Genomic DNA, 115,343 nt, shown 5'->3' with positions numbered 1-115,343 from the left:
ACCACGTCCTGGCTGCGGAGCATCCGCTGCCGGACGTCCCGGGCCGTCGCGACCGCGATTCCCGCGGCGTCGGCGACCTCGCGCAAGGACGCCGTCGGGTCGTCGGCCATCAGCCGGCTGGCGAGCAGGCGGCCCTCCGCGGCGTTGAGCGGGCGGATCCGACCGTCCCTGCCCAAACGGGCGTTCAATTGCGGATGGTCGGCAGTTGAACGGCGCCGGACCGCGGCGACGGTCCTCGCCGCCAGCCCGGAGGCCTCCGCGATGCGGCGGTCGGACCACTGCGGATGCGAGGCGATGATCCGCTCCGCGGACGAGGTCCGGTCCGCCTCGGTCAACGGCAGGCCGTGTGCGTGGTTGAGGCGGACGGCCAGGACGAAGGCGTCCTCGTCGCGCCCCTCGAAGAGCCGGGCCCGGATGAACTCCTGGCCGCGCAGAGCGGCCGCACGGACCCTGTGCATGCCGTCGACGACCTGCCCGGTGTCCCTCCGGACGACGATCGGTGGCAGCGGCTCGTCCACCTCGGCCAGCAGCCGGACGTGCGCGTCGGATTCGCCGGCCACCCGCGGTGAGTCCGCGGGCAGCAGCGACTCGACCCGGACCAGCACGACGGTGTCGCCGAGCAGGCCGCTCGGTTCGGGTCGCGAGGCCTGCGGCGACGCTTCGATGATGCTCCCGGATTCGTTCGGGTGGTCCGGGCGTGACGGCTCCACTGCATCGTTCATGATCCCCCGTTCGTTCGCCATACAACTCGACCCCCGTAGCTGCGGGGTGGCGAACCCTCGCAGCTTGCATGCTGATCACCACGTCGAATGTGCACGACCCCGACGCAGTCGAAGCCGTGTCCTCGGCCCGAGTCGACTCTCCTCTCCCGTCGCATTCCCTGCCCGCCGGTCGGCGGACCGATAAAACGCGAACGCCGGTGCGGTGCGGCGCTGTTGTCGATCAAGCAATGGTCCGACCGGTGAACTCGTCGGCTCGCACGCGAACTCGGGCACCGCTTCGGCGATGTCCGACAGGCGGAGATCCTTCGGGCGGAATCCAGTCATCCCCTTGTGTCGATGGATGCGGCGCCGTACCTCGATCGGCCGCCGACTGCAAGCAACCTCGTTGCCAGTGACTGAAGTTGCTGGTCCGACGCATTCGCCGACAGCCTGTCCGCCGGTGTGCGGCAGAGTGGACCACCGGCTTCATGATCCGTCAACAAGCAACAATTCCAGCCTAGTTGGCTTTACGCAGTCTAGGCACGATGTTTGTTCCGGTTCAACCAATTCCGTTGGGTGGACAGGCAGTTCGCCGACCGTTGGCGGCGGCGCGCGGGCCCGGCCCGGAGGCCCGCCCGGCGGTGACGGGCACGGCCCGGCGCGGGCGGCCCGCTGCCGCAACCCCCTTCTGGACTCCTTCTGATCGCCTTTCGGCACTCGGGTGCCGTTCGAGGCCGAGTGGAAGGTGGTTGGAAAGCGCACCCGACTGGACTGTCCTCCGTCGGGGACGCCCGACCGGACGGACGGTAGCCGCCGCAGAGCGCGGCGGACGGCACAGCGGGGAGAGCGCGATGACGAAGACCAGGATCCTGACCCGTACGGTGCTCGGCCTGGCCGCCGGGGCGATGGCGGTCCTGGCGCTGGCCGGCCCGGGGGAGCAGCAGAGCGACGACACCCACTGGGGCCTGGCCCGGCAGTCGGCCGACACCCACTGGGGTCGCTCGCCGCTGGCCGGCCCGGGGGAGCAGCAGAGCGACGACACCCACTGGGGTCGCTCGCCGCTGGCCGGCCCGGGGGACCGGCAGAGCGACGACACCCACTGGGGCCTGGCCGGGGAGCCGGACGGCCTCGGGCTCTGAGGCCGCGCAGCACACGACCGAACAGCACACGGCGGAGCGACAACCGACAGGAGGGAAAGGTCATGGGCGGCACACGCCGGATGATGAAGCTGGGGGCCTTCATGCTGGTCCCCGGGTACCACGTCGCCTCCTGGCGGCACCCGGTGGCCAGGGCCGACGGCGGCCTGGACTTCAGCCACTACCGGGAGCTGGTCCGGACCGCCGAGCGGGCCAAGTTCGACATGTTCTTCGTCGCGGACGGCGTCGGCATCCGCACCCCGTACCAGGACGCCGAGGAGCTCAGCCGCTGGGGCCGGTTCCTGCAGTTCGACCCGATCACCCTGCTCTCCGCGCTGTCGGTGTCCACCGAGCGGATCGGCCTGGCCGCGACGGCCTCCACGACGTACAACGAACCCTTCCACCTGGCCCGCAAGTTCGCCTCGATCGACCACCTGAGCGCCGGCCGGGCGGCCTGGAACATCGTCACCTCGGTGACCGACGCGGAGGCCCGCAACTTCAACCGGGACTCCCAGCCGGACCACGGCGCCCGCTACCACCGGGCCCGGGAGTTCATGGAGGTGGTCACCGGGCTGTGGGACAGCTGGGAGGACGACGCCTTCCTCTACGACAAGGACGGCGGGCGCTTCTTCCGGCCCGAGAAGCTGCACCTGCTGGGCCACCGGGGCGAGCACTTCTCGGTCGCCGGCCCGCTCAACGTGGCCCGCCCGCCGCAGGGTTACCCGGTGCTGATCCAGGCCGGCGCCTCCGCCGACGGCCAGGACTTCGCGGCCCAGTGGGCCGAGGTGATCTTCACGGCCAGCCAGACCCTCGCCGAGGGCCAGGCCTTCTACCGGGCGATGGGCGAGCAGGTCCGGTCCCACGGGCGCGACCCGGAGCAGGTGAAGATCATGCCCGGGCTGTTCCCGGTGGTCGGCCGCACCCGGGCCGAGGCCGAGGACAAGTACGCCGTGCTGCAGGAACTCGTCGACCCGGTGGTCGGGTTCGGCCTGCTCACCCAGCTGCTGGGCGACGTGGACGTCTCCGGCAGCCCGGTGGACGGCCCGCTGCCCGAACTGCCCGAGACCCAGGGCAGCACCAGCCGGCAGCGGCTGGTCTACGACAAGGCGCGGCGCGAGGGGCTGACCATCAAGCAGCTCTACCAGTCCGTCTCCGGCGGCCGCGGCCACCGGGTGCTGATCGGCACCCCGGCGGAGATCGCGGACGCGATGGAGGAGTGGTTCACCGGCGGGGCGGCCGACGGCTACAACGTGATGCCGCCGGTGCTGCCGGACGGCCTGACCGACTTCGCCGACCTGGTCGTCCCCGAGCTGCAGCGCCGCGGCCTGTTCCGCACCGAGTACGAGGGCACCACGCTGCGCGACCACCTCGGGCTGCACCGGCCCGCGCACCCGAAGTCCGTCTGATCCCAGCACGCCCAGTACGCCCGGCACACACAGCAGACCCGACACCCAGCAGACCCGACACCCAGCAGACCCGACACCCAGCAGACCCGGCACACCCAGCAGAGCAGCTCCCTGATCGACCGTCCGCCAGACCACCCGAGAACCGAGGAGCACCCGAGCATGCCGTCACTGGCGCGAGACCTCAGAGAGATTCCGCCCTCACCCCTGGTCCGGGTCGAGGAACTGCTCAGCCGCAGCGGCGACCTGGCCCCGATCGGCCTGCACCAGGGCAAGACGGTGTTCGAGCCCTGCGCCCGCCCCCGCCCGTGGAGCGCCGAGGAGTTCGCGGTCGCGGCCCACCAGCACGGCCCGCCCGGCGGCGTCCGGCAGTTGCGCGAGGCCTTCGCCGAGCACCTGTCGGCCCGCCGGGGAAGCCCGGTCGATCCCGCCCAGGTGCTGGTGGCCAACGGCGGCACCCACGCCATCTCGGTGGTGCTGCACGCGATCCTGGAGCGCGGCGACGAGGTGCTGGTGCTGTCCCCGCAGTGGCTGTTCGCCACCGGCCTGGTGCACGCGGCGGGCGGGGTGCCGCGCGAGGTGCCGGTCTTCCTGGAGCTCGGCGCCGACGCCGACTTCGACTTCCCGGCGGTGATCGAGCGGGCGGTGACCGACCGGACCCGCGCGATCTACTTCAACAACCCCAACAACCCGACCGGTTACCGGCTGACCGACGCCCAGCTGGCGGCGCTGACCGAGCTGGCCGAGCGGCACGACCTGTGGCTGATCGCCGACAACGCCTACGAGAACTACGACTTCACCCGGGCCGGCTTCGTCGACCCGGCCACCGTCGGGCGGGCCGCCGAGCGCACCTTCTCGGTGTACAGCTGCAGCAAGACCTATGCGATGCCGGGCGCCCGGGTGGGCTTCCTGGTCTCGCCGCCCGGGCTGACCGAGCCGCTGACCAAGTGGTCGCTGCACTCGCTCTACTCGGTCTCCAGCGCCGCCCAGTTCGCCGCCCTGGAGGCGCTGCGCACCCCGGTCGAGGAGCTGACCCGGCGCCGCGACCGGGCCGCCGCGGCCTGGTGGCTGGCCGACTCCAAGCTGGAGATCCCGCACACCGCGGTCTCCGGCGGTCTCTACACCTTCCTCGACCTGACCGGGTACGGCGACGGCGACGGCGAGCGCTTCGTCGGCCGCTGCGCCGAGTCGGGCGTGGGACTGGCCCCCGGCAGGGTGTTCGGCGCCCACTGCGGCGACTGGGCACGGCTCTGCTTCACCGCCGCACCGCCGCAGCTGGTGGCGGAGGCGATCGACCGCATCAACAAGATCTACCGGGAGGGCACCGATGAGCACTGACACGGTGGTTCTGGGGCATTCCGGCCTCGCGCCGTTCCTGCGCCGCTACGACGCCCCGTCGCGCGTCGGCCTCAAGGTCAACGCCTACCGGGGCTACGAGGTGGAGGGCCTGGCCGGGGCGCTGGAGGCGCCCGAACTGGCCGACTGCCCGCTGGAGTGCGTGATGGTCGGCGACTCCTACTTCATGACCCACCTGGGCCGTCCGAGCACCGTGCTGGCGGACGACGCCGAGCGCGCGTGGGCGCTGGACACCCTGGTCGGGCTGGTCGCGGAGGTGCGCAAGGAGCTCGACGCGCACTTCCCGGCGGGCCGCCGACCGTTCCTGCTGGCCGACCTGCCGGACGGCGCGACCGCGAGCCCCGCCGCCGCCCTCGCCGCCGGGGAGCGCTTCCGGGCGGCCGGCGCCGACGCGGTGAAGGTCGAGCTGGCCGGTGACGGCGACCTGGACTGCCTGGAGGCGCTGGCGCGGACCGGCACCACCACCCTCGGCCACCTCGGCTACACCCCGCAGCGCGGCGAGCTGAGCCGGCACGGCGACTCCGCCGAAGACGCCGAGCGGATGTTCGCGCAGGCCCGCCGGGTGCGCGACGCGGGCGCGGCCGGCCTGATCGTCGAGATGGTCAGCGAGCCGGTCAACCGGGCGCTCAGCCGCCCGGACGCCGCCGGCATCCCGCTGTACTCGGTGTTCAGCGGCCGGGCCGACTGGGGCGGGCAGAGCCTCAACATCTGGGACGCGGTGGTGCGTCCGGCCCGGGGCGGCCGGTTCTTCCCGCCGACCGCGGTGATCGAGGCCGCCGAGGCCCCGACCCGGTACACCCCGGACCTGATCGCGGACCGGATGCGCGAGCTGATCGGGCTCACCCTGGACGGCGGCTTCCCGCTGTCGCCGCGCACCGACCTGACCCCCGAGGAGATCGACCTGATCTCCGCGACCGAGCCCTGGAGCGCCCGATGACCACCACCCTCCCCGCCGGCCCCTCCTCCGGCACGGCGGTCTTCGACCGGCTGGAGTCGGAGATCCGCACCTACTGCCGGCGCTTCCCGGCGGTCTTCACCCGTGCCAGCGGGCACCTGATGTGGGACGAGGACGGCCGCGAGTACCTGGACTTCCTGTCCGGCGCCGGCGCGCTGAACTACGGCCACAACCCGGCCGCCGCCAAGCAGGCGCTGGTGGACTACCTGCTCGCGGACGGCCCGGTGCACGGGCTGGACCTGCACACCGGCGCCAAGCGCCGCTTCCTGGAGCGCTTCCAGGAGGTCGTGCTGGAGCCGCGCGGCCTGGACTACCGGATCCAGTTCACCGGCCCGACCGGCACCAACGCGATCGAGGCCGCCTTCAAGGTGGCCCGCCGGGTCACCGGCCGCACCGACATCGTCGCCTTCACCGGCGGCTTCCACGGCCTCTCGCTGGGCGCGCTGGCCGCCTCCGCCACCGCGTTCAAGCGCGACGCGGCCGGCGTCCCGCTCGGCAACGTGGTGCGGATGCCGTACGAGGGCTTCGCCGGCGAGGGCGTCGACACCATCGACTTCCTGACCCGGATGCTGGACGACCCGGGCAGCGGCATCGGCAAGCCCGCCGCCTTCGTGGTGGAGACCGTGCAGGGCGAGGGCGGCCTGTCCACCGCCACCCCCGAGTGGCTGCGCCGGCTGGCGCAACTGGCCCGGGAGCGCGGGATCCTGCTGATCGTCGACGACATCCAGGCCGGCTGCGGCCGGACCGGCACCTTCTTCAGCTTCGAGGAGTCCGGGATCACCCCGGACCTGGTCTGCCTGTCCAAGTCGATCAGCGGCTACGGGCTGCCGATGGCGCTGGTGCTGGTCAGGCCGGAGCTGGACCTGCTCGGTCCGGGCGAGCACAGCGGCACCTTCCGCGGCAACAACCTGGCCTTCGTCACCGCCACCGCCTGCCTGGACCACTGGGCCGACCCGGAGTTCACCCGGGGCCTGACCCAGCGGGTCGAGCTGCTGGACGGCCTGCTGGCCGGCCTCGCCCGCCGGTTCGCCGAGCTCGGCTGCACCCCGCGCGGCCGGGGCCTGATCCGCGGCCTCGGCTTCACCGACCCCGAGCTGGCGGACCGGATCTCGCGTGCGGCCTTCGCCGCCGGACTGCTGGTGGAGACCACCGGGGCGCGCGGCCAGGTGCTCAAGATCATGCCGCCGATCGTGCTGGCCGAGGACCGGCTGGCGCACGGCATCAACCTGCTCGCCGACGTCATCGACGCGGTGGCCCGCAAGGAGGAGGACCGATGACCGATCTGCTGCCCGACACCGACACCCCCGGGACCACCGGCACCCCCGGCACCACCGAGACCACGGACGGCCCGGACCACGCGGACGGGCACGGCGAGGGCCACGCGCACGGCATCGACGAGTCGGTGCTGCGCCGGCTCGCCGCCTCCTGGCCGCGCCGTGCCACCGTCCGCACCGACCTGGACCAGGTCACCGACCCCGACACCGGGGACTACGACGCCGCGCTGCCCGACTACCCCGAGCGGCTGCTGCCCTTCGACGAGCACCCGCTCTGGCTGGCCGCGGCCCCCGAGCAGCGGCAGACCGTGCAGACGCTGGCCTGGCTGGTCTACAACGAGCGGGTGATCGCCGCCGAGGAGTACGTGGCGAACCCGACCTTCGCGATGATCATGCACGGCGTCTTCCCCGGCGCCGACGGCGTGCACACCAAGCGGGCCGTGCAGCAGACCCACGTCGACGAGGTGTGGCACACCTACATGCACATGGTCGCCATGCAGCGCACCCGGGAGCTGCGCGAGGTGACCGCCGAGCCGGCCTACCCGCACACCGTCACCTACCGCCGGCTGCTGGCGGCCGAGGCCGAGGTGTCCGAGAAGTGGGAGCGCGACCTGCTCAAGCTGGTCTGGACCACGGTGTCGGAGATCAGCGTCAACGCCTACCTGGAGCTGCTCTCCCGCGACGAGACCGTCCAGCCGCTGCACGCGCTCGTCCCCCGGCTGCACGCCCGGGACGAGTCCGCCCACTCCTCGGTCATGGTCGAGGTCGCCAAGGGCCTGTACGCCCACCTCAACAAGGAGCAGCAGCGGGCCTTCGTGACCGCCCTGCCGCAGGCGCTGAACGCCTTCGTCGCCCAGGACTTCGCGGTCTGGCCGGGCATCCTGAAGCACGCCGGGTTCGAGCGGGCCGACGAGATCGTCGAGGACTGCAGGCGGGAGTCGGGCAACAACCTGCTGGTGCGCGACTTCTCCGGGATCCGCCGGATCGTGCGCGAGATGGAGCTGACCGAACTGGTCGACTTCGACTTCGGGGCGGAGTGATGCGCGGGCCGGTCGGTCTGCGGGAACTCTCCGCCGAAGGGCGCCGACTGGCCCTGGCCGCGCTGGTGCAGTCGCTCGGCATCGGCCTGTTCACGGCCAGTTCGATCGCCTGGTTCACCCGGCACGTCGGTCTGACCGCCAACCAGGTGGCGACCGGCCTGGCGGTGGCCGGCGCCGTCGCGCTGGCCGGCTCGCTGCTCGCCGGGGTGCTGGCCGACCGGCACGGCGCCCGGCGGGTGCTCGCCACCGTCTACGCCGGGCGCGGACTGTGCTTCCTGGCCTTCGCGTTCGTGACGGACCTCTGGCAGTACCTGCTGGTCACGCTGTTCTCGGTGGCCTTCGACCGGGCCGGGCCGCCGGTGCTCCAGGCGCTGGTCGCCGCCGCGCTGCCCGAGCAGCGCGACCGCAGCCGGCTGCTCGGACTGGTCAACGTGGTGCGCAACATCGGGCTGGGGCTGGGCGCGATGGCCGGCGGGGTGACCCTCACCCTGGACACCGTCACGGCCTACCGGACCACCATGGTGCTGATCACCGCGGCCTTCCTGGGCGGTGCGGTGCTGGTGCTGCGGGTGCCCGCTCCGGCCCGGCCGGCCGCCGCCGCCACTGCCACTGCCACCGGGGAGCGTTCCGGCGAGGGGACCGGCCGTCGGCGCCGGGCCCTGCCGGACCGCCACTACCTGGCGCTGACCGGCCTGAACTTCCTGCTGTCCTTCTTCGACGTGCTGCTGCTGGTGGCGATGCCGGTCTGGGTGCTGGAGCACACCAGCGCCCCGGCCGCGACGGTGTCGGTGCTGTACGCGCTCAACACCGTGCTGGTGGTGGTCGCCCAGCTGCCGGTGAGCCGGCTCGCCGACGAGGTGCGGCGCAGCAGCCGGATGCTGCTGTGGGGCGGGGTGGCACTGGCCGGCTGCAGCCTGTGCTTCGCCGCCGCGGCCGCGGTGCACGGCGGGCTGTCCGTACTGATGCTGGTGCTGGCGATCGTGGCGCTGTCGGTCGGCGAGGTGGTCAGCACCTCGGCCACCTGGAACCTGTCGATCGTGCTCGCCCCGCCCGAGGCGCGCGGACGCTACCTGGCGGTCTTCGGCCTCGGACTGGCCGGGCAGCGGGTGCTCGGGCCGGTGCTGGTCACCGGGCTGCTGCTCGGTTCGGGCGCGGTCGGCTGGATCGGCGCGGCCGCGGTGTTCGCGCTGACCGGCGCGGCGGCCGAGCGGGTCGCGCTCGGCGGCGCCGCCAGACTGCCCGCCGCGGAGCCCGAGTTGACGACTGCCTGACCTGGTCCCTGCCGGTCCCTGCCGGGCCCTGCCCGGTCACGACCTGATGACCTGATGACCTGATGGAAGCGAACGGAGGGAGACCGACCATGCGGATCGGATTCGCCGGACTCGGGACGATGGGCGGCGGCATGTGCCGGCGCCTGGCCGAGGCCGGCTTCGAGGTGGCGGCCTTCGACCTGGACGCCGCGGCCGCCGAACGGGCGGGCGGGCAGGCGGGCATCACCGCCGTCGCCCGGCCCGTCGAGCTGGCCGCGCCCGTCGTGGTCACCATGCTGCCGGACGGCGCCGCCGTCCGGGCGGTCGCCGAGCTGCTGCTGCCGGCCATGGCGGCGGGCTCGGTGCTGCTGGACACCGGCTCCAGCGACCCGGGCGACACCCGCGAACTGCGCGAACTGGCCGCCCGGTACGGCGTGCACGTGGTGGACGCGCCGGTCTCCGGCAGCCCCGCGGCGGCCCGCGCCGGGGAACTGACCCTGATGGCGGGCGGCGACCCGGAGGCGCTGGACCTGGCCGAGCCGGTGCTCGCCGCCTGCGGCCGGGTGTACCGGGTCGGCCCGTCCGGAGCCGGCCACGCGCTGAAGGCGCTGAACAACCTGCTGTCCTCGATCAGCCTCGCCGCGACCGCCGAAGTCCTGCTCGCCGGGCGGGCGTTCGGCCTGGAGCCGGCCGTGATGCTGGAGGTGGTGAACGCCTCGACCGGCCGCAACCACGCCTCCGAGACCAAGTTCCCGGCCCATGTGCTGACCGGCGGCTTCGACTCCGGCTTCGCGCTGCGGCTGATGCTCAAGGACCTGCGGATCGCCGACCGGCTGCTGGACGACGCGGGCGGCCGCTCCGACCTGGGCCGGGCCTGCCGGGCGCTCTGGGAGCAGGCCCGCGCCGGGCTGCCGGAGCACGCCGACAACACCGAGGTGGTGCGCTGGCTGGAGGCCGGGGCCGGACGGGAGCTGCGGGCATGACCGGTACCGGGAGCGTGTCCGCGCCGCGGATCGCCGTCATCGGCGGCACCCCCGCCACCCTGCGCAAGGTGCGCGCGGCCGGCTTCGAGATCGTCTGGGTGTACGGGCCGGGGGACCTCGACCCGGCCGGTCTCGCGCACGTCGCCGAGGCCCATCTGATGGACTACCGGGAGCCGGCCGCCGTCGCCGACCTGCTGGAGACCGTCCACCGCTCGCGCCCGCTGGTCCGGGTGGTCTCGATCATCGAGGACGGCCTGGAGCCGGCCGCCGCCGCGACCAGTCGGCTCGGCCTGCCGGGCAACGGGCTGGAACTCGTCCAGGTGCTCCAGGACAAGCTGGCCTTCCGCACCGTGCTCGCCGAGCGGGGCGTCGACGCCGTCGCGGCCCGGACCGGGCACACCGCCGCGGACATCCGAGCCTTCGTCACCGAGTACGGACCGGCCGTGATCAAACCGCGCTACGGCTCCGGCAGCCTCGGGGTGCGGTTCGTCGAGGACCTCGCGGCCGCCGACGAGGCGGGCGCCTGGGCGGCCGGGTTCGGGCTGCACTCCTTCCTGATGGAGCAGTTCCTGTCCGGCACCGAGATCAGCGTGGAGACCTTCAGCTTCGCCGGGCAGCACGTGGTGCTCGCCTTCACGGCCAAGGAGAAGCTCGCCTCCTTCGTCGAGGTCGGCCACACCCAGCCGGCCCCGCTGGAGCCCGACACCGCCCGCCGGGTCGAGGAGCTGGTCTTCGCGATGCTGGACGCGGTCGGCCTGGCCGACGGGCCCGCGCACACCGAGGTGATCCTCACCCCCGAGGGCCCCCGGCTGGTCGAGTCGCACAGCCGCCGCGGCGGCGACCGGATCACCGACCTGGTCCAGCAGGTGTACGGGATCGACACCGACGCGCTGGCCTTCCTCTGGTACGCCGGGCGCACCGGGCCGGTCCGTCCGGGGGAGCCCGCCTGCGGGGCCTCGATCCGCTTCCTGACCGCCGAACCGGGCGTGGTGGACTCCGTCGAGGGGCTGGCCGAGGTGCTCGCCGACCCGGCGGTGGTGGCCGCCGCCGTCACCGTCGCCCCCGGCGACACCGTGGTGCCGATCGCCTGGTCCTACGACCGCTGCGGACTGGTGCTGGCCCGCGGCCGGGACGCCCGGGACGCGGCCGAGCGGGCGGGCGCCCTCGCCGCCCGGATCGCGATCCGGACCTCGCCCGCCGAGAGCGGCCCGCCGGCCCGCACCCTGGCCACCATCGCGGCCCGGCCGGACCGGCTGGTCGGCGCCGAGCCGGCCGCGGCGGCCTCTCCGACTGCCCCGGCCTCGTCGGACGAACCGGTCGGAGTCGTCAAGTGAGCGTCACCGCCGAGGAGTTGCGCAGCGTGCTGGGCCCGCACGCGGCCGGGATCGCGGTGCTCACCGGTCCCGGGCCGGTCGGGGTGACGATCACCTCCTTCACCTCGGTCAGCGCCCGGCCCGCCCTGGTCTCCTTCGCACTGGCCGAGACCTCCACCACCTGGCCGCAGCTGCGGGACAGCGACTGGTTCGGCATCCAGCTCCTCGGCGCCCACCAGCAGGACCTGGCCCGGCTGTTCGCCACCCCGGGCGCCGACCGCTTCGGCCCGGACACCCGCTGGCGGCCGGGGCCGCACCAGGTCCCGCTGCTCGACGGCTGTCTGAGCTGGCTGGTCTGTGCCCGGCACGACGTCCGCGCGGTGGGCGACCACCACGTGGTCACGGCTGCCGTCGAGGAGGTCCGGCCGGGCACGTCCGGCGACAGCCTGGTCCATCTGCACGGGGTCATGCAGCCGGTGGCCCAACCCGCCCTGGTCCGCGGCTGAACCGGTGCCCACCGAGCCCCCGCCGACCACCCCGACCGGACGCCGACCACCCCTGACTGGAGGAGCAATGGACACCGAAGCGCAGCCACGGCCGCACCGGGCCGCCGGGGTGGCGGTGGCCGCCCCGCACGCCCTGGTGCTGGTGGACAGCGACCACGCCGACACCCCGTACGACGTCTGGGCGGCCGAACTCGGCGTCCGGATGACGCTGTTGGTCTCGGCCGAGAAGTACCCGCAGTACGCCCACCTGCCCGAGGCCCGGCCGATCACCGGCTACCACGGCGGCAGCGAACTGGAGCGGGTGGCCATGGAGTTGGCGGGCGAGGGGTTCGCCGCGGTGATCGCCCGCGGCGAGCGGGACGTGCTGCGGGCCGCCCGGCTGCGCGAGCTGCTCGGCCTGCCCGGCCAGCACTGGGACAGCGCCCTGGCCTTCCGCGACAAGGTGCTGATGAAGACCGTGCTGCGCGAACACGGCCTGGACGTACCCGAGTTCGCCCCGGTGCGGGTGGCCTTCGACCTGTTCGGCTTCGTCCGTGAACACGGCTACCCGGTGGTGGTGAAGCCCGCCCTGGGCTCCGGCTCCAAGGGCACCTCGGTGCTGCGCGAGGAGGCCGACCTCACCGCGCTGCTGGCCGAGGGCCTGCCCGAGCACGCCGAGGTGGAGCGCTTCGTCGAGGGCCGGATGTACGTCGTCGACGGCCTGGTCGACGAGGGCCGGCTCGCCGCCGTGTTCGTCTCGCACTACCTCAACGACTGCCTGACCTTCCACTCCGGCGGCTACCTCGGCTCGGCCCAACTCGACCGGGACGACCCGCTGACGGACCGGCTGGTCCGCTACGCCGAGCGGGTGCTGGCGGTGCTGCCCACCCCCGACTGCACCACCTTCCACCTGGAGGTCTTCCTCACCCCCGACGACCGCCTGGTGCTCTGCGAGGTGGCCAGCCGCACCGGCGGCGCCCGCACCACCGGGGCGATCCGCGCCTGCACCGGCTTCGACCTGGACCGGCGCTGGTTCGCCGCCCAACTGGGCGAGCGGATCCCGCCCGACGGCCGCTGGCGGGGCGTGGCCCCGGGCCGCTCCGGCGGCTGGGTGCTCTTCTACCCGGGGCGGGGCCGGCTGACGGCGCTGCCGAAGGACCCGCCGCCGTTCGTGGTCGAGGAGCGGATCAAGGGCGAGATCGGGCACCGCTACCACGGCGGGGAGAAGTCCGGGGACTACCTCGGCGGCTATGTGATCATTGGCCGGGACGCGGCCGAAATCGCCGCGAACGCCGAGGAGTTGGCCGCCTGGTACGCGGCCGGGATCAGCTGGGAGGACTAGTGGACAAGCGGTACGTCGTGGTCGGTGCCGGGGCGGTCGGCGGCACGGTCGGAGCGCGGCTGCACCGCGCCGGGCGCCGGGTGGTCCTGGTGGCGCGCGGCGAGCACGGCGCGGCGCTGCGCGAGCGCGGCCTGACCGTGCACGGCCCGGCCGGGGCGGACACCGCCCGGATCCCGGTGGCGGCCGGCCCGCACGAGGTCGACCTGCACGAGGACGACGTACTGCTGCTGGCCGTCAAGACCCAGGACACCGCGGCCGCGCTGGCCGACTGGGCCGAGCGCCCGGTCGGGCCGGACGGCGGCCGGGCCGGCTCCCGGCTGCCGCTGGTCTGCCTGCAGAACGGGGTGGAGAACGAGCGGCTGGCGCTGCGGCACTTCCGCCGGGTGTACGGCGCCATGGTGGTGCTGCCGGCCGCCTTCCTCACCCCCGGCGAGGTGCGCATCTGGTGCGGGCCGCAGACCGGCGCCCTGGTCCTCGGCCGCTACCCGGACGGTGCCGACGACACCGTCCGGGAGATCGCCGCGGACCTCACCGGGGCCGACTTCCGGGCCGAGGTGGTCGAGGACGTGCTGCGCTGGAAGTACGGCAAGCTGGTCAACAACCTGGCCAACGCCGTCGACGCGCTGTGCGGGCAGCGGCCCGGCGCCGAGTCCGGCGAACTGGCCGTCCGGGCCCGGTCCGAGGCGGTCGCCGTGCTGGAGCGCTCGGCCATCGCCTGGGCGGCCCCCGCGGAGCTGGCCGAGCTGCGCCGCGGCGTGGTGGACGAGCTGCCGTCCGGCGCCGGGGCGGGGCACGGCTCGACCTGGCAGAGCCTCAAGCGGGGCGGCGGTTCGGCCGAAGTCGACTACCTGAACGGGGAGATCGTGCTGCTGGGCCGCGGCTGCGGGGTGCCGACACCGGTGAACGAGCTGTTCCAGGAGCTGGTGAACCGCTGGGCGCGGGAGCGCCGCGAGCCCGGCAGCCTGGCGCCGGCGGAGCTGGCCGAGCTGGTCGGGCGCGCGGCGGCGGAGCAGCCGGCCGCCGCGGGGTAGACCGGGCGGCCCCCGCGCAGCACGTACCAAAGCCCTAACCGCAGTCCGGCCGGCTCCCCGCCGGCAGCGGCGCCGTCCCCGGGGCGGCCGTCGTGCTCAGCAGCTCCTCGGTCCGCTCCAGCCAGGACCGGGAGCCGAGCTCGCTGAACAGCCGGTGACAGGCCGTCAGGTGCCCGGCGGCCTGTGCGCGGTCGGCCCGTTCGAGCGCGATCTCGGCCAGCGCGAACCGCGAGCGGGCCTCCACGGCCCGCTCGCCGACCTGCCGGGACAGCTCCAGCGCCCGGGTCAGGGTGTCCACCGCACCGTCCAGCCGCCCCTCCCGTCGGCGCACCGTGCCGAGGCCGTGCAGCGCGTACGCCTCGCCGATCCGGTCGCCGCCGGCCCGGACGATCCGCAGCACCTCCCGGAGCGCCTCCGCGGCGGGCTCGGTCCGGCCGGTGGACAGGTGCAGCTCGGCGAACCGCTGGAGCACCTGGGCCTCCACCCGGACGCAGTTCTCCTCCCGGCAGATCACCAGGGCCTGCTCCAGCAGGGCGCGGGCCCGCTCGGTGCCGCCCACCGTCATCCACCAGCCGGCCAGGCTGCGCAGGATGTGCGCCTCGCCGATCCGGTCGCCGACCAGCCGCATCACGGCCAGCGCCTCGTCGTACTTCTCCCGCATCGCCAGGTCGTCGCCGCGCACCCCGTCCAGGAAGGCGTCGTTGCGCAGCACCAGGGCCCGGCCGTGGTCGTGTCCGGCGGCCTCGAACAGCTCCCGGGCCCGCGCGAAGTGCTCCTGGGCCTGCTCGTTCCGGGTCTGGAACATGTGCAGGGTGCCCAGCGAGTAGAGCATCGCGGCGTGCCCGACCGGGTTGCCGGCCCGGACCGCGGCCTCCTGGGCGAGCCGGGAGGTCTCCTCCCAGTCGTCGAAGTGCCCCTTGGCCTCGAACAGGGTGACCGAGCTGAGCGCGAGGTCCCAGCAGAGTTCGTCCAGCCCGGCCGCGGCGGCCTGCCGGACGGCCGTCACCAGGGCCAGCCGCTCGGTGTCCCAGCCGTCCACCCCGGCACCGGCCGGGCCGGACCCGGTGGGCGTCGGCGGCCGCCAGCGCGCGGCGCCGCCGTGGATGACGGTGTAGTCGCCGCCGTACTCCCGGCGGTGGGCGTCCTCGGCCAGCGCCAGCCAGCCGCCCAGCATCCGGGCCAGCGCGGCCTTCCGCTCGCCCGCGTCCTCGGTCGCCACCAACTGCTCGTGGGCGTAGGCGCGGACCAGGTCGTGGAAGCGGTAGCGCGGCCCCGGCTGGTTCGGGTACTGGACGATGTCCATCACCTGCGCCTCGACCAGCAGGTCGAGGATGTCCTCGGCGGTGGCCGGGTCGGTGTCCAGCAGCGCCGCCGCGATCCAGGCGGGCGCGTCGGGCAGTTGGACCAGCGAGAACAGCCGGAACAGCCGCTGTGCCGACGACGGCAGGGCGCGGTAGGTGAGGCTGATGGTGGAGCGCAGTTCGAGTCCGTGGTGGCTGAGTTCGTCCAGCCGCTGCCGCTCGTCGCGCAGCCGCCGCACCAGCCGTTCGACCGGCCAGTGCGGGTGCGAGGCCAGCCGGGCCCCGGCGATCCGCAGCGCCAGCGGCAGCCCGTCGCACAGCTGCACCAGTTCGACGGCGGTGTCCAGTTCGGCCTGCACCCGGGGCCGGCCGATGATGCCGGCCAGCAGGTCGAGCGCGTTGGACATGTCGAAGACCTCGACGTCCACCCGGTGGATGCCCGGGACCCGGGCCAGCCGGACCCGGCTGGTGGTCAGCACCGCGCAGCTGGCGCTGCCCGGCAGCAGCGGCGTCACCTGCTCGGCGCTGGTCACCCCGTCCAGCACCACCAGGACGCGGCTGTCCGCCAGCCTGCTGCGGTACATCTCGGCCCGCTCCTGGGGGTCCTCCGGGATCGCCTTGGCCGGCACCCCGACCGCGCGCAGGAAACGGGCGAGCAGCGTCGCGGTCCGGGTGTCGCCCTCGCCGGTGCCGCCCGCCCCGGTCGTCGGGGTGTGCAGGTCGGCGTAGAGGTGGCCGTCGGGGAAGTGGGCGCCGGCCTCGTGGGCGGCGCGGACGGCCAGTGCCGACTTGCCGACCCCGCCCGGGCCGCAGATGTTGACGATCGGCACCGCGTAGCCGGGGGCGGCGGCGTCGGCGGAGGGCACGATGAGTCTCTTGATCTCGTCGAGCTGGCTCCGGCGGCCGATGAAGTCGCTGATGCTGGCCGGTAGTTGGCGGGGGGTGAGGCGGAATCCGGTCTCGGTGGGGACGGGCGGGGGCGTCGGGGGTATGGGTGCGGCGGCCCGTCGGGGCGGTGCTTCGGGGGAGGGTCTGCCCGCGGTCGCCGGGCCGGGGTCGTCGGGGTGGTGGACACAGCCGTCGTGGCGGGTCGGCAGGTCCAGTTCGGCCGACTGGTGCAGGATCGCCCGCTCCAACTCCCGTAGCTCCTGGCCTGGTTCGATGCCGATCTCCTCCACCAGGGCCCGGCGCGCCCGCTGGAAGGCGTCCAGGGCGTCCGCCTGCCGGCCCGAGCGGTACAGGGCCAGCATGAGGTGCCCGTGCAGCCGCTCCCGGAGCGGGTGGCGGGCGGTCAGCGCGGCCAGTTCGGCACTCAACTCCCCGTGCCGGCCGAGCTGGAGGTCGAGTCGGACCCGCTCCTCCAGCACGGTCAGCCGCCGGTCGTCCAGGTGGGTCGCCGCCCGCTGCGCCAGCTCGCCGGGCACCCCGTCCAGCGCCGGGCCGCGCCAGAGCGCCAGCGCCGCGCGCATGGTCTCCGCGGCCCGCTCGGTGCGGCCCGCGCCGCTCTCCTCCCGGGCCAGCGCGACCAGCCGCTCGAACTCCAGGCTGTCCACCTGGTCCGGTTCCAGCTCCAGCGCGTAGCCGGGGGGACGGGTGGTGATCGCCTCCGGCCGTCCGGCCTGGGCGAGGCGCTTGCGCAGGGTGGAGACGGCGACCTGGACCTGCCCGCGGGCGGTGGTCGGCGGGGCGTCCCCCCAGACGGCGTCGATCAGCTGCTCGGTGGAGACGGTGTGATCGAGATTGAGTCCGAGCATCGCCAGGACCACCCGCTGACGCGGTCCGCCCAGGTCGAGCGAGCGCTTCTCATGGACAAGTTCGACCGATCCCAGCAGCCGCAGCAGCATGCTTTCCTCCCCGCCGACCGGAACGCGCTCAGCCTATTGGTATACACCAGAATCCCCTGTGGGCACTACAGTCACGGCTTTAACCGGACAGCCCGGTCCGGAGCTTTCTGTGCGCCCGGCGAATTCTCGCCATTTCCCCCGCACTATCGTACGTGATCCGGATCTGACCAATGCGGAAAAGGGTGCTTCGTATACTCGACCATTTCCCTCGGGCGGTTTTGATTCGCCGCTCGGGTCGGCCGGCCGGACCGCCCCGGAATTGTTTCCGGACATTGGGCCCGGGCGGCCGCGCTTCGTGAACCCGGGGTACCGCGCCCGCCGTTGCGGGCCGGGGCGAGAGGCGGCGGCCGTGATCGTGCTCGCGCCGGGACGGCGGATCGCCCAGGGTGCCTGCGGACCCGGGGAGGGGAAGCGGTGCTGCGGCGCGCATGGGGAATTGACGGACCGTCGGCGGGTGCGCTGTGCCTCGGCGCGATGACCTTCGGCACCGCCGACAACTACGCCTTCCGGGCCCCCGGTGGCACCGGCCACGAGAGCGAGGAACTGCTCGGCCGCCTGGACTCGGCGGGCTGAGCTTCCGTGGTGTCCCGGTCGGGTCCTACTCGGTCGGGTCCTACTCGGTCGGGTCCTACTCGGTCGGGCCGTCGAGGTCGAGCAGGCCGTCGAGGTCGAGTGCGGCCAGCCGTTCCGGGTCCAGGAGCAGCTGGACCCGGGTGATCCGGCCGGCCCGGGCCGCGAAGCCCAGCACCGCCGTCGGCTCGCCGGCCCGGGCGAGCAGGACCCCCGGGGCGCCGTTGACCTGCACCGCGACGACGGCCGACCCGCCCTCGCGGAGCTCCGCGGCGCGCTCCACCACCCGCCGGGCGCCGCGGACCGACCCCGTGGCGGCGGAACGCACCCGCCCACCGTCCACGGAGAGTTCGGCCTCCGGGTCCAGGACCGCCGCCGCTTCCGCCGGGTCGCCGTCGCGCAGCGCCGCGCCGAAGGCGTCGACCAGCCGGCGCCGGACCGCCGCGCTGCCCTCGGCGTCCGCCTCGCGGGCCGGTTGCACCTGACGCCGGGCCTGCTCGACGAGCTTGCGGGTCACCGCCGTGGTCCGCTCCAGCACCGTCGCGACCTGGTCGACGTGCCACCGGAACACCTCGTGCAGCACCAGCGCGACCCGCTCGGTGGGGGTCAGCGCGTCCAGGGCCGTCAGCAGGGCGAGGCCGACCGCCCCGTCCTGCCGCACCCAACCCGCGGGCTCCACCACCACGTCCGGCAGCCGTACCCCGGCCCGGCCCGCCGCCCGGGCGGCGCGCTCGCCCAGTCGGCTCAGGCATACCCGGGCGGTCACCACGGCCAGCCAGTCGGGCAGGTCCGCCACCTCCTCCGGATTGATCCGCCCCAGCCGGACCCGGACCTCCCGGACGGCCTCCGCCGCCTCCGCGTGCGACCCCAGCAGCGGGTACGCCAGGGCCTGCAGTCGCGGCCGGAGGTGCTCGAACTGGCCTGTCTGCCGGTCCTGGTCGGGCACGGTCACACTCCTCGGTCCGCGGGGGCGATCCCGAGGGGACGCCCGGTCGTGGTGGACCTTACTCGGAGAGGCCGGATGATCACAGTGGGTGTGCGGACCGAAATCCGGATCGACGCGGGGAACGGCGCCGTCCCCCGCTGGGTGTCCAGCCCCTGGCCGTTGATGGTGTCCCACCCGTGCAGGTCCGGGCAGAGCCCGGAACCCGGGTTGTAGAGCGCGTTGTCGTACCGGCGGACCTGGAGCAGGGGAGCGGTACTGCCACACTTGATTCCTGTTCGACCGTCATCACCGACCGTGACAAGTGGGGGAGTTCGCATGCGGTTTCTGGGTGTCCTGGTGTTCTTGATTCCCTTCTTCCTCGGCTTGGCCGTCGTCACGGACTACCGGGGTTTCGCGCGGGTGCTCATGCAGCCGTCCAGGAATCCCGCGGGGAAGGGTCCGGCGACAGTCCATGTGATTGCGGGATCGGTCCTCATGGCCATCTCCGGTCTGGGCTTCCTGGCAGGTGTCGTGATCGCCGTGCGCGAGTGGGTCTCCTGACCCCGGGCGTGTTCGGCACGGATCGGCGGTCGCACTCCGGTGCGGCCGCCGATCCGTCTCCCGGGCCCTTCGGGTAGGGGGTGGGTCCAGGCCCACCCCGGCCCGGGGTGCAGCTGGATTCTGCCGCCGCCCCGCCGTCCCTAGATTCGATCACGGCCGCCCGGAGCGGGTGGCCGTGCGGAACGGGAGCGGGGAGGCGGACGTGCGGGAAGAGGGGGTGCCGGCGCTGCGGTTGGCCGGGCTGCGGAAGCGGTTCGGGCGTCAACACGCGGTGGACGGCGTGGACCTGGTGGTGCCGAGCGGGTCGTTCTACGGGCTGGTCGGGCCGAACGGTGCCGGGAAGACCACCGCACTGTCGATGGCGGTGGGCCTGTTGCGGCCGGATGCCGGGAGTGCGGCGGTGTTCGGGGTCGACGTGTGGAGCGATCCGGTGCGGGCCAAGGCGCTGGTGGGGGTGCTGCCGGACGGGATGATGCTGCCGGAGCGGCTGACCGGGCCCGAACTGCTGCACTACCTGGGCCGGTTGCGCGGGCTGCCGGCGGCGACGGTGGACGCCCGGGCGGAGGAGCTGTTGGCGGTCCTGGAGTTGGACGGGGCCGGGGACACCCCGGTGATCGACTACTCCACCGGGATGCGCAAGAAGATCGGCCTGGCCACCGCCCTGCTGCACGCGCCGCGACTCCTCGTCCTGGACGAGCCGTTCGAGGCCGTCGACCCGGTGTCGGCGGCGACCATCCGCACCATCCTGCGGCGCTTCGTCGCCTCCGGCGGTTCGGTGGTGTTCTCCAGCCATGTGATGGCCCTGGTCGAGCAGCTCTGCGACCACGTCGGGGTGATCGCCGGGGGCCGGGTGCTGGCGGCCGGGACGGTGGAGGCGGTGCGGGCCGGGCGCGCCCTGGAGGACGTCTTCGTGGAGCTGGTCGGGGCCCGTACGGGCGGGCAGGAGGGGCTGTCGTGGCTGGCGTGCTGAGCGGTACCAGCCCGGCCGCCGTGCTGACCGGGATGAAGCTCGCCGTCCTGCGCCGGTCGATGTCCGGCCCGCGGGCGGCGAGTCTGATCGCCGGGGGAGCGTGCGGCGCCCTGGCGGCGGTGGGCACGGTGCTGCTGGGCCTGGTGGACTTCCCCACCCCCGAGGCGGGGGTCGGCACCGTCGCCCTGGTGCTGCTGGTCTGGACGGTCGGCTGGGCGGTCGGCCCGACCCTCACCGGCGGGGACCCGACCCTGCGGCTGTCCTACTTCACCCTGGTGCCCCAGCGCCCGGGCCGGCTCGCGCTGGGGCTGCTGGCGGCCTCGTTCGTCGGGGTGACCCCGCTGGTCAGCCTGGTGGCGTTCGCGGTGCTGGTGGTCCTCGGCGCCGGGTTCGGGCTGCTGCCCGCGCTGGTGGCCGTGCCCGCGCTGCTGCTGCAGCTGCTGTTCGTGGTGGTGCTGGGCAAGGTGGCCGTGCAGGGCCTGGGCGGCGTGGTCCGCTCGCGGCTGGGCTGGGAGCTGTCCGCGCTGCTGGTCGGCCTGGTCTGCGGGTTCCTGAACACCGGCTGGTTCGGGATCGCCTTCTTCCTCAGGCTGCTGGGCGGGCACTGGGCGCCCACCGTCGGGACGGTCGTGCGCGCGCTGCCCTCGGGCTGGGCGGTGGTCGCGGTGGACGCCGCCCGGCGCTCGGACTGGGCGCTGGCCGCCGCCTGCCTGGGCGGGCTGCTGGCCGTCTGCGTCCTGCTGTTCGCCCTCTGGACGGTGCTGCTGACCCGGTGGTCGGGGCGCGGCACGGCGGGCGGCGGCCGGGCCGCGGTCCGTCGGGGCGGCCGGCTGCGGGGCGTCCCGGACACCCCCGGGGGCGCCGTGCTCGGCAAGGAGCTGCGGCTGTGGGCGCGCGACCCGCGCCGGGCCCGCTTCCTGCGGATCGCCCTGTGGACCGGCCTGTTCACCGGTCTGCTCCCGCTGCTCGGCGGCTTCACCACCGTGCTGCCGTGGACCGGGGTGGTCGTCGCGCTGTACGCCGGCGCGCTCGGCAGCAGCCTGTACGGCCTGGACGCGGGTGCGCTCTGGCTGACCCTGGTCACCCCCGGCGCCGAGCGGATCGACGTCCGGGCCCGGCAGTCGGCCTGGCTGCTGGTGGTCGGCCCGGCCGCCGTGCTGCTCACCGTGGCGGGGACCCTCGCCGTCCCGAACGGCTGGGCCCGGCCCTGGCTGCTCGCGGTGCTGCCCGCCGTGCTGGGGGCGGGGGCGGGCCTGGTGCCGCTGATGTCCCTGCTCGGCCCGGCCCCGTTCCCGGACCGCCCGGGCGGTCAGCCGCTGGACGGCTTCAGCGACGAGAGTGGCGACCAGGCCCGGTTGATGAGCCTGGCCGTGCTGCTGCTCCAGCTGGTCGCCGCACTGCCGGCCGCCGGGGTGGTGCTGGCCGGGACGCTGCTGCACAGCGCGCCGCTGTGCTGGACGGGGGCGGCGGTCGGCCTGGGCAGTGGGGCGCTGTACGCGTGGTGGCTGGGCCGGGCGGCCCGGCGGCGGTTGGCGGCCCGGGGGCCGGAGCTGCTGGACGTGCTGCGCAAGGGTGTGCGGCGGGCGGCGGAGCCGGAGGCCGCCTCGCCGGAGGAGCAGGAGCGACGTGACCTGCTGGCCGGCCTGTCCCGTCGCCGGACGGCGCTCGCCGGGCTGCTGGTCACCGTCGGGGTGCTGAGCGTCGCGCCGCAGGGCGGGGTGGCGCTGGGGATGTCGCTGCTCGCGCCGGAGAACCGGAGCTGGTTCCTGGCGCTGTACCTGCCGGCGGGCTGGCAGGTGCCGGTGGCGGTGGGTTTCGTCCTGCTGGGCGGCGGGTGCTTCGTCGGGGTGTACCGGCTGATCCGCGCCAAGCACGCCGCCGAGCGGGCGGCGGAGCTGCCAACAGGCTGCTGACCACGGCCGGTTGCCCGGCTGCCATCATGATCGTCCGTTGCCCGTCCCCGATCGGAGGCCCCCGTGAGTGCCCCGCAGTCCCGAGCCGCCGAAGCGCTGCGCACCGCCCTGCGGGCGTTCGGGCGGCTTGCCGTCCTGACCCTGCTGATCCCGGCCGGGGCGCTGCTGGCCGTGCTCTACCTGCTCTCGTTCCTGCTCTGGGGCTGCCTCGGGATGGTCCCGCTGTTCCCGCTGGCCACCCGGGTGGTCCGCGCCACCGCCGGGGCCGGCCGGTGGGCGGCCGGCCACTGGTCGCAGGTGCCCGTGCCGGTGCCGTACGTGCCCCGGCCGGCCCTGGAGCGCACCCTGCACGGCTGGTTCTGGACCGGCCACGACTACCACAAGAGCCGCCGGTTCGCGGGCTTCGCGCTCAAGCTGCGCTGGCTCTGGAACGACCCGGCGACCTGGCGGGACGCCGCCTGGGTGCTGGTCGACCCGCTGGTCGGCGGCGGGATCGCGGCCGGGCCCGTCCTGATGGTCGCCGCCGGACTGTACGGGCTGGCGCAGCCCGCCCTGGCCGACCCCGTGCTGCCGCTGCCGGGGCTGTTCGGACCGCTGCTCGGCCTGCTGCTGGTGTCCGGCGGGCTGGCGCTGGCCGGGCCCGCGCTGCACCTGCACGGCCGGTGGACCCGCTCGCTGTTGGGGCCCACCGAGCGGTCCCGGCTGGCCCAGCGGGTCGAGCAGCTCACCGAGATCCGGCTGGACGCCACCGAGGCCCAGGCCGCCGAACTGCGCCGGATCGAACGGGACCTGCACGACGGAGCGCAGGCCCGGCTGGTCGCGGTCAGCCTGAAGCTCGGCGCGGTGGTGCCGCTGATCGACCGCGATCCGGGGAAGGCGAAGCAGGTGGTGACGGACGCGCAGGAGAACGTCACCCAGGCGCTGCAGGAACTGCGCGACCTGGTGCGCGGCATCCACCCGCCGGTGCTCGCCGAACGCGGACTGGCGGAGGGCATCCGGGCGCTCGCGCTGGACGTGCCGCTGAAGGTGGAGGTCCGGGCCGAACTGCCGGGCCGGGCCGAGGCGCCGGTGGAGTCGGCGGTGTACTTCGCCGTCAGCGAGGCGCTCACCAACGCGGTGAAGCACGGTGACGCCCGGCACGCCACGGTCGAACTCGGCCACGCCGCCGGGCTGCTGCGCGCCGAGGTGACGGACGACGGCCGGGGCGGCGCGGACCCGGCCGGGGGCAGTGGCCTGCGGGGCATCCAGCGCAGGCTGGCGGTGTTCGACGGTACGCTCACGCTGACCAGCCCCCCAGGGGGGCCGACCAGGCTGATCATGGAGCTGCCGTGCGTGTTGTCCTCGCCGAGGACCTCGTCCTGCTGAGGGACGGACTGGAGCTGCTGCTGAGTGCCCACGGGCACGACGTCGTCGCCGCGGTGGAGAGCGGGCCGGAACTGGCCGCCGCCCTGGCCGAGCACCGCCCGGACATCGCGGTGGTCGACGTCCGGCTGCCGCCCACCTACTCGGACGAGGGCCTCCAGGTCGCGCTGGCGGCCCGCCGGGAACAGCCCGGCCTGCCGGTCCTGGTGCTCTCGCAGCACGTGGAGCAGCTGTACGCCCGGGAGTTGATCGCGGACGGCGCGGGCGGTGTCGGCTACCTGCTCAAGGACCGGGTCTCCAAGGCCGACCAGTTCGTGGACGCCGTGCACACGGTGGCGGCCGGCGGCACCGTCATGGACCCCCAGGTGATCACCCGCCTGCTCGCCCGCAACGCCTACGACGAGCCGCTCGCCCTGCTGACCCCGCGCGAACGGGACGTCCTCGCGATGATGGCCGAGGGCCGCTCCAACGCGGCGGTCGCCCAGCGGCTGCACTTCAGCGAGGGCGCGGTCAGCAAGCACACCTCCAGCATCTTCGCCAAGCTCGGCCTGGGCGCCTCGGACGACGACAACCGCCGGGTGCTGGCGGTCCTGGCCTACCTGGACGGGACGCGCTCGGCGTAGGAAGTCGGCGGGGCCGACTTCCGGTGCGGGGGCTTCCCACTGCGGGGACTTCCCGCTGCGGGGGCTTCCCGGCGCCGGGGCCGTGGGTGTGCGTCGGTACGATCGCTGTATGGGTGGTGCGAATCAAGAGGCCTGGGACACCGATGCGGCGGAGCGGGCCGTGGCCGTGCTGAAGGCGGTGGCCGATCCGTCGCGGTACCGGCTGCTGTGGGCGCTGAGCCGGCGGGAGCTGCCGGTCAGCGAGCTGGCCGAGCTGCTGGGCGCCCATGTGGCGGCCACCTCGCAGCACCTGGCGAAGCTGCGGGCGGCCGGTCTGGTGGTGGCCCGTCGGGAGGGCACCCGGATCTTCTACCGCGCCACCGAGGTGCGCGGCCTGCTCACCGAGGCCGCCGTGATCGCCAACGAGCTCCCGGGCCGCGGCGGTGACGGCGGTGGTGACGGCGACGGCGGCGCGGCCGCGGCCGCCGAGACGGCGGACCAGCCCTTCACCCGGGCCGCCCGCGCCGTCCGGGGGGTGCGCCGCCGTCCCGTGACCGGCTGATCCCGCCGCCGCCCCGTGACCGGCTGAGGCAGGACCCTGGCTACGCCCCGCCCTCCCGGACGGCCTGGGCGTGCCGGAACAGCTCGTCCGTCCGGTCGGCGAGCACCCCGCCCAGCAGCAGGCTCGGGCGGTAGAAGGACTCGGCGGCCCGGGCGACATCGGTGGCGGACAGGTCGATCTGGTCCAGTCCGGTGCGGCGCAGCCCCTCGATCGACGTCCCCCACAGGACCCGGTCGATCCCGGCCCAGGCGCAGGCGCTCATGCACATCGGGCAGGGTTCGGCGGTGGTGTACAGGGCGGTGCCCGCCCACTCGGGGCTGCCGTAGGGCTGCCCGTAGTCGTCGATGGCGACCATCTCGCCGTGGTACGTCGGGCCGTCCTGCGCCGCGTTGACACCCCGGCCCACCACCCGGCCGTCGCGCACCAGCACCGCCCCGAAGGGGTAGCGCTCGTGCTTGCGGCCCTCCTCGATCGCCTCGGCCATGAACTGCTCGTGGCCCCGCAGTGTGGCGTCGGTGGTGGCGGCGGCGCCGGTGGCGGTGGGAACGGCGTACGGCGCCAGCCCGACCGCGCCGACGGATCCGAGGAAGCTGCGCCTGCCCAAACTCACGGTGCTCTCCGTCCGTTGACGTCGACAGAAGTACGGGTACCGCAGCATTGTGCGCGATCACCGCCCCGGTTCGGGCTCCTCCAGCCGGTATTCCCGCCGCGCCGCGTCGTAGCCGAACAGGCCGGCGTAGCGGCCCCAGTCGGTGGCGGTCTCCAGCTGCCGGTCGATCTGCTCGCTGGTGTAGTGGTGGGCGAGCAGGTCGCGGAAGAACCCGGCGCGGACGGTGGCGCCGGGTTCGCCGCTCAGGCTGTTGGCGATCAGCTTGACCAGGGGGACGTCGAGGGCGGCGCCGGCGAACAGGGCGCGGGAGTCCTGGACATCGGCGTGGGCGAAGGCGGTGCCGTCCTCGGTGAGGAGGAGGTCGTCGCCGTGGATCTCGGCGAAGCCGAGCAGGTCGAGGGCGTCGACCTGGGGGAGCATGTCGTCGATGTCGAGGCCGAGTTCGTCGGCGAGGTCGGCGAGGTCGCAGCGCCCGTCGCGGTGGGCGATCATCTCGGCGAGGCCGGAGAGGCCGTCGACGCTGGCGGAGGGCAGCGGGGTGGTGGCGAGGGTGCGGCGGTCGGAGCGGTCCGGGCCCGGGTCGGTGTCCTGGCCCGGGTCGGCGTCCTGGACCGGACGGGCGGCGGAGCGGCCGTCCTTGGGCCGGCCGGTCATGATCCGGTAGACCCGGTCGACCAGTTCGTCGAACTCGGCCGAGTCGCGGTCGCGCGGTCGCTCCAGGTCGACCTCCACGGTCTCCCGGATGGTGCCGTACGGGCGGGAGCCGAGGACGACGACGCGGTCGGCCATCAGCACCGCCTCCTCGATGTTGTGGGTGACCAGGACGACGGCGCGGGTGGGGAACTGGCCGGAGTCCCACAGCTCCATGAGTTCGCCGCGCAGGTTCTCGGCGGTGAGTACGTCGAGCGCGGAGAACGGTTCGTCCATCATCAGCACGTCCGGTTCGACGACCAACGCCCGTGCGAAGCCGACGCGTTGGCGCATGCCGCCGGAGAGCTCCTTGGGGTAGGCGTTCTCGAAGCCGGCCAGGCCGATCAGGTCGATGGCCTGGTCGGCGGCGCGGGCGCGTTCGCGCGGGGGCACGCCGCGGGCCTCCAGGCCGAGTTCGACGTTCTGCCGGACGGTCAGCCAGGGCAGCAGGGCGAAGGTCTGGAAGACCAGCGCGGTGCCGGGGTTGGCGCCGGTGAGCGGGGTGCCGCGGTAGCGGACGGTGCCGGAGCTGGGCGGCAGCAGCCCGGCGAGGCAGCGCAGCAGGGTGGACTTGCCGGAGCCGGAGCGGCCGAGCAGGGCGACGATCTCGCCGGCCCGGACGGTGAGGTCGATCCCGGAGAGCACCGGCAGTTCGCCGTCGGCCCCGGCGTAGGACTTGGTGAGGCCGGTGGTCTCCAGCAGGGTCTCGCCGTCGGCCACGGGGGGCTGGGCGACCGCGGCGGCGGGGCGGGAGAAGAACGGGAAGCGCATCGGCGGGAACCTCACGGGGACGGGTCAGAGCGAGTAGCGGCGCTCGGCCAGCCGGTACAGGCGGCGCCAGAGCAGGCGGTTGAGGGCGACGACGTACAGGCTCATCACCGCGACCCCGGCGAGCAGGTGCGGGTAGTCGCCGCGTTCGGTGGCCCGGGCGATGTACGCGCCGAGGCCGGTGGCGGTGAGGGTGGTGCCGCCGAAGGTGACCACTTCGGAGACGATGGAGGCGTTCCAGGCGCCGCCGGAGGCGGTGATGCCGCCGGTGACGTAGGCCGGGAAGATCCCGGGGATGATCAGCCGGCGCCAGCGCTGCCGGCCGCGCACGCCGAGGTTGTCCATGGCCTCGCGCAGGTCGCTGGGGATCGCCATGGCGCCGGCGATGGCGTTGAACAGGATGTACCACTGGGCGCCGAGGGCCATCAGCAGGATGCCGCCGACGTCGATCGACAGCCCGGTGCGCAGCAGCAGCCAGACCACCAGCGGGAACAGGAAGTTGGCGGGGAAGCTGGCGAGGATCTGGACCAGCGGCTGGGCGGTCCGGGTCAGCCGCGGCGAGAAGCCGATCTTCACGCCGATCGGCACCCAGACCACGGTGGCCACGGCGACCAGCACCACCACCCGGGCCAGCGTGGCGAGGCCGAGCAGCAGGGGTTCGCCGAAGACGCCGAGGCCGGTGGCGTCGGCGAGGTAGCGGCCGAGGTCGACCAGGCCCCAGAGCACGATGCCGCCGGCGACCAGGGCGAAGGTGACGTCCCCGGCGCGCTGCCGCGCGGGGCTGACGGCGAGTGGCCGGTCGTCGGTGCCGAACACGCCGCCGGCGCGGTTCAGCGCCCGGCCGAGCGGCCGCAGCGCCCGGGCCAGCAGGCCGGGCAGCCGGGAGCGGCGCAGCAGGTCGAGGACGACGGAGCGCTGCACCTCGGTGGCCTCGGACTGCTCGTTCTTGAAGCGTTCGGCCCAGGCGGTGAGCGGCCGCCAGAACAGGAAGTTCACGCCGACGACCAGGACGGTCATGGTGGCGATCGCCCAGCCGACCCGGCCGAGGTCCCCGGCGGCGATCGCGGCGCCCGCGTAGGAGCCGACCCCGGGCAGCGCGTAGCGCTGGTTGTCGACGCTGATCGCCTCGGAGGCGACCAGGAAGAACCAGCCGCCGCCGAAGCTGAGCATGCCGTTCCAGACCAGGCCGATCATGCCGGAGGGCAGTTCGACCTTCCAGAACCGGGTCCACCGGCTGAACCGGAAGGAGCGCGACAGTTCGTCCAGTTCGCGGGGCAGCGAGACCAGCGAGTGGTAGAAGCCGAAGGTCATGTTCCAGGCCTGGGACGTGAAGATCGCGAAGACGGCCGCGCACTCCAGGCCGAGCATCGAGCCGGGGAACAGCGCCAGGAAGCCGGTCACCGCGACGGTCAGGAAGGCGAGCACCGGCACCGACTGGAGGATGTCCAGGGCCGGGATCAGCACCCGTTCCAGCCGGCGGCTGCGGGCGGCGGCGTAGGCGTAGCCGAAGGTGAAGAGCACCGAGACGACGAGGGCGGCGAACATCCGCAGCAGGGAGCGCGCGGCGTCGTACGGCAGCCGGGCCGGGTCGGTGTCCACGGCGGCGTCGCGCGCGGTGGAGAACCGCACGGTGGTGCCCTGTCCGGCCCGCAGGGCGATGTAGAGCAGCACCAGGACGGCGGCCGCCACGAGCACGTCCACCCAGCTCATCCGGGCCGGGCGGCGCCCGGTCCGGGACAGCCGTGAGCCCCGGGACGGGCCCGGGGCGGACTTCTGGAGGGACGGGAAGGACGGGAAGGACATGGCGGGGACCTCCGGCACGCAAACCCGGGCAGTCTGCTCCCTTCTGACGTCCGTACGCAAATGGACCGTTGTCGGCGCGGTCGGGGACGGCTACCCGACGGCTTCGACGAACTCCAGCAGGTTGCCCACCGGGTCGGTGGTGTAGAAGCGGCGGCCGGGCGGCAGGCTGTCGTCCCAGACCACCTGGGCGCCGAGTTCGGCGAGCCGCAGGGCGAACTCGTCGATCTCGCAGACCGCCATCCCCGGGTGGGCCTTGGTGTTGGGGCGGAAGCGCTCGTCGATGCCGAGGTAGAGCCGCACCCGTCCGCCGTCGGCGGCGAACCAGCACCCGCCGCGTCCGCTCAGCGGCTGGGGCTTGGGGATCTCGGCCATCTGCAGGACGTCGCCGTAGAAGGCGCGCAGCAGGGCCTCGCAGCCGGGCGGTGCGGAGAGCTGGACGTGGTCGAGGGCCGTGATCACTGCGGCCTCCTTCGGGACGGGGCTTCGGACGGGGCTTCGTACGGGGTTTCGGACAGGACTTCGGACGGGGCTGAGGTGTTCTGCTTCCGGGCGGCGGCGACCAGCAGCCGGGCGGTGGGGGTGGGCAGGTCGAGGTGGTGGGCGATCCACTGCGGGTCGTGCCCGTGGGTGGCGAACACCCAGGCGGTGTAGAGCCGGTTCAGCCCGGGGGCGTCGGGGGCCAGCAGCAGCGGACGGACCTGCTCCATCGGGAAGCCCTCCAGCGAGCGGGCGCTGAACCACTGGGCGTCGTCCTCGCCGGCGGCGACCCGCTCGGCGACCGACCGGCCCGCCCGCTGCCGGCTGTGCGCCAGCAGCAGGGCGAGCAGCAGGCCCACCACCGAGGCGCCGATGAGCACGCCGGAGAGGAACAGCCGCAGCGGGGCGGGGGCGACGCCGACGGCGAGGCCCTCGACGGCGAGCAACAGGAGGACGCCGCTCAGCGCCGTCGTTCGGCCGGTCCAGGGCAGGGACCAGGTGCGGGGCAGGGCGGTTCTGATCACGGGGGTGTCCTCCTTGTTCTGCGCTTGGTCGTCTCCGGTCCGCCGCGGTGGTTCAGGCGGCGCGGACCAGTCGGGGGTCGTACTTGTAGCCGATCTGCCGGACGGTGGCGATCGCGTCCCGGTGGCCGGGGCCGAGCTTGCGGCGGATCCGGGCGATGTGGGTGGCGATGGTGCGGGTGTCGCCGGTGTCCGGGCGGCCCCAGACGTTCTCCATCAGCTGGCGGCGGGAGTGCACCCGCAGGGGGTTGCCGACCAGGTGGGCGAGCAGTTCGAACTCCAGGAACGGCAGGTTGAGCGACTGGCCGTCGACGGTGACGGTGCGCTGCTCGGGGTCCACCACCAGGCCGGGGTCCGGGAGGGTGGCGGTGGCGGTGACGGCGGTGGGCTTCGGGGCGGGTCCGGGGCGACGGGCGGCGGCGGACGCGGCGGCGTGGTCCGAGAAGATGGCGTCGAGCCTGGGGTAGCGCACGGCCATGGCGATGCTCCTTCGGCGAGTACGGCTGGTACGGCGCGGACGGCCGGCACCGCGACTACGGCGGTGCGGCGGGTACGGCGGTACGGCGAACGGGGTCGGGGGGTGGGGGTGGGGGTGGGCTCAGCGCCCGGCGTGCCAGGAGGCTTCCAGCCGGGTGGTGCCGTCCGGCGCGGTCACCGTGCGCCAGTCGGCCCGCAGCGCGGTCCGGCGGCCGCCGGTCGGCAGCGCGGCGGCCTGCAGCACGGTGTGGTCCAGCGGGCTGGCCGCCAGGCGTCGACCCACCGCGGCGAGGGCGGCGCGCAGTCGGCCGCGATCGGTGGACGGGAGGGTGGGCTGGAAAGCGGCAACGATGGACATGGCAGGTCACCTCCGTGACAGGGCCAGGAAACACGGACAAGTGCGCTGATACGCGCGGGAGTTGCTGAAAGCTCAGCTGGCGGAGGACTCAGGCGGCGGGCGCGGCGACACTCGCGGCGGCACTCGCGGTGGCGGCCCGGTGCTGGGCGGCGGCGAGGGCGAGGCGGTGCGCGGCGGCCGGCGGGAGGTCCGCGAAGCGGGCGAGCCAGTCCGGGCGGTGGCCCTGCCGGGCCAGCAGATACGCCAGGTGGACGCGGGGCTCGTACGCGGAGGCCGGGCTGTTGGCGGTGCCCGAGTAGGGGCAGGAGCCGGGGTCGTCGAGGCGGTAGGCGCGCTCGACGCCGTCGTGCAGGGCGAGCCGGATGTTCGGGCAGCGGTGGAACGTGGGCTGCTGGAACGGGAGTTCGTGGATCAGGGTGGTGCGCATGGCCGTACTGCCTTCCTTCCCCGGGGTGGGGCGGTCGAGGGTTCCGGGGTGGGGCCGGGGGCGGCGGCGGTGGTGACGGGCGCCGCCCCCGGCGTTCGGATCAGTGGTTCAGGGCGGTCTGGACGACCTTGATGATGACCATGATCATCGCGATCAGCAGGTAGGAGCGCAGGGCGCCCATGCCGATCTTGCGGGCGGTGGACATGACCGGCTTCTCCAGGGTCTCCAGCGGGGGCATCCGCCAGTTCTCCCGGTCGGTGCGGTCGATCGGGTCCTCCTTGGTGCCCTTGCGGCCGAAGGTGAAGAAGTACCCGGCGACCAGGACCCCGGCCACACCGCAGCCGGCCATGATCCAGAGCAGCGCGTCCGAGCTGATGTCCGGCCACACCACCGAGGCGGTGAGGATGAGCGACAGCATGACCAGGATGCCGACCACCGCGGAGGTGAAGGCGTTGGTCTTGGGACCGTTGCGCCAGGGGCCGAGCACGGCCTTGTCGTTGCAGAGCAGCAGCAGGAAGACGGTGGCGGAGGGCAGCAGCACACCGGCCAGCACCTGGACGAACTGGGTCATCAGACCCTGGGCGTAGTCGGTGGACAGCAGGGTGATGGCGGCGGCCACCACGACCACGCCGGCGTAGATGCCGTAGAAGCCCTTGGCGCCCTTGACCCCGCGGTGCAGCGAGTGCTTGATGCCGAAGACGTCGCCGATGGCGTAGGCGGTGGAGAGCGAGACGGCGAAGGCGCCGATGATCGAGGCGTCCAGCAGGGCGATCGCGAACAGCACGCCGACCACGTGGCCGGCCTTGTCCTCCAGGCCCTTGGCGATGGCGCCCGCGTCGGAGAACTGGCCGAAGCCGTCGGTGCCCGAGAAGGCGGCGGCGCAGAAGCCCATCATGGCGGCGGCGCCGATGATCACGATGGCGATGCCGATCCACAGGTCGGCCTTCTCGTACTTCATGAAGCGCGGGGTGATCCGCTTGTCGATGACGTACGACTGCTGGAAGAACAGCTGCCACGGGGCGACGGTGGTGCCGACGATGGAGACGATCAGCAGCATGACGGTGGCGAGCTCACCCGAGCCGCCCGGCATCTGCGGGACCACGAAGTCGTGGGCCATCTGCGAGGTCTTCGGGTGGACCATGAAGTAGATCGGCACCAGCAGCAGCGAGCCGACACACAGCGTCACCGCGACCCGCTCGAAGCGCCGGAAGGAGCCGGTGAAGGCCGAGGCGATGATGACCGCTGCCGCCAGGATGACGGAGGCGACCTTCGGCAGGCCCAGGTACCCGGCCGCGAGTGTCACGCCGATGAACTCGGTGACCAGGGTGAGGGCGTTCAGCAGGAAGAGGTCGATGACGCTGAACGCGCCCCAGAACTTGCCGAAGCGCTCCAGGATCAGCCGGGCGTGCCCGACGCCGGTGACGGCGCCCAGGCGCAGCACCATCTCCTGGTTGACGTACAGCACCGGGATCAGCAGGGCCAGCGTCCACAGCAGCTGGGTGCCGTAGTTCTGACCGGCCTGGCCGTAGGTGGAGAAGGCGCCGGCGTCGTTGTCGCCGACCATGACGATCAGGCCGGGGCCGACGATCGCCATCAGGGTCTTGAGTCTCGCGCTCAGTCCCTCGCGCGGTGCGTTGTCATCGAGCTTGATGGTGCCGAGCGCACCTTTGATGTCGCCCACGTGGGCGTCGTCCAGCACGGCGGTGCGCTGTGCGGGGATCTTGGAGTCGAGGGTCGAGTTGGTGGTCATGGCGTTCCTCCCGGGTACCCCTGGCAGGAGGGGTGGTTGGGGACGCGCGGCAGCAATTCCCCCTGCGTGCGGGCACGACGCATCGGCGCGCGGCGGCGTCGGCCCGGGCGGACGGGCGCGGGCACGGCGAAGCCGCGTGCGTGGTGCTGGTGCTGTGTGCTGATGCGTCGTCAGGTCAACGCGCAGGGAAGGTTGTTACCGCGTGCCGGAGGTGTACGAGGACAAGCGGGGGCAGGGGCAACTGTGGCCCGGACTACTGCAATCCATGTCTCTCGCCTCCTCCCGGTCGACGCACCCCGTGGTGCGTGTCATCGACGCGGCAAGGAGTTCACCGGCGCGCGGAACGGCGACCGGTTCACCCCAACTCGTCAGAGCTTTGGCACTCCACGGCGTGTCCAACCCGCTTGGGCCGGAAGCCACTTCGGATCAACCCTTAGGTCGGGAAGATCTGTCCTAACCCTGGGCGTCTCTCGACGTCGTCGGATCAGTGGCCTGTGTCCGTGAAGAAGCCTCACCGAACGAGGTGCCTTCTTCAAACCTCGAAAAGCATAGCCCCGGCGAAGAGCGTTACTTGCGTACTTGGTAGAACCTTTACCTTTCTCCGCGCGTGACACCCGCCCGGGTGACGCGGGTTTGACCGGCGTGTGACCACGGAACGACTTCCCGCCGTGACGGCGGCACCGCACCGGCCGTACCGGCAGCGCACGGCATCCGCCCGTGCCCGAACCCGAGGGATGGCATGGCGACCGCAGGCTCCCAGGAGGCTCCCCGGCAGGTTCCCCCGCAGGCCAGGGCGCTGACCCTCGCCCGGAAGCCCAAGCTCTGGCTCTTCCCGGGCATCCTGTGCGCCCTGGTGGCCGTGCTGCTCTCGCTGCTCTACCTGGGCGGCATCGTCAACCCGACCGGGCACCTGCACCGGCTGCCGATCGCCCTGGTGAACGCGGACCAGGGCCCGCCCCCGCCCGGCCGGCCGGTCGGCTTCGGCACCGAGCTGACCAGGGCCGTGATCGCCGGTACCCCCGGCGACACCGTGGACTGGCGGCAGACCGACGAGGCCGGTGCCCGTGACCTGCTCGCCTCCGGCAAGGTCTACGGCGCGCTGCTCGTCCCCGCCGACTTCACCGCCGCCGTCGGCCGGCTGGTCACCGGCGGTGCCACCGGGCGCCCCACCCTCACCGTCCTCACCAACCCCGGCCTGGGCAGCCTCGGCTCCTCGATGGCCGCCCAGATCGCCCAGAACGCCGCCCACCAGGCCTCGGTCGCGGCCGGAGCGCAGCTCCTCGCCGCCGTACCGGCGCCGAAGGCCCAGGCCCAAGGCGCCCCGACCCCCGACACCGGTGCCACCGCCCGGCTGCTGCTCGCCGACCCGTTCGCCGTGGCCACCCAGGTCGGCCACCCGATCGGCAGCCACAGCGGCCTCGGCCTCAGCGCCTTCTACTACACCCTGCTGGCCGTCCTGACCGGCTTCATCGGCGGCAACATCATCCACAACGGCGTCGACGGCGCCCTGGGCTACAGCGACAGCGAGATCGGCCCCTGGCACACCCGCCGCCCCACCGTCCCGATCAGCCGCACCCAGACCCTGCTGCTCAAGATGCTGATGACCGCCGGGATCATGCTGGTCACCACCTCCCTGGTGCTGCTCTGCACGGCCGGCGTCCTCGGCATGGACGCCCCGCACCAGGCGCTGCTGTGGCTGTTCGCCTACTGCGCCAGCCTGGCCGTCGGCCTCGGAGTGCAGGCGATCAACGCCGCGTTCGGCGGGATCGGGCAGCTGGTGTCCATGTTCGTCTTCATCGCGCTGGCCCTGCCCTCCTCCGGGGCGACCGTGCCGCTGCAGGCGGTGCCCGGCTTCTACCGCTTCCTCGGCGTCTTCGAGCCGATGCGCCAGCTGAGCGACGGCATCCGGGCGATCCTCTTCTTCGACGCCCGCTCGGACGCCGGGCTGGCCCGCGGCTGGACCATGATCGCGGTCGGGGTGGTGCTGGCCCTGGCCTTCGGCTTCGGGATGACCCGCTACTACGACCGCAAGGGCCTGCACCGCTGGACGCCCCAGCCGGCGGACTAGCGTGTCAGGGGCGGCTGTTCACGACCTGGTCACCGTCACCTTCAGGTGCTTCATGATCGGCTGGTCGCTCTGGGTGCTGTGGTCCCCGATCGCGCACAGCACGTTCAGCTCCGGCATGTACCCGGCCGCGCAGCCGCGCGGGATGTCGTACGGGATCGCCAGGTAGCCGTGCACCGAGCGGGTGGAGCCGTCCCGGGCGGTGCTGGTGACGTCCACCGGGTCGAACTCGGCGATGCCGCGCTCGCGCATGTCCTCCCGGTTCAGGAAGACCAGCGTCCGCAGGTTCTTCACGCCCCGGTAACGGTCGTCGTCCGAGTAGATGGTGGTGTTCCACTGGTCGTGCGAGCGCATCGTGCCCAGCGCCAGGGTGCCCGGTTCGGGGACGACGTCGGGCAGCGGGGCGGCGGAGAACTCCGCCTTGCCGGTGCGGGTGAGGAAGACCAGTTCGCGGGCCGGCTGCTTGATCCGGAAGCCCAGCGGCAGCCGCACCCGGCGGTTGAAGTCCTCGAAGCCGTCCAGCACTTCGGCCATGGTGTCGCGGATCCGGTCGTAGTCCTCGACGTACCACTCCCACGGGGTGGCGCTGTCCGGCAGCGCCGCGCGGGCCATCCCGGCGACGATCGCGGGCTCGGAGAGCAGGTGCGGCGAGGCCGGGCGCTTCATCCCGACCGACAGGTGCACCATGCTCATCGAGTCCTCGACCGAGGTGGACTGCACCCCGGCGCGCCGGTGGTCCTTCTCGGTCCGGCCCAGGCACGGCAGGATCAGCGCCCGGCGGCCGTGCACCAGGTGGCTGCGGTTCAGTTTGGTGCTCACCTGCACGGTCAACTCGCAGGCGCGCAGGGCCTCCTGGGTGTACGGGGTGTCCGGCGCGGCGAGCGCGAAGTTGCCGCCCATGCCGACGAACACCGTCACCTCGCCGCGCCGCATCGCCTCGATCGTGCCGACCGTGTCCAGGCCGTGGGCGCGCGGCGGGTCGAACCGGCAGACCGCGCCGAGCCGGTCCAGGAAGGCGTCGGTGGGCCGGTGGTCGATCCCGCAGGTGCGGTTGCCCTGGACGTTGCTGTGCCCGCGCACCGGGGACGGCCCGGCGCCCTCGCGGCCCAGATTGCCGCGCAGCAGCAGGAGGTTGACGATCTCCCGGACGGTGTCCACGCCGTGCTCGTGCTGGGTGACGCCCAGGCACCAGCTGAAGATCGAGCGGTCCGCCTCCCGGTAGACCCGGGCCGCCTCCAGGATCTCGGCCCGGCTCAGCCCGCTCTGGCGCTCGATCTCCGACCAGGGCGTGGCCGCGCAGACGTCGCGGTAGGCGGCGAAGCCGGCGGTGTGGCGCTCGATGAACAGCCGGTCCAGCGCCTTGCGGTCGGTCGCGGACTGCTCCAGGACCGCCTTCGCCATCCCGCGCAGCAGCGCCATGTCGCCGCCGATCCGCACCTGGAGGTTCAACGTGCCGGTCCGGGTGGACCTGTTCAGCGCCATGTCGGTGAAGTCGTGCGGGATGATCGTCCGCCGGGAGGCCGCCTCGATCAGCGGGTTGATGTGCACGATCTGCGCGCCCCGCCGGTACGCCTCGGCGAGCGAGGTGAGCATCCGGGGCGCGTTGGAGGCCGCGTTGACGCCCAGGACGAACAGCGCGTCGGTGACCTCCCAGTCCTTGAGGTCGGCCGTACCCTTCCCGGTGCCCAGCGCCGCCTGGAGCGCCCGACCGCTGGCCTCGTGGCACATGTTGGAGCAGTCCGGCAGGTTGTTGGTGCCCAGCTCGCGGGCCAGCAGCTGGTACAGGAAGGTCGCCTCGTTGCCGAGCCGGCCGGAGGTGTAGAACGCGGCCCGGTTCGGGTCGTCCAGGCCGCGCAGGGTGCGGCCGACCAGCTCGAACGCCGCCTGCCAGCCGATCGGGACGTAGTGGTCGGTCTCCGGGTCGTAGCTCATCGGCTCGGTCAGCCGGCCCTGGTCCTCCAGCGCGAAGTCGCTCCAGCCGGACAGCTCGGTCACCGAGTGGGCGGCGAAGAACTCCCGGCCGACCCGCTTGCGGGTCATCTCCCAGGTGACGTGCTTGATGCCGTTCTCGCAGATGTCCAGGTGCAGGCCCTTGGTGTCGTCCGGCCAGGCGCACCCCGGGCAGTCGAAACCGGTGTTCTCGTGGTTCATCCGCATGACCGCCCGCGGGCCGTCGACGTAGGCGCCCTCGCGCAGCAGGAAGCGGGTGACGCTCTTGGCGGCGCCCCAGCCCGCGGCCGGGTGAGTGTACGGCGCGAACTGCGGCGCCCCGTCGGGGGAGGGGCCCACGGCCTCCGGTCGCGGCTCCGGCTGCGGGGCGGCGGTCTTGTCGACGTCGTCGTCGGAGGTGGTCACGGCACTCGCCTTCCGCGCACGGGTCCTGCTGGGGTCCCGGTCGACGCTACGCCGGGCCGTCGGCCCCCGCGCGTCGAGCGGCCGTGAGCCGGTCGTCCGTCGGGTCCTCCAACGGGTCCGTCGGGTCCTCCGTCCTGGTGGTCTCGATCCGGTCCGGACGGGTGTACACGTTCATCGAGTCGCCGCGCAGGAAGCCGACCAGGGTCAGCCCGCTTTCCTCGGCCAGTTCCGCCGCCAGCGAGGACGGCGCGGAGACGGCGGCGAGCAGCGGGATGCCCGCCATCACGGCCTTCTGGACCAGCTCGAAGGAGGCCCGGCCGCTGACCATCAGCACCGTGCCGCGCGCCGGGAGCAGCCCCTCGCGCAGCGCGTGGCCGACCACCTTGTCCACCGCGTTGTGCCGCCCCACGTCCTCCCGCAGGCAGAGCAGCCGCCCCTCGGCGTCGAACAGTCCGGCCGCGTGCAGGCCACCGGTGCGGTCGAAGACCTTCTGGGCGGCGCGCAGCCGCTCGGGCAGCGCGGACAGCAGCTCCGGGGTGACCCGCAGCCCGTCCTCGGCGACGCTCCACGGCGCGGTGGCGCGCACCGCGTCCAGGCTGGCCTTGCCGCACAGGCCGCAGGAGGAGGTGGTGTAGAAGTTGCGCTCCAGCGAGGCGTCCGGGGCGGGCACCCCGGCGGCGAGCGCCACGTCCACCACGTTGTAGGTGTTGCCGCCGTCGGCGGTGGCCCCGGCGCAGTAGCGGATCCCGGCCAGGTGGTCGGCGGCGTGCAGCACGCCCTCGCCGGCCAGGAAGCCGACCGCCAGGTCGAAGTCGTTGCCGGGGGTGCGCATGGTCACCGTGAGCGGGCGGCCGCCGACCCGGATCTCCATCGGCTCCTCGGCGGCCAGGGTGTCGGGTCGGTGCGCGGGCACGCCCTGGCGCAGCCGCAGCACCCGGCGGCTCACGGTCACTCGGCCCATGGCGGTCGGCTCCTCGGTGTGGTCCGGTCGGTTCGGTTCGTACATTCGATTCGTACGGAGGAATCCTCTCGCAGCACCGTCCGGACCGCCGACCTGCTCCGCCGCGCCGCCCCACGCCGTCCCGTCTCCTAAGCGGCGTCACCCACCGCCAGCACGACCGCGCTCGCCGCGCCGCCCGGCGTCTCGTAGGTCACCCGCTCCCCGGCGTGCCGGCCCAACAGCGCCTTCCCGAGCGGACTGTCGTACGTCACCAGGGTCAACTCCCGTTCCTCGGCCAGCTCGGAGATCTCGACGGTCTCCTCCTCGCCGTCCCCGAACCGCACCTTGACGGTCGAGCCCACCCCGATCACGTCCGTCGACGGCGCCCCAGCCACCTCGGCCTCCCGCAGCCGCCCCTCCAGCTCGACGATCCGCCGGTCCAGCCGGGTCACCTCCGACGCCCGCTGCAACTCGTCCGCCGCGTCCGCCCGGTCCCCCACCGGATCCTCCCCCCGCAGGGTCGCGGCCACCTCCCCCCGCTCCGTCCGCAGCTGCGCCAACTCCTCGCGCACCGCCCGCAGCCCCTCGGCACTGATCGGTTCCGGACCACCGCTCATCGCACGCTCCCGGGTCTCTCGCCACACCCTCAAGCACCGGCCATCCCATTACCCCACCCCGCCGCGCCCCCGGCAAATCCTCGCCGAAGTCGTCCCGGATTCGATGAACTGGTTCGCCTGGATACCGACCTCCGGCACAATGACGCCCATGACCAGCGCCGACGACCCGAGCTCGAGCCCACAGGTCGGCGACCCGGGCCGTTCCGACGGGCGGTACCGGCCGTTCGCGCATCTCATCGCCGACCACTCGGAGCTCTACCGGCAGGTGATGGGGGTGTTCGTCCGGGCCAAGCAGGAGTTCACCGTCCATCTGCGTCCCGAGGACGTCCACCTGGGCCTCGCGCCGGAGGGGCGGCCGCCGTTGGAGGCGGTGGCCACCGCGCTGGAACGGCTGGCCAAGTGGGGGAATCTGCGGGCCGATCCGGACACCGGCCGGGTCACGGCGCTGGAGGACTTCTACCGGTCCCGGCACATCTACCAGCTGACCCGTGAGGGCGAGGCCGCCGAGGAGGCGCTGGGCGCGTACGACGAAGCGCTCGGCCGACGCGGCGAGTTGCAGGCGGTCGCCCTCGCCGACATCGTCGTGCAGCTGCGGGCCCTGCTGGTGCTGGCCGACCGGGACACACCGGACCCGGCCGTGACACATCTCGCGATGCTCGCCCTGGTGGACCGCTTCTCGGGGCTGGCCGAGAACGCGCGCGCCTTCATGAACTCGCTCCAGCGGACGGTCGACCTGCACGAGGCCGAGGTCGAGGTGTTCCTCGCCTACAAACAGCGGCTGATCGACTACCTGGAGCGGTTCATCGAGGACCTGGTGACCAGGGGCGCCGAGATCGCGCGACTGCTGGAGGACCTCGGTACGCGGCAGGAGGGACGGATCGGGCCGCTGCTGCGGGTGGCCGCCGAACGCGAGGCCGCCGATGCCGCCCCGGACGTGGCGGTCGAGGCACTGGTCGCGGCGGAGCAGCGCTGGCTCGGCCGCTGGGACGGCCTGCGGGCCTGGTTCCTCAGTGTGCCGGGGCGTACCTCCCAGGCCAAGCTGCTGCGCTCCGCCGCTCGCCAGGCGATTCCCCAACTACTCGGTGTCGTCCAGGTGTTGAACGAACGCCGGGCGGGCCGATCGGACCGGTCGGCGGACTTCCGGGAACTCGCGCGCTGGTTCGCCGAGGCGCCGGACGACGACGCCCGGCACCGCCTGTGGCGCTCGGCGTTCGGCCTGTACTCGACCCGGCATCTGACGATCGATCAGGCGGACCTGGCGGAACGCGAGGGCGAGTCCGTTCCGGCCACCACCTCCTGGTCCGACGCCCCGGGCGTGCGGATCAGTCCGCAACTGCGGCGCACCGGCTCGTACGAGCGGCGCGGCCGGGCCCGGGCGGTGCAGGACCGCAGCGAGGCCAAGGCCTACCTGGCCGAACTGGCCCGCAAGCAGGCCGAGCAGACGGCGGCGGTCCGTGCCCGGCTGGCCACCCGCGGTGAGGTGCTGCTCAGTGACCTGGACGAACTGGACCGGGAGGCCTTCCGGCTCTTCCTCCTGCTCCTCGGCGACGCGCTGTCGGCCTGGCGTCCGGGCACGGAGTCGGTCTCGACCACCACCAACGACGGGACGATGGAGATCAGGCTGACCAGGGTGCCGGGCGGGGGGATCGCCGAGATCCACACCCTCGACGGTGTGCTGTGGGGCCCGGAACACCTGGTCGAGATCACCGACCTGGCGAGCGAACGCGATCCCCTGGGGGCCGTGCGTGACTGAACACCGTCTGGGGGACGCCCTCGCCGCGCAGCGTGCGGCCGAAGTGCGGCGCGCCGCAAGGGCGCTCCTGCGCCGACCGCTGCTGCAGGCGGCCGGTTCCCATGCCGACGAGTTCCGCCTGGTACGCCGGCACGCGACGGAGCTGCGGGCCTGGTTCGAGCGGAACACCGGCTGGCCGCTGCTGGTGGACTCCGAGGTGGCCCGGCTGCGGCGCACTCCGGGCCGGGCCGATGACGCCACGCATCCGGCCCGCGACCAGCGCACGGGGCTGCCGTTCTCGCGCCGCCGCTACGTCCTGGTGTGCCTGTGCCTGGCGGTGCTGGAACGTGCCGAGCAGCAGATCGCCCTGGGGCGCCTGGCGGAACAGGTGGTGCTCGCCGCGGCGGATCCGGCGCTCGACGCCGCCGGCGTGTCGTTCGGCCTGGCCGACCGGGAGCAGCGCACCGATCTGGTGGCCGTGGTCCGACTGCTGCTGGAGTGGGGGGTGCTGGCCAAGGTCGCCGGAGACGAGGAGGCCTTCCTGAAGTCCGCCGGGGACGCCCTCTTCGACGTGGACCGCCGGGTGCTCGCCGTCCTCCTGGCGTCCCGGCGCGGACCGAGCACGGTACGCGCGGACGGCTTCGGGGAACGCCTCGCCGAACTCAACGCCGAGGTCCTGCCGGACAGCGACGAACTGCGCAACCGCGCGCTGCGGCACAGCCTGACCCGCCGACTGCTGGACGACCCGGTGGTGTACCTGGACGGGCTGACCGACAGCGAGAGCGCCTACCTCACCTCGCAGCGCGGCGCGCTGACCCGGCGGATCGGCGAACTCACCGGCCTGGTCCCGGAGGTCAGGGCGGAAGGGCTGGCCATGGTGGACCCGGACGACGATCTGACGGACCTGCGGATGCCCGAGTCGGGCACCGACGGCCATGTGGCCCTGCTGACGGCCGAGTACCTCGCCGGGCGCGGCGGCGGCCCGGTGCCGCTGGCCGAGCTGCACCGGCGGATCGTCGGCTGGGCGCAGGAGCACGCGGGGTTCTGGAGGCGGAGCGCCACCGCCCCCGGAGCCGAGGTGGAGCTCGCCGGGCAGGCGGTGGAGCGACTGGTCGCGCTCGGGCTGCTGGAGCGCGCGCAGGCCCCGGACGGCTCCGCCCTGGTGCGCCCCAGGCCCGCCCTGGACCGCTACCGAGTGGGCGAGACCGTTCTGCTGGAACCCGGCCAGAGCGCCCCGAAGAAGAACACGAAGACGACCGCCGGCCGCACGAAGGGCGCGAGGACCCGATGAACACCACCGCCGAGAAGCCGCTGCCGCTGCCCCTGCCCGGCCGGGACCGCTGGCAGCCGCTGCGGGTCGGCCTGGTCGACCTCTTCTACTACGACGTCGAGGAGTTCCACTTCCGGGACGGCCGCCTGCTGTTCCGCGGCAACAACGGCACCGGCAAGTCCAAGGTCCTCGCCCTGACCCTGCCCTTCCTGCTCGACGGCGACCTCTCCCCGCACCGGGTGGAGCCGGACGCCGACCCGAAGAAGCGGATGGAGTGGAACCTGCTGCTCGGCGGCGAGCATCCGAACCCCGAGCGGCTCGGCTACACCTGGATCGAGTTCGGCCGCCGGGACGAGGACGGCACCGCGCACTACACCACACTCGGCTGCGGGCTGAAGGCGGTCAGCGGCCGGGGCATCGCCCGGCACTGGTACTTCGTGACCGACCGGCGGATCGGCCCCGAACTGCGGCTGGTGGACTCCACCGGCGCCGCGATCGGCCGGGACCGGCTCGCCGAGGCCCTGGACGGCCGGGGCCTGCTGTACGACTCCGCGAAGGCCTACCGGCGGGCGGTGGACGAGGCCCTGTTCGGCCTCGGCGAGCAGCGCTACGCGGCCCTGGTCGACCTGCTGATCCAGCTGCGCCAGCCGCAGCTGTCCAAGCGGCCCAGCGAGAAGGCGCTCTCCCAGGCCCTGACCGAGTCGCTGCCGCCGATGGACCAGGCGGTGATCGCGGACGTCGCGGAGGCGTTCCGGTCGCTGGACGAGGAGAAGGACCAACTGGCGGTCATGGCCGCCGCCGAGCGCGCCGCGGGCGCGTTCCTCCAGCACTACCGTCGCTACGCCCGGGTGGCAGCCCGGCGCAAGGCCCGCGCCCCCCGGGCGCAGCACTCCCGGTACGAGGCGTTGCGGACGGAACTGAACACCGCGGAACAGGACTTCGAGGACGCCGGCACGGCACTCGCCGAGGCCGAGACCCGGCTGGTGGAGCTGAACCGGCAGCGCGCCGGGCTGCGGGCCAGGGACGAAGCCCTGCGGGCCGGACCGGAGATGCGCAGCGCCCGCGAACTGGAGCGGGCCGCGGCCCTGGCCGAACGCACCGCGCGGGACGCCGAACGGGCCGCGGCGGACCGCGTCCGCGCCGAGGGTGAACTGACCAGGGTCACAGCCAAGTTGGGCTCCGCGCGGTCCCGTGCGGAGGCGGCCCACCGGGTCGGTCGGGCCGCCCTCGACCGGGCCGGCGAGACAGCGACGGCGGCCGGCCTGGAGCGGGAACACGCCGACCGGGTCGTCCGCCCGCTCGATGAGGGCCAGCTGCCCGAGACCGCGCAGCGCAACGCCGCGGAGCCCACCGACCGCCGCCAGCGCGCGATCACCCTGGTCGAGGAGCACGCGGCGACCGCCCAGGAGGCCCTCCGCGAGCTGGACCGTGCGCGCCGCCGGCTGGAGGACGCGGACGGCGAACTGGCGCACCGGGTCGAACTGCGGACCGCGGCCGAGCAGAACACGGTGCAGGCGGGCCGGGACTATCTCGGCACCGTCCGCGCACACTTCGCCGGGTGCGCCCTGCTCCGCCCCGCCGATCCCGAGGGCATGCTCGACCGACTCGCCGAGTGGACGCGGGCGCTGGCCGGCGCCGACCCGTCCAGGGCGGCCGCGCAGCAGGCGGCCGCCGCCGTCGGCGCCGAACTCGCCCGACACCGTGCGGCGCTGGAGTCCGAGCAGCGGGACGCGGGCGAGCGTCGCGAACGGCTGCGGGCCGAGCTGGCCGAGTTGCGGGCCGGCGGCCGACGGGACCCGCGGGTGCCGTACACCCGCTCACCCGAAGCCCGCCAGGGCCGCCCCGGTGCGCCACTCCGGCACCTGGTGGACTACACGGAGGGCCTCACGCCGCAGCAGGCGGCCGATCTCGAAGCGGCCCTGGAGGCCTCCGGGCTGCTGGACGCCTGGGTCTCCCCGGACGGTACGGTCGCCGCGGCCGGCACCTGGGACACCCTGGCGACCGTCGGCCCGCCCGTGGACGGGCCGACCCTGGCGGCCGTGCTGCGCCCGGCGGTGGACCGCGCCGACCCGGGCGCGGCCGCGCTGCCGGACGAGGTGGTCGCCCGGGTGCTCGCCGGTATCGGCCTGCTCCACCCGGACGAGGACCTGCCCGGCGCCGGCAGCTGGATCGGCCTGGACGGGCGGTTCCGGCTGGGAGCGCTCGCCGGCGCCTGGTCCAAGCCCGCCGCCGAGTACCTCGGCGAGGGCGCCCGCGAGCAGGCCCGGCGTGCCAGGATCGCCGTGATCGACACGGAACTCGGGCTGCTCGACGCCCAGTTGGAGGATCTCGCGGTCCGCTCCGAGGAGGTGGAGGCGAAGGTCCGCACGCTGGCGGCGGAACAGGCCGCGCTGCCGGACGACTCCGCGCTGCGCGGTGCCCACGCCGCCGCGGTCGCGGCCCAGCAGGAGCAGACCCGGGCGGTCGGACACCGGGAGACGGCCGAGCGGGCGGCCGCGGAGGCGGCCGTCCTCGCCGAGCAGACCACCGACGAACTGCACGCCCTGGCAGCGGAACTCTCCCTCCCGCCGACCGGCACCGGGCTGCGGGAGGCCCGTGAAGCGCTCGCCTCCTACCGGGAGGCCCTGGCCGCGCTCTGGCCGGCCGTCCGGGAGACCCGGGCCGCCCGGACCGCCCTGGCCGCCGAGGAGATCGATCACGGCCGCGCCGCCGAGCACACCGCGGAGCTGGCCGAGCGCGCCCGCGAGGCGGGGATCGAGGCCGTGACGGCGGGCGAGCGCCACGAGACGCTCGCCGCCACCGTCGGCGCCGCCGTCGCCGAACTGCAACGCGCACTCGCCGACGTGGCCGCCGCACTGCGGGAATGCGAGGAGGGCGAGCGGGCGACCCGCCAGGAGCAGAACGCGACCATCCGTCGACAGGCGGCGGCGGACGCGCTGCGCGACCGGGTGCGGATCGAGATCGAGGACACCGCCCGCACCCGCGCCGAGGCGATCGACGCGCTGCGCCGTTTCGTCTCCACCGGACTGCTCGCCGTCGCTCTGCCCGAGCTCGCCGAGGAACACGCCGGCGACTCCTGGGCCCCCGAGCCGGCCGTCCGTCTCGCCCGGGCCGTCGAACGTGAACTGGAGTCGGTCGATGACGCCGACCCGGCCTGGGAGCGCGTCCAGCGACGGATCACCGAGGAGCTCAAGGAGCTCTCCGACGCCCTCGCCCGGCACGGCCACACCGCGGCGGCCCGGATGCTGGAGGAGGGACTGGTCGTCGACATCGTGTTCCAGGGCCGCGAGCGCTCCGTCCCCGAGCTGGCCACCGCCCTGGCCGCCGAGGTCGCCGACCGGCAACAGCTGCTCTCCGCCCGCGAGCAGGAGATCCTGGAGAACCATCTGATCACCGAGGTCGCCGGCACCCTCCAGGAACTCGTCAGTGCCGCCGAACACCAGGTCCTGCGGATGAACGGGGAGCTCAAGGACCGCCCGACCAGCACCGGCATGCTGCTCCGGCTGGCCTGGCGGCCCGCCCGCAACGCCCCCGGCGGTCTGGCCGCCGCTCGCGACCGCCTGCTGCGTCAGTCCTCCGACGCCTGGACCGCCGCCGACCGGAGCGCGCTCGGCGAGTTCCTCCAGGCACAGATCGAGCGGGCCCGGACCGACAACCCGTCCGGGACGTGGCTGGAGCACCTCACCACCGCCCTGGACTACCGCTCCTGGCACGAGTTCGGCATCGAGCGCCACCAGCACGGCAAGTGGCAGTCCGCCACCGGCCCGGCGTCGGGTGGTGAGCGGGTGCTGGCCGTGTCGCTGCCGCTGTTCGCCGCCGCCTCCTCGCACTACGCCTCGGCCGGGAACCCGTACGCGCCGCGTCTGGTCACCCTGGACGAGGCGTTCGCCGGGGTGGACGACGACTCCCGCGCCAAGTCGCTCGGTCTGCTGGCGGCCTTCGACCTGGACGTGGTGATGACCTCGGAGCGCGAGTGGGGCTGCTACCCCCAGGTGCCGGGTCTGGCCATCGCCCAGCTCTCCCGGATCGACGAGATCGCCGCCGTGCTGGTCACCCGCTGGGAGTGGGACGGCCGTCGGCGCGCGCGGGCGGACGACGGCGACATCCCCGGTCCGCGGCAGGAGAGCGTGTTCTCGTGACCACGGACGTCCCACGACTCCGGCGGCTGATCGGCACGCCCGAACTTGCCTGGCTGCTCGACCGCGTCCGCCGACGGATGGAGGCCGGGCAACCGCTCGACGGCATCGTCACCCTGACCGGAGCCGGCGAGCCCGAACGGGCCGCCGTCGGCCGACTCTTGGGGCGCGCACCTCGGCCCGGTCGGTCGCTGTCCGTGTCCCTGGCCGCCGTCGACCGGGTACTGCGTGACAGCGGAGCAGGTCCGGACGGCCTGGGCGCCGCCGTCGTCGCGCTCACCGGACCGGTCGTCCCCCGGCAGCAGACGACCGACCGGCTGGCCCGGGCCTGGGCCGACGCCTTCGCCCCGCTGGCGTCCGTGGTGGCCGCCCGGAGCGAACTCGCCGACTGGTACGCCTCCCTGCACGCCACCGGCCTGGTCCGCCGCCTGGCCCCCGGCCCCGAGGAAGCGGCGCCGCTGCTCGCCCGCCTCGCCCGGCTGCTGCCCCACCTGCCCGTCTCGCCGCCTCGCTCGCTCAGCACCTTCGCCGCCGAACACACCGGCGACGCCCACGCGTTGGACCACGGGCCGCTGGCGACCCTCACCCTGGACGCCGTCCGGGCCCTGACCGGCACCCCGGCCGGCGACGGAGCCCAGGCGCGGCGCGACACCTGGGCGGCGGCGGGGCTCCTGCTCGACGAGCTCTCCTCCCAGGTCCTCGTCCTCAACCTCCCCGGCGACCCCGAAACCGCCACCGGGCGGGCCCTCGACGCCCTCGGGGCGGTCGGACAACCGGCCGTGCTGACCCTCAGGCAACTCGTCCGCGACGCACCCCGTCCGCCGGGCGGCGGTACGGCGTACGTGTGCGAGAACCCGGCCGTCGTCCTGGCCGCCGCCGACCGCCTCGGCCCCGGCTGCGCCCCGCTGGTCTGCCTCCAGGGCCAGCCCAGCACGGCCGCCCTGCGCCTGCTGAAGCACTACGCCGACGCGGGCTGGACCTTCCGCTACCACGGCGACTTCGACTGGGGCGGCATCCGGATCGCCACCCGCCTGCTCACCCACGTCCCCTGGACCCCATGGCGCTACACGGCCGCCGACTACCGCGCCGCCCGGGATGCCCACCCCGACACCGCGCCCCTCACCGGAACCCCGGCCGACGCCCCCTGGGACGCGGACCTCGGCCCGGCCCTGCTCGCCGCCGGGCGACGGGTCGAGGAGGAACTGGTCCTGGACCACCTCCTCGCCGATCTGGCTAGCGCCCGCTAGCGCACGGCGACGCGGGCGGGTTGCTCCTTCAGCATCGGCTGTGGGAGGACCGGGCTGAGGAAGCTGCTGGGAGTGCCGTGCCAGGAGACGGAGAGGGCTTCCCTCGCCCGCGTGCAGGCCACGAACAGTAGACTGAGCTCCCCGTCGAGGTCCTCCTGGTGCAATTGCGGGTCCGTCTCCACCGGCGTGATCGCGTTGCGCATCGGGACTGTGCCGTCAGCCACACCCGGCACGGCGACGCAACGGAACTCCAGCCCCTTCATCCGGTGCATCGTTCCGATGCGCACCCCGGGGGAGGGCGGGTTGCCGAGCAGGCAGGCCTGGAGGCCGGCCTGCTCCAGGGAGTGGGCGATGTCGCGACCGAGTTGGACGGTTCGTACGGCGATGCCGATGTCCTCCGCGCTCACGCCCGAGGAGGTCCATTCCTCGATCCGGGCGATGAGCGCCCGGATCTCCTCGGCTTTGTCGGCGTGACCGTGCAGCTCGGGGTGCGCGCCGTGCAGGGTCGAGTGGTATCCGACGAGGGACTCCTCCCCACCGTCCATGTCGTCCGGTCGTTCGCCGGTGAGTAGGGACGCGGACCAGCTGAGGATCTCGTGGGTGGTCCGGTAGTTGATCCGCAGGCGGGCGGACCGCCCGACCACCTGGATGCCGAGCGAGCGAAGCGAGACCTTGTTCCCGTAGATCCGCTGGTGGGTGTCTCCGGAGATGAACAGATCGTCCGGCCCGGCGGCGACCAGGGCACGCAGGAACCGCCACTGTGCGGGGTGGAGGTCCTGGGCTTCGTCGATCACCACGTGTCGGAACGGGCGGTTTCCCTGTTCGTCGAGCACTCGCGCGGCCTGAGCGCAGACCTGAAGGAACGTCCACTCGTCGGTCTGCCGCAGCTCGTCCTCGAACGCGGCCACAGCACGCCACAGCTGGGCCTTCTGCAGTGGTCCGATGGCCTTGCCGCGGCCGTTCCGGGGGGCCTTCAGATACTCTTCCGGGCTCCCGATCGCTTGGGCCAGCACGACCTGACGCCACTCCTGGTCGAGGAAGGCGTCGGTGAACTCGACTCCGAGCCGCTCGGCGATCCGACCCCACCGGGCGAGTACGGCACGCTGGTTGAAGATGATCCTGAGCGGGGTGCCGCCACGGGACTGACGGAGCACCTCGTTCGCCAGCGCATCGACGTTGACCACCCGGACCTTCGCCCTGATCCGTTCGTCCGTGATGAGCAGAGTCAGGCAGCGCTCAAGCTCCGCGGCGAGATCCTTGGTGAAGGTGGTGAGCAGCACGGACCCGTTCGGGGCGTCGGCTGGAAGCCGTCGCGCCAGGTGGTAGGCCCGGTGCAGCGCCACGACGGTCTTCCCGGTTCCAGGGCCGCCGGTCACCCGGGCCGGCCCGTTGTAGGAATCCCGGTAGGCGATCCGATACTGGGCCGGGTGCAGGAAGATCCGCCAGGCGTCGAAGGGACGCTCCAGGATCTCCAGCAGCTCCTCGGGGCCGGACACCAGGGCGACCCGGCCGCGTGCGTGGGCCATCGCCGAGACCAGCCCGTCCCCGGGCTGCGCGGAGCTCGTCGGGGGCACCGCCCGTGCGTACGCCTGGACGATGTCGCGGTCGACCTCCTCCGGGTCCATCCCGCTCGCCAAGCCGATCAGCACGTCGTACTGCTGCTCGGGCAGGACCCGGTGGAGCGCCTCCAGGTGGGCCTCGTCGGGCAGCAGCCGGATGATCGGCAGGATGTCCTCGTCGATGCCCAGCTGACGCAGCACCTTGTCGGAACGGTCGGCGAAGAGCCGCCGGGGCTCGTCAGCGGCCAGGACCCTGAGCGATTGGGTGACGCGTTCCAGCGCGACGTCGTTGCGGATCTCGATGCCCTGGGTGGCGGCGTTGACCGAGGCACGGTGTTTGCACGCCCAGTCGTTGGCCTTGTCGTGGGGGAGTACCTTCAGCAGCATGTAGCCGTTGCCCTGGTCGGCCTTGAGGACCACCCCGCGCCAGAAGTCGGTGATTCGGATGGTTCGGATCCGCGGATCCCGCTGGTTGGTGAGCTTCTCCAGGTGTGCGCCGGTGTGCGTCGCCTCGGTGAACTTCTCGAAGACCTCGAAGACCCTCCGCTGCACGGACTTCTCCAGCGCCGCGAACTCCAGCAGGAAGTCCCGGTGCATACCCAGCGTCGCCACGTGGGCCCCCTTGCGCCTCAACTAGGACGGGCAGTGCGCTCACTGTACTGGTCCCGGTGATCACTCGGGGTGCGTACGGACGACTGGGGTAACCTCCCCCGGACGGGAGGAAGCGCATGGAGCAGATCTGCCCCGGCGCGGTACTCGGGGGGCGCTACCAGTTGGAACGCCCCCTGGGACGCGGGTCGATGGGACGCGTCTGGCAGGGACGGGACCGGCACCTGGGCCGGGCTGTCGCCGTGAAGACCGTGTCGGCCGAACTGTTGGCGGACACGGCGGGCCGGGAGGGAGCGCTGCGCCGCTTCGAGCGGGAGGCGAAGGCGGCCGCCGGACTCGACCACGCCAACATCGCGACGGTTCACGACGCCGACGTCACCGGAGAGACCTACTGGCTGGTGATGCAGTTGGTCATGGGGGAGACCCTTGGCGTACTGCTCGGTGAGCGGGACCGGTTCGACGTCGAGTCGGCCGCAGCCGTGGCTGCGCAGATGTGTGCGGGCCTGTCCGCGGCACACGCCGCGGGTCTGGTGCACCGGGACCTCAAACCGGAGAACGTCATGGTCGGTCGGGACGGGACCGTCAAGATCCTCGACTTCGGTCTGGTCAAGGTCGTCGCGGACAACGGTCCCCGGCTCACGTCGACCGGTGAGCGGCTGGGCAACCTCCTGTGCGCTTCGCCCGAGCTGCTCGCCGGTGCGCCGGCGTTGGACGCCCGGAGCGATCTCTACAGCGTGGGCTGCCTGCTGCACCAGATGCTTGCCGGCAGCCCGCCCTTCGACGCCGCCACTCCGCTCAAGCTGGTGGCCGGCCATCTGGACAGCAGCCCGCCGCTGCTCGTCGACCGCGGAATCGAGGTGCCACCGGGGCTCCAACAGCTGGTGACAGCGCTGCTGGCCAAGGACCGGGAGGCCCGGCCCGGGTCAGCCGCTGAGGTGTACGGCGCGCTCGGGCCGTACCTGCCCGCGGCGGAGCCGGGGCCGGATGCCCTGCGCCGATTCGATCCGGAGGATCCTCGGCGCCCGTTCGTGCTCCCGCAGGCTCCCTACCCCGTGTGATCGCATCGTTGCGGGGGGATGAGAGGATGCCGCGGGACAGTGGTGGTGGCTGTGCGAACGAAACTGTGACGGGGGACGGGGCGCGTGCGGCAGGAGATTCTGGGGCGTTACGAACTGGCGGACCTCCTGGGCCGCGGCGGGATGGCCGAGGTGTGGGCCGCGTGGGACCGCGTGGCCGGTCGTCGGGTCGCGGTGAAGTTCCTCGCCCCGTACGGGCACGTCGAAGCGCCGACCGCACTGGAGCAGCGGTTCCGGCGGGAGGCGAAGCTCACGGCGAGCCTGAGCCACCCCGGCGTGCCGGTCGTCCATGACAGTGGCCGTCTCGACGACGGGCGGCTCTACCTGGTGATGGAGCTGGTGCCGGGCGAGACTCTGTCGGCCTTGCTCAAGGACACGGGCCGGTTCACGGTGCCGCGGGCTGCGACGGTCGCGGCGCAGGCGGCGGAGGTGCTGTCGTACGCGCATGCCAACGGCGTCATACACCGTGACCTCAAGCCGTCGAACCTGATGTTCACCCCGGCGGGCGCGGTCAAGGTGCTCGACTTCGGCATCGCCGCGGCGCTGGAGCCGGCGTCGGACGAGCCACGGCTCACCGCGACCGACGCCACGCCCGGCACCGCTGGCTTCATGGCGCCGGAGCAGGCCCAAGGTCACCCGGTCGCGGCGAGCGACCTGTACGGTCTGGGCTGTGTGCTGTACGAACTGCTGGCCGGTGTGGCCCCGTTCACCGCGTCGAATGCCGTGATGCTGATGTACCTGCACACCTTCAAGGAGGCGCCTTCGGTCACCTCGCACCGACCGGAGGTGCCCGCCGAGCTCGCCGACCTGGTGATGCGGCTGTTGGCCAAGAAGCCGGCGGACCGCCCCTCGGTCGACGAGGTTCGTGACATCGGGCGGCGGTGGTCGACCGGCGCGATCGCGGATGACGAGCCGGGTGCCGTTGCTTCGCTGCTGGAGCAGTACGACCGGTGGCGCCGGGCCGGCGAGCCGGGGCGCGCTCACGAGGCGTATACCGGGCTGTTCGAGAGGCTCGTCGGCAGCCGGCCCGTTGACGATCCGGAGCTGCTGGTCTGTCGAGCGGGCGTGGCCCGGTGCCTGGCGATGCTCGGGCGTTCGACCGAGGCCCGGGACGAGTACCAGGCGTTGCTGCCGTTCCAGGTTCGGACGTTCGGTGCCACTCACGAGTCCGTCTTCGACAGTCGATACCGGATCGGCGAGCTTTCGGGTGTGCTCGGTGAGCGGGAGCGGGCCCGCGCGCTGCTGGCGGAGCTGCGCGACGACCAGCGGGCTGCGCTGCCGGGAGATGATCCCGGGCTGGCGAGGACGGTCGGACTCATCGCTCGCCTCGACCGATTGCTGGGTGGCCCCTCGTAATACTGTGAACTCTGTACACGAATTACCCTGTGATAGGATCCGCGGCGGCCGACCGGGGGAGGCGCACCGAGTTCGGCGGCAACCGGAGAATCGACGGAAGGCGGACCGATCGTGGCGGACCGGCGCGGGGACAGCGGAAACGACGAGCGGCTCCCCGAGGAGGGCGAGCTGGTCGAGGTCCGCGGCCAGAGCTGGGTCGTGGCGCGGGCCGACTCCTCCTACGGTACCGGCGACGACCGGGCCACCCTGGTGCACCTGCAGTCCGTCGCGGACGGCCGCTTCGGTGACACCCTCAGTGTGATCTGGGAGATCGAGCCCGGCCGCCGGGTCCTGCCCGCCGGCTCGCTCCCGGATGCCGCCGCCGACCGGTACGATCCGCCGGCCCGCCTGGCCGCCTTCCTCGACGCCGTCCGATGGTCTGCTGTCGCCTCCGCTGACGCCAAGAACCTCCAGGCGCCCTTCCGCTCCGGCGTCGCCGTCGAGCCGTACCAGCTCGAACCCGTCTCGCGCGCGGTCGGCGCCCCGCGCGTCAACCTGCTGCTCGCCGACGACGTGGGCCTCGGCAAGACCGTCGAGGCCGGTCTCGTCGTCCAGGAGCTGCTGCTGCGCGGCCGGGCCCGGCGAGTGATGGTCGTCTGCCCGGCCGGTCTGACCCTGAAATGGCGGGACGAACTGGCCGAGAAGTTCGGCCTCGACTTCACCATCGTCGACTCCGAGCAGTGCGCCCGGCTGCGCCGCACCCACGGCACCGCCGCCAACCCGTTCCGGGTCCACCCGCTGACCATCGTCTCCCTGCCCTGGCTGCGCGGAATGAAGGCGCAGCGCCTGCTGGACGAAGTGGTCCCGGTCGGTGAGGCCGCACGCAACGAGGACGGCACGGAGCGCCGCTTCTTCGATCTGCTGGTGCTGGACGAGGCGCACCATGTCGCGCCGGCCGCGCCCAAGCAGGTGTACGCCGTCGACTCGCAGCAGACCAAGCTCATCCGCCGCCTGGTGCCGCACTTCGAGCACCGGCTCTTCCTCTCGGCCACCCCGCACAACGGCTACCCGGAGTCGTATACCGCACTGCTCGAACTCATCGACAACCAGCGGTTCGCCCGTGGTGTCGACCCTGACAAGGCGGCGCTGGACGACACCGTCATCCGGCGTCTGAAGAGCACCGTCAAGAACCCCGACGGCAGCAACCGCTTCCACACCCGCCAGACCCGCGAGCTCCAGGTCGACTACACGCCGGCCGAACTGGAGGTCCACGGTCTGGTCAGCAGTTTCGCCGACCTGCGCCGCAAGCGTCTCGCGCCCAAGGCCAAGGGCGGTCGCAGGGCGGCGGACCTGGTCACCCTGCTGCTGAAGAAACGGCTCTTCTCCTCCCCGGCAGCCTTCTTGCACACCGTGCGGATCTACCTCGGGCATCTGGACGATACGGCGGGCCGGCCACGGGCCGCTGCCGAGGACGTGCCGGACTGGCTGGACGAGTTCGATGACCTGGCCGCTGAGCTCGACGACTTCGCCCTCGCGGAGGCGGAGGATGACGCGCTCACCCGCTCCACCCGGCTCACGCCGGAAGAGGACGGCGAGGAGCTTCGCCTGCTGCGCGACATGGAGCGCTGGGCGCTGAACCACGAGGCCGCCGCCGACTCCAAGGCTACTGAGCTGCTCGACTACCTCAAGGCGGTCTGCCGCCCGGACGGCAAGCACTGGTCGAACGAACGTGTCGTGGTCTTCACCGAGTACCGCGACACCCAGAAGTGGCTGGTCGAGCTGCTTCGGCAGCACGAGATGACCGACGGCGGGCGCGTCGCCCAGCTGCACGGCGGACTGAACGCCGAGGAACGGGAGCAGATCCGGCTCGGCTTCCAGGCCGCACCGGACACTGCGGAGGGACCCGTCCGGATCCTCGTCGCCACCGACGCCGCGAGCGAGGGCATCGACCTGCAGAACCACTGCTTCCGGCTGGTCAACTACGACATCCCCTTCAACCCCAACAAGCTCGAACAGCGCATCGGTCGGATCGACCGCTGGGGACAGCGCCGGGACCCGGAGATCCGCCACTTCGTCGGCTCGGGATGGCGTACCGCGACTGTGGGGTCGTACGAGGCCGATCTGGAGTTCCTCTCGCGGGTCGCGGTGAAGGTCGCACGGATGGAGGCGGACCTCGGCTCGGTCAACGCGGTGATCGCAGACGCTGTGCAGCGCCGGATGACCGGCGACCACACCCCGGTCGACATCGAGCACGCCAAGGCCCGGCAGATCAAGGGCCGGACGACGGGCGGGACGGTCGCGCACGAGCAGAACGTCACGGCGCAGGCGAAGCGCTTGGCCGACCAGCACGAGGAGACCGTCGATACCCTCGGGCTCACCCCCGGGAACATCCGAAGGGTCGTGGACACCGCCCTGGCCCTGGACCACCAGCAGACGCTGCGGCCCTACCACCACGAGGACTTCGACGGGGGGCTCTTCGAGGTCCCACCGCTCACCGGTACCTGGGTGCGGGCCTCCCAGGGACTCGCGCACAAGCTGCGTCCCGAGCAGCTGAGGCCGGTCACCTTCGACGCGAAGATCATGGAGAAGGCACGGGACGAGGTCGTCCTCGCACACTTGAAGCACCCGCTCGTCGCGCTCTCGACCCGGCTGCTCACTGCCGCCGTGTGGAACGCCGACAGCGTGGGTCTGCACCGGGTGGCCGCCGTCGTCACCGACGACCCGGCCGTGGAGACCACGCTGGTCGGCGCCTACGCCCGGTACGTGCTGGTGGGCATTGACGGGACCCGGTTGCACGAGGAAGTGCTGTACGCCGGCGGATGGTTCGGCGACACCGGGCGCTTCCGTCGCTGGGAGTCCGTGCGCGGGCTCGGTGCGACGCTCTCGCACGCGCTCACCACCGGTGTCGAGGCCGCCCCGCACCTGAAGAAGGGGCTCGCAGAGGCCTGGCCGCGGCTCGCCCAGCCGCTGAGCGACTCACTGGCCGCGCGGTCCCGGGAGCGGCGGGCCTCGCTGGAACGCGCCCTGCTCGACCGGCGGGGGGAGGAGGAGCGGCGCATCCAGGCGACGCTCGACCGCTTCGAGGCGACGCTGCGGGCCAAGCTGAAGGAGGAGGGCGACGGGATCGGCGAGCAGCTGGCCTTCTTCGGTGAGCGCGAGATCACCTCCGTCGAACAGCGCCAGTACCGCGAGGACCGGGAGCGATGGGACGCGCGATTGAAGGAGCTCGCCGTCGAACGTGAGCGTGAACTCGCGGCCATCGAGAAGCGTTACCGCGAGCCCCGCTCGCACCTGTTCCCCGTCGCCGTGGTCTTCGTGATCCCCCGGAAGGAAGCCGTCCGATGAGCCCCCGCCCCGCCGCCTCCCGTGGACTCGCCGCCGCCAAGGCCAAGGCACTGGACGGTCGTGCCCAGCACCAGGAGTGGCTCGAACTGACCGAGGTCTCCGGGCCGTTCCTGACCATGCCGGTGCTGCTCAGTGCCTGGCCGCAGCTGGACTCGATCGACCGCAAACAGCGTGACCGGCTGCGGGCCCAGCACGCCGACTGGCAGGTCGATGCGGCGGCCGGGCGGGACGAGTGGGTCGCCTACGTGCTGCGCGACCTGCTGGAGTGGGGCGACGCCCTGGTCCTCCGGCAGGGCGACGATGACTCCTTGGCACTCGACCGGTTCACGGTGGACGTGCCGGAGCACGGGGCCCGGCTGCGGGTGGACTTCGCACTGGTGGAGCCGGGCGCTGACTTTGCTGCCGAACCCGATACGGCGGCCGCGGCGAAGCGGGTGCCGCTGATCGGCATGGTGGTGCCCAGTGGGACGGTGCCGACGGCACGGGCTGCGTGGGGTGGAGAGTGGTCCGCCACCCCGGCCGACCGGCTCGCCAAGGTGTGCCGGCAGCACGGGATTCCGCTCGGTCTGGTGACGGACGGCCGCTGGTGGTGCCTGGTGTGGGCCCCGGTGGGTGGGGTCACGACGACGGCGCTGTTCGACGCGGTCGGCTGGAACGAGGCCGCCGAGCGGAACGTCGTCCGGGCGCTGATCTCGATGCTTCGGCGGGGGCGGTTCTTCGAGTACGAGGCCGCCGAGACGCTGGAAGGGCTGCTGCGGAAGAGCCTGGAGGCGGGCGAGGAAGTCACGGACGCGCTCGGCCTCCAGGTCCGGCAGGCGGTTGAGCTGCTGGTCGACGCCATCGGGCGGGCCGACACTCGGGCCATGGAGCGCGGGGCGGCAGGGCTGCACGCCGACGAGGTCAGCGCGCAGGAGGTGTACCGGGCGGCCGTCGCCGTGATGATGCGGGTGGTGTTCCTGCTCTTCGCGGAGGAGCGGGGGATGCTCCCGTCCTCGGACCAGGTGTACGCGGAGTCGTACTCGGCCGGGCGGCTGTGCGCGGACCTGGAGGCGCGGGCCCTGGCGGAGGGCGAAGCCTCGCTGGAGCACACGACGGCGGCTTGGCACCGGCTGATCGCGCTGTTCCACGCGGTGTACGGGGGTGTGAACCACCCTGAACTGACGATGCCGGCGTACGACGGTTCGATCTTCGATCCGGCGAAGTACCCGTGGCTGGAGCAGAGTTCGCCGCTACTGGCGATCGACGACCGGACCGTGCTGCACATGCTGCAGTCGGTGCAGTACGTGGAGATCGGCAAGGGGAAGAGGAAGGAGCGGCGCCGGCTCACCTTCCGGGCCCTGGACGTCGAGCAGATCGGGTACGTGTACGAGGGTCTGCTGTCGTACGACGGGCAGCGGGCGGTCGAAACCGTGGTCGGGCTGATCGGCCCGGAGGGACTGGAGCACGAAGTCCCGCTGCGCGAGCTGGAGTTGATGGCGGCGTCGAGCCGGGACGTGAAGGCGCTCGCCAAGAAGGTCAGCGAGGCGTTCAAGGAGCCCAAGCCCGGTATCGGCAACGCGGCGAAGATCGAGAAGCTGCTCGCGCCGCTGACGGGGGACGCCGAGACGGAGGCGAAGCGCCTGCTGTACGGGGCCTGTCGCGACCACGAGTTGGTGGAGCGGCTGCTGCCGTTCTTCGGCATCATCCGGCGCGACCTGCGGGATCTGCCGGTGGTGATGCCGGTGGGTGCGCTGTACGTGACGCAGTCCTCGCTGCGGAAGAACACGGGGACGCACTACACCCCGAGGCAGCTGGCGGAAGAGGTCGTCCGGCACGCGCTGGAGCCGCTGGTGTACCGGGTCGGGCCGCTCCAGACCGCGGACACGCGGAAGTGGGTGCCGAAGCCGGCCAAGGAGATCCTAGAGCTGAAGGTCGCCGACATCGCGATGGGGTCGGGCGCCTTCCTGGTCGCCGCCTGCCGTTACCTGGCGGACAAGCTCATCGACGCCTGGTCCCGGGAGGAGCGGCAGGACGCGGTCGAGTACCGGGCGGGCCGCATGGTGGACACGGTGACGGCGGTCGACGCCGAGTCGGATCCGGTTGTGGTGGAGGCGCGTCGGCAGATCATCGAGCACTGCCTGTACGGGGTCGACATCAACCCGGCGGCGGTGGAGATGGCCAAGCTGTCGCTGTGGCTGGTCTCCATGGACCCCACGCGGCCGTTCACGTTTCTCGATGACCGGTTGGTGGCGGGTGACTCGCTGCTGGGCATCACCAACCTGGATCAGTTGAAGGCTGTGCACCTGGAGGTGAGGAAGGGTGACCTCCACGGCGCGGAAGCCGGTACCGAGCAGCAGGTCGAGGACGCGGCGAGGGCACGTCACGCCATTACGGAGATAAGGGGTGAGAACCTTCCGGCGCTGGCGGAGAAGCGCAAGCTTCTGAAGGATGTTCGCCAGCACACTGCCCGGTTGCGGCTCATCGGTGACCTGATCGTGGGCGCGGCGCTGGCTACCTGCGCATCGGGCCGAGTGGAGTGGTATGCGCCCAATGGCGGTGATCGGATCCAGGACCTGTTCCCGTTGGCGGCTGGCACTGCCAAGGCGCTTGGGTTCAGTGACACAAACAGCGAGACGCCCGAAGCCGCGACTGCACGTACCTTGGCGAAGGGGTGGCTAGCAAGCGAGTTGCCGGATGGTGGGCTTGAGCGGCGCCCTGTGCATTGGCCATTGGAGTTCCCAGAGGTTCTCCAGGACCGAGGCGGGTTCGATGCTATCGTGGGCAATCCACCATTTTACGGCGCAAAGAAGATCACGCCTGCCGCGGGTGAGGCATATCGAGAGTATTTGGTTGAATATGTCGCGAATGGAAAGCGCGGCAATGCTGATCTTGTTGCCTACTTTGCACTACGGGCGCACGCTCTCCTGAATGGTGCTGGGCAGGCCGGTTTGGTCGCCACTAACTCGTTGGCTCAGGGTGAATCGCGAGAAGTCGGGCTCGATCGGCTTGAGGAAGCTGGTGTCGAGATCCGGCGCGCGATCAAGAGCGCCCCCTGGCCGTCCCGTTCGGCAAAGCTCGAATACTGTGCTGTATGGACAAGTGGAGAATCTCTCGGGGATGGTGTCGAGCGAGTTATTGGTAAGGTCGTAGTGCCAAGGGGAATTTCGAGCTCGCTGAACCCCGTGACGCGAGAGGAGTCGTGGGCTGAATCGCTGGTAGGCAGCTCCGGAGTGTCCTTCCAGGGGGCTGTGATTGTCGTCATCGATGGGTTCAGCCTTTCGCCTGAGCGGGCTCTGGAATGGATAGGTGAGGATGTAAGATATGCCGATGTTTTGGCGCCCTTGCTGATTGGCGAGGATATCACGGAAAATCCCTCCTTCGAAGCCAGTCGCTGGGCTGTAAATTTTCATGACTGGCCAGAGGAGAGAGCTCGGAAGTATCCGAAGGCGTTTGCGAAATTGCTATCTGAGGTCAAGCCGAAATGCGAGGAGAAGGATCCTAAGTCATATTCCGGCCTAATGGGGCGCTGGTGGCAGTACTGGCGACCTCGCGGGGAGTTGACGCGCTCGCTGATGGGGCTTGACAGGTGTATCGCTATGGCGCGGGTGAGTAAGGCCGTGATGCCTGTTATGGTGACTGCAAACCAGGTATTCAGTGACGTTACAGTCGTTTTTTCCTCCGATGATCCCGCGATGCTTGGGCTCCTTAGCAGCGCTCCGCACTACTGGTGGGCTATCGATCGTGCGTCGACGCTTGAAACGCGAGTCCGTTATACCCACACTGACGTTTTCGAGACTCTTGTGCGCCCGCCACTGACCCGCGACCTCCGTGCCGCTGGCACTAGACTTGACGACTTCCGGGGGAAGCTGATGCGGGATCGCGAGATGGGACTGACGGCGACCTACAACCTCGTGCATGACCCTGCCTGCGAGGACAGCGACATCGCCGAGCTTCGGGGCATCCATGAGGAGATCGACCGGGCGACTATCGCCGCCTACGGATGGTACGACCTGCTCGATCCCACTGGCGCTACTCGGCCGGCGGATCCGACGCACGAGACGTTTCCGCTGGATCACGGGTTCCACGAGACCGACCAGGGGACCCGGTACACCATCGGGCTGCTCGCTCGGACGGAGATCATCGACCGGCTCCGCCGGCTCAACCACCAGGCGTATGCCGATGAGGTGTTCCTCGGGTTGCACAAGAAGCCGAACCGGCAGCGCGACCTGCCGTCGCCCTCTGCGGAGGCGCGGCGTCGGAAGGCGGAGCGGCTGAACGTCTCCAGCTCGGCCGGCTTCGGTGATGACGGGCTCTTCCCGCCGGAGGGCGCTCTCTTCTAGGCGGAAGCGGTGGTCCTTCGCTCCGCGGCGCGAAGGACCACCGGCGCCAGTTCGCGTGGCGGTCGAACTCGCCTGCCTTAGCGGCTAGGAGGAATCTGGCGAGTCTGGCGGGAGTGGTGCGGGCTGAACTTCCGGGCCGCTGAACCGCATGTGTAGCGCGGCTTGATGGATGAACGCCGAGTAGGGAGTTACACCCGATCGGACAATTCGCTGCCGCTGCATTCGGAAGGTTGTCCTGGGGCCGACCTCGTGGCGAGGTGTGGGCGGGACAGTTTGGGTAAAGACAGCAGAGGCGTAGGGGCCGGTCTGAAGTAGGCCGGGAGTGAAAGCCATCGAGTGTGTGGTCAGCTTTCGAGCCTGGCCTTCGAGCTGCACCAGGACCACAACCGGCGCGCTCTCGTCTGATCGCGTCACTCGTGCCGCCGAGCCGAGTTCTCCAACTCGGCTCGGCGGCACGGCGATCCGGCTCAGGCGCGCTGTGCGAGCTCCAGTGCCGCCGTGTGGACGAACCACTCCAGCACCGCGCAGATCTCCTCCGGGTGGTCGGCGAACACCTGGAGCGGGAACGACGGGCGAAGGTCCAGCTTCGCCTCCGCCAGCTCGATCCCGTCGATCTCGTTCAACCGCCGCAGCAACTCCCGCCGCACTTCGGTGTCGTCGAATGGGCTGCGGTCCTTCAGGTACTGGAAGACCACCTCCGCCGTCCCCGTCACGGGGTACAGCGCAAGCGGCCACAGCAGGTGCGGCTGCGAGGGGGTTCCGGTGTCGAGCATGGGGAAGCAGCTGGTCTCCTCGGCGCGTCCGTAGTCGAAGTGGCCACCCTGCTGCTCCCAGAAGCGCAGCACTCCCTGCACGCTGAGCCACACCGGCATGTCGTGGTGCCCGGACAGTTGAGCGTGGAAGCGTTCCGCTGCCGCTGCGTTCTCGGTGTCGGGCAGTGGGTCGTGCACTCTGTCCGTCGGGATCTCGCGGCCCAGCAAGGTTGCCAGTTCGGTGGCGGTCAGCCGACACGAGGGGTGGGCGCGGCCGGCTGCGTCGAAGGGGACGCCCTCCTGTTCCAGGACATCCCGCGGCGTGTCCGTGCGGTCGTCGTCGAGCCAGCGGAAGCCGGAGGAGACGTGGCCGTTCCAGTTCAGCACCCGGTATGCCCCGATCACCCCCGGCTTGGCGGACAGGTGATTGCCGACCCCGATCGCGTGCAGGCCGATCAGCTCGGCGATGTCGCCGTACGACGTCCAGGTGCCGCTGGGCATCGCGACGAGCGCCGCGCGCAGGTCCGCCCAGCCCGGCCATTCGTCGCCGACCGCTTTCACCGACCCGATGGGGGCTGGCCACAAGCCGATCGCCCGCTCGGCGAGGCGGTCGGCGCGGGCCAGGATCGCCGCCTTGCCCCAACGTTCGGCGTCGGCGATCTCCTGGTTCATCCGCAGCGCACTCGAATCGAGGAGCTGCTGCTTCCGCTCGAACGGGTGGTTGGAGAGCTTGGAGTTGTCGCCCGACAGCGTCAGGTTGCCGAGGGTGTGCACCAGCAGGTCGTGCAGTTCCTTGGGGCTCTGCCCGTTCTCCGTCTCCTCCGCGAGCAGGTCGAACCAGGCCTGCGACGGGCGCTGAGGCAGTACGTGTTCGATCGTGAGCGCCGCCTTCTCGAAGTCCACCGGTTCGCTCGCCGCGTGGCTCTCCTCCAGCCGCCGCAGCACGTGGAAGCGCTGGTGGGAACGCCCGTTCCAGTAGAACGGCTTGGTGCGGACAGCCTCGCGCAGGTCCTCGTCCGAGGGCCACTTGCGACGTCGGCCGGAGAGCAGCCGGCGCACGGCCTCGGCAGGGGAGCGGTCCGTCTCCAGCTCCCTGGGGGCGTCCATGAAGATGCGGTTCAGGTTGTTCGTCGGGACCTGGCAGATCATCCGGCGGACCAGGTACGACTCGACGTAGCGGAGCGCCTCGGCCGCTTCCTCCGCCGTGGCCCGTCCGGCGGCGACGAGGTCGAGGAGGTGGAGCGCGAGCGGGTAGTGCGTCTGACCGCCCCACGCCCCCAGCCGCTCCAGCACGCTGCGCAGCACACCTGAACTCTCCCGCTCGGGCTCCAGGATGCGCAGCAGTCGATTGCCGCGTTCGGCGAGCAGGGCGATCTCCTGTTGCAACGCCTCCTCGTCGTTCTTGAAGGCGTCCAGGCGCTTCTGCTGCTCGCGGTATATCTCGCTCTGCTTCGCCTTGTTGTGCCCGCGCACCACCAGGTCGAGCCAGACCAGGAGTTCCAGGTTCTTCGGCCCGAGTTCCTGTTGCATCGGCAGCCACAGCTCGCGGTAGACCCGCTCGCCGCGCTTCGGCAGCAGGCTGAAGACGTAGTTGCGCAGCAGGTCGCTCTGGCTGAGGCCGACGCCGGTGTTGTTGATCGACTCGAAGATCCGGTAGACGTTGTCGCCGGCCTGGGCGGTGATCTCGACGATCGAGAGCAGGTCCTTGAGGACGGTCTCGACGGCGGCGACCCACTCGGTTCCGTGCTCGTCCGCGCCTTGAGCGAGGGCACCGAGGAAGAACCGGTAGGCCGTGCCGATGTTGCCCGCGCCACCGGCCTTCGGGGAGGACTCCACGCACGCGGTGTAGCTGTCCCGGTCGGCCTGGGTGGGCAGCAGCCGGTAGTGGTCGAGCTCCTCGTGGAACTCGTTGACCAGGATCTGCCGGTGCACCCGGTCGGCGGCCTTCGCGGCCCCAGTGCCCTTGTAGTGGTCACGCAGCGCGGTGAAGGCGAGCATCAACGTGGTGAGCCGCTGCTGGCCGTCAACCACCAGCCAGCGCTGCACTCCGCCGGCCTGGAGGTGGCCGGGTGCGAGGACGACGGAGCCGAGGAAGTGTGCGGCTGGCGCATCGCCGTCGGTGTGCTGCTCGACCAGCTCGGACACGTCGTCCCAGAGCTGTTGCAGCTGCGCCTGCTCCCAGCTGTACGTGCGCTGGTAGAGCGGTACCTGGAACTGCTTCTCGCCCTGCACGAGATTGAGGAACGTGATCTCCTGCGCCCGCATGACTCCCCTTCAGCCGATCGTGCACGGAGCTGCGCGTCCGGCACTGGCGGACAGCGTACGGGCGCAGTGCGACAGCGGGGCCGGGTTGGCCGTCATTGACTCGGCATTGAGCTCGTCAGTACGGTGTGTAGTCAACATCTCACGCGACAATGCGGAGGCGTGATGAGCCAGCCGTGGGACGCCGATCCCGACGCCGCACTGACCCGGCGACTGGGCAAGTCGCCGGCCGAACTGGGTACCACGGATTCTCGGGATGGCTGCCCCGACGTCTGGGAACTCGACAACGGCGACATCGCGGTCATCGGCCGGGATCTGACCGAGGTCTACCAGGCGGCTGGGCTCCCTCAGGGCATGGCGATCAACGAGCGGGAGCGTCTCGTGGTCATCCCCCGGATCACGCTCCTCTCCGCGAAAGAGGACCTGCCGGATGCGTGACCTCCTCGGTGGCGTGCCGGGTGACCGGCTCCCCCATGCCGAGTACAAAGCCGACTTCCGTCAGCGGGAGTTCGCGGTCGACGGCTACGACTCGTGGAAGCTGGAACGGCGGCAGGAGTTCCAGGAGCCCAAGGACACCAGCTGGCGCGCCTACTTCGGAGGCAACCGGGCGGAGGCCCTTGAGCTGATCGAGGGCCGGCGGGACGCTCTCCTTCAGCTCTCCCAGCTGGCTGCCGACCACAACTGCCGGCTGCTGCGCGTGCGCGTTGTCGAGTTCCCGCTGTCCCCTTACCTGGAGTGGGAGCTGCAATCGTTGCGCGTGCGCGCCGAGTGCGGGGAGTTGATCCGTGTGGTCGGCCCCGAGCTGATCGCTCCGTACGAACTGGACGGGCCGCTCCCCGAGCTCATCACCCTGGGGTCGGACACCGTCTACGACATCACGTACGACGCTGCCGGCCTGGCCGACGGCGCGACCCGCTACCTGGACTCCGCGACCAGGGACCGGGTCGCGGAGTTCATCTCCCGCCTCTACGACCAAAGTGAGGACATCAAGAGCTTCATGGCCCGGCATCCAGTGGAGCGTTGAGGAGTGGAGCGAGAGGTACCCGAGGCATCCCCCGGCAGCGTCAGCTCGTCCCTGTCGGGGTCCTCCACCGGACACGTCGTGCAGGCCCGGGACATCCAGGGGCCGGTCCACATCCACGCCGTGCCGTCGAATGCCGCCCGGCACGGCGAGCCCGTGCCCTGGCAACTGCCCACGGACGTCCGCGGTTTCGTCAACCGGGCCGTGGAACAGGAAGCCATGGACCGCCTCCTGGTTGAGCGCCCACCCTCAGCTCAGGTCCTGGTGCTCACCGGCACCGCCGGAGTCGGCAAGACCTCGCTGGCCCTGCACTGGGCGCATGCCGTCCGCGAGCGGTTCCCGGACGGGCAGCTCTACGCGAACCTGCGCGGCTACGATCCGCAGGAGCCCATGGCTGCCGCACAGGTGCTGGAACGGTTCCTTCGTGCCCTCGACGTGCCGGCTGTGGCGATACCGACCGACCCCGAGGCCATGGCATCGACCTACCGCTCCCTGGTGGCAGGGCGCCGGATGCTGGTCGTCCTGGACAACGCCTCAAGTGCCGCCCAGGTCCGCCCGCTGCTGCCCGGCGTCCCCGGGTGCCTGGTCGTGGTGACCAGCCGGCACCGTCTCTCGGGCCTCGGCGTGCGCGAGGGGGCCCGGCACCTGACCTTGGAGGTCCTGGCGGAGCACGACGCCGTCGAGCTTCTGCGCGCGGTCACGGCGGATTACCGCGACGGGGACGATCCTGACGAGCTCGCCCAGTTGGCGCGGCTCTGCGCCCGCCTGCCCCTGGCCCTGCGCATCGCGGCCGAACGCGCGGCCGGCCGGCCGCGGATTCTGCTGAACGACCTCATCCAGGACCTGCGTGACGAGTCCAGCCTGTGGGATGCGCTGTCCAGCGAGGACGAGGGGGAGTCGGAGGCGGTTCGCTCCGTCTTCGCCTGGTCGTACCGGGCGCTGCCGGTCGACGCTGCACGGCTCTTCCGGATGCTCGGCCTCCATCCCACCGGCGAGTTCAGCGTCGCGTCCGCTGCGGCGCTGGTCGCGATCAGCACCCGGCAAGTGAGCCGCCTGCTCGACGGACTTGTCGCGAGTCACATGATCGAGCAGACCGCCCGGGACCGCTACCGGTTCCACGACCTGCTGCGCGCCTACGCCGTCGACCAGGTGAGGCGTGAGCAGGAGCCGGACGAGAGCGAGTGTGCGGTCCGGCGGGTGCTGGCGTGGTACCTCCACACGGCCGATGCGGCCCAGGTGCGCATCGCGCCTCATGAGTCTCGCGTCGCGCTTGCCGCACTTGAGCCCGAGGTGAAGCCCGCGGCCTTCAGTGATGCGGCTGCCGCGTGGGAGTGGTTCGAGGCGGAGCGCGAGAATCTCGCGTCGGTGACGCGGACTGCGGCTGCTCTGGGCCTGGACGCGTGCGTCTGGCAACTCGCCATCGTCCTCCGCGCCTTTTACATGCAGCGCAACACCTTCCAGGACTGGTTCGCGACCTCGCACCTGGGCCTGGAGGCTGCACGTCGTGGCGGTGATCGGCACGCGCAGGCGGAGCTGCACGAGAGCCTGGGCATGGCATACACCCAGTCCAGCCGGCTCGACCAGGCCGCCGAAGAGTACGAGGCGGCCTTGGTCGTTCGCCGTGAACTCGACGACCTGGCAGGCGAAGCCCTGACCCTCAACGGGCTAGCACTTCTCCGGTTGCGCAGGCACCAACTGCTGGGCGCTCAGGAAGCGTTCGAGAGGGCGCGAGCCCTGTTCCAGGCCCTCGGTGACACCTACTGGGAGCCGCGGACGGCGGTCAACCTCGCCGAGGTCCAGGCGGGGCTCGGTCAACTCGCAGAAGCGGAGCGGGTGGTCTGCGCAGGTCTGGAGTCATTCCGCGCGGTGGCCGACCGTCGGGCCGAGGGCAACGCACTGCGCATCCTCAGTCGGGTCCAGCTCGAAGGCGGGCGGACGGACGAGGCGCTGGAGAGCGCTCAGCGAGCGGTCGACCTCGCGATGGATCTCAACAGCCCCGTTGCGGAGGCTCACTGGCTGACCCAGCTCGGACACGTCCAACGCGCGGTGGGTCGGTGCGCGGACGCCCTCGCCTCCTACCAGCGCGCCGCCGTCCTGCAACGAAGCCTCGGAGACCGTAGCCGGGAAGCGCTCGCCTGGGACGGCGCCGGTCTGGCGTACCTCGAACTCGGCCGGGCCCAGGAGGCGAGCGAGTTCCACCGCCGTGCCGTCGCCGTGCACTGTGACCTGGGCGACCGGTGGCAATGGGCACTGTCCCTCTGCCACCTCGCCGAGGCCTTGGAGGCCATGGGCGAGGCAGCGGACGCCGTACGGGAGAACAGGCGCGAGGCGCTGGCACTCCTCGGCGACTTCACCGATCCGATCGCGCAGCGCCTGAGCGACCAGTTGACGAGTGTCTTGGGCGAGGGTGCCTGAGTCAGCCTTCGGAGAGCCAGGCGTCCCGACCCGGCACGGGAACCGACTCCACGATCCACAGCGGGCCGTCCGCGCACTCCATGCGCACGCCGGCACCAGGCTCGATACGGGACCGAAGGACAGCCGCCCATCGGCCGTCGACCACGGCAAGGGGCCCGGGGACGGGGAACAGCCCGAACCGGAAGGTGCGGACGAGGTGGTGGACGTCCCGGCGGCTCGCCGACCAGTCGATGACCGCGTTCTGCGGCCCCATCATGCTCTCGTAGCTCGCCCCCTCCCGGCCCTGCGGGGTGCCTGCGTGACCGGTGACCGCCAACTCCAAAGCCTCCGCCAAGAGTTCGCGGGAGAGCGCCTGGATCTCCGCGTACACGCTGTCGCCGTCCATCTCGTCCGGCAGTACGACGCCTCCGCGTTGGACGAGGATGCGTCCGGTGTCGAAGGACTCGTCCATCCAGTGGATCGTCACGCCGGTCTCGGGATCGCCGTTCCGGACCGCCCAGTGGATCGGCATCGGTCCGCGGTGGCGCGGCAGTAGGGAGGGGTGGATGTTCAGCACCCCGAGGCGTGGAACGCTCAGCACTTCGGCCGGCAGTCTCCAGGGGAAGCCGTTGCAGACCACCAGGTCCGGGCGGTAGCCGGACAGGGCGCGGGCCAGGCCGGTGGTGCTGCGCGGCAGCAGCAGGTCGACGCCTGGCGGCAGTTGCGAAAGGACGTCACTGACCTTCGTTCCTGCCGCGGATGCGGCGCACACATAGGCGACGGTCTCGTGACCCGCTTCGGCGCACGGGGCCTGGAGATCGGCGAATCCCGCCGCACCGGAGGAGATGAGAACGATCCGCAGACGATTCTGCACTGAGCCTCCTACTGAGAAATACTGTGAACTAAGTCAATCGGTGGATGTATGGTTCTCGAAGGAAATGTCGGCGCCGCGCAGTAGGCTCGCCGTACTCGGTCGTCCTTCCGAAGGGGCAGTTCACTCCATGTCCGCCCAGCTTTCTCCGGCACCCGTCCCACATCCGCTGGACGATGTGCCGCAGACCTTCCGCCCCGGTGATGCGCACGATGCCCGCGAGGCCCTCGAAAAGTACATCAGGCGCGATCTGCTCGGTCCCTGGGACGGTGAGACGGAGGAACTGTCACACCGCTCGGCCGGCCCGCGTGACCGCTACCTCGTCGGATTGCTCGGTCCTCGCCCGGCGGACGGGAGCTCGGCCCGGACGGCCCGGGACGCCGCACAGCTCGCCGATGTCGAACCCGGAAGCGCAGGGGACCGGAGTGACACCGATCCGGCAGACCTCCTGACCCCGCAGGCCGCCGGGCGGATCTGGGCCTCGTCCATGGGTCTGTCCTTCACCGTCCCGGCCTCGATCGGCACGCTCACGGTCACAGCCCAGTGGGGGCGTTACTCGCTCACCGAGTCCCTCACCGACGACGGACCGACCCGGCGCGTGTGGGGGCGTGAACCGGTGAAGAAGGCCGAGGACATCGACGTGACCGGCATCGGCGACCGCCGCCTCGTCCTGGAGGGCGACACGGCGGACGGGGCGTGCGTGCGCCTGGACGTCAAGGTGCGGCCGCGGACGGGTGGCACAGGCGGTGAGGACCTGAGGGTGGTCGAGGTGGCCCTGGTCAACCAGCTGGAGGACTCCGTCGACCGCAAGGACGCCAACTGGCTGTTCCAGACCGAGCTCGACGTCACCGCCTTCGCCGACGCCGAAGCCGCTGTTTTCCTCCCCATCGACGATCCGCTCGCCCCGGGTGCAGCCGGGATGCACGAGGACGAGGAGGAGAAACGCCTCCGTCTCCTCTACCGGGACAGCCTGCGCCATGCGGTGGGCCGCAACGTCGCCGTTCACGCTCGGGTCAGGTCGGGGGAGCGCCGGGCCCACCGGTTGACCACCACCTGGCTGCCTGCCTACGACGTGGCCACCACCACCGCCCCCAGGGTCGAGGAACAGCCGCTGCTCACCGGCCTCGAACTCGGCATGGATGCGCTCGCCGAACTCTCCGTTCCCGCCCGCCGCAAGGAACTCAGGGAGGCGCTCGCCCCGCTTGCGGACGGCTACCACGTCTGGTTGCAGGAACAGCGCGACCGTCTCCCGTCGCTTCCCGACGACCTGCGTGTCACCGCCGGGTTCGCCATTGATCAGGCCGAGCGCGTCTGCCACCGGATCGCGTTCGGCATCGACGCGCTGGAGGTGGACGACATCGCGTTGGAGGCCTTCCGCTTCGCCAACCGGGCTATGGCACTCCAGCGGCGCAACACCGCCATCGCGGCGGCCCGCGCCGGACACGAGGACGACCAGGCCTCGTACCAGCCGGCGAAGGACGCCGTCGCGGCGAAGGGCAAGGAGGGTGCCAGCTGGCGTCCGTTCCAGCTGGCCTTCGTCCTGCTCAACCTGGCCTCGCTCACCAGCCCCGGCCACCCCGACCGTGGTGCCGACGCCGAGGCCGTCGTCGATCTGCTGTTCTTCCCGACCGGTGGTGGCAAGACCGAGGCCTACCTCGGCCTCGCCGCCTACACTTTCGCACTGCGCCGCCTCCAGGGAGTGATCGGCAGCGGCGACGAGGCCCGTAGCGGTGAGGCCGGCGTCGGCGTGCTGATGCGCTACACCCTGCGACTGCTGACGGCACAGCAGTTCCAGCGGGCCGCGGCCCTGGTCGCGGCCGCCGAGGTGCTGCGCCGGGAGGCCCACGAGGGCGGTGACCTCCGCTGGGGGCGGACTCCGTTCCGGATCGGGCTGTGGGTGGGAACCTCGGTGTCACCGAACTGGTTCACCGACGCTCGGGAGCAGATCGCCGGAGCGAAGGAGAGCGCCGACGACAAGTACGCCCGCGTCATCCAGGTGCTCAGTTGCCCGTGGTGCGGTTCGGGTCTGACGGCGCACCGGAACATGGAGTACGACGAGCGCCGGCGGCGTGTGCTGCTGTACTGCCCGCGCGGTGAGGGCAAGGACCACTGCCCGTTCTCCCGGAAGGGTGCCAAGAACGAGGGCATTCCCGTCCTCACGGTGGACGAGGAGATCTACCGCCTGGCCCCTGCCATGCTGATCGCCACCGTCGACAAGTTCGCTCAGCTGCCGTGGAACGGTTACGCCGGCCTCTTGTTCGGGAGGGTCACGGAGGAGTGCCCGCTCCACGGGTTCCGCCACGATGATCTCGACAAGGAGACCGCCTGCCGGAGCCGGCACCGGGGCGAGGAGCCCGCCAGGACGATGAAGCACCAGCTGCGTCCGCCGGACCTCATCATTCAGGACGAGCTGCACCTGATCTCGGGAGCGCTCGGCACCACGGTCGGCCTGTTCGAGGCAGCAGTCGACCAGTTGTGCAGCTGGGCTTACACGGACGAACACGGCACCCGGCATGCGGTCGGCCCCAAGATCGTCGCGTCCACCGCGACCACCAAGCGGGCCACCGACCAGGTGCGGGGCGTCTTCGGTCGAAAGATCGCGGTGTTCCCCCCGCAGGTCCTGGACGTCGGTGACACCTTCTTCTCCCGGCAGGTTGAGGTGAGCCGGACCGACCCGGGGCGCCGCTACCTCGGCGTCTGCGCCCACGGCACCAGGCTCAAGGCCGCCGAGATCCGGGTCGCGGAGATCCTCCTGCTCGGTGCGCAGCAGGTCTTCGATGACTACGGGGACAAGGGCGACCCGTACATGACCCTGGTCGGGTACTTCAACGCCACCCGCGAGCTGGCCGGCATGCGCCGCTACCTCGACGACGACATCACCACCCGGGTGCGCATCAACGGCAGTCGCAAGGGGCGGGAGCAGATCGCCAACCGCATCGTGAGCCGAACCGGCATGCTGGCCATTCAGGAGCTCACCTCCCGGATCTCCTCGTCCGAGATCAGCGCGACGCTCAAGCGTCTGGAGAGCGGCTTCGACCCCGAGCGGGAAACCAGCGAGCGCCGCAGGGCACTGATCGCCGAGTACGTGGCCGCGAGGAAGGAGAAGCGCCCGGAACGCGTTCCGTTCGTGGTCAAGCAGGCGGTCGACGTGGTGCTCGCCACCTCGATGCTCCAGGTCGGTGTGGACGTCTCCCGGTTCGGGCTGATGCTGGTGGTCGGGCAGCCCAAGAACACCGCCGAGTACATCCAGGCCTCTTCGCGAGTGGGCCGTGACCCGGCCCGTCCCGGGTTGGTCGTCACCCTCTACAACTGGTCGAGGCCCCGGGACTTGGCCCACTTCGAGGACTTCGAGCACTACCACTCCACCTTCTACCGTCAGGTGGAAGCCCTGTCCGTCACCCCGTTCACCCGACGGGCGCTCGACCGCGGCACCGCGCCCACGTTCATCGCCGCGCTGCGCCACGCCGCCTACGAGCACTCCCGCAACACGGACGCCCACACGGTGGACCTCGACGGCGAGCTCGCGTCGGCGGTCGAACGGGGCCTGCTGGACCGGGCGGAGGCGGTCGGCGGGCCGCGGGCCCGGGGCTACCTTGCCGAGCGCATCGCCGCGCTCAAAGACGCCTGGGCCGACAAGCGCGAGGGTAGCGCGGTACTCGGCTACCGCAATGAGAAGAGGAAGGACACCCTGGTGGCGCCGCTGCTGCGGCGCGCAGACGGAGCCCGTTGGGACGTCCTCACGGTCCCGATGTCGATGCGCGAGACCGAGAACGAGATCAACCTGCTGCTGCCCGGCGGTGGACGGCTGATGGACCTGTCCAGCAACGGGGGGCCTGAGTGGGTGTTCGGGCCCGGCGACGACAGCTCGGAGGCTGTCGTCGACGCCGACGAGTACGGAGAGACCGCCCCGGCGGGGAAGAGGAAGGGACAGCGATGAGCAACGGCTACTTCCGCCGGGTCGGGGCGGTGCGCCCCAGCCACCTGATGTTCACGGCCGGGGTGGGCGCCCTCATCGACCTGCCCAACTTCTCGGTGCTGGTCCAGGGGCTGGAGCCGTGGAGCTACGCCGGCCTCAACCGCTACGTCATCGACGAACCGCGCCTGCGCACCGCGGTCAACCGTTCCCTCCAGCTCTACGGCCGGGAGCAGGTCAAGGAGTTGCGGGCGGCGCCGTGGGACGAGGGGGCCGACAACGCCAAGGACTGGGCCAGCCAGGGAGTCGGTGTGCCGATCACCCCGTTCCCGCAGTGGCTGCGGTGCACGGCCTGCAATTTGCTCGCGCCGGTCGACTCGGAGGCCTTCACCTTCGTCAACAGCAATCCCAGGACCCCGCACGAGGCGAAGTTCGTCCACGACTGCACGCAGGGTCGCCGGAAGCCGCTCGCCGTCGCCGCCCGCTTCACGCTGGTCTGCACCGCCGGGCACCTCGACGAGTTCCCGTACACGCCGTTCGTGCACGGTGGTGGAGCCTGCCCGACGGCGCCCCGCCCGCTGCTGCGGATGAAGGACCACGGTGGCAACCAGGCCGCCAACGTGACCATCGAGTGCGTGGGGTGCGGTGCCCAGCGCAACATCCGCGACGCGATGGGCGAACGTGGTCGGCGCAACCTGCCGGCCTGCCGGGGACGGCACCCGCACCTGGGGTCCTACTTCGAGTACAACGGTTGCGACCGCGAGGCGACCCTCATGGTCGCGGGCGCGTCCAACCAGTGGTTCCCGATGACGCTGAGTGCCCTCGCGCTTCCGCCGGCAGAGGACGACAAGCTCCCGGAACTACTCGAAGAGCGTTGGGCGGAGCTGCAGGTCATCACCTCCCGGGAGATCTACGACGCGGTGTCCTTCCTCCCCGGCCTGGGCTGGATCAAGGACCACGACCCCGCTGTGCTGATGGCGGCGATCCAGGCGAGGAAGGCCGCCGAGAACGGGCAGGTACCGGCGACGGACGTCAGGCCTGCCGACCTCCTCGGCCCGGAGTGGGCCGTCCTCTCCGCCGGACGCCTCCCCGAGGCCACGGACGACTTCGCTCTGGAGGAGGTGACCGTCCCGAACGGGCTGAGTGGCTTGTTCGCCAACGTCCGGCAGGTTGAGCGGCTACGGGAGGCCCGGGCCCTCATCGGATTCACCCGGCTCGACGCTCCCGACCCGGAGTCCCCGTCCTCCGAGATCGCCACTCCGGTGCGGCTGTCGCGCTCCGGCCTCGGCTGGGTGCCGGCCAGTGAGGTGCGTGGGGAGGGTCTCTTCCTGCGGGTGCGGGATGACCTGATGGCCGACTGGGTGCGCCGGGTGGAGAAGTCGCCGCAGATGGTCGCCCATCGCGAGGCCTTCGCCCGGTTCCGGACCAACCGCAGGAGCGACCGGCTCACCGGACCGTTCGAGCCGATGCAGGGCTGGCCCGGGGAACGCTACCTCGCCCTGCACACGCTGTCCCACCTGCTGATCCGGACCATCGCCCTGGAATGCGGCTACAACTCGGCGAGCCTGGCCGAGCGGATCTACGCCGGCGATGACACCGATCCCCGGTCCGGGATCCTGATCTACACCGCGGTGCCCGACTCCGAGGGCACACTGGGCGGCCTCGTCACCTTGGCGGAGAGCCCGCACTTCGAACGGATCGTCAGGACGGCGCTGCGCAACGCCGCGCACTGCTCCTCCGACCCGCTGTGCGCGGAACGCCTCCCGAAGGCGCCCTCCGACCACCTGCACGGCGCGGCCTGCCACATCTGTCTGTTCGTCTCGGAAACGACCTGCGAGCGCGGCAACCGGTTCCTGGACCGTCGCTTCCTGGTGCCGCTCGGGGACGAGCCGGATGCCGTCCTCACCCCCGCCGAGCTTCTTCCGTGAGCAGCCCCCGCTTCGAGGCCGCGGCCGCTTCGGCGGTCGCGGCCCTCGGCGTGCAACGGGTCGGCGCGTTGGCGGCACTCCTGGAACAGGGCCGAGGCCTGGAGTACGCATCGGCGGAGTTCCCGTCTCCCCGCACCACCGATGAGATAGGCGAGGTGTACCGGGCGATCCGGGCCGAGTCGATACCCGGACCGGTCGCGGCCGCCTATCTGAGGGGGTTCGGCGCCGCTTGGAGCGACCGCTGTGACCAGGCCGAAGTCAGAACCGTCTGGAGTGGTCCCAGCACACCGGGAGTACCGGTGCGGTCGACCGCCAGGGTCCTGACCGAGGTCGTGCGACAGGCCCGTACCGAACTGCTCGCGATGACCTACTCGGCCCGTCCCTACCGTCCGCTGCTCCAAGCCCTCTCCGACGCGACGGCTCGCGGAGTGGAGGTGCACCTCGTGGTGGAAACCCGGGAGGGAGCCGGTGGGTTGCTGGACGGTCCGGAACCCGCGGCAGCCTTCCGGTCGGTGACCGGTCTGCGGCTCTGGCACTGGCCGGTCGATCGGCGGGACCACCGCAGTGCCCGTCAGCACGCCAAGTCGGCCGTTGCGGATCGCAGGGTCCTGTTCCTGGGAAGTGCGAACCTCACCGAATCCGGGGTGCGCCGCAACCTGGAGGCCGGTGTGGTCGTCCGGGGCGGGACGGCGCCGGAGCGAGCGGCCGAGCACATCAGGGCTCTGATGCGACAGGGGACGCTGCAACCCCTGACATCCGTGTAGCGCTGAGGGGCCCTGCCGCCGGCAGGACCCCGTCCGCTCCAGCTAGTTGAGGGCCCCGTCGGCGGCGAACAGCGAGAGCTGTTCCGGGTCGCTGTCGGGCTCCGGCGCCTGGGCGAGGCCGGCGGCCTCGGCGGCGTCCGGGTCGCTGTCGGCCGCCGGATCGCCGGTCGCCTCTTCGTCGGCGACCGTCGGGAGGACGTACTCCTGCGCGAGCCCGGCGAGATGGAGCGGGAGTGGCAGACTCAGGGCGTCCTGGTGGTCCGGGGCCTGACGCAGCTGGTGGACGGCCAGGGCGAGCGCCTCCGGGTCGTCGCCGTCGGCCTGGTGGCAGCCGAGAACGGCCAGTTCGACCAGGCCGGGGTTCCAAGCCGGCTTGTCCGTGTCGACGGTCAGCTCCCCCTTGCGTTTGCCGAGCCGGATCGGGCGCGGTGCGAGCTTGTCCGCCTCGACCGCGGATCCGCTGAACTGGAAAGCCTTGGGCGTGGTCGACCAGAACACCCGGGCGGTGCCCGCCGTGGCAGTCGGGTCGGTCCACAGGTGTGCCGGGAGGCCGTTGACACCATTCGCCTCATCCGGGTGCACGCCCCACCACTGGGCGGTCTCACGGCCCTTGGCGGTCCGCACCCGGACCAGGCGGAGGTCGGGGTCGATCGGTCGGACGGCCAGGCCGGTCCGGATCCGGTCCGGTTCGGTCTGGCCGTCCTGCAGCCAGGTCCAGTGCGAGCGGCAGTTCTGCGCGTGGGCGAGCAGCAGGGTCGGCGTGCCGCGCAGCGAGCGCACCACCTTCTGCAGCCACTCCTCGGTCTGCTGCCGCTGCTGCCTCATGTCCTGCCACCACGACGGACGTTCGGTAGGCTCCTGCTCGCCACTGCGCGGCGTCGGCACGGCGGAGGGTACTTCGGAGAGTGCGGTGAGCCGGAGCAGCAGCGCCGGGTACGGGATCCACTTACCGGCACCGTTGTCCGCCTTCCGGTCCCAACCCTCGATCCGGGCCAGCCCGGTGACCGGATGCACCGGGGTGATCCGCACGGCGACCGGCTCGTGGCCGGCCCAGCGGGTCCGGCTGCGCGCGTTCTTGCGGACCATCCAGACCGCCGCGTAGCGCAGGTCCTCAGGCAGCCGGTCGCCGAGGCTGTGCTGGGGGTGGACACGCACGCCGAGCTGCCGCAGGCCGTCGTCCCAGGCCTTGAGGGCACGGAAGTCCGCGGTCTTCTCGCTGTTGTAGCCCTTCACCTTCTTGGGCACCGCCATGAACTGGGTCAGCACGCCGGCGTCGGCACACCCCAGCCGGAGCGCGAACTTGGGGTCGTGGTCGGGTGTGGTGAAGTCCTGCCGACGGTCGATCTCCACCAGGGCGAGGGAGGGGGTCGCGTCGGTGCGGTCACCACTCAGGAAGGTGCGGACCTCGTTCCGACGGGCACCGAGTGCCGCGGTGACGGTGGCGCGGGTCGGGCGCCCCTCGCCGAGCGGCAGATCGCCGGCGAGCGAGTCGGTCAGCTTGAGGCAGTGCAGCCGGACGACGAGTTCGGCCGTGTCCCATTCCAGGACCGCAGGGTTTCCGGGACGGGCCGTCTCGTAGTCCTCGGCGGTCGGTCGCGTCCCGTCGTCCTTGAGACCGAGGTGGTCGACCAGGGCGGCGATGGCCGTGTCACGCATCTCGGCGGTCTGCCACAGCAGTCGTGCCTCCAGCACCGAAAGGTGATCCCCGTTCTGCGCGCTGTCCAGAGCGGTCAGGGCGAAGGCCGTGCCGAGCCGGCGGGCCGCCGCCGCGCGGACCTCCTCGGCGGCCTTCGCGACGTCTCCTGAGGGTTTGGGTCGGAGGTTCACCGGTCCGTGAGAGGTAGCGTGCCGGGTGAACTCCAGGGCGGGCGTGGGCCGCAGTTGCTCGGGCAGCGCCTGTTCGGCCCACTGGACGATCTGCGACCGCTGGTTGGACATCAGGCCGGCGCCGACCTCGTGGCTACCCATGGCAGTGCTGTACACCACGGCGGCGCGCATGTCCTCCAACCACTCCTCGGGTGCACTCAGGATGCGGTCGGCGTCGGGGAACGGCTCGGTCAGCGAGACCCCGTTCAGCATTCCGGCGGGACCGCCGCCGACCCAGTCGATCCCCTTGACCGCGCGGTTCCACTCCAGCCGCGCCACCGCGAAGCGCTCGCTCACCGGCGCGCCGGGCAGCCACGGCACGCGGGGGCGCAGCAGGACGGAGGTGCGGCGACCGAACGGCAGCCGCAGCCTGCCGGTGGTCGGACTGGTACGGGTCGCCCAGCGACGGATGTGGGTGTGCAGATGCAGCCGGGGCAGCGGCTGGAAGGGCACGGTGTGCAGGGTGATGTTGAGCACCACCGAGAACCACCAGGTCCGGTCGCCCTTGCCGTCCCAGGGCAGCGGCTGGGACACCAGCTCCGCGCCCTGGTCGCGGGGCCCGCGCGGTACGGCGCGGAAGTGCAGCTTGCCGGCCCGGGAGTCGTACGGCTCCAGCGCGAGGATCCGGCGGGCCAAGTGGTCCGTGGTCAGCTGGAACTGGCGGGGCTCGGGCGCCGCCGAGCCGCCCTTGGTCGACGGGCAGCGCAGCAGCTCCGCCTCGACCGGGTGCCACTGAGGGGGGTCGGCCGACAGCATCGCCTCGACCTCACGGCGCTGGGCGCGGTGCTCCGGTTCGGGTCGCAGATCGCGCAGCCAGGTGGAGAGCAGGGCACGCAGTGCCGGGCCCGGCAGCGGGTCGGCCAGCTCGGCGGGGGCGTAGAGCCAGAAGTCCGGTGTCTCGTCCTTGTGGTGGGAGGGCCGGGGGCGTACGAGGACGTCCGGGGCGAGGGCCTGGAGGACCTGGTCCAGTCGCCAGGTGGGGACCGTCCGGTAGGGCTCGGCCTGCGGCGACCGGCCGGCGTTGCACAGGTCGAGGAGTGCCTCCCGCCACTCCTCGGGGAACGGGAGGGCCCGGTAGCCGGCGGTCAGCGAGGTTTCGGGGGAGAGCGGCGTCCAGGCTGCGGTGCGGATGGTCCGGTACTTCATGGCCATGGTGGCCTCCGATCGGGTGCGGTGGTCAGTTGCGGTGATGGGTGAGGTCGGTCAGGGCCTCGAACAGGGGCTGGTAGAGCAGGCGGGCGAGGGCCGGGTCACCGGGGTCCAGGAAGAGGGCCGGGTCGGTGTCCTCGTCGAAGTAGGGGGCGAGCACGGTCCGGAGCCGGGGCAACAGCCCGTCGTCGGCCGGCAGGGAGCTGGTCTGGATCCCCGGGGCGAGTGCCCGGGCCAGCCGGGGGGCGAACCGGGCATCGACGAACACCACCCTCGCCGGGACACCGCCGCGCACCAGTCGGCCGATGACCTGCCAGATCGTCACCAACTGGTCCCAGACGAAAGCCTGCTTCTCTGCCTCGGAGAGACGCGAGTAGATGTATCGGCGGGCGAGCAGCCGGCGCCATTCCCGGCGGGCGACGTGACGGAACGCGAGGCCGGCGGCATCGAGTGTCCCGGCCTGGCTGACCAGCGCGGTGAAGGTGCCCTGGTCGAGACCCGGGTGGTCACGGACGAAGCGGGAGGCCCAGTCGTTGATCGCGAAGATCGCCAGAGCCAGGTCGTCGGGACGCGGATGGGGCCGGGCGAGGAACAGTGCGGTGCCGAAGGCGGCGTTCCGTTGTGCGTTCAGGATGTTGTGGCCGCGTTCCACGGCCATCAGCGGTGCGACCAGGACCTCCGCGCGAGGATCCTCGGCGAAGGTCGCGAGGTCGCCGCGCCGGAGCGCCGTGGCGTGCCCGGAGGGCCCGGGGGCTGGAGGCCCGCTACCTCGGACGGCCTGATCCAGGTCCGCGTCGTCTGCGGCCAACACCCGGACTCGGCCGTGCCAACGCTCGATGCCATGGAGGATGTCGGCGATCGCGTTGGCCTCCTTGTAACTGCCGGCCAGCAGGATCGCGCGCCGTCGCTCGTCGTCGTCGACCAGGGCGAGTTCCTCCTCCAACGGGCTCGGTGAGTGGCCACGGCCCGGGTTGCCGAGGATCGAGGCCATGGCCCGGGCTACGGTGAGGCGGTTCTTCGTGTCGGTGCCGGACAGGCTGATCGGTTTCCCGTTGTCGTCGTAGAGGAAGTGGGTGCGGAAGACACTGCGGCGCACGGCGGTCAGCGAACGCTCGGACGGTTTGAGGACCGCTCCGACCGGCGCGAGCACGTGGGCGCGGGTGGACTTCCCCGCCCAGCTCGTGCCGGACATCAGCACCACGTGCGGCCCGGGCCGACCGGTCGCCGGGTCGGAGCCCAACTCGTGCAGTGAGAGCAGGAGCTCCCGGCCCACGCCGGCGCACCGGAAGAACCGCAGGGTGCCGCTGTGGCGCCCGGATTCGTCCCGCTCCCGCTCGTCGGGCAGGTACTGGAACCCGAGCACGTTGCCCATGGGGGCCTCCGGAACCAGCGGAGCGTAGTCCAGTGGCGGGCGGCGGGAGAAGTCGTTTCCGGTCGAGTCCAGGTGCAGGGCGGCCTCCACCTGCGGCCACAGAAAAGTCAGCCGTTCCAGCCGCTGGTTCAGCGCGGAGAGCAGCAGCAGGAACTCCACCCTGCCAGCTGTGGCGTCGAGCCACTTCGGGTCGTCGACTGGTGCGGGTGTGTCGGCGAGGAGCGTGGTCAGGACGGCGACGACCCGTCGGCGGGTACTTGAGTCGGAGAGGGTGTTCAGCAGGTCCTGGGTGAGGGAGACCAGATCGTCGGTCGGATCGTCGTACGGCCCGTTGCCGCCGAGCGGGTCGTCGCGGAAGCGGTCGAAGACGGCCGTCAGGTCCGCGCGACGGCTCTGCATGGCCGGGCTGCCGGGCTCCGGCTCGGGATCGTCGTTCTCGTACGCCTCGAAGAGCTCGGCCTCGTCGCGGACGCCGTCCGGGGTCGTGGGGGAGCCGTTCGGCTCGAACCAGTCGGTCAGCAGCTTCTCCTGGAGCGTCCAGGGACTGAAGTACTCGGGGTCCGCCCACTCGCGAACGTCCCCGTCGTCGATCAGCCGCTTGTACAGCCGGTCGGTTGCCGTGGTGACGGCGGCCAGGGAGGCGGACCAGCGCGCGACCTCCTGGTCGGTCAGCGGCAGCCGTCCTTGCCGGGACAGTTCCTGGATCTTGTGCGTGTGCAGCTGGTCGAGCCAGGACTCCGGACTTGGCATGACCAGCGTCGCGGACGGGGCGAAGATCTCGTCGAACTTCATCTGCACCGAGTCCGCTTCGTCCACGATGACGATGTCGCTGCGCAGGCAGGCCAGTTCGAGCTGACGCAGCCGTTCTTCGTTCAGGTGGTGCGGCACCGAGGACTGGACGAGGCTGGCCGGGTTCGCGATCCAGATCAGCGAATCCACCAGCTCCCGTGCGGTGCGATGACGGGGACAGGCACTCCAGACCGGGCAGCCGTGCTTCTGGCCGGAGGGGCGGTTGTCGACGGACGGTGTTGCGGTGGTGCCGATCGGGCGGTAGGGCTCGGGGAGGGCGACCGGCTCGGTCTCGTCGACGTGGGCCTGATCGGTGCCGCCGAGCCGCTCCGGATACAGCGATGTGCAGGGCGCATCGGCGTAACGGAGTGGTTCGGCGGCCTCGGTGCCGCGCAGGGCGTCGACCACGCAGACCGTGCTCAGATCGTCGAAGCCCGGGTCGTCGTGGTCCAGCAGGTTGTCCAGGCCGCGCGCAGCCAGCCGACGGTGCAGCCGTTGGACGTGGGTCTCGCGGGTGGTCGGACCGAGCACTGGGGTGGCGGGCAGATCGAATCCCCGCAGCAGGGCACTGAGCCGCAGCTGCTCGGCCACGTCGCCGACGACCAGGGTGGTACGCAGGCCTCGCAGGGCCGCCCATACGGCGACCAGGGTCATGAGCGTGCTCTTGCCCGCTCCGACCATGCCCACCAGATGCAGCATTCCCTCCAGGTGGAGCTCGTCGGAGTCGGTGAACGACCGGCCGTCCGCGCTGCGCGGCGCCAACCGGAGCTCTGCGAGCCGTTGCTCCCAGTGCCCGCGCTTCGGGGTGTCCGCCGCGATCTCGGTCCGGTCCATCCACCGGGCGGTTTCGGCGAGGTCGGCGCGGGTCAGCCGGATCGCCGCCCCGCCGCCGGCTCGGGCGGCTGTGAGCTCATGTCCCGATGCGGGGTCGGGCCGCAGCTCCGGGGGGAAGGTGACGGAGGCCGGTCGGCGACGTTCGATGAAGGTGCTGCGCCCCGGGGGGGCCAGGTGAAGCCGCCGTCTGTCGAAGTCCGGAAGGGTCGTCAGCGCCGCGTCGTACACGGCGAGGCGGTCGGACGCGATGGTCGGGCGGAGGGGGTGGACCGGGCCGTTGTCCTCCGGAACGTGGTAGGCGCGCATGCGTTCCGGTAGTGCCCGGTAGGTCTCCAGCGCCTGCTGCCAGGTTCGGCGGCGGCGGAGAATCCACACGCGGTGGCGTACCGCAGTCAGCATGACTTCGTGTTCCGGGGTGACGGAGTGCCCGGCAGCCTTGGTGAACGGGTACCCGGCCAGCAGCGTGTAGGCGCCGACGGCCGGTTCGTGAGGCGCAATGCGCTCCAGCACCCGGAGGGTCAGTTCGACCTGGCAGAGCAGGGCGGGCTTGACATCCCCCAGCTCGCTCGGGATCTCATTCCAGACCCGGGTGAGGTCACGGCTGATCTGCTGGTGCCAAATGTCGCGGTTACGCACGGGAACCTCCGTCCGGAGCGTTGCGCAGCCGGGTGGCTGCGTGAGAGATCAGCTCGGTGTCGGTGAACAGGGGCAGACCGAGGGCCGAGGCGGGGCGGTGCCGGCGGTAGACGTCCTGGTAGCCGGGGCGGTCGTCGACCCGATACTGCGGGACGACCCAGAACGCCTCGTCATAGGGCGGTTCCGGAGCCAAGGGGCGGGCCGCCCTCCCCAGGAAGGCGGGGTGGGCCCAGTCCTTCACGTCCACGGCCCAGACCCGACCGTTGGGGAAGGTGACGTGCAGGTCGTAGGCGTCGAACCCGGGCCACATCCGCACCCGGAGCCCGAGTTCGGTCAGGGCCTGTTCCAGGGCGACCTCCGACCGTCCTGGCCCGGTCACGAACTGCCTCAACGGGCGCTCCAGCTGGAAGAGTTCACCCACCTCGTCGGCGGGCCACAGGTTCCCCACCGGCGCGGGGCCCTGTCGGCGGCATTGGTCGCGTTCACACCACCACGAGCCGTCCTGCACCGGGATCAGCAGGGTCAGACAGCGTTCGCAGGTGGTGTAGGCACCGGCTCGAAGATGGCTGGCCGGTACCGGCAGGTAGATCCGGCGGATCAACTCTCGGACCGGGTCGAGGACATGGTCGTTGCTGACCTCGAAGAACTCCACCGAGGTGAGTACCGGGCGGTTGACCAGCAACCTTCGGAACTCCGTGTAGGCGTCCTCCTCGCCGCACTCACGGCACAACCTGAGCGCGGTCCTGATGATCTCGCGGTCGCGCTGATGTACGGCGCTGTCGGCGGCTCGTTCGGCCCATTCGTGGCAGAGCTCGGTGGGGCGACCGGAATCCGGATCAAGGAGGTGGTCGGTGTCACCGATGGCGTCGGAAGGGAGGTCGAGGGGCCAGTCGGAGACCGGGCGGTACCGGCACCACTGCAGCAGCTCCGGCAGGCTGGCGGGCGGCTCGGCGCCCTGCAGCACGCAGGTGAGAACGGTCCGGTTCAGCGCCCGCTGGGCCTCGTCGGGGTAGGGCAGGGAGAAGCCGTCCAAACCGGTGATCGCGTCGAGTCCGATGAGGGCGGTGGCCAGGGTACGGAGTAGGGGGAGGCCGTCATGGGCGGACCATGCGGCGGCGTGTGATGGCAGATCGGAGGTGGAGGTCACGGGTCAGCCTCCGGCCGTGTGATCGAGGCCGGGTCCGCACCAGCGCAGCGCCTCGCAGCCGGTGCAGCCACGGCCTGGGGTGGCGGCGAAGGTCTCGTCCGGGGCCCAGGGGCCGGCCAGTGCGGAGACGGCCCGCCGGGCCTCGTCGACCGTCTCGGGATCGTGCGGGTGGAGCTCCTCGCAGGCGGAACCGTCCGGGTAGAGCAACTCCAGCTCGATCCGGCAGCGGCGCGGATCGCCCCCGGGGACGCCGGCGGACATCATCAGGACGGCGAGGGCTAGTTGAGGGTATGCCTCAAGGAGGGGGCGGCCCTCCCAGGGGCGGGACGCGGCGGTCTTGGTCTCGCGCCAGACCCATCCGCCCGAGTCGGTGTAGAGCAGATCGGGGTCCGCGATGACGACGACGTCCAGCTCGGGATCGTACGCCGTCAGACGGGCCTGGACCTCCACCTCTTCGGTCGGTGCCAGGCCGTCGAGCGGGCACACCGCGGCGTGCTCGGCGATCATCCGGACGGCCGTCCTGGTTTCCTCCGCCGTGAGGCCCGGCAGTGTGGCGGGCAGGAGGGTGGTGCGACAGCTGCGTCGGGCCCGGTGCTGCTCGTTGAGCCAGACGTCCACCGCACGTCCGCGTCGGATCGCCGGGCTCTCGGGCTCGGCCGACTTCAGGTGCAGCACCCTGGTCAGGTGGTACTTGGCAGGGCACGCGGAGTGGGTACGGAGGTCGGAGGCCGAGACGCTGCGCCGGCGGCGTGCGCGGCGCGGACGGGGCGTGCCGAGCAGGAACGGGGTCCGTGGCGGTTGCGAACAGCTCGACAGGCCCTCGCAGTCGATGCAGGCCGAGCCCGGGTTGACCCGGTCGCCCGCGACGACCCGGGCCAGCACCGGCTTGGCGTGTCGGGCGTACTGCTCAACCGCCTCCGCGGCCTCCCAGTCCGCGAGGACCTTGCGGGAGCCGTCGCCGCAGCCGACGGCCACCACACGGACCCGGTCGGGGAGCGGGTCGCGGACCTTGACCGGCCGGTAGCACTCGCCGAAGTCCGCGGTGGCCGCGACGCCGGTGGCGGCCACCGCGGCCGCCTCCGCGATCTCCGCGTCGCTTCGCGGTTTTACTGAGTTCACGGACAGCAGCCAGATCTCCCTGATCCGGCCGTCGGGCGAGGCGTACCGGCGGCCCCACGCCGTCCGCTCGTACCGGAGCGCGCCGCGGGAGTCCGACGCGGTCAGGTCGGTGACGGCCACCCAAGGGTGCTTGGCCGGCAGCGATGCCTGTCGGTCGAGCTCGTACTCGGTGCTGTGCTCTGCGCGTGCCGCGAGGTAGTTGCGGAGGGCCTCCTCCGCCCAGGAGAGGTGGGACGGATGACAGTCGTGTCGGCGGCGGAGCTGTTGCAGGGCGACTCCAACGTCAGTGCCGTCGTGCTCGATCGCGTCCAGCGCCGCCATCACAGGAGCCGGGGCGAAGTCCTTGACGGGCCTGCGGCGGGACCTCGACGGGGACTGTTGGACGAACGGTCGGGCCCGGAGCGCGGCGGCGCGAGGGCAGCCGCGGGGATCCTCCTGAAGCAGGGGGAGCGAAGTGCGGACGACGCGGGGATCGCCGGTCGTGCCGGCGGGAGGTTGCCAGGCGGTCACAGAAGGAGCCCCCCTCAGGGATCGGAGCCGTTCGGCCGAGTCTCAAGGAGAGCGTATATCTGTGAACTTAGTCAAGCAATGGAACGCCTTTGATTGATGGGGCGGTATGGTAGGGGCGCACGATGCCGAGGCGGACAGGGGTGAGGATGAAAAAGGGCGAAGTCGTCCGCGGCCGGTACCGGATCGTCGAAATGCTCGGGCGGGGCGGGATGGCCTGCGTCTGGAAGGCGATCGACGCCGAGACCGGCGAGTTGGTGGCCGTCAAGGAGATCCGCGCCGACCAGTACAACCAGGGGCGACTCAGCGAGGGCGAGCGCATCCGCCAGGAGACCGAACTGCGCCTGCGCTTCGAGCGGGAAGGGCAGTTCCTCGCCGAACTCGACCACCCCGGTATCGTGCGCCTGATCGACCGAGGACTTCATCGAGGTGCTCCTTTCCTGGTCATGGAGTTCGTCGACGGGACACCGCTCGATCGGTTCCTGGCGCGGTTCCGGCCGTTGCCGCTCGGTGCCGCGTACGCCATCGCCTTCGAGATCGCGGATGCGCTGGCGCACGCCCATCGAGGACGGGTCATCCATCGGGATCACAAGCCCGACAACGTCGTACTCACCGCGAACGGGTCGGTGAAACTGATCGATTTCGGCGTCGCCTTCCCGGATCGGCCGGACGCGACCCGCTACACCGCCTACGGCGCCACGCCGGGGACCGTCGGCTACATGGCGCCCGAGCAGCTCAGGGGAGAGCAGAAGGTCACGAGTGCTGTTGATCACTATTCGTTCGGCTGTGTGTTCTTCGAGCTTCTGACCGGGCGCCAGCCCTTCCTGGACCGACCCGACCGGAACCGTGCGACCCAGCACCAGCACGACCTCCCGCCGTCCGTGAGCGAGTTCAGGCCCGGAGTCCCGGTCGAGATCGACGATCTCGTCTGGCGTCTGCTGAGCAAGGACCCGGTTCGGCGGCTGGCCGCTTTCACCAGGCTCTCGGAGGCCCTGCGCCCGCATCTGCCGACCGTCGATTCTCCCGCGCCCAGCCCGGAACTCGAACCGGACCCCACGGCCCGGTACCGCCTGCCCGGAACCGCACTCTCCGCGTCCGTGCCCGCCTGGGTGCCCCGGCGTCAGGCAGTGCAGCGATCGGCGGGTCGGGGGGTACGGCCGGGGGTCGACCGGACCCGGTTCGCCGAACTGCTGGCCGCGGCCGCCGCCGAGGTGTCAGGGTCGCCTGCCAGGCAGGCCCTGCAGGCGCTGGAAGGGGAGTTGGGGGATGCCCGCAAGGCCTGGGGGCTGGGGCATCCCCCGGTGGCGTCGGCCCAGTTGCTCTGCGCGGATGCGGCCCGCCTGGACGGGCAGTGGCAGGACGCGACTTCGATGTACCGGGATGTCGCACAAGCCCTGGAGCGCAAGGCGGCCCCTGCCCTTCGGGCCCTTGCCCTGGAGGCGAGGGTGGGTCTGGCTGAGTGCCTGGCCGGGGCCGGTGATCTGCAGGGCGGGTTCGACGGCTGGGCCGATGTGGTTCACGAGGTCGCGGGCTTGGTGGAGATGCCTCCGGTCGTCGTGGCCCGCTGCCGAGAGCTGGCTGTGAAGTTGGAGACGTCCGGTCGGAGCGTGGAGGTCCGGTCGTTCCTGGAACTCCTGGCCCAGGCGTGACCTCACCTACGGGGAAGTCGGCCGGTCGCGAGCAGCTCGCCGAGCGCCTGGCCGATCCCCCCGGCCACCTCGCCCAGTTCACGTACGGCCTGTTCGAAGCCGGTGAGCCGCCGGTAGGTCTCCCCGTACGTCTGCTGCTCCTCAAGGGGGAGACGTGGCACCTGGAGGCGACGGACATCCACCCGTGACGAGGTCGAAGCGTGAGTTCCCGCCTGCCGGGCGTTCGCGGGGGAGCGAAGACACCCGGCCAGGAACCACGGGTCGAGGACCGTGGGGTCCACGCGGAGCAGGTGGAGTTGCGGCCCGAGCACGGTAGGGGCGTCGACGTCCACCCAGGCGTCGAAGGCCCGGAGTGAACCGACCACGACGACGTCCTGCGAGGAGGTCACGGTCAATGTGCCGGCGCGCTCGCCGTCCTCGCTCTCCATGGCCGACAGCCAGTGGCGCGTGCCCTCCGGGTTTCCCAGATCGGGGACGGTGATGACGGGGATCCCGTCGGACGGTCGGTCGCCACGGCGCAGAAGCTGTTCCGGCAGAGCCTGCCCGGAGTGCAGCTCCAGCGCTCCGGCCAGTTCAAGTTCGCCGACGCTGGTGCTCATGGCAGCAGCGTCCTGTACGGGATTCAGTTTGGCGAGCACTCGGCTCAGGTCGCGGGCCTCGTCGAGGCGGCGGTCGAATCGGGTCCAGGACTGGCGCAGGTTCGTGGTGACAGCGGAATCGGGCGCGGGAACGTGTCGGGCGGGAGTCAGATCGACCTGTTCGTCCAGGAGGTCGATGACCGGGACGGACACGCCCGCGGTGGCTCGGTCGCTCTGGAGCGCCTCCAGCACGGTGGTGCGCAGGGCGGGCCAGTCGATCGAGGGTTGTCCCGGCGACGGGGCACCTGCCCGTCCGACGGCGTCCACGAGCTGGACCATGGAGCCGACCGGCTCGTCCGAAGGGCGGGACAGCACCCAGAGATGAAGGCCCACGCCGTGCGGAGGGGCCGCGCCGGGTGGAAGCGCGACCACTGCACGCAGTGCGCCGGTTCGCAGCAAAGCGCTCCTGATTCTGCGCCCCGCCCGCCTGGCTGCGACCGCGGGGGGCAGGAGCAACACGGCAGTGCCCTCCGGGGCCAGAGCCGCAACGGCATGCTGGACCCAGGCCAACTCCGGTTCAGTTCGGGGGGGTTGGCCGAACAGCCAGCGGGCGTCCGTCGCCAGCTCGGCGTGTCCCCAGTCGCGCTCGTTAGAGGGGGGGTTGCACAGGACCACGTCAGCTCGCACGGACTGCAGCGCGTCGGCCCGCAAGGTGTCGGTGACCGTGACGCGACCGGGTGCCCCGGCCATCAACATGCGGGCAGCTGCCACGGAGGCGAGGGTCGGATCCACCTCCTGCCCCAGCAGCTCGGGCTGAGAGGGGGTGGTCCAGTGCCTGCCGGCGGCCAACAGCAACGACCCGGTGCCGCAGGCCGGGTCGAGAACGATCCGTGGCGAAGTGTTGCCGCGCCACGCTGCGAGGTCGGCCATGAGCTCGCCCAGGGGCTCAGGTGTCGTGGTGATCTGGCGCACGTGAGTTCCGAGCCAGCGCTGGAGCAGGAATCCGAAGGTTTCCGGAGCGCCTTCCTGCTCGGCAAGTCGTACGGCCTGCTCGGCCAATGCCTGTTGCCTGCGGCTCATCTGTGGCGGGACGGGCAGTGCGCTCGGGGCACCAGGACGGCTGAGCTCCGAACCCACGACAGCCAGAACCGTGCCCATTGCATCTCGGTCGCCCAGGGCCTCGATCTTCGGCCAGAGCCGCTCGAGACGGCCGACGGCGGACCGGTTCTTCTGCTTCCCGTCCAGCCACTCCTCCACTTCGGCAAGGGAGAACTGGGGGTTTGCATCAGTGCCCCCGACGGGTTGCGGGAAGCTGTCGTGCCTTCGACGCCAGTTGCTGACTGCGGCGCGTCCGACCCCGGCGATGCGGGAGATCTCCGCGAGGGTCACCTGGACGACCGGTTCGACGGATTGCTGCATCAGAGTCTCCGGGGAGGTGTTGGGACAGCCCGACTTTTCGATCCAACGTATCGTGCCGACGTGTCGAGATGCACCGTGTTGCTTGACTTAGTTTACAAGAACCCGCAGTGTGTTCTATCCGGGTAGACCCCTCCCGATCAGGGTGGCGGTGGTCACCTTTGGTGCCGGGGTGGCGGGGGAACGTGCAGGTGGGAGGGGTGGGGGTGGGGGGTGGAGGTGGGACCGGCCGCTGGGGCGGAAGCGGGCGAAGCTACCATGTGCGCAACACCCTCAGCTCGAAAGATGGACTTGTGACTGTCAACGACGACGTGTTCACGGACTGGAAGAACCGCGAGGAGATCGCGGAGTCGATGATCCCGATCATCGGGCGGCTGCACCGGGAGAAGGACGTCACCGTCCTGCTCCACAGCCGTTCCCTGGTGAACAAGTCGGTGGTCAGCATCCTCAAGACGCACCGCTTCGCCCGGCAGATAGCCGGCGAGGAGCTCTCGGTCACCGAGACGATGCCGTTCCTGGAGGCACTGACCGCCCTGGACCTCGGCCCCTCGCAGATCGACCTGGCGATGCTCGCCTCTGCCTACCGGGCGGACGACCGGGGCCTGTCGGTGGCGGAGTTCACCGCCCGGGCCGTCGCCGGCGCCACCGGTGAGAACAAGCTGGAGCGCCGGTCCGCGCAGGACGTCGTGCTGTACGGGTTCGGCCGCATCGGTCGGCTGGTCGCCCGGCTGCTGATCGAGAAGGCCTCCGGCAACGGCCTGCGCCTGAAGGCGATCGTGGTGCGCGGCGGCGGCGACGACGACCTGGTGAAGCGCGCCTCGCTGCTGCGCCGGGACTCGATCCACGGCCAGTTCCAGGGCACCATCACCGTCGACGAGGTCAACAACAAGCTCGTCGTCAACGGCAACGAGATCACGGTGATCTACTCCAACGACCCGAGCGAGGTCGACTACACGGAGTACGGGATCAAGGACGCGATCCTGATCGACAACACCGGCAAGTGGCGTGACCGCGAGGGCCTGTCCAAGCACCTGCGCCCCGGCATCGCCAAGGTCGTGCTGACCGCCCCGGGCAAGGGCGACGTGCCCAACATCGTGCACGGCGTCAACCACGACATGATCAAGCCGGACGAGCAGATCATCTCCTGCGCCTCCTGCACCACCAACGCCATCGTCCCGCCGCTGAAGGCGATGGAGGACGAGTACGGCGTGGTCCGCGGGCACGTGGAGACCGTCCACTCGTTCACCAACGACCAGAACCTGCTGGACAACTACCACAAGGCCGACCGCCGCGGCCGCTCGGCACCGCTGAACATGGTGATCACCGAGACCGGTGCCGCCTCGGCCGTCGCCAAGGCCCTGCCGGACCTCAAGGCGAAGATCACCGGCAGCTCGATCCGGGTGCCGGTGCCGGACGTTTCCATCGCGATCCTCAACCTGCAGCTGAAGCGTGAGACCAACCGCGAGGAGGTCCTCGACTACCTCCGGAACGTCTCGCTGACCTCGCCGCTGAAGCGCCAGATCGACTTCACCGACTCGCCCGACGCGGTCTCCAGCGACTTCATCGGCTCGCGCCACGCCTCGATCGTGGACGCCGGCGCGACCAAGGTCGACGGCGACAACGCGATCCTCTACCTGTGGTACGACAACGAGTTCGGCTACTCGTGCCAGGTCGTCCGGGTCGTGCAGTACATCTCGGGTGTCGAGTACCCGACCTTCCCGGCGCCGGCGGTATGATCCGCCGACGGGCTCGTGACGACGGGGCGGTGACCTTTCGGTCGCCGCCCCGTCGGCGTTCCCGGAAACGGTGCTTCGTGTGCGGGGTAGGGTGACGGGTCACGGACAGCCGTAAGGGAGCGGGCGGGCATGGGGATGCGGACGGGTGGTCGGCGGATCGCCGTCGCGGTGGCGGTCGGGGTGCTGGCGGGGGTGCTGGCCGGGTGTTCGTCCGGTGGGTCGGCGGACGCCAACGGGGCTGCGGGGACAGCGAGTTCGGCGGTGACGACGGGTGCTGCGGCGTCCGCGGCGTCCGCGGCGACGGCGGGCGCGGCAACGGGGACGGCGTCGGCGTCCGCGGCCCCGGGGGCGACGACGGCGGCCGGCGCGACGGCCTCCGCGGGGACGGCGGCGGGCAGTGCGGACGCGGCGCCGGTGCCCCGGGCGGACCTGGAGGCGGTGCTGCTGGACGACAAGGTGGTCGGGCAGGTGCTCCCCGACGCCCGGGCGATGACCGGCTGGGACGAGGAGAAGCGCCGGGTCGACAGCGCCGACCACGCCGTCACCTGCACCGCGTCGACGCCCTGCACGGGCAAGCCGCTCAGCGGGTCGGTCCGGTTCTCCGCGGGGGACAGGATCGCCCGCTTCCTGGTGGAGACGCTGCCCAGCCGGGACGCGGCGCGCAACCGGCTGACGGAGACCTACGCCTCCTACCCGGTCGGGCCGTTCCGGAAGGTCGACTCCCCGGCGCTGGGCAGCGAGAGCCAGGCCTTCGTGGGGCCGCTGGCCGGGGGCGACGGGGTGAGCATCGTGGTCCGCTCGGGCACCGTGGTGGCGAGCGTGACGACCGAGGGCGGTGCGGTGGACCTGCCCACGGCCCGGCGGTTCGCGGTGATGCTGGTCAACCGGATCGAGCAGGCGCAGTCGGGGAAGGTGCCGGACGCCGGGCCGGGCACGGCCTGAGGGGCTCGACCCCGGACCGGGGGAGCCCGGCCGGTCTCACGGGAAGGCCGGCAGCTCGTGCAGCCCGAGCGCCAGCAGGGTGTCCAGCGCGCAGTGCGACACCTGCCAGTCGGGCAGCGGGCCGGCCGGTCCGGTCAGGGCGGTGCAGGCGACGGTGAGGGCGGCCTCGGCGACGAGCGGACCGTCGGCGAGGACGAAGGCGATGCCGTCCACCGCGCCGGGGCCGACCAGGATCCGGGAGTGTTCGAGCCGGGCCCGGGCGGGGAGCGCGCACGCCAGTCCGTCCCGGACGGCCTCGGGGGAGGGCGGCTGCGGGCCGTGCGCGGCCGCGGGGAGTCGGTCGGTCGGGGGCAGTCGGTCGGTCGGGGGGAACCGGTCGGTGGAGGGGTCGTCGGGGCGTTCCGGGGCGCGCAGGTGGAAGCGAATGACGTGCACGGGTGACAGCCTGACGGATCGTCGGCCCGGGCGGTGGCCTGCACGGTGTCAGAAAACTGTCAGGCAGCAAGATGTCACCGCTCGCGGCGGCACCGGCCTCGGGAATCGGAAGTCGGTCGGCCGTGATATGTACTCATTCCGGGGTGGTCGCAGAGCGGCCATGCGAAAGATGCCGACAACCGGCGATGATGTTCGAGGGGGCCACACATGCCGCTGTTCCGACGCCGCTCGGGCGGGGAGGGCGGGCAGGACCGGACCGGTCGGTTCGGGTTCGGATTCGGGTTCGGCAGACGGGCCGCCGAGGCGTCCGCCGGTGACCGCGACACCGTCCGGTCCGGCGACCGGTCCGGCACTGCCGGGGCGTCCGCGCCGCGGCTCGACCCGGCCTTCGGCGACGAGTCCGTCCGCCTGGTGCTGCGGCAGGCCGCCGCCGGGGACTGGCCGGCGCTGCGCCCGGCGCTGACCGCCGGGACGGACGGGGTCGCCGGGACGGACGGGACGGACACGGCTGCCGGGGCCACCGGGACGGACGGGGCCGACCTGACCTGGCTGGTCGAGGCGATCGCCGACGTCCCCGGTGTCGAGGAGTGGACGGCCCGCGCGATCGCCGACGCCCCCGACGACCCGCTGCCGCTGCTGTTGTCCGGCGCCCGGCACGTCAGCTGGGCCTGGGAGGCGCGCTCCCGCGCCCAGGCCAAGCACGTCACCGAGGAGCAGTGGAAGCTGTTCCACCAGCGGCTGGAGGTCGCCGAGGAACACCTGCTGGAGGTCGCCGAGCGCGAGCCGTCCTGGCTCGCCCCCTGGTACTTCCTCCAGATCAGCGCCCGCGGCGCCTCGCTCGGCCCGGAGGTCGCCGCCTGCCGCTTCGAGGCCGCCGTGCGCCGCGCGCCCGGGCACCTCGGCTCGCACCGCCAGCGGCTGCAGCAACTGTGCGCCAAGTGGGGCGGTTCGCACGACGCCATGCACGAGTTCGCCCGCTCCGCGATGCTGGCCGCCCCCGAGGGCAGCCCGCTCGGCGAACTGGTCGCGCTCGCCCACCTGGAGCGCTGGGCGGACCTCCCGGACGGCGAGGACCACGCCTACCTGGCCGACCCCACCGTGCTCGCCGAGCTGCAGGAGGCGGCGTTCCGCTCCGTGCTCCACCCGGACTTCGTACCGGTCCGCGGCTGGCAGGAGGGCTTCAACACCTTCGCGATGGTCTTCTCGCTGGCCGACCAGCGGAAGACCGCGCGGCTGCTGTTCGACGCGCTGGACGGCCAGGTGACCGAGTCGCCCTGGCGCTACCTCGCCGGCGACCGGGTCCAGGCCTTCCGCGCCCACCGCGACCGCTGCGCCGCGGGCTGACACCGCGGGCTGACGCCGCCGCGCGTCCCGACGCCTGCTTCCACGCCTGCTTCCACGCCTGGTTCCAGGCCTCCTTCCACACCTACGTCCGCATCTCCGCGACCGAAAGAGCCTCCGGTGTCCCCAACCGACAACCCGACGAGTGCACACACCTTCCAGGTGGACCTGCGGGGCCTGGTGGACCTGCTCTCCCACCACCTCTACTCCAGCCCCCGCGTCTACCTGCGCGAGCTGCTGCAGAACGCGGTGGACGCGATCTCCGCCCGCCGCACCCTCGACCCCGAGGCGCCCGCCGCCATCACCGTCCGCGCCGACGACGAGCTGTCCGTCACCGACACCGGCATCGGCCTGACCGAGAAGGACGTCCACACCTTCCTCGCCACCATCGGCCGCAGCTCCAAGCGCGACGCCGACGGCCGGCTGGACGGCGCCGGACTGGCCGAGGCCCGCGGCGACTTCATCGGCCAGTTCGGCATCGGCCTGCTCGCCTGCTTCGTGGTCGCCGACGACATCACCGTGGTCACCCGCTCCGCCGCCACCCCGGACGCCCCGGTGATCGAATGGCGCGGCAGCTCCGACGGCAGCTACACCATCCGCACCCTGCCCGCCTCGGCCAAGCCCGAGCCCGGCACCACCGTCACCCTCGCCCCGCGCGCCGACGCCGCCGAGTGGACCCGCCCGGCCCGGGTGCTCACCCTCGCCCGGGACTTCGGCAGCCTGCTGCGCCACGACGTCACCGTGATCGACGCCAACGGCACCGAGCACCGGGTCAACCGCACCCCGCCGTGGGCCGGGCGGCACGGCTCCCCGCTGGCCCGGCGCGACGCGCTCGCCGAGTACTGCCGCGCCACCTTCGACTTCACCCCGCTCGACACCATCGAACTGGACCTGCCGCTGGTCGGCCTGCGCGGCGTCGCCTACGTGCTGCCGGACGCCGCCCCGCCCTCGCGCCGCAACGGCCACCGGGTGCACCTCAAGGGCATGCTGCTCTCCGAGCAGGCCGACGAACTGCTGCCGGACTGGGCGTTCTTCGTCCGCTGCGTGGTGGACACCGACGGGCTGCGCCCCACCGCCTCGCGCGAGGGCCTGTACGCCGACGAGACGCTGGCCGCCGTCCGCGACGCGCTCGGCGCCCGGATCCGCGACTGGCTGACCGGCCTGTCCGCCAGCGACCCGGCGCTGCTGCACCGCTTCCTCTCCGTGCACCACCTGGCCGTCAAGGAACTCGCCCGCTACGACGACGAGTTGCTGCGGATGATGCTGCCCTGGCTGCCGTTCGAGACCACCGACGGCAACGTCACCCTGGACGAGTTCGCCCGCAGCCACCCGGTGGTGCTGGTGACCCGCACGGTCGAGGAGTTCCGGCAGGTCGCGCCGATCGCGGGCGCGGCCGGACTCGGCGTGGTCAACGGCGGCTACACCTACGACCGCGACCTGGTGCACCGGCTGCCCGAGATCCGCCCCGGCGTCTCGGTCGCCGACCTCGACCCGGGTACCGTCACCGCGCACCTGGACACCGTCGACCCGGCCGCCGAACTGGCCGCCGGGGCCTTCCTGGCGGTGGCCCGCGAGGTGGTCGGCCGGTTCGACTGCGACGTCGCCCTGCGCAGTTTCCACCCGACCAACGCGCCCGCCCTGCTGCTCGACAACCGGGAGGCCCGGCACGAGCGCACCCGCGCCCAACTCGCCGACGAGGCCGACGGGTTGTGGGCGGACATCCTGGGCTCGCTGCGCGCCGAGGTGCCCCGCGCCCAGCTGGTGCTGAACCACCTCAACCCGCTGGTGCGCCGCGCCGCCACCGTGGTCGATCGCGAGCTGGCCGTCACCGCCGTCGAGGCGCTGTACGGGCAGGCCGTGCTGATGACCCGGCGCCCGCTCAAGGCCAGCGAGTCGGCGCTGCTGAACCGTTCGTTCATCAGCCTGCTCGACCACGCCATGCTCGGCCACGAGGCGGCCGGCCCGGACCGGCCCGGTCGGAAGGAGGCGTGATGCTGGACTCCACCGAAGCGGTGATGGCCGCGCTGCGCGAGAACGACGCCCGCCCGTACGGCCGCACCCGCACCGTCACGGCCGAGGAACTCGTCGACGCCGCCGAGCAGTTCGACGACACCGGAGTGCGCTCGATGGCCCTGCTCGAACTCATGGAGGCCTACGAGTACGACGGCGAGCGCAGCAAGAGCCCGGTGGTCTTCGCCCGGGTGCTCAAGCTCTGGGACCAGGACCCGGACGGCTTCGGCGAGTGGGCCCGGCACCAGGTGTACTGGCGCTTCAAGTGGGTGGCCACCGCGCTGCTGGACACCCCGGACGTCCCGCTCACCGCCGTCCGGCGCTGGCACACCGAACTGCGCGACCGCTACCGCCGGGCCGGCTTCGACCTCCAGCCGTACTACGCCCAGCGCTACCACCTGGCCGCGCAGACCGGCGTGGACGTCCAGGACGCCTACGAGCTGTGGACGGCCCGCCCGCGCACCGAGCTGAGCGACTGCCACGCCTGCGAGACCCGCGTCCGGGCCGAGCACTTCCTCACCGCCGGGGACGACGCCCGCGCGCTGGAGGTCCTCGCCCCGGTGCTGGACGGCCGCAGCGGCTGCGAGCAGGAGCCGCACCTCAGCCAGGCCACCGCCCTGCTGCCGCTGCTGCGCCGCGGCCGGCTCGACGAGGCCCGCTCCGCGCACCTGACCGGCTACCGCTACGCCCGCGGCAAGGCCGCGATGCTCGGCGCGGTCGGCCGGCACCTGGAGTTCTGCGCGCTGTCCGGCAACGAGCCGCGCGGCCTGGAGCTGCTGGCCGAGAACCGCGACCTGTTCGCGGTGACCGGCGAGCCCGCCGCCCGGCTGGAGTTCCTGACCGGCGCCGAGGTGCTGGTCGCCGCGCTGGCCGGGGCGGGCCACGGCGGACTCCCGGTCAGCGGCCCGGCCGGCACCGCCTGGACGGTGGACACCCTGCTCGCCCATCTGCGCACCGAGGCCGACGCGCTGGCCGCCCGCTTCGACGCCCGCAACGGCACCGACGCGGTGAGCGCCGCCCGGCGGGCCCGGCTGGCCGTCGGTCCGCTGCTGGCCGAGCCGTTGGCGCTGGGCGTGCGGGCCGTGGCCGCGCCGGAGCTCGCCGCGGCGGCCCCGGCCGTTGCCCCGGCGTCGCGCCGGGTGGTCGAGCCGGAGCCGGAGGACTTCACCGCCCTGGTGCTGCGCGCCCGCGAGCTGGAGATCCTCGGCCACCCGGACGCCGACCGGCTGTGGAAGCGGGTCGTCGACCGGGTCGGCGCCGAGGGCTTCGTCTTCCCGGAGGACGCCGAACTCGGCGGCCCCGAGCGGCTGAGCGCCGAACTGGCCGAGCAGCGCGCCCACGACGCGCTGCAGCGCGAGGAGCACGCCGAGGGCGCCGCGGGCCTGCTGGAGGCCGCCGAGCTGTACGAGCGGGCCGGGCTGCCCGGCCCGGCGCTGATGGCCCGGACCCGCACGCTGATCGTCGAACTCGGCGACGTCGAGGGCGCGGTGGCCGACTGGACGGCGCTGGACGCCGCGCTGGAGCGGGCCCGGGAGCTGCGCGCCGAGGGCCGGATGCTCGACGACGACTACCTGATCATCCTGCAGTCGCGCGCCTACGCCGCCCACCACGACCTGGTCGAGGCGCTGCCCGAGCCCCCCGCCGGGACCGTCGAGCGCTTCGAGGCGGCCGTCGGGGCCTACCGGGGGGCCGCCGTCGAGCTCGGCTCCGCCCGCCGGGCCGCGACCTCCCGCCAGTACACCGCCGACGTCGCCGCCCGGCAGGGCCGACTGGCCGAGGCGGCGGCCGAACTGCACGAGGTGCGGGCCCAGTTGGAGGTGGCCGAACTGCCGTGGCACACCCCGCGGGTGCTCGGTCTGCTCGGTCAGGTGCTGCTGCAGCAGGGCGAGCCCGGCCAGGCCGCCGAGGTGTTCCACCGGGCGCTGGCCGAGGCCGTGCGCTGGGGCGACGACGCCTACCCGTACGCGCCGACGTACATGATGCTCGGCCACGCGAGCATGCAGGTGGAGGACTACGGCGGGGCGGTGCGGGCGCTCTCGGAGGCCGCCGCGCGCTACGACCGGCAGGGTGCGGAGGCCGTCGAGGAGGCGGCCCAGGTGCGGCTGCAGCTGGCCGACGTGCTGCGCGGCACGGGCCGGGCGGCCGACGCGGTGGCCGTGCTGGAGTCGGTGCTGGACGCCTCGGCCGGTTCGGGCGGTTCGACCGGGTCTGGCGAGCCGGGTGAGTCGGGCGGGGGCCTGGACGTCCGGATGGTCGCCCAGGCCCGGCTGGACCTCGCCCGGGGCCTGAGCGAGCTGGAGGAGTACCGGGACGCGGCCGAGGAGTACCTGCGGCTGGCCGACCTGGTCGCCGACTGGGAGGACCAGCAGACCCACACCATGGTCGCCTGCGAGGCCACCCTGGCGCTCGCCCGGGCCGGCCGCCGGGACGCCGCCGAGGCCGCCCTCGGCCGGGCCCGGGAGGCCCACGGCAAGGCCCCGCAGATCGATCAACTGGCGGCCACCCTGCGGGAGTTGGCCCAGCTCACGATGCGCGCCGAGGGGGCCGAGGGGCTGGACGCGTCGCTCGCCCTGCTGGCCGAGGCGGACGCCGTCGGCGAGGCCGCCGACCGGGCCGGCCAGGAGTACGACGGCTGGTACCTGCGCGGCGGCTCGCACTACGAGCGGGCCCGCTGCCTGGCCATCGCCGACCGGCACGAGCAGGCGCTGACCGAGGCCGAGCGGGCGATCGCGGAGTACGGGCGGCGCGCCGAGCAGGCCGGGTCGGCGCGGGCCGGGTCGCTGCGGGCGGAGGCCGTCCGGCTGGCCGCGCTGATCGAGGGCGGCGACCTGGGCCGGCCCCGGGCGGCGGTGCAGCGGCTGACCGCCGGGATCGCCCACTGCGAGGCGGCCGGGCTGGGCGAGGCCGCGGAGGTGCTGGCGGAGCTGCGGGAGCGGTTCACCGCCGCCTGACGGCGCCTGACGGCGCGGGGCGGGCGCTGCGGGTTTCCCGCAGGCGCCCGCCCCGCGTTCAGCCGGTGGTCGGGATCAGCACGGGCCGTCGTCGGCCCAGACGCCCCACTGGCCGCTGGCGCTCGGCACCTCGTTCAGGGTCCACCACTTGGCGTGGTAGTCGTGCCCGTTGTACGAGACCTTGCTGCCCGCGGTGTAGGTGGTGCTCGCGCTCCAGGCCGGGACGGTGCAGGTGCCCGGGCCGGTCGGCGGCGTGGTGGGAGGCGTGGTGGGCGGGGTGGTCGGGGGCGTGGTGGGCGGGGTCGCCCCGGCGAACTTCACGGTGTACTTGGTGAAGTCCCAGTCGCTCTGCGCCACGCTGGAGCAGGAGCCGGACAGCCCCGGGTCGACGTTGCCCGCGCACTGGCGGTCCCGGTTCACCGACCAGTAGGTGTAGCGGGCCAGGCCGTGCGCGGTGGCGAAGTCCAGCACGGTCTGGAAGTCGGCCTGGTGGAAGTACTCGGCGGCGTCGGTGCGGCCGTTCATCATCGACACGCCCTCGTGGGCGTACGCGGTGGCCTCGTTCCAGCCGAAGGTGGTCTGCAGGATCTGGTTGAACTTCACCAGCGCGTCGGTCTGCGCGGCGGCGCCGTTGAAGCCGCCGTCGAACGGCATGATCGAGAAGTTGTTCGGCGTGAAGCCCTGGGACTTGGCCTCGTTGAGCATCTGGGTGCCGAACCAGCCGGTGCCCGCGTTGGTCCCGGCGGTGGTGATGGAGACGTACAGGCCGGGGTTGTTCTGCTGGAGGATGCGCGCCGCGCCGATCTCGTTGTGGATCGCGGCGGTGTTCTCGTACTCCGGCTCCTCCAGGTCGAAGTCGATCGCCTTGAGGCCGTACTTGGTGACCACCTGCTGGTAGCCCGCGGCGGTCGCCTCCGGCGTGCCGCAGACCTGGCCCAGCTTCGTCCCGCCGTAGCCGCCGACCGACACCGAGACGTCCCCGCCCTTGCCGCGGATGGTCTGGATGACGCCGGGCATGGTGGTGTCGGAGTCGATCGAGGAGGTGCCGCCCCAGGCGGGCGAACAGCTGTTGCCCTGGGCGAGGATGAAGGCCAGTTGGAAGGCCTTCTGCCCGGTCGCGTCCATCACGGCGGCGGCGTCCGGCGGGCTGTTGTCCTCGGGCATCAGGTACGGCGCGGAGGCGTACCAGTTGCTGCCCAGGCCGGGGCCGGCGTCGGTGGTGGCGGCCGAGGCGGCGCCGGTGCCGGTCAGCGCGGCGACACCGCCGGCGACCAGGCCGAGCACGCCGGCGACGGCGAGGGCGGCCCGGTGCGGGCGGCGTCCGCGCGGGGAGGTGGGGTGCGGGGAGGCGGGGTGTGGGGGAAGAGCGCGCTCCATCGGAGGCCTTTCCAGGGGACGGCGGTGGGGGTGACGGGCCTGGTCGCGCCGGGTGTGGGGGTGGCGGGACGGCCGAACGGACCACCGGCGGCGGGTGGTTGCCGAAGGTCATCACTGGTATAGACCTGTTGGGGAAGGGTGGTCAACCCCGAAATGGTCAAGCAGTCGTGGCCGAGGTGGCGGTGGCCGTCGTGGCCGTCGTGGCCGTCGTGGCCGTCGTGGCCGAGGCGGCGGCCGGGGTGGCGAACGGTCCGCCGACCGCCGGGGAGGCCAACAGCCCGCTGACCGCGGGGGACCAGGGGCGCGAGACCGGCCCGGTGAGGGTCAGGGTGCGGTGCATGGCCGGCCGGATCGGCACCAGCACGCAGTCGGGCGGCAGCATGGTCAGTGCCAGCGCGGGCATCACCGAGACCCCGACGCCCGCGTGCACCATGCCGATCAGCGTGTTGAGGTCGCGGATCCGGTGCCGGGGCGTGAAACGGGTGCCGGCCCGGCGGTAGGCCTCGCGGATGTGGCGCTCGCAGCCGCCCTCGGAGAGCAGGAAGTCGTCGTCCGCCAACTCGCCCACGTGCACGGTCTCCTGGTCGGCGAGCGGGTGGTCGCGGCGCAGCAGCGCGTGCATCGAGTCGGCGCCCAGCGCGACCGCCCCCGGCGGCAGCGGGCCGGCGTCGACCAGGACCGCGGCGTCCACCGTGCCGGCCTCCAGCCAGACCGGCAGCTCGGCGTCCTCGCCCTCGAAGACCCGCACGGTGACCTGCGGGAACGCCGCCTTCCAGGCCCGCAGCAGCCCGGGCAGCAGCGCCTGACAGACGGTGGTCGGCGCCGCCAGCCGCACGGTGCCGGTCGGGCCGCCGCAGTGCCGGGTGGCGATCGTCCGGACGGCGGCCGCGGCGGCGACGGCGGTGCGGGCGTGCGGCAGGACCTGCTCGCCGAGCGCGGTGGGGCGGCACGGGGCGCCACGGCGCAGCACCGGCGCGCCGAGCGAGCGTTCCAGCGCGGCGACGGCGTGCGAGACGGCGGACTGGCTGATGCCCAGTTCGTCGGCGGCCGCACCGAAGCCGCCGGTGTCGGCGACCGCGACCAGCGCCCTGAACTGGGCCAGATTGACCTCAGCGGCCATGAGACTTCCTCATCCTTGCGGCACCGTCACTTGTTGGACTCATGGTCCGCCGCCGGGCCACCCTCTGTCCAGGACGTCGTGCTGTCCAGGACGTCGTGGCGGAGCGGACGGAGAGGGAGGTGGTCGGGGTGCGGCGCTGGTGGCCGGGCTTCGTGGCACTGTCGGCGATCTGGGGCGCCAGCTTCGCCCTGATCAAGGTGGCGGTGGACGCCGGGGTGCCCCCGGTGTGGGTGGCGCTGTGGCGCAGCCTGCTGGGGGCCGGCACGCTGTGGGTGGTCCTGCTGCTGCGCGGCGAGCGGGCCCCGCGCGGCCGGGCGCTGTGGGGGCACTCGGCGGTGGTCGCCGTCCTGCTCAACACCGTGCCGTTCACCCTGTTCTCGTTCGGGGAGACCAGGGTCAGCTCGGTGCTCGCCGGGGTGATGAACGCGACCACCCCGCTGTTCACCCTGCTGTTCGCGGTGCTCACCGTCGCCGAGGAGCGCCGCCCGGGCGCCCGTCGGCTCTGCGGTCTCGGGCTGGGCTTCGTCGGGGTGCTCACCGTGCTCGGGGTCTGGCACGGTCTCGGCTCGGGGGAGACCGTCGGCGCCCTGGCCTGCCTCGCCGCCGCCTGCTGCTACGGCGCGGGCTTCGCCTACCTGCGCCGGTTCCTGTCCGGCCGACCGGAGTCGGTGACCACCCTCTCCGCCGTCCAGATCACCTGCGCCGCCGCAGAGTTGTCCCTGGTCGCGCCCTTCGCCGCCGGCGCCCCGCACTGGCCGGGCGGTTCGGCCGCGGCGGCCCTGCTGGTGCTCGGCGCGGTCGGCACCGGCCTGGCGTACCTGCTCAACCTCGGCCTGGTGCGCGCGGCCGGCACCGCCGTCGCCTCCGCCGTCACCTACGTCATGCCGCTCTGGTCCACCGCCCTCGGCGCCGCCCTGCTCGCCGAGCCGGTCGGCTGGAACGCCCTGGCCGGCGGCGTCCTGGTGATCGCCGCGGTCGTCCTCACCCGCCCGTCCAGGGCCCCGTCCGCCGGTCCGGTGACGGCCCCGGCGGCGGTCCCGGTTGCGGCCCCGGCGGCCCCCGGGGGTCGACCGTGACCCCGGTGACCGGCCCGCAGCCCGGCGCGCACGATCGTGAGCGGTCCGGGGCGCCGCCGCCCGCCCGGGCTGACGTTCGGTGCCCGACGGATTACGGGTCGTGCCCGGAGGGCCGCTAGGGTGGCCCCCGTGGTGAGGTCGTGGGATGCGGCGGTCGAGCGGGCACAGGACCGGCTGGTGGCGGGGGTGCGCCTGCGGGCGGCCGTCGAGGGGGAGGAACGGCGGTTCGCCCGCTGGGACTTGGCGTCCCTGGTGGAGGGCGGACTGGGCGAGCGGGTGGACCCGGACGCGCTGGCGCCGCAGGCCGAACGGGGCTGGCGGGAGCGGCTGGGGGAGGGCGGCCGGGACTGGCCCGGCGGCGAGCTCTACCGGCGGCGCTACTGGATCCGGGACGACGCCGGCGAGGTCGCCGGGACGGTCGCGGTGGACAACTGGACCAAGGGCCCGAGCCAGCTCGCCGTCTCCTCCCTGTACGTGCGGCCCGACGCGCGCGGCCGCGGACTGGCCGCCGCCGCGCTGGACGAGGTGTACGCGGCGGCGACCGCCGAGGGACTGCCGGGCTTCCGGCTGGAGGCGCACTGGACCTGGCAGTCGGCCGTCCGCTACTACCTGCGCCGCGGGCTGTGGGTGGTGGGCTGGAAGCGGTCGCTGTCCTTCGCCCGGATGCCCCAGCTCCCGCTCCACCGGGTGCGCGAGGAGGACGGGCGGCTGCTCCTGCTGGTCGCCGACCGGCAGCGCGGCTGGGTGCCGATACTGGCCGCCGGGCAGGAGGGCCGCTGGCTGCGGCTGGACGAGACGGCGGACTACCGGGGCTGCGACGGCTGGGTGCACGAGTACGCCCGCTCGACGCTGGCGCTGTACCTGGCACTGGCGGGTCGTCCGCTGGTCCGCGGGCCGCAGTGGTGGGCGGAGGCCTGGCGCTGGGCGGACGCGGGCGAGCCGGAGGGGCTGGCGGTCCGGATCGAGGAGTTCGAGCGTAGCGCCCGGGAGACCGGCCGCGCCGCGGCCGGTCCGTACCGCCCGGTGGAGCTGCCGCAACCGGCCCCGCTGGTGTCCCCGCAGCTGGCAGACTCGGGGGATGGCTGAGATCGAGATCGACGGTGTGCCCGCCGACCCGGCGCGGCTCGCCGCCCTGGGGCTGCTCAACTACGGACACTTCACCACCCTGCGGGTCGAGGCGGGCGCCGCCCGCGGTCTGACACTGCACCTGGACCGGCTGGTCCGGGACTGCCGGACGCTGTTCGGCACCGAACTCGACCGGGCGGCGGTCCGGGAGCGGATCCGTGCCGTGCTGCCCGCCGACGGCGCGCCGGTGACCGTCCGGGTCACCTGCTACGACCCCGCGCTCGGACTGGAGCGCCCGGCCGCCCCGGCCGCCCCCGCCCTGCTGGTGACCACCCGTCCGGCCGCGGCCGCCGTGCCGCCCCCGCTGCGGGCGCGGACGGCGGCGTACCGGCGCGAGCTGCCCGGGGTGAAGCACGTCGGCCTGTTCGGCCTGGTCCACCACCGTCGGGCCGCCCAACTCGCCGGGTACGACGACGTGTTGATCACCGACGACGGCGGCCTGGTGACCGAGGGCGCGACCTGGAACGTCGGCTTCCTGGTCGGCGACAAGCTGGTCCGGCCGGAGGGTCCCAGCCTGCCCGGCGTCACCGAGGCGCTACTGACCGGCGCGTACGACGGTCCGCAGTCCCGCGAGCCGGTCCGCGCCGCCGAGCTGGCCCGCTTCGACGCGGCCTTCGCGCTCAACGCGGGCATCGGCCTGCGGCCGCTCGCCGCCGTCGACGGCACCGCCTTCGACCCGGACCACCCGCTGCTCGCCGAGCTGCGCGCCGCGTACCTGGGGGTCGCCGCCGAGCCGGTGTAGCGGGCCGGCGGCGGAGCGGGCGGTCGGCGGGCTGTCGGAGCGGGTGCCGGAGGGTGCCGGCGGGTGTCGGCGTCGGGGCCGTCGGCGGGGGCCGGGGCTGGAGGATCGCTGGAGCCGATCGCCCGGACGGGTGACAAACCCCGTGGTAACCGGCGCAATGGGAGACCGGAGCGGCCCGAAACCCACGCGCACGGCCGATCATGACGATCCATCAGCGACGTTCGCGTCCGCCCCGCCCGACCCGCCGAAAGCAGAGAGAGTAGCCCTCCATGAGCAGCCCCCCCGCCGCCGCGCCCCGCTGGCCGCTGATCCTCCTGCGCGTCACCGCCACCACCCTGGCCCTGCTGGCCGTGCTCCAGGCCATGCTCGCCGGCAGCTTCCTCAACGGCACCTACGACTCCCTCAAGGACCACGAGGGCAACGCGATGACGATGGCCACCGTGGTCGTCGCCCAACTGGTGGCGGCCCTCCTCGTGCGCCGGCCCGGACGCGGCCCGCTCTGGCCGCTGTGGACCACCGCGCTGCTCACCGTCGCGGTGATCGGCCAGATCGGCGCCGGCTACGCGCGGGCGATCGGGGTGCACGTGACCCTCGGGGTGCTGCTGGTCAGCGGCATCCTGTTCGCCCTGGTCGGCGCCTGGCGACTGCCGCTGCCCGCCCAGCAGGCCCGGGCCGACGGCGGGCCGGACGGCAGTGGCCGGCTGCCCCGCCCCGTCGGGCCGGTGGAGGTGAACCGGTGAACCGACGCCGGTTCCTCGGCCTCGGCGCGTCCGTGCTCGGCGCGGGCGCGCTGGCCTCGGTCGCCGTCCCCTCGGCGGCGTACCTGCTCCGCGAGGGCCGCCCCGGGCGGCCGCTCTACAGCGACCTCGACCTGCCCGAGGCCTTCCAGGTCCCGCTGCCGGTGCCGGCCGTGCTCAAACCGGTGCGCACCGACGGCACCAACGACTACTACGAGATCACCCAGCAGACCGCGAAACTGGAGATCCTGCCCGGGGTGCGGACCGAGGCCTGGACGTACGGGGGGACCTTCCCCGGACCGACCGTGGTCACCCGCTCCGGCCGGGCCGCGGTGATCAAGCACCGCAACCAGCTGCCGGTGCCCTCCGTGGTCCACCTGCACGGTGGGCACACCCCGGCCGACAGCGACGGCTACCCGATCGACCTGCTGCTACCGGTGGGCTCCACCGCCCCGGCCGCCTCCTCGATGGAGGGCATGCCGGGGATGGCGCAGATGGTCGGCCACAACCTGGTCGGCGAGCGCACCCACACCTATCCGGGCAAGCAGCGCGCCGCCACCCTCTGGTACCACGACCACCGGATGGGCTACACCGGACCCGGCGTCTGGCGCGGCCTGGCCGGGTTCCACCTGGTCCAGGACGACGAGGAGGGCGCCCTGCCGCTGCCGCGCGGCGAACGCGACCTGCCGCTGATGCTCGCCGACCGCTCCTTCGCCGACGACGGCTCCTTCAAGTACCCGTCCGCCGACTCCTCGCTCGCCCTGCCCGGCGTCGCCTCCGGCTACATGAACGGCGTCCTCGGCGACGTCATCCTGGTCAACGGCGCGCCCTGGCCGCGGTTGGACGTCGACCGCGCCCACTACCGGCTGCGCCTGCTCAACGCCTCCAACGCCCGGCTCTACCGGCTCGAACTGGACCCGCAGCCCTCCGGCGGCGACGCGCTGGTGCAGATCGGATCGGACGGCGGCCTGCTCGCCGCCCCGGTCACCCACGACGCGATCGAGATCGCGCCCGCCGAGCGCTTCGACGTGGTGGTCGACTTCTCCCGCTACCGGCCCGGCACCCAGGTCCGCCTGCTGAATCGGTTCGGCAGCGGGCGCACCGCCGAGGTGATGCGCTTCGACGTCTCCTCCCGGGCGGTGAGCGACGACGCCAAGGTGCCCGCCAAGCTGTCCGCCGTCGAGGAACTGGACGCCTCCGCCGCCGTCGCCACCCGCGACTTCACCTTCCGGCGCAGCCGCGGCGACGGCTGGACCATCAACGGCGACCCGTACGAGCCCGGGCGCATCCTCGCCACCCCGGCCCTCGGCAAGGTCGAGCTGTGGCGCTTCTCCACCGACGTGCACCACCCCGTGCACCTCCACCTCGACCCCTTCCAGGTGATCGGGCGCAACGGCGGCGACCCGGGGCCGTGGGACGAGGGCTGGAAGGACACCGTCGACCTGCGCCCGGCCGAGGCCGTCGAGGTGCTGGTGCGCTTCACCGACTACGCGGGGACGTACATGATGCACTGCCACAACCTGGAGCACGAGGACATGGCGATGATGGCCGACTTCACGGTCGGCTGAGTCCCCGGGCTCATCCGATCGGCCGAGTGCCGGGGAACGCGGTGGTGCGTACCCCGGCACTCGTGTCCTACCGTCGTGCGGAGGTGTGCCCACACCCGCGACACCCTCGACGGACGGAGCCACCGCCATGACCACCCCCGCCGAACGCCGCCGCACCGGGCGGGCCGCCCGGGAACGGATCTCCCGCTCCGAGCACGGCCGCTGGATCCCGTCCGCCGACCGGCCCGACCCGCTCGCCGTCCTGGCGGGCCAGGACGCGGACCGGGTCGCCCGACTGCTGCCGATCCGCTACGGCCGGATGGCCGACAGTCCGTTCACCTACCTGCGCGGCGCCGCCGCCGTGATGGCCGCCGACCTCGCCGCCGTCCCCGACACCGGGCTGACCGTCCAACTGTGCGGCGACGCCCACCTGTTGAACTTCGGGGTGTACGCCTCACCGGAACGCGCACTGCTCTTCGACGTCAACGACTTCGACGAGACCCACCCCGGACCGTTCGAATGGGACCTCAAACGGCTCGCCGCCAGCATCGCGGTCGCCGCCCGCGGCAACGGCCAGGACGACGACGGCGCCCGGCGCGCCGCCCGCACCGCCGCCCTGGGCTACGCCGCCGCGATGCGCCGACTGGCCGGACTCGGCGAACTCGCCGTCTGGTACAGCCGGGTGGACGCCGCCGACCTGCCGGAGCGGATCCGCAAGGCCCGGCGGCGCAAGGCCGTCGCCGCCGACCTCGACCACGCCCGGCGCCGCACCAGCCTCCAGGCCTTCGGCAAGCTCGCCGAGGAACGGGACGGACGGTGCCGGATCATCAGCGCGCCGCCGCTCATCGAAGAGCTGAAACGGACCGAACTGCGCGCCATCGGCAAGGTGTTCAGCGATTACCGGGCCGGCCTCGCCGAGGACCGTCGGGTGCTGCTGGACCGCTACCGCTTCGTCGACGCGGCGATGAAGGTGGTCGGCGTCGGCAGCGTCGGGACCCGCTGCTACATCGTCCTGCTGGAGGGCCGGGACCACCGCGACCCGCTGTTCCTGCAGCTCAAGGAGGCCGGCCGGTCGGTGCTGGAGGACCACCTGCCGCCCACCCGGCTGGACGCCGAGGTCGCCGTCCACCACGGCGGGCGCCGGGTGGTCACCGGGCAGCACCTGCTGCAGGCCGCCAGCGACATCTTCCTCGGCTGGACCACCGACCCCGCCGGGCGGCACTACTACGGCCGCCAACTGCGCGACATGAAGGGCTCGGCGGAGGTCGACACCATGACCGCCGGCGGCCTGCGGGCCTACGCCGAGCTGTGCGGACGCACCCTGGCCCGCGCCCACGCCCGCACCGGCGACCGGCTCGCCATCACCGGCTACCTGGGCACGGCCGACACCTTCGCCGAGGCCGTCGCCGACTTCGCCCTGCGCTACGCGGACCGCTCGGCGGCCGACCACCGGCAACTCGTCGAGGCGATCGACGCGGGGCGGATCACCGCGACCCGGGGGATCTGACCGCCCGGCGGGCGCCCCCGGAACCGGCTTGCCCGGGGTGGCTGCGGTGCCGTTGGGTGGGGGACATGAACGAACTGCGCACCGACCGCCTGCTGATCCGCCGCTGGCGGGAGTCCGACCTCGCACCGTGGGCCGCGATGAACGCCGACCCGGAGATCCGCGAGCACCTCGGCGGCCTCCTCACCCGGGAGCAGACCGACGCCTCGGTGGCGCGCTACGAGGCGGCGATCGAGCGGCGCGGGTACGGCTGGCTGGCCGTCGAGGTGCGGGGGAGCGGGGAGTTCATCGGCTTCGTGGGCCTGGACGACGTCGACGACGAGGCCCCGGTCGGCGGGGTCGAGATCGGCTGGCGGCTGGCCCGCTCCGCCTGGGGCCACGGCTACGCGACCGAGGCCGCCCGGGCCGTCCTCGCCCACGGCTTCGGCCCGCTCGCCCTCCCCGAGGTCCTCGCCCTCACCACCGCGGGCAACCTGCGCTCCCAGGCCGTGATGCGCCGCCTCGGGATGACCCACGACCCGGCCGAGGACTTCGACGACCCCACCACCCCGGCCGGCCCGCTGCGACACACCGTGGTCTTCCGCCTGCGCCGCGCGGAGTTCGTCGGCCAGGGCCTGTGACCCAGGTCGGAGCGCACCTGTGACGGCGGCCGAGGAGGCCTGAGGCCCCTCCCGGCGGGCCGCCGCCGGTCGGGAGGGGCCTCAGGGACTCAGGGGACCAGCAGGTGAAGGGCCTCGCGGCGGACGGTTATCTCGACCGGGAGGTCGGTGATGAACTCGCCGTCGGCGTAGGCGGTGATGCCCGGCGACTCGATCCGGAGGGACTCGGTGCGCAGGGTGGTGACCTCCGGGTGGCTGACGTGGGTGCCCTTGAAGAGGGTGGGGAAGAAGCGGGCGATCCTCAGCCGGGGCATGGCGTCGACCAGGGTGAGGTCGAGCAGGCCGTCGTCCGGGAGGGCGGCGGGGCAGATCAGCATGCCGCCGCCGTAGCTGCGGGAGTTGCCGACCGCGGCGAGGGTGAGTTCGCGTTCGATGACGGTGCCGTCGGCGAGGGTGATCCGGAACGGCAGCGGCCGCAGGTTGGCGAACTCGGCGAGGATGGCCAGGTTGTAGCGCATCCGGCCGCGCGGCCAGCGCAGCCGGTTGGCCCGGTCGCTGACCAGTGAGTCGAAGCCGGTGGCGAGGACCGAGCCGTACCAGCGGACGCTGCCGTCCGGTCCGGTGATCCGGCCGAGGTCGATGCTCCGGGTGCGGCCGGCGGCGATCACGTCGGCGGCGGCCTCGGGGGCGCCGATCGGCAGTCCGTACTCGCGGGCGTGGTCGTTGCCGGTGCCCGCCGGTACGACGCCGAGCGGGACGGCGGTGTCGGCCAGGGCCTGGAGGGCGAGGTTGATCATGCCGTCGCCGCCGACCACGACCACCGCGTCGGCCCCGCCGGCCGCCGCCTCGCGGGCGAGCCGGACGGCGTCCTCGGCGGAGCGCCCGGCCTGCGGGTCGACCTCGATCCCGAGGCCGCGCAGCCGGGCGACGGCCCGGCGGGCGGCGGGTTCGGCGTGGCCGATGCCCGCCGCCGGATTGCTGAGAACGACGACCCTGTGGACGGTTCTCGGGCCGGTCATGGGCCCAACTCCCCTCTCGGTCAACTCTCGGTCAACGGAGTCGGCGGGTCGGCCGCAGAAGGACCGACCCGCCGGGCCGGTTACGGGATCAGCTTGCCGGGGTTGAGGATGCCCGCCGGGTCGAGTTCGGCCTTGACGGCGCGCAGGATGCGCACGCCGAGGTCGCCGATCTCCTCGGTCATCCACGGCCGGTGGTCGGCGCCGACCGCGTGGTGGTGGGTGATGGTGCCGCCCGCGCCGATGATGGCGTCGCCGGCGGCCCGCTTGGCGGCGCCCCAGCGGGTGAGCGGGTCCTCGCCGAGCGCGGCGACGACCGTGAAGTAGAGCGAGGCGCCGGTCGGGTAGACGTGCGAGATGTGGCAGAGCACGAGCGCGCCGGGCAGCGCGGTGGTGAGCGCCTCGGTGACGGCGAACCGCAGGGCCGGCAGCTGTTCCCAACTGGCCGCCGTCTCCAGGGTTTCGCACAGCGCGCCCGCACCGATCAGGGAGTCGCGCAGGTAGGGGGCGTTGAAGCGGCCGTGCTCCCAGGCCAGGGCGGGCGCCTCGCCGAGGGAGGTGCCGCCGGCCGCGAGCAGTGCCTCGCGGGTGAGGGCGTGCCGGGCGGCGGCCTGCTCGGCGCCGCCCTCGAAGACGGTGACGGCCAGGCAGCCGCTGACCGCGGGGGTGCCGCCGATCTGCTCGGTCATGGCGAGGTTGACCATGGTCTCGGCCTCGTCGGAGAGCCGGATCACGGTGGGGCCGGTGCCCTGCTGCTCGACGGCGCGCAGCGCGGCCGTGCCGGTGGCGAAGTCGGGGAAGCTCCACGCCTCGTGGGTCTTGACGGCGGGCAGCGGGTGGACGCGCAGCCGGACGGCGGTGATCACGCCGAGGGTGCCCTCGGAGCCGAGGAACAGCTGGCGCAGGTCGGGTCCGGCGGCGGAGGCGGGGCTGCGGCCGAGGTCGAGCGTGCCGGCCGGGGTGACCACGCGCAGCCCGCGGACCATCTCGTCGAAGCGCCCGTAGCCGGCCGAGTCCTGGCCGGAGGAGCGGGTGGCGGCGAAGCCGCCGATGGTGGCGTAGCGGAAGCTCTGCGGGTAGTGGCCGAGTTCCCAGCCGCGTTCGGCGAGCAGCGCCTCCGCGGCGGGGCCGGTGAGTCCGGCGCCGAGCACGGCCTCGCCGGAGGTCTCGTCCAGGGAGTGCAGCCGGTCGAGGCGGCGCAGGTCGAGCGAGACCACGGCCCGGAGCGGCCCGCACTCGGGGTCGAGGCCGCCGACGACGCTGGTGCCGCCGCCGAACGGCACGACGGCGATGCCGCGTTCGGCGCACACGGCGAGGACGGCGGCGATCTGCGCCTCGTCGCCGGGTACGACGACGGCGTCCGGCGCGTCCTGGGGCTCGCGGCTGCGGCGGCGCAGCAGGTCGGGGGTGGACTTGCCGCCGGCCCGGGGCAGCCGGTCGGCGTCGGCGGCGCTGACGTGCGCCGCGCCGACGGCGGCGGCCAGCGCGGTGAGGTCCTCGGAGGTGATCCGGGACGGGCGCAGCGCGACCTCGGCGGCCTCCGGTCCGGGGGCGGCGTCGCCGGTGACGCCGAGGGCGGCGGCGAGCAGTCCCTTGATGTCGGCGGACAGCTCCTTGGCGAGGGCCGGGTCTCCCCAGGCGTTCCACTTCATCGGGGGGAGCGGCAGCGCGGCGCCGGCCGCTCCCGCTTGCGTCTCAGGTGCCATGCGTTACAGTTTCACACATCATGTCAAGTAGTAACGCCGAGCCCCGGCCGCCCCGCAGCGGAGCCACCCGCAGCACCGACGACGCGATCCTGGACGCCGCCGCCGACCTGGTCGTGCATCTCGGCGTGCGCCGCACCCAGCTGGCCGAGATCGCCCGCCGGGCCGGGGTCAGCCGCCCGACCGTCTACCGGCGCTGGCCGGACGTCCAGGCGGTGATCGGCGCGCTGCTCACCCGCGAGATCCTGGCCACCCTGGAGGGCACCTCGCTGGAGGTGCCCGGTCGGGAGGCCTTCGTGGACCGAGTGGTCGAGGTCGCCGTGCAGCTGCGCGACCACCCGGTGCTCGGCGCCCTGCTCCACTCCGACGACTCCGACCTGATGCTCCAGTACGTGGTCGAGCGGCTCGGCGCCAGCCAGCGCGGTCTGCTGGAAGCGCTGCGCACCGGCATCGAACGGGGCCAGGCCGACGGCTCGGTCCGGGCCGGCGAGCCGACCGAACTGGCCGCCATGGTCCTGCTGATCGCCCAGTCCACCGTCCAGTCGCACCGCATGGTCGCCTCCCTGCTGCCCGAGGCGGCCTGGCGGCGCGAACTGGCCAGAGCACTGAACGGATACCTCGCCCCATGACCTCCGTGGCCAGCCCGTACGCGGGAACCGCCCGGCTCGACGCCGTCCGCCGGATGCGGGAGCTGGAAGCGCTCGCCGCCGATCCGCGGATCGACCTGCTGGTGATCGGCGGCGGCGTGACCGGCGCCGGGGTGGCGCTGGACGCCGCCGCGCGCGGTCTGCGGACCGTGCTGGTCGAGGCCCGCGACCTCGCCTTCGGTACGAGCCGCTGGAGCTCCAAGCTGGTGCACGGCGGCCTGCGCTACCTCGCCTCCGGGCGGGTCAAGGTGGCCCGGGAGAGCGCCGTCGAACGCGGCGTACTGATGACCCGCACCGCCCCGCACCTGGTCCGCGCCCTGCCCCAACTGGTGCCGCTGCTCCCCGACCTGCTGCGCCCGGGCCAGGCCGCGCTGATCCGGACCGGCTTCCACGCCGGGGACGCGCTGCGGCTGAGCGCCGGCACGCCGGGCCGGCTGCTGCCCCGGGTGCGCCGGATCGACGCGGCCCGGACGAAGCAGCTGGTGCCGGGCGTCCGGACGGCCGGTCTGCGCGGTGCGCTGGTCGCGCACGACGGCCAACTCGTCGACGACGCACGGCTGGTGGTCGCCCTGGCGCGCACCGCCGCGCAGTACGGCGCGAGCGTGCTGACCCGGGTGCGGGCCGAGGAGGTCACCGGGACGTCCGCCCGGCTGGTCGACGCGCTGAGCGGGCAGACGCTGACCGTCACCGCGGGCGCGGTGGTCAACGCCACCGGCGTCTGGGCGGGCGAGGTCGACACCTCGATCACGCTGCGGCCCAGCCGCGGCACCCACCTGCTGGTGGACGCCGCCACCCTCGGCCACCCGGCCGCCGCGCTCACCGTGCCGGTGCCCGGCTCCACCAGCCGCTTCGTCTTCGCGCTGCCCCAGCAGCTCGGCCGGGTGGCGATCGGGCTGACCGACGAGGACGCCCCGGGCCCGATCCCGGACGAGCCGCAGCCCACCGAGGCCGAGCTGACCTTCCTCCTGGACACCGTCAACGCCGCCCTCGCCACCGGGCTGACCAGGGCGGACGTGCGCGGCGCCTACGCCGGGCTGCGCCCGCTGATCGACACCGGGGGCGGGAACACCGCCGACATCTCGCGCGAGCACGCGGTGCTGGAGTCCCCGTCCGGGGTGATCACCGTGGTCGGCGGCAAGCTCACCACCTACCGGCGGATGGCCGAGGACGCGGTGGACACCGCCGTCCGGCTGCGCGGCCTGCCTGCCCGCACCTGCTGGACGGCCCGGCTGCCGCTGGTCGGCGCCCCCGGACACCGGGACAGCCGCCCGCTGCCCGTCCAGGGGGTGCCCGTCTCGCTGATCGCCCGGCACGGCGGTCTGACCCACGAGGTGCTGGCGGCCGGGGAGTCGGCGCCGCTGGCGGAGGGACTGGACGTGACCCGCGCCGAGGTCGCGTACGCGATCACCCACGAGGGCGCGCTGGACGTCGCCGACGTGCTGGACCGGCGGACCAGGATCGGGCTGGTCGCGGAGGACGCGGAGCGGGCCCGGGCGGCGGTGGAGGAGATCCTCGGCGGGATCGCCGCTGAGTAGCGGACGGTCCTCGGGGAGGTCGCCGCGGAGTAGCGGACGGTCCTCGGCGGGATCGCCGCCGGTCTCAGCGCGCGGTGCGCTCCGGCATCGGGTGTTCGACGCCCGCGAGTTCCAGCACGCAGGCCAGCGGGTGCTCCGCCCGGCCGGTCCGGTCCAGCCGGACGGACAGCGGCTGCGGCGGCTCCTCGGCGAGTTGCCCGGAGAGCGTCAGTGGGTAGCCGCCGTGGCCGTGGACGCGGTGGAAGGCGCACTCCTTGCCGTCCACCAGCAGCTCGGTCTCGGTGATCAGCCCGGAGCGGACGTTGACGGTGACCGAGTGCCCGCCCTGGTCGAGGTGGAAGCTGTACCGCTGGCGCATGGGATGCCTCCCGCGAGGACCTCGGAACGGGTGCGGCCGGGGATCATCGCCAGTCTAGGGCGGTCCTGTTCGTCCGGCGCTCCGGCCGCTACGGTGCTCGGTGTGCGGAGGGACCACGCGGGGGCTGATCGGTTCCCGCCCGGACCCCTGAGAAATCCCCGGGGCGGGGCCCGCCCGCAGACGGATTCTCGTGATCTCTACAGTGTTGTAGATTCGTCCGCAGGGAGAGATCCGAGGAGGGCATTGTGGGAGTTTCGCTGGCCAAGGGCGGCAACGTCTCGCTGAGCAAGGAGGCGCCCGGTCTGAGCGCCGTGATCGTGGGCCTCGGCTGGGACGTGCGCACCACCACCGGGGCCGACTACGACCTGGACGCCAGTGCGCTGCTGTGCAACGCGCTCGGCAAGGTGGTCTCGGACCAGCACTTCGTCTTCTTCAACAACCTTCGCAGCCCCGAGGGTTCGGTCGAGCACAGCGGCGACAACCTGACCGGTGGCGGCGACGGCGACGACGAGCAGATCAAGGTCGACCTGTCCCGGGTGCCGGTGGACGTCGCCAAGGTGGTCTTCCCGGTGTCGATCTACGACGCCGACGCCCGGCTGCAGAACTTCGGGCAGGTCCGCAACGCCTTCATCCGGATCCTCAACCAGGCCAACGGGCAGGAGATCGCCCGCTACGACCTGACCGAGGACGCCTCGACCGAGACCGCGATGGTCTTCGGCGAGCTGTACCGCAACGGTGCCGAGTGGAAGTTCCGTGCGATAGGCCAGGGTTACGCCTCCGGCCTGCGCGGCATCGCCACCGACTACGGCGTCAACGTCTGATCCTCCCGCGGGATCCCGCCCGGGCGGGTCGGCTCAGCCGGCCCGCCCGAGCGCGTGCCCGCCGAAGCCGGATCCGCCCAACGCGCCGCCGCCGTTGAGCTGTTGCTGCCACCAGGTGGCCATGGCCGACTCGTCCATGGTCGACCAGTCCGGTGCCGCGGTCACCTGCGCCTGCCCCAGGGTTCGGCCCAGCTCCACCAACTCCCGTCCGGCCGCCGTCCGTTCGCGGTCGTAGTCGGCCAGCAGCGACGCCCAGGAGCCGCCCGCCGCCCGTCGCCCGGCGTGTTCCAGGGCGTGGGCGTCCTGGAGGGCCTTCACCGCGCCGGCGGTGTTGTGCGGGCGGACGATGCTGGCCGCGTCCCCGCCGATGAGCAGCCGCCCGGTGGTGCGGTACGGGGTCGCCAGGTCGTAGATCGGCTGCAGCAGGGTCCGTTCGGGCGGCGTCAGCGCGATCACGCCGGCCCAGTACGGCGGCAGCCACCGCTGTGCGAACTCCCGCATCCCGTCGAGCTGTTCGCCGCTGAGGGCGCCCGCGCCGAAGGCCGTCGGGCCGTCCGGCCGGTACCAGTCCGGGGTGGGCGCGTAGAAGACCCAGTTCACCAGGGTGCTGCCCGGTGCGAGTCCGGGGATGCGGTACAGCACGACCTGGCCGCCGGGGTAGCAGACGGTCGCGCACTCGTCCTCCGGCCAGGCGCCCGCCCCGCCGGGCAGCCCGTCCAGCAGCGCGGAGTCGTAGCTGCCGCGCCAGGCGACGTACCCGGCGTACTCGGGCACCGCCTCCGGGCAGACCGCCGCGCGGACCACCGACCGGTAGCCGTCCGCGCCGATCACCAGGTCGTACTCGCCCCGGGTGCCGTCGGCCAGCTCGGCCCAGGCGCCGTCCCGGTCGCCGCCGACCGCCGTCACCGTGCTGCCCAGCCGGTACTCCACCGTCTCCGGCGTCCGCTCGCGCAGGGCCTGCCAGAGCACCGCCCAGTGGTGCGAGTGGAACGGGAAGGGCTGGGTCCACAGGGCCCGCCCGCGGCCGTTCGGGCCGTCGCCCTCGCCGGCCCGTCCCCGGGTGACCCAGCGGCGCACGGTGAGCCGGTGCCGGCGGGTGTCCGGCGCCAGGTGGCCGGCCTCGACCAGTTCGGCGAAGCGGTCGTTCTGGGTGCAGATCCCCAGGCCGCGGTCCTCCAGTCGGCCCGGGGTGCGCTCCAGCACCACGACCCGCTCCGCGCCGAGCCGGGCGGCCGCCCCGGCGAAGGCACTCCCGGCGATGCTGCCGCCGACCACGGCCACCGAGCCACCCCGCACGATCGTCCCCTCTCGCTCTGCTCTCGTTCGTCCCGTCGGGCGTTCGCGATCTCGGGATACGACGATCTGCTCTCGTTCGTCCCGTCGGGCGTTCGCGATCTCGGGACACGACGATACGCGGCGGAGCGGGGCGTGCGAGGGCTTCTCCACCGGTGCTATGCAACTAGTTGCATAGCGGGTCGACCGTCGCCTACCCTGCGGTAACAATTCCGCCGGAACACCCCGCACGGGCCGCCCCCTCAGGAGACGTCGATGAGCTCGACCCCCGGCAGCAGCCGCTACCCGCACCTGCTCAGCCCGCTCGACCTCGGCTTCACCACCCTGCCCAACCGGGTGATCATGGGCTCGATGCACGTCGGCCTGGAGGAGGCCCCCGACGGCTACCGGCGGATGGCGGCCTTCTACGCGGAGCGCGCCCGCGGCGGCGTCGGCCTGATCGTCACCGGCGGCATCGCCCCCAACGAGGCCGGGCGCCCCTGGGAGGGCGGCGCGATGCTGACCACCGAGGAGGAGGCCGACAAGCACCGGGAGATCACCTCGGCCGTGCACGCCGCCGGCGGCCGGATCGCCCTGCAGATCCTGCACTTCGGCCGCTACGCCTACCACCGCGACCTGGTCGCCCCCAGCGCCCTGCAGGCCCCGATCAGCCCCTTCGTGCCCAATGAACTCACCGCCGAACAGGTCGAGCAGACCGTCGGGGACTTCGTCCGCTGCGCCGAACTCGCCCGCCGGGCCGGCTACGACGGCGTCGAGATCATGGGGTCCGAGGGCTACCTGATCAACGAGTTCATCGTCGCCGCCACCAACCACCGCACGGACGAGTGGGGCGGCACGTACGAGAACCGGATGCGCCTCCCGGTGGAGATCGTCCGCCGGGTCCGCGAGCGGGTCGGCGAGGACTTCATCATCGTCTACCGGCTCTCCATGCTCGACCTGGTCCCCGGCGGCTCCACCCTGGACGAGGTGGTCCTGCTCGCCCAGGCCGTCGAGGCCGCCGGGGCGACGATCATCAACACCGGCATCGGCTGGCACGAGGCCCGGATCCCCACCATCGCCACCTCGGTGCCGCGCGGCGCCTTCGCCTGGGTCACCAAGCGGGTGATGGGCAAGGTCGGCATCCCGCTGGTCACCACCAACCGGATCAACACCCCCGAGATCGCCGAGCGGCTGCTCGCCGACGGCAGCGCCGACCTGGTCTCGATGGCCCGCCCGCTGCTCGCCGACGCCGACTTCGTCGCCAAGGCGGGCGCCGACCGCGCCGACTCCATCAACACCTGCATCGGCTGCAACCAGGCCTGCCTGGACCACACCTTCAACCTGCAGATCACCTCCTGCCTGGTCAACCCGCGCGCCTGCCACGAGACCGAACTCGTGCTCGCCCCCACGAAGCTGCGCAAGTCCGTCGGCGTGGTCGGGGCCGGACCGGCCGGCCTCGCGTTCGCCGTCTCCGCCGCCGAACGCGGCCACGCCGTCACCCTGTACGACGCGGCCGACACCGTCGGCGGACAGCTGAACCTCGCCCGACTCGTCCCCGGCAAGGAGGAGTTCGACGAGACGCTGCGCTACTACCGCACCCGGCTGGCCGAGTTGGACGTCACCCTGCGCCTCGGCGCCCTCGCCACCGCCGAGCAGCTCGCCGACGCCGGGCACGACGAACTCGTCCTCGCCACCGGCGTCACCCCCCGAACTCCCGTGGACATCCCGGGAATTGACCACCCCAGTGTGGTCGGCTACCTGGACGTGCTGCGCGACGGCGCACCGGTCGGCCGGCGGGTCGCCGTCCTCGGCGCGGGCGGGATCGGCTTCGACGTGGCCGAGTTCCTCACCGACCAGGGCGACCGGGCCAGCCTCGAACCCCCGGTGTTCCAGGCGAAGTGGGGCATCGACCCGGAGTACCGCGAGCGCGGCGGCCTGCGCGCCCCCGAGCGGCCCACGCCCCCGCGCAGCGTCCACCTGCTGCAGCGCAAGACCACCAAGGTCGGCGCCGGCCTCGGCAAGACCACCGGCTGGATCCACCGCACCGAACTCAAGCACCGCGGCGTGGTGATGGTCGCCGGCGCCACCTACGACCTGATCGACGACGCCGGACTGCACTACACCGTCGACGGCGAACGCCGACTCCTGCCGGTGGACACCGTGGTGCTCTGCACCGGCCAGGAGCCGCGCCGCGAGCTCGCCGAGGCGCTGCGCGGGCGCGGCCTGACCGTGCACGTGATCGGCGGTGCCGACGTGGCCGCCGAACTGGACGCCAAGCGCGCGATCAAGCAGGGCACCGAGCTGGCCGCCGCCCTCTGACGTCGGGTGGTCGGGGGGCCACCCGGCACACCGGGGCGCGGGGGGGGGGGGCGCGGGCCCCCCCGCCGGCCGCGGCGGGCGGGGGGCCCGCCGCGCCC

82 protein-coding genes and 1 riboswitch (1 of these 83 running past the window's edge) are annotated in these 115,343 nt (G+C 72.6%); of the genes, 51 read left to right on the top strand and 31 right to left on the bottom strand.

Annotated elements, in window-relative coordinates:
- On the bottom strand, nucleotides 1-722 hold the 5' portion of the coding sequence (locus ABTZ03_RS14660; protein WP_350513298.1) for a ParB/RepB/Spo0J family partition protein. It extends 349 nt beyond the left edge of the window; the window shows 722 of its 1,071 coding nt (coding positions 1-722); the start codon lies at nucleotides 720-722; its stop codon lies off the left edge, out of view.
- An 830-nt stretch (nucleotides 723-1,552) separates the two neighbouring features.
- Between ABTZ03_RS14660 and ABTZ03_RS14655 the strand changes: the two genes are divergently transcribed.
- The 12 genes from ABTZ03_RS14655 (at nucleotide 1,553) to ABTZ03_RS14600 (ending at nucleotide 14,269) form a co-directional block, all read left to right on the top strand.
- Nucleotides 1,553-1,840: a hypothetical protein gene (locus tag ABTZ03_RS14655; RefSeq protein WP_350513297.1), complete on the top strand. Its 288-nt coding sequence runs from the start codon at nucleotides 1,553-1,555 to the stop codon at nucleotides 1,838-1,840.
- 62 nt (nucleotides 1,841-1,902) lie between these two features.
- On the top strand, nucleotides 1,903-3,243 hold the full coding sequence (locus ABTZ03_RS14650) for an LLM class flavin-dependent oxidoreductase (protein WP_350513296.1): 1,341 nt from the start codon (nucleotides 1,903-1,905) through the stop codon (nucleotides 3,241-3,243).
- A 159-nt stretch (nucleotides 3,244-3,402) separates the two neighbouring features.
- Nucleotides 3,403-4,578, top strand: coding sequence for a pyridoxal phosphate-dependent aminotransferase (locus ABTZ03_RS14645; protein ID WP_350513295.1), 1,176 nt, complete (start codon nucleotides 3,403-3,405; stop codon nucleotides 4,576-4,578).
- Complete coding sequence (locus ABTZ03_RS14640; protein WP_350513294.1) at nucleotides 4,568-5,533, top strand: 3-methyl-2-oxobutanoate hydroxymethyltransferase; 966 nt, start codon at nucleotides 4,568-4,570, stop codon at nucleotides 5,531-5,533. The genes ABTZ03_RS14645 and ABTZ03_RS14640 overlap by 11 nt, the downstream gene beginning before the upstream one ends.
- Nucleotides 5,530-6,828 (top strand): diaminobutyrate--2-oxoglutarate transaminase, encoded by a 1,299-nt coding sequence (gene ectB / locus ABTZ03_RS14635; RefSeq protein ID WP_350513293.1) that lies wholly within the window; start codon nucleotides 5,530-5,532, stop codon nucleotides 6,826-6,828. Before ABTZ03_RS14640 ends, ectB begins: the two co-directional genes overlap by 4 nt.
- Nucleotides 6,825-7,865, top strand: coding sequence for a diiron oxygenase (locus ABTZ03_RS14630; RefSeq protein ID WP_350513292.1), 1,041 nt, complete (start codon nucleotides 6,825-6,827; stop codon nucleotides 7,863-7,865). The genes ectB and ABTZ03_RS14630 overlap by 4 nt, the downstream gene beginning before the upstream one ends.
- Nucleotides 7,865-9,136 carry an MFS transporter gene (locus ABTZ03_RS14625; RefSeq protein ID WP_350513291.1) on the top strand — a complete coding sequence of 424 codons (1,272 nt, stop codon included), beginning with the start codon at nucleotides 7,865-7,867 and terminating at the stop codon, nucleotides 9,134-9,136. Before ABTZ03_RS14630 ends, ABTZ03_RS14625 begins: the two co-directional genes overlap by 1 nt.
- Before the next feature lie 89 nt (nucleotides 9,137-9,225).
- Nucleotides 9,226-10,098 (top strand): NAD(P)-dependent oxidoreductase, encoded by an 873-nt coding sequence (locus ABTZ03_RS14620; RefSeq protein WP_350513290.1) that lies wholly within the window; start codon nucleotides 9,226-9,228, stop codon nucleotides 10,096-10,098.
- Nucleotides 10,095-11,432, top strand: a complete 1,338-nt coding sequence (locus ABTZ03_RS14615) for an ATP-grasp domain-containing protein (protein WP_350513289.1) — start codon at nucleotides 10,095-10,097, stop codon at nucleotides 11,430-11,432. Before ABTZ03_RS14620 ends, ABTZ03_RS14615 begins: the two co-directional genes overlap by 4 nt.
- Nucleotides 11,429-11,917: a flavin reductase family protein gene (locus tag ABTZ03_RS14610; RefSeq protein WP_350513288.1), complete on the top strand. Its 489-nt coding sequence runs from the start codon at nucleotides 11,429-11,431 to the stop codon at nucleotides 11,915-11,917. The genes ABTZ03_RS14615 and ABTZ03_RS14610 overlap by 4 nt, the downstream gene beginning before the upstream one ends.
- 67 nt (nucleotides 11,918-11,984) lie before the next feature.
- Nucleotides 11,985-13,238: an ATP-grasp domain-containing protein gene (locus tag ABTZ03_RS14605; RefSeq protein ID WP_350513287.1), complete on the top strand. Its 1,254-nt coding sequence runs from the start codon at nucleotides 11,985-11,987 to the stop codon at nucleotides 13,236-13,238.
- A complete protein-coding gene (locus ABTZ03_RS14600; protein ID WP_350513286.1) occupies nucleotides 13,238-14,269 on the top strand; it encodes a ketopantoate reductase family protein in 1,032 nt (343 codons plus the stop codon). The genes ABTZ03_RS14605 and ABTZ03_RS14600 overlap by 1 nt, the downstream gene beginning before the upstream one ends.
- A gap of 34 nt (nucleotides 14,270-14,303) precedes the next feature.
- Here ABTZ03_RS14600 and ABTZ03_RS14595 read toward each other — a convergent pair whose 3' ends face one another.
- Nucleotides 14,304-17,414, bottom strand: a complete 3,111-nt coding sequence (locus tag ABTZ03_RS14595; RefSeq protein WP_350513285.1) for an AfsR/SARP family transcriptional regulator — start codon at nucleotides 17,412-17,414, stop codon at nucleotides 14,304-14,306.
- Between the two features lie 414 nt (nucleotides 17,415-17,828).
- Between ABTZ03_RS14595 and ABTZ03_RS14590 the strand changes: the two genes are divergently transcribed.
- Complete coding sequence (locus tag ABTZ03_RS14590) at nucleotides 17,829-17,987, top strand: hypothetical protein (protein ID WP_350513284.1); 159 nt, start codon at nucleotides 17,829-17,831, stop codon at nucleotides 17,985-17,987.
- Between the two features lie 55 nt (nucleotides 17,988-18,042).
- On the opposite strand, the gene ABTZ03_RS14585 is transcribed toward ABTZ03_RS14590, so the two are convergent.
- Nucleotides 18,043-18,930: a sigma-70 family RNA polymerase sigma factor family protein gene (locus ABTZ03_RS14585; RefSeq protein WP_350513283.1), complete on the bottom strand. Its 888-nt coding sequence runs from the start codon at nucleotides 18,928-18,930 to the stop codon at nucleotides 18,043-18,045.
- A gap of 315 nt (nucleotides 18,931-19,245) precedes the next feature.
- On the opposite strand from ABTZ03_RS14585, the gene ABTZ03_RS14580 reads away from it, so the two are divergent.
- The 6 genes from ABTZ03_RS14580 to ABTZ03_RS14555 all read left to right on the top strand — a co-directional run bounded on the left by ABTZ03_RS14580 (nucleotide 19,246) and on the right by ABTZ03_RS14555 (nucleotide 24,879).
- Nucleotides 19,246-19,470 (top strand): hypothetical protein, encoded by a 225-nt coding sequence (locus tag ABTZ03_RS14580; RefSeq protein ID WP_350513282.1) that lies wholly within the window; start codon nucleotides 19,246-19,248, stop codon nucleotides 19,468-19,470.
- A gap of 202 nt (nucleotides 19,471-19,672) precedes the next feature.
- Nucleotides 19,673-20,440 carry an ABC transporter ATP-binding protein gene (locus ABTZ03_RS14575; protein ID WP_350513281.1) on the top strand — a complete coding sequence of 256 codons (768 nt, stop codon included), beginning with the start codon at nucleotides 19,673-19,675 and terminating at the stop codon, nucleotides 20,438-20,440.
- Nucleotides 20,425-22,353 carry a hypothetical protein gene (locus ABTZ03_RS14570; protein ID WP_350513280.1) on the top strand — a complete coding sequence of 643 codons (1,929 nt, stop codon included), beginning with the start codon at nucleotides 20,425-20,427 and terminating at the stop codon, nucleotides 22,351-22,353. Before ABTZ03_RS14575 ends, ABTZ03_RS14570 begins: the two co-directional genes overlap by 16 nt.
- A gap of 63 nt (nucleotides 22,354-22,416) precedes the next feature.
- Nucleotides 22,417-23,718: a sensor histidine kinase gene (locus ABTZ03_RS14565; protein WP_350513279.1), complete on the top strand. Its 1,302-nt coding sequence runs from the start codon at nucleotides 22,417-22,419 to the stop codon at nucleotides 23,716-23,718.
- The gene (locus ABTZ03_RS14560; protein ID WP_350513278.1) at nucleotides 23,682-24,338 is read left to right on the top strand and encodes a response regulator; all 657 of its coding nucleotides are present in this window, start codon (nucleotides 23,682-23,684) and stop codon (nucleotides 24,336-24,338) included. The genes ABTZ03_RS14565 and ABTZ03_RS14560 overlap by 37 nt, the downstream gene beginning before the upstream one ends.
- Before the next feature lie 109 nt (nucleotides 24,339-24,447).
- Nucleotides 24,448-24,879 (top strand): ArsR/SmtB family transcription factor, encoded by a 432-nt coding sequence (locus ABTZ03_RS14555; RefSeq protein ID WP_350513277.1) that lies wholly within the window; start codon nucleotides 24,448-24,450, stop codon nucleotides 24,877-24,879.
- A 40-nt stretch (nucleotides 24,880-24,919) separates the two neighbouring features.
- Here ABTZ03_RS14555 and ABTZ03_RS14550 read toward each other — a convergent pair whose 3' ends face one another.
- From ABTZ03_RS14550 to ABTZ03_RS14510, 9 genes are all read right to left on the bottom strand, one after another.
- Nucleotides 24,920-25,489: a nucleoside deaminase gene (locus ABTZ03_RS14550; protein ID WP_350513276.1), complete on the bottom strand. Its 570-nt coding sequence runs from the start codon at nucleotides 25,487-25,489 to the stop codon at nucleotides 24,920-24,922.
- Between the two features lie 57 nt (nucleotides 25,490-25,546).
- Nucleotides 25,547-26,950, bottom strand: a complete 1,404-nt coding sequence (locus ABTZ03_RS14545) for an ABC transporter ATP-binding protein (protein WP_350513275.1) — start codon at nucleotides 26,948-26,950, stop codon at nucleotides 25,547-25,549.
- A 24-nt stretch (nucleotides 26,951-26,974) separates the two neighbouring features.
- Nucleotides 26,975-28,750, bottom strand: a complete 1,776-nt coding sequence (locus ABTZ03_RS14540) for an ABC transporter permease (protein WP_502894465.1) — start codon at nucleotides 28,748-28,750, stop codon at nucleotides 26,975-26,977.
- Nucleotides 28,751-28,840: 90 nt separating this feature from the next.
- Entirely contained in the window at nucleotides 28,841-29,209 is a 369-nt protein-coding gene (locus tag ABTZ03_RS14535) for a VOC family protein (RefSeq protein WP_350513274.1), read from the bottom strand.
- Nucleotides 29,206-29,751, bottom strand: a complete 546-nt coding sequence (locus tag ABTZ03_RS14530) for a hypothetical protein (RefSeq protein ID WP_350513273.1) — start codon at nucleotides 29,749-29,751, stop codon at nucleotides 29,206-29,208. Before ABTZ03_RS14530 ends, ABTZ03_RS14535 begins: the two co-directional genes overlap by 4 nt.
- Nucleotides 29,752-29,803: 52 nt before the next feature.
- Entirely contained in the window at nucleotides 29,804-30,226 is a 423-nt protein-coding gene (locus tag ABTZ03_RS14525) for a winged helix-turn-helix domain-containing protein (RefSeq protein ID WP_350513272.1), read from the bottom strand.
- 120 nt (nucleotides 30,227-30,346) lie between these two features.
- The gene (locus ABTZ03_RS14520) at nucleotides 30,347-30,583 is read right to left on the bottom strand and encodes a hypothetical protein (RefSeq protein WP_350513271.1); all 237 of its coding nucleotides are present in this window, start codon (nucleotides 30,581-30,583) and stop codon (nucleotides 30,347-30,349) included.
- An 88-nt stretch (nucleotides 30,584-30,671) separates the two neighbouring features.
- Nucleotides 30,672-31,010 carry a hypothetical protein gene (locus tag ABTZ03_RS14515; RefSeq protein ID WP_350513270.1) on the bottom strand — a complete coding sequence of 113 codons (339 nt, stop codon included), beginning with the start codon at nucleotides 31,008-31,010 and terminating at the stop codon, nucleotides 30,672-30,674.
- A 100-nt stretch (nucleotides 31,011-31,110) separates the two neighbouring features.
- Nucleotides 31,111-32,760, bottom strand: coding sequence for an NRAMP family divalent metal transporter (locus ABTZ03_RS14510; RefSeq protein ID WP_350513269.1), 1,650 nt, complete (start codon nucleotides 32,758-32,760; stop codon nucleotides 31,111-31,113).
- A gap of 352 nt (nucleotides 32,761-33,112) precedes the next feature.
- Nucleotides 33,113-33,290, bottom strand: a riboswitch (M-box (ykoK) riboswitch).
- 209 nt (nucleotides 33,291-33,499) lie between these two features.
- On the opposite strand from ABTZ03_RS14510, the gene ABTZ03_RS14505 reads away from it, so the two are divergent.
- Complete coding sequence (locus ABTZ03_RS14505) at nucleotides 33,500-34,828, top strand: YhgE/Pip domain-containing protein (protein ID WP_350513268.1); 1,329 nt, start codon at nucleotides 33,500-33,502, stop codon at nucleotides 34,826-34,828.
- An 18-nt stretch (nucleotides 34,829-34,846) separates the two neighbouring features.
- On the opposite strand, the gene ABTZ03_RS14500 is transcribed toward ABTZ03_RS14505, so the two are convergent.
- The 3 genes from ABTZ03_RS14500 to ABTZ03_RS14490 form a co-directional block, all read right to left on the bottom strand.
- On the bottom strand, nucleotides 34,847-37,114 hold the full coding sequence (locus ABTZ03_RS14500; RefSeq protein ID WP_350513316.1) for an FdhF/YdeP family oxidoreductase: 2,268 nt from the start codon (nucleotides 37,112-37,114) through the stop codon (nucleotides 34,847-34,849).
- 112 nt (nucleotides 37,115-37,226) lie between these two features.
- On the bottom strand, nucleotides 37,227-38,141 hold the full coding sequence (gene fdhD / locus ABTZ03_RS14495; RefSeq protein WP_350513267.1) for a formate dehydrogenase accessory sulfurtransferase FdhD: 915 nt from the start codon (nucleotides 38,139-38,141) through the stop codon (nucleotides 37,227-37,229).
- A 128-nt stretch (nucleotides 38,142-38,269) separates the two neighbouring features.
- Nucleotides 38,270-38,737 (bottom strand): GreA/GreB family elongation factor, encoded by a 468-nt coding sequence (locus ABTZ03_RS14490; protein ID WP_350513266.1) that lies wholly within the window; start codon nucleotides 38,735-38,737, stop codon nucleotides 38,270-38,272.
- 148 nt (nucleotides 38,738-38,885) lie between these two features.
- Here ABTZ03_RS14490 and ABTZ03_RS14485 point away from each other — a divergent pair, with 148 nt between their 5' ends.
- Genes ABTZ03_RS14485 through ABTZ03_RS14470 form a run of 4 tightly spaced genes read left to right on the top strand, consistent with a single transcriptional unit; the run spans nucleotide 38,886 to nucleotide 47,122 of the window.
- On the top strand, nucleotides 38,886-40,490 hold the full coding sequence (locus ABTZ03_RS14485; protein WP_350513265.1) for a TIGR02677 family protein: 1,605 nt from the start codon (nucleotides 38,886-38,888) through the stop codon (nucleotides 40,488-40,490).
- Entirely contained in the window at nucleotides 40,483-41,760 is a 1,278-nt protein-coding gene (locus ABTZ03_RS14480) for a TIGR02678 family protein (protein WP_350513264.1), read from the top strand. The genes ABTZ03_RS14485 and ABTZ03_RS14480 overlap by 8 nt, the downstream gene beginning before the upstream one ends.
- Complete coding sequence (locus tag ABTZ03_RS14475; protein ID WP_350513263.1) at nucleotides 41,757-45,878, top strand: TIGR02680 family protein; 4,122 nt, start codon at nucleotides 41,757-41,759, stop codon at nucleotides 45,876-45,878. Before ABTZ03_RS14480 ends, ABTZ03_RS14475 begins: the two co-directional genes overlap by 4 nt.
- Nucleotides 45,875-47,122: a TIGR02679 family protein gene (locus ABTZ03_RS14470; RefSeq protein WP_350513262.1), complete on the top strand. Its 1,248-nt coding sequence runs from the start codon at nucleotides 45,875-45,877 to the stop codon at nucleotides 47,120-47,122. The genes ABTZ03_RS14475 and ABTZ03_RS14470 overlap by 4 nt, the downstream gene beginning before the upstream one ends.
- Here ABTZ03_RS14470 and ABTZ03_RS14465 read toward each other — a convergent pair.
- Nucleotides 47,119-49,293: a UvrD-helicase domain-containing protein gene (locus ABTZ03_RS14465; RefSeq protein WP_350513261.1), complete on the bottom strand. Its 2,175-nt coding sequence runs from the start codon at nucleotides 49,291-49,293 to the stop codon at nucleotides 47,119-47,121. The genes ABTZ03_RS14470 and ABTZ03_RS14465 overlap by 4 nt on opposite strands.
- Before the next feature lie 116 nt (nucleotides 49,294-49,409).
- Between ABTZ03_RS14465 and ABTZ03_RS14460 the strand changes: the two genes are divergently transcribed.
- The 4 genes from ABTZ03_RS14460 (at nucleotide 49,410) to ABTZ03_RS14445 (ending at nucleotide 59,365) form a co-directional block, all read left to right on the top strand.
- Nucleotides 49,410-50,348, top strand: a complete 939-nt coding sequence (locus ABTZ03_RS14460; RefSeq protein ID WP_350513260.1) for a serine/threonine-protein kinase — start codon at nucleotides 49,410-49,412, stop codon at nucleotides 50,346-50,348.
- An 84-nt stretch (nucleotides 50,349-50,432) separates the two neighbouring features.
- Nucleotides 50,433-51,722: a serine/threonine-protein kinase gene (locus tag ABTZ03_RS14455; protein ID WP_350513259.1), complete on the top strand. Its 1,290-nt coding sequence runs from the start codon at nucleotides 50,433-50,435 to the stop codon at nucleotides 51,720-51,722.
- A 111-nt stretch (nucleotides 51,723-51,833) separates the two neighbouring features.
- Entirely contained in the window at nucleotides 51,834-55,046 is a 3,213-nt protein-coding gene (gene drmD / locus ABTZ03_RS14450) for a DISARM system SNF2-like helicase DrmD (protein WP_350513258.1), read from the top strand.
- Complete coding sequence (locus ABTZ03_RS14445; RefSeq protein WP_350513257.1) at nucleotides 55,043-59,365, top strand: Eco57I restriction-modification methylase domain-containing protein; 4,323 nt, start codon at nucleotides 55,043-55,045, stop codon at nucleotides 59,363-59,365. Before drmD ends, ABTZ03_RS14445 begins: the two co-directional genes overlap by 4 nt.
- Nucleotides 59,366-59,449: 84 nt before the next feature.
- Here ABTZ03_RS14445 and ABTZ03_RS14440 read toward each other — a convergent pair whose 3' ends face one another.
- Together ABTZ03_RS14440 and ABTZ03_RS14435 are read right to left on the bottom strand one after the other, a co-directional pair.
- Entirely contained in the window at nucleotides 59,450-59,740 is a 291-nt protein-coding gene (locus tag ABTZ03_RS14440) for a Scr1 family TA system antitoxin-like transcriptional regulator (protein ID WP_350513315.1), read from the bottom strand.
- Nucleotides 59,741-59,832: 92 nt separating this feature from the next.
- The gene (locus ABTZ03_RS14435) at nucleotides 59,833-62,382 is read right to left on the bottom strand and encodes a GmrSD restriction endonuclease domain-containing protein (RefSeq protein ID WP_350513256.1); all 2,550 of its coding nucleotides are present in this window, start codon (nucleotides 62,380-62,382) and stop codon (nucleotides 59,833-59,835) included.
- Nucleotides 62,383-62,544: 162 nt separating this feature from the next.
- On the opposite strand from ABTZ03_RS14435, the gene ABTZ03_RS14430 reads away from it, so the two are divergent.
- The 3 genes from ABTZ03_RS14430 (at nucleotide 62,545) to ABTZ03_RS14420 (ending at nucleotide 65,815) form a co-directional block, all read left to right on the top strand.
- On the top strand, nucleotides 62,545-62,817 hold the full coding sequence (locus tag ABTZ03_RS14430; protein WP_350513255.1) for a hypothetical protein: 273 nt from the start codon (nucleotides 62,545-62,547) through the stop codon (nucleotides 62,815-62,817).
- A complete protein-coding gene (locus ABTZ03_RS14425) occupies nucleotides 62,810-63,403 on the top strand; it encodes a DUF6879 family protein (protein ID WP_350513254.1) in 594 nt (197 codons plus the stop codon). Before ABTZ03_RS14430 ends, ABTZ03_RS14425 begins: the two co-directional genes overlap by 8 nt.
- A 78-nt stretch (nucleotides 63,404-63,481) precedes the next feature.
- Nucleotides 63,482-65,815, top strand: a complete 2,334-nt coding sequence (locus ABTZ03_RS14420) for an ATP-binding protein (protein WP_350513253.1) — start codon at nucleotides 63,482-63,484, stop codon at nucleotides 65,813-65,815.
- Between the two features lies 1 nt (nucleotide 65,816).
- Here the strand turns inward: ABTZ03_RS14420 and ABTZ03_RS14415 are convergent, their stop codons facing one another.
- Entirely contained in the window at nucleotides 65,817-66,668 is an 852-nt protein-coding gene (locus tag ABTZ03_RS14415; protein ID WP_350513252.1) for a methionyl-tRNA formyltransferase, read from the bottom strand.
- 64 nt (nucleotides 66,669-66,732) lie between these two features.
- Here ABTZ03_RS14415 and drmA point away from each other — a divergent pair, with 64 nt between their 5' ends.
- The 3 genes from drmA to drmC are packed head-to-tail and all read left to right on the top strand — an operon-like array spanning nucleotide 66,733 to nucleotide 73,270.
- Nucleotides 66,733-70,602: a DISARM system helicase DrmA gene (gene drmA, locus ABTZ03_RS14410; protein ID WP_502894466.1), complete on the top strand. Its 3,870-nt coding sequence runs from the start codon at nucleotides 66,733-66,735 to the stop codon at nucleotides 70,600-70,602.
- Entirely contained in the window at nucleotides 70,599-72,506 is a 1,908-nt protein-coding gene (gene drmB / locus ABTZ03_RS14405) for a DrmB family protein (RefSeq protein WP_350513250.1), read from the top strand. Before drmA ends, drmB begins: the two co-directional genes overlap by 4 nt.
- Complete coding sequence (gene drmC / locus ABTZ03_RS14400) at nucleotides 72,503-73,270, top strand: DISARM system phospholipase D-like protein DrmC (RefSeq protein WP_350513249.1); 768 nt, start codon at nucleotides 72,503-72,505, stop codon at nucleotides 73,268-73,270. Before drmB ends, drmC begins: the two co-directional genes overlap by 4 nt.
- Nucleotides 73,271-73,312: 42 nt before the next feature.
- On the opposite strand, the gene ABTZ03_RS14395 is transcribed toward drmC, so the two are convergent.
- From ABTZ03_RS14395 to ABTZ03_RS14380, 4 genes are read right to left on the bottom strand one after another with little or no spacing between them, the layout of a single operon-like run.
- Nucleotides 73,313-76,288: a pPIWI_RE module domain-containing protein gene (locus ABTZ03_RS14395; protein WP_350513248.1), complete on the bottom strand. Its 2,976-nt coding sequence runs from the start codon at nucleotides 76,286-76,288 to the stop codon at nucleotides 73,313-73,315.
- Between the two features lie 25 nt (nucleotides 76,289-76,313).
- A complete protein-coding gene (locus ABTZ03_RS14390; RefSeq protein WP_350513247.1) occupies nucleotides 76,314-79,916 on the bottom strand; it encodes a pPIWI_RE_Z domain-containing protein in 3,603 nt (1,200 codons plus the stop codon).
- Complete coding sequence (locus ABTZ03_RS14385; RefSeq protein WP_350513246.1) at nucleotides 79,909-81,063, bottom strand: pPIWI_RE_Y domain-containing protein; 1,155 nt, start codon at nucleotides 81,061-81,063, stop codon at nucleotides 79,909-79,911. Before ABTZ03_RS14385 ends, ABTZ03_RS14390 begins: the two co-directional genes overlap by 8 nt.
- Before the next feature lie 3 nt (nucleotides 81,064-81,066).
- Nucleotides 81,067-82,503: a PD-(D/E)XK nuclease family protein gene (locus tag ABTZ03_RS14380; protein ID WP_350513245.1), complete on the bottom strand. Its 1,437-nt coding sequence runs from the start codon at nucleotides 82,501-82,503 to the stop codon at nucleotides 81,067-81,069.
- A 335-nt stretch (nucleotides 82,504-82,838) separates the two neighbouring features.
- Between ABTZ03_RS14380 and ABTZ03_RS14375 the strand changes: the two genes are divergently transcribed.
- On the top strand, nucleotides 82,839-84,338 hold the full coding sequence (locus ABTZ03_RS14375; RefSeq protein WP_350513244.1) for a serine/threonine-protein kinase: 1,500 nt from the start codon (nucleotides 82,839-82,841) through the stop codon (nucleotides 84,336-84,338).
- A 2-nt stretch (nucleotides 84,339-84,340) separates the two neighbouring features.
- Here the strand turns inward: ABTZ03_RS14375 and ABTZ03_RS14370 are convergent, their stop codons facing one another.
- The gene (locus tag ABTZ03_RS14370; protein WP_350513243.1) at nucleotides 84,341-86,335 is read right to left on the bottom strand and encodes an N-6 DNA methylase; all 1,995 of its coding nucleotides are present in this window, start codon (nucleotides 86,333-86,335) and stop codon (nucleotides 84,341-84,343) included.
- Nucleotides 86,336-86,625: 290 nt separating this feature from the next.
- On the opposite strand from ABTZ03_RS14370, the gene ABTZ03_RS14365 reads away from it, so the two are divergent.
- Together ABTZ03_RS14365 and ABTZ03_RS14360 are read left to right on the top strand one after the other, a co-directional pair.
- Nucleotides 86,626-88,068: a glyceraldehyde-3-phosphate dehydrogenase gene (locus tag ABTZ03_RS14365; protein WP_350513242.1), complete on the top strand. Its 1,443-nt coding sequence runs from the start codon at nucleotides 86,626-86,628 to the stop codon at nucleotides 88,066-88,068.
- Nucleotides 88,069-88,197: 129 nt separating this feature from the next.
- Entirely contained in the window at nucleotides 88,198-89,010 is an 813-nt protein-coding gene (locus tag ABTZ03_RS14360) for a hypothetical protein (RefSeq protein ID WP_350513241.1), read from the top strand.
- Nucleotides 89,011-89,046: 36 nt separating this feature from the next.
- Here the strand turns inward: ABTZ03_RS14360 and ABTZ03_RS14355 are convergent, their stop codons facing one another.
- Complete coding sequence (locus ABTZ03_RS14355; RefSeq protein ID WP_350513240.1) at nucleotides 89,047-89,445, bottom strand: hypothetical protein; 399 nt, start codon at nucleotides 89,443-89,445, stop codon at nucleotides 89,047-89,049.
- A 207-nt stretch (nucleotides 89,446-89,652) separates the two neighbouring features.
- Between ABTZ03_RS14355 and ABTZ03_RS14350 the strand changes: the two genes are divergently transcribed.
- From ABTZ03_RS14350 to ABTZ03_RS14340, 3 genes are all read left to right on the top strand, one after another.
- Nucleotides 89,653-90,789, top strand: coding sequence for a hypothetical protein (locus tag ABTZ03_RS14350; protein WP_350513239.1), 1,137 nt, complete (start codon nucleotides 89,653-89,655; stop codon nucleotides 90,787-90,789).
- Nucleotides 90,790-90,906: 117 nt separating this feature from the next.
- Nucleotides 90,907-92,778, top strand: coding sequence for an HSP90 family protein (locus ABTZ03_RS14345; RefSeq protein ID WP_350513238.1), 1,872 nt, complete (start codon nucleotides 90,907-90,909; stop codon nucleotides 92,776-92,778).
- Nucleotides 92,778-95,747, top strand: coding sequence for a hypothetical protein (locus tag ABTZ03_RS14340; RefSeq protein ID WP_350513237.1), 2,970 nt, complete (start codon nucleotides 92,778-92,780; stop codon nucleotides 95,745-95,747). Before ABTZ03_RS14345 ends, ABTZ03_RS14340 begins: the two co-directional genes overlap by 1 nt.
- A gap of 75 nt (nucleotides 95,748-95,822) precedes the next feature.
- Here the strand turns inward: ABTZ03_RS14340 and ABTZ03_RS14335 are convergent, their stop codons facing one another.
- Both ABTZ03_RS14335 and ABTZ03_RS14330 read right to left on the bottom strand, forming a co-directional pair.
- Nucleotides 95,823-97,124: a carbohydrate-binding protein gene (locus tag ABTZ03_RS14335; RefSeq protein WP_350513236.1), complete on the bottom strand. Its 1,302-nt coding sequence runs from the start codon at nucleotides 97,122-97,124 to the stop codon at nucleotides 95,823-95,825.
- Between the two features lie 157 nt (nucleotides 97,125-97,281).
- Nucleotides 97,282-98,244: a LysR family transcriptional regulator gene (locus ABTZ03_RS14330; protein ID WP_350513235.1), complete on the bottom strand. Its 963-nt coding sequence runs from the start codon at nucleotides 98,242-98,244 to the stop codon at nucleotides 97,282-97,284.
- A 95-nt stretch (nucleotides 98,245-98,339) separates the two neighbouring features.
- Between ABTZ03_RS14330 and ABTZ03_RS14325 the strand changes: the two genes are divergently transcribed.
- From ABTZ03_RS14325 to ABTZ03_RS14295, 7 genes are all read left to right on the top strand, one after another.
- Nucleotides 98,340-99,320, top strand: a complete 981-nt coding sequence (locus tag ABTZ03_RS14325) for a DMT family transporter (protein ID WP_350513234.1) — start codon at nucleotides 98,340-98,342, stop codon at nucleotides 99,318-99,320.
- Nucleotides 99,321-99,449: 129 nt separating this feature from the next.
- Nucleotides 99,450-100,406, top strand: coding sequence for a GNAT family N-acetyltransferase (locus tag ABTZ03_RS14320; protein ID WP_350513233.1), 957 nt, complete (start codon nucleotides 99,450-99,452; stop codon nucleotides 100,404-100,406).
- Complete coding sequence (locus ABTZ03_RS14315; protein WP_350513232.1) at nucleotides 100,399-101,187, top strand: aminotransferase class IV; 789 nt, start codon at nucleotides 100,399-100,401, stop codon at nucleotides 101,185-101,187. The genes ABTZ03_RS14320 and ABTZ03_RS14315 overlap by 8 nt, the downstream gene beginning before the upstream one ends.
- Nucleotides 101,188-101,456: 269 nt before the next feature.
- Nucleotides 101,457-101,927, top strand: a complete 471-nt coding sequence (locus ABTZ03_RS14310; RefSeq protein WP_350513231.1) for a hypothetical protein — start codon at nucleotides 101,457-101,459, stop codon at nucleotides 101,925-101,927.
- A complete protein-coding gene (locus ABTZ03_RS14305; protein WP_350513230.1) occupies nucleotides 101,924-103,492 on the top strand; it encodes a multicopper oxidase family protein in 1,569 nt (522 codons plus the stop codon). The genes ABTZ03_RS14310 and ABTZ03_RS14305 overlap by 4 nt, the downstream gene beginning before the upstream one ends.
- Nucleotides 103,493-103,619: 127 nt before the next feature.
- Nucleotides 103,620-104,978, top strand: a complete 1,359-nt coding sequence (locus ABTZ03_RS14300; protein WP_350513229.1) for a DUF2252 domain-containing protein — start codon at nucleotides 103,620-103,622, stop codon at nucleotides 104,976-104,978.
- A gap of 65 nt (nucleotides 104,979-105,043) precedes the next feature.
- Nucleotides 105,044-105,595, top strand: a complete 552-nt coding sequence (locus ABTZ03_RS14295) for a GNAT family N-acetyltransferase (protein WP_350513228.1) — start codon at nucleotides 105,044-105,046, stop codon at nucleotides 105,593-105,595.
- 89 nt (nucleotides 105,596-105,684) lie between these two features.
- On the opposite strand, the gene ABTZ03_RS14290 is transcribed toward ABTZ03_RS14295, so the two are convergent.
- Both ABTZ03_RS14290 and ABTZ03_RS14285 read right to left on the bottom strand, forming a co-directional pair.
- On the bottom strand, nucleotides 105,685-106,593 hold the full coding sequence (locus ABTZ03_RS14290; RefSeq protein ID WP_350513227.1) for a diacylglycerol kinase: 909 nt from the start codon (nucleotides 106,591-106,593) through the stop codon (nucleotides 105,685-105,687).
- Nucleotides 106,594-106,673: 80 nt separating this feature from the next.
- Nucleotides 106,674-108,296, bottom strand: coding sequence for an FAD-binding oxidoreductase (locus tag ABTZ03_RS14285; protein WP_350513226.1), 1,623 nt, complete (start codon nucleotides 108,294-108,296; stop codon nucleotides 106,674-106,676).
- Between the two features lie 20 nt (nucleotides 108,297-108,316).
- On the opposite strand from ABTZ03_RS14285, the gene ABTZ03_RS14280 reads away from it, so the two are divergent.
- On the top strand, nucleotides 108,317-108,922 hold the full coding sequence (locus ABTZ03_RS14280) for a TetR/AcrR family transcriptional regulator (protein WP_350513225.1): 606 nt from the start codon (nucleotides 108,317-108,319) through the stop codon (nucleotides 108,920-108,922).
- On the top strand, nucleotides 108,919-110,475 hold the full coding sequence (locus ABTZ03_RS14275; protein ID WP_350513224.1) for a glycerol-3-phosphate dehydrogenase/oxidase: 1,557 nt from the start codon (nucleotides 108,919-108,921) through the stop codon (nucleotides 110,473-110,475). The genes ABTZ03_RS14280 and ABTZ03_RS14275 overlap by 4 nt, the downstream gene beginning before the upstream one ends.
- A 64-nt stretch (nucleotides 110,476-110,539) precedes the next feature.
- On the opposite strand, the gene ABTZ03_RS14270 is transcribed toward ABTZ03_RS14275, so the two are convergent.
- Entirely contained in the window at nucleotides 110,540-110,833 is a 294-nt protein-coding gene (locus ABTZ03_RS14270; protein ID WP_350513223.1) for a hypothetical protein, read from the bottom strand.
- A gap of 245 nt (nucleotides 110,834-111,078) precedes the next feature.
- Here ABTZ03_RS14270 and ABTZ03_RS14265 point away from each other — a divergent pair, with 245 nt between their 5' ends.
- The gene (locus ABTZ03_RS14265) at nucleotides 111,079-111,654 is read left to right on the top strand and encodes a TerD family protein (protein ID WP_350513222.1); all 576 of its coding nucleotides are present in this window, start codon (nucleotides 111,079-111,081) and stop codon (nucleotides 111,652-111,654) included.
- Between the two features lie 33 nt (nucleotides 111,655-111,687).
- On the opposite strand, the gene ABTZ03_RS14260 is transcribed toward ABTZ03_RS14265, so the two are convergent.
- The gene (locus tag ABTZ03_RS14260; protein ID WP_350513221.1) at nucleotides 111,688-112,950 is read right to left on the bottom strand and encodes an FAD-dependent monooxygenase; all 1,263 of its coding nucleotides are present in this window, start codon (nucleotides 112,948-112,950) and stop codon (nucleotides 111,688-111,690) included.
- A gap of 252 nt (nucleotides 112,951-113,202) precedes the next feature.
- Here ABTZ03_RS14260 and ABTZ03_RS14255 point away from each other — a divergent pair, with 252 nt between their 5' ends.
- Nucleotides 113,203-115,245 carry an oxidoreductase gene (locus ABTZ03_RS14255; protein WP_350513220.1) on the top strand — a complete coding sequence of 681 codons (2,043 nt, stop codon included), beginning with the start codon at nucleotides 113,203-113,205 and terminating at the stop codon, nucleotides 115,243-115,245.
- Nucleotides 115,246-115,343: the final 98 nt, after the last annotated feature.

The sequence above is a fragment of the Kitasatospora sp. NPDC096077 genome (genome assembly GCF_040303245.1).
Lineage (GTDB): Bacteria > Actinomycetota > Actinomycetes > Streptomycetales > Streptomycetaceae > Kitasatospora.
The sequence above is the reverse complement of the archived record's forward strand: the minus strand, read 5'-3'. Positions and strand labels throughout refer to the sequence as shown.

Excerpts from the sequence above, each read along its gene's own strand:
- ABTZ03_RS14655 (WP_350513297.1), top strand. The coding sequence starts at position 1,553 with ATGACGAAGACCAGGATCCTGACCCGTACGGTGCTCGGCCTGGCCGCC.
- ABTZ03_RS14650 (WP_350513296.1), top strand. The coding sequence starts at position 1,903 with ATGGGCGGCACACGCCGGATGATGAAGCTGGGGGCCTTCATGCTGGTC.
- ABTZ03_RS14645 (WP_350513295.1), top strand. The coding sequence starts at position 3,403 with ATGCCGTCACTGGCGCGAGACCTCAGAGAGATTCCGCCCTCACCCCTG.
- ABTZ03_RS14640 (WP_350513294.1), top strand. The coding sequence starts at position 4,568 with ATGAGCACTGACACGGTGGTTCTGGGGCATTCCGGCCTCGCGCCGTTC.
- ectB (WP_350513293.1), top strand. The coding sequence starts at position 5,530 with ATGACCACCACCCTCCCCGCCGGCCCCTCCTCCGGCACGGCGGTCTTC.
- ABTZ03_RS14630 (WP_350513292.1), top strand. The coding sequence starts at position 6,825 with ATGACCGATCTGCTGCCCGACACCGACACCCCCGGGACCACCGGCACC.
- ABTZ03_RS14625 (WP_350513291.1), top strand. The coding sequence starts at position 7,865 with ATGCGCGGGCCGGTCGGTCTGCGGGAACTCTCCGCCGAAGGGCGCCGA.
- ABTZ03_RS14620 (WP_350513290.1), top strand. The coding sequence starts at position 9,226 with ATGCGGATCGGATTCGCCGGACTCGGGACGATGGGCGGCGGCATGTGC.
- ABTZ03_RS14615 (WP_350513289.1), top strand. The coding sequence starts at position 10,095 with ATGACCGGTACCGGGAGCGTGTCCGCGCCGCGGATCGCCGTCATCGGC.
- ABTZ03_RS14605 (WP_350513287.1), top strand. The coding sequence starts at position 11,985 with ATGGACACCGAAGCGCAGCCACGGCCGCACCGGGCCGCCGGGGTGGCG.
- ABTZ03_RS14595 (WP_350513285.1), bottom strand. The coding sequence starts at position 17,414 with ATGCTGCTGCGGCTGCTGGGATCGGTCGAACTTGTCCATGAGAAGCGC.
- ABTZ03_RS14580 (WP_350513282.1), top strand. The coding sequence starts at position 19,246 with ATGCGGTTTCTGGGTGTCCTGGTGTTCTTGATTCCCTTCTTCCTCGGC.
- ABTZ03_RS14555 (WP_350513277.1), top strand. The coding sequence starts at position 24,448 with ATGGGTGGTGCGAATCAAGAGGCCTGGGACACCGATGCGGCGGAGCGG.
- ABTZ03_RS14545 (WP_350513275.1), bottom strand. The coding sequence starts at position 26,950 with ATGCGCTTCCCGTTCTTCTCCCGCCCCGCCGCCGCGGTCGCCCAGCCC.
- ABTZ03_RS14540 (WP_502894465.1), bottom strand. The coding sequence starts at position 28,750 with ATGTCCTTCCCGTCCTTCCCGTCCCTCCAGAAGTCCGCCCCGGGCCCG.
- ABTZ03_RS14525 (WP_350513272.1), bottom strand. The coding sequence starts at position 30,226 with ATGGCCGTGCGCTACCCCAGGCTCGACGCCATCTTCTCGGACCACGCC.
- ABTZ03_RS14520 (WP_350513271.1), bottom strand. The coding sequence starts at position 30,583 with ATGTCCATCGTTGCCGCTTTCCAGCCCACCCTCCCGTCCACCGATCGC.
- ABTZ03_RS14515 (WP_350513270.1), bottom strand. The coding sequence starts at position 31,010 with ATGCGCACCACCCTGATCCACGAACTCCCGTTCCAGCAGCCCACGTTC.
- ABTZ03_RS14510 (WP_350513269.1), bottom strand. The coding sequence starts at position 32,760 with ATGACCACCAACTCGACCCTCGACTCCAAGATCCCCGCACAGCGCACC.
- ABTZ03_RS14505 (WP_350513268.1), top strand. The coding sequence starts at position 33,500 with ATGGCGACCGCAGGCTCCCAGGAGGCTCCCCGGCAGGTTCCCCCGCAG.
- fdhD (WP_350513267.1), bottom strand. The coding sequence starts at position 38,141 with ATGGGCCGAGTGACCGTGAGCCGCCGGGTGCTGCGGCTGCGCCAGGGC.
- ABTZ03_RS14490 (WP_350513266.1), bottom strand. The coding sequence starts at position 38,737 with ATGAGCGGTGGTCCGGAACCGATCAGTGCCGAGGGGCTGCGGGCGGTG.
- ABTZ03_RS14485 (WP_350513265.1), top strand. The coding sequence starts at position 38,886 with ATGACCAGCGCCGACGACCCGAGCTCGAGCCCACAGGTCGGCGACCCG.
- ABTZ03_RS14475 (WP_350513263.1), top strand. The coding sequence starts at position 41,757 with ATGAACACCACCGCCGAGAAGCCGCTGCCGCTGCCCCTGCCCGGCCGG.
- ABTZ03_RS14460 (WP_350513260.1), top strand. The coding sequence starts at position 49,410 with ATGGAGCAGATCTGCCCCGGCGCGGTACTCGGGGGGCGCTACCAGTTG.
- ABTZ03_RS14445 (WP_350513257.1), top strand. The coding sequence starts at position 55,043 with ATGAGCCCCCGCCCCGCCGCCTCCCGTGGACTCGCCGCCGCCAAGGCC.
- ABTZ03_RS14435 (WP_350513256.1), bottom strand. The coding sequence starts at position 62,382 with ATGCGGGCGCAGGAGATCACGTTCCTCAATCTCGTGCAGGGCGAGAAG.
- ABTZ03_RS14430 (WP_350513255.1), top strand. The coding sequence starts at position 62,545 with ATGAGCCAGCCGTGGGACGCCGATCCCGACGCCGCACTGACCCGGCGA.
- ABTZ03_RS14425 (WP_350513254.1), top strand. The coding sequence starts at position 62,810 with ATGCGTGACCTCCTCGGTGGCGTGCCGGGTGACCGGCTCCCCCATGCC.
- drmA (WP_502894466.1), top strand. The coding sequence starts at position 66,733 with ATGTCGGCGCCGCGCAGTAGGCTCGCCGTACTCGGTCGTCCTTCCGAA.
- drmB (WP_350513250.1), top strand. The coding sequence starts at position 70,599 with ATGAGCAACGGCTACTTCCGCCGGGTCGGGGCGGTGCGCCCCAGCCAC.
- ABTZ03_RS14395 (WP_350513248.1), bottom strand. The coding sequence starts at position 76,288 with ATGGCCATGAAGTACCGGACCATCCGCACCGCAGCCTGGACGCCGCTC.
- ABTZ03_RS14380 (WP_350513245.1), bottom strand. The coding sequence starts at position 82,503 with ATGGCGGCGCTGGACGCGATCGAGCACGACGGCACTGACGTTGGAGTC.
- ABTZ03_RS14375 (WP_350513244.1), top strand. The coding sequence starts at position 82,839 with ATGAAAAAGGGCGAAGTCGTCCGCGGCCGGTACCGGATCGTCGAAATG.
- ABTZ03_RS14370 (WP_350513243.1), bottom strand. The coding sequence starts at position 86,335 with ATGCAGCAATCCGTCGAACCGGTCGTCCAGGTGACCCTCGCGGAGATC.
- ABTZ03_RS14360 (WP_350513241.1), top strand. The coding sequence starts at position 88,198 with ATGGGGATGCGGACGGGTGGTCGGCGGATCGCCGTCGCGGTGGCGGTC.
- ABTZ03_RS14350 (WP_350513239.1), top strand. The coding sequence starts at position 89,653 with ATGCCGCTGTTCCGACGCCGCTCGGGCGGGGAGGGCGGGCAGGACCGG.
- ABTZ03_RS14340 (WP_350513237.1), top strand. The coding sequence starts at position 92,778 with ATGCTGGACTCCACCGAAGCGGTGATGGCCGCGCTGCGCGAGAACGAC.
- ABTZ03_RS14335 (WP_350513236.1), bottom strand. The coding sequence starts at position 97,124 with ATGGAGCGCGCTCTTCCCCCACACCCCGCCTCCCCGCACCCCACCTCC.
- ABTZ03_RS14330 (WP_350513235.1), bottom strand. The coding sequence starts at position 98,244 with ATGGCCGCTGAGGTCAATCTGGCCCAGTTCAGGGCGCTGGTCGCGGTC.
- ABTZ03_RS14315 (WP_350513232.1), top strand. The coding sequence starts at position 100,399 with ATGGCTGAGATCGAGATCGACGGTGTGCCCGCCGACCCGGCGCGGCTC.
- ABTZ03_RS14310 (WP_350513231.1), top strand. The coding sequence starts at position 101,457 with ATGAGCAGCCCCCCCGCCGCCGCGCCCCGCTGGCCGCTGATCCTCCTG.
- ABTZ03_RS14300 (WP_350513229.1), top strand. The coding sequence starts at position 103,620 with ATGACCACCCCCGCCGAACGCCGCCGCACCGGGCGGGCCGCCCGGGAA.
- ABTZ03_RS14295 (WP_350513228.1), top strand. The coding sequence starts at position 105,044 with ATGAACGAACTGCGCACCGACCGCCTGCTGATCCGCCGCTGGCGGGAG.
- ABTZ03_RS14290 (WP_350513227.1), bottom strand. The coding sequence starts at position 106,593 with ATGACCGGCCCGAGAACCGTCCACAGGGTCGTCGTTCTCAGCAATCCG.
- ABTZ03_RS14285 (WP_350513226.1), bottom strand. The coding sequence starts at position 108,296 with ATGGCACCTGAGACGCAAGCGGGAGCGGCCGGCGCCGCGCTGCCGCTC.
- ABTZ03_RS14280 (WP_350513225.1), top strand. The coding sequence starts at position 108,317 with ATGTCAAGTAGTAACGCCGAGCCCCGGCCGCCCCGCAGCGGAGCCACC.
- ABTZ03_RS14275 (WP_350513224.1), top strand. The coding sequence starts at position 108,919 with ATGACCTCCGTGGCCAGCCCGTACGCGGGAACCGCCCGGCTCGACGCC.
- ABTZ03_RS14270 (WP_350513223.1), bottom strand. The coding sequence starts at position 110,833 with ATGCGCCAGCGGTACAGCTTCCACCTCGACCAGGGCGGGCACTCGGTC.
- ABTZ03_RS14255 (WP_350513220.1), top strand. The coding sequence starts at position 113,203 with ATGAGCTCGACCCCCGGCAGCAGCCGCTACCCGCACCTGCTCAGCCCG.